This window comes from Bacillus sp. L381 (assembly GCF_030284525.1).
Lineage (GTDB): Bacteria > Bacillota > Bacilli > Bacillales > Bacillaceae > Bacillus > Bacillus amyloliquefaciens.
Genome location: NZ_CP127224.1, coordinates 867,501 through 982,843, shown reverse-complemented (window position 1 = coordinate 982,843; position 115,343 = coordinate 867,501). Strand labels below are relative to the sequence as shown.

117 protein-coding genes, 4 tRNA genes and 1 riboswitch (2 of these 122 cut by a window edge) are annotated in these 115,343 nt (G+C 47.0%); of the genes, 37 read left to right on the top strand and 84 right to left on the bottom strand.

Features of this window, described 5'->3' with window-relative positions; all coding sequences use genetic code 11:
- From QRX25_RS04885 to QRX25_RS04875, 3 genes are all read right to left on the bottom strand, one after another.
- On the bottom strand, positions 1-256 hold the start of the coding sequence (locus QRX25_RS04885; protein ID WP_065981076.1) for a metallophosphoesterase family protein. It extends 968 nt beyond the left edge of the window; the window shows 256 of its 1,224 coding nt (coding positions 1-256); the start codon lies at positions 254-256; its stop codon lies off the left edge, out of view.
- Positions 257-368: 112 nt separating this feature from the next.
- Positions 369-1,628 carry an ABC transporter permease gene (locus QRX25_RS04880; RefSeq protein ID WP_065981075.1) on the bottom strand — a complete coding sequence of 420 codons (1,260 nt, stop codon included), beginning with the start codon at positions 1,626-1,628 and terminating at the stop codon, positions 369-371.
- Complete coding sequence (locus tag QRX25_RS04875) at positions 1,621-2,517, bottom strand: ABC transporter ATP-binding protein (protein ID WP_115997903.1); 897 nt, start codon at positions 2,515-2,517, stop codon at positions 1,621-1,623. Before QRX25_RS04875 ends, QRX25_RS04880 begins: the two co-directional genes overlap by 8 nt.
- A gap of 105 nt (positions 2,518-2,622) precedes the next feature.
- Here QRX25_RS04875 and QRX25_RS04870 point away from each other — a divergent pair, with 105 nt between their 5' ends.
- Positions 2,623-2,808 (top strand): YhzD family protein, encoded by a 186-nt coding sequence (locus tag QRX25_RS04870; protein ID WP_014469992.1) that lies wholly within the window; start codon positions 2,623-2,625, stop codon positions 2,806-2,808.
- 24 nt (positions 2,809-2,832) lie between these two features.
- Here the strand turns inward: QRX25_RS04870 and QRX25_RS04865 are convergent, their stop codons facing one another.
- Positions 2,833-3,600: an enoyl-CoA hydratase gene (locus tag QRX25_RS04865; protein ID WP_065981072.1), complete on the bottom strand. Its 768-nt coding sequence runs from the start codon at positions 3,598-3,600 to the stop codon at positions 2,833-2,835.
- Positions 3,601-3,783: 183 nt separating this feature from the next.
- Here QRX25_RS04865 and QRX25_RS04860 point away from each other — a divergent pair, with 183 nt between their 5' ends.
- The 3 genes from QRX25_RS04860 to QRX25_RS04850 are packed head-to-tail and all read left to right on the top strand — an operon-like array spanning position 3,784 to position 5,884.
- Positions 3,784-4,119 carry a hypothetical protein gene (locus QRX25_RS04860; RefSeq protein WP_065981071.1) on the top strand — a complete coding sequence of 112 codons (336 nt, stop codon included), beginning with the start codon at positions 3,784-3,786 and terminating at the stop codon, positions 4,117-4,119.
- A gap of 45 nt (positions 4,120-4,164) precedes the next feature.
- Positions 4,165-4,662, top strand: coding sequence for a cation:proton antiporter regulatory subunit (locus QRX25_RS04855; RefSeq protein ID WP_014469990.1), 498 nt, complete (start codon positions 4,165-4,167; stop codon positions 4,660-4,662).
- A 7-nt stretch (positions 4,663-4,669) separates the two neighbouring features.
- Positions 4,670-5,884, top strand: coding sequence for a cation:proton antiporter (locus tag QRX25_RS04850; RefSeq protein WP_065981070.1), 1,215 nt, complete (start codon positions 4,670-4,672; stop codon positions 5,882-5,884).
- Positions 5,885-5,908: 24 nt separating this feature from the next.
- Here the strand turns inward: QRX25_RS04850 and QRX25_RS04845 are convergent, their stop codons facing one another.
- The 5 genes from QRX25_RS04845 to QRX25_RS04825 form a co-directional block, all read right to left on the bottom strand.
- On the bottom strand, positions 5,909-7,198 hold the full coding sequence (locus QRX25_RS04845) for a lysine N(6)-hydroxylase/L-ornithine N(5)-oxygenase family protein (RefSeq protein WP_065981069.1): 1,290 nt from the start codon (positions 7,196-7,198) through the stop codon (positions 5,909-5,911).
- A 101-nt stretch (positions 7,199-7,299) separates the two neighbouring features.
- The gene (locus QRX25_RS04840) at positions 7,300-8,802 is read right to left on the bottom strand and encodes a coproporphyrinogen III oxidase (protein WP_065981068.1); all 1,503 of its coding nucleotides are present in this window, start codon (positions 8,800-8,802) and stop codon (positions 7,300-7,302) included.
- Positions 8,803-8,914: 112 nt separating this feature from the next.
- Complete coding sequence (locus QRX25_RS04835; RefSeq protein WP_014469988.1) at positions 8,915-9,781, bottom strand: Cof-type HAD-IIB family hydrolase; 867 nt, start codon at positions 9,779-9,781, stop codon at positions 8,915-8,917.
- Positions 9,782-10,286: 505 nt separating this feature from the next.
- Positions 10,287-10,637 carry a YlbF/YmcA family competence regulator gene (locus QRX25_RS04830; protein ID WP_014469986.1) on the bottom strand — a complete coding sequence of 117 codons (351 nt, stop codon included), beginning with the start codon at positions 10,635-10,637 and terminating at the stop codon, positions 10,287-10,289.
- Between the two features lie 85 nt (positions 10,638-10,722).
- Positions 10,723-11,856: a DUF445 domain-containing protein gene (locus QRX25_RS04825; protein ID WP_065981066.1), complete on the bottom strand. Its 1,134-nt coding sequence runs from the start codon at positions 11,854-11,856 to the stop codon at positions 10,723-10,725.
- A 239-nt stretch (positions 11,857-12,095) separates the two neighbouring features.
- Between QRX25_RS04825 and QRX25_RS04820 the strand changes: the two genes are divergently transcribed.
- The 6 genes from QRX25_RS04820 to QRX25_RS04795 all read left to right on the top strand — a co-directional run bounded on the left by QRX25_RS04820 (position 12,096) and on the right by QRX25_RS04795 (position 16,139).
- Positions 12,096-13,187: a YheC/YheD family endospore coat-associated protein gene (locus QRX25_RS04820; RefSeq protein WP_065981065.1), complete on the top strand. Its 1,092-nt coding sequence runs from the start codon at positions 12,096-12,098 to the stop codon at positions 13,185-13,187.
- Complete coding sequence (locus QRX25_RS04815) at positions 13,177-14,535, top strand: YheC/YheD family endospore coat-associated protein (protein ID WP_065981064.1); 1,359 nt, start codon at positions 13,177-13,179, stop codon at positions 14,533-14,535. Before QRX25_RS04820 ends, QRX25_RS04815 begins: the two co-directional genes overlap by 11 nt.
- An 82-nt stretch (positions 14,536-14,617) precedes the next feature.
- Positions 14,618-14,833, top strand: coding sequence for a YheE family protein (locus QRX25_RS04810; protein ID WP_012117190.1), 216 nt, complete (start codon positions 14,618-14,620; stop codon positions 14,831-14,833).
- A gap of 223 nt (positions 14,834-15,056) precedes the next feature.
- On the top strand, positions 15,057-15,263 hold the full coding sequence (locus QRX25_RS04805) for an alpha/beta-type small acid-soluble spore protein (protein WP_016938365.1): 207 nt from the start codon (positions 15,057-15,059) through the stop codon (positions 15,261-15,263).
- Between the two features lie 101 nt (positions 15,264-15,364).
- Positions 15,365-15,490 (top strand): hypothetical protein, encoded by a 126-nt coding sequence (locus QRX25_RS04800; RefSeq protein WP_014469983.1) that lies wholly within the window; start codon positions 15,365-15,367, stop codon positions 15,488-15,490.
- A 28-nt stretch (positions 15,491-15,518) separates the two neighbouring features.
- Positions 15,519-16,139, top strand: coding sequence for an NAD(P)-dependent oxidoreductase (locus QRX25_RS04795; protein ID WP_115997902.1), 621 nt, complete (start codon positions 15,519-15,521; stop codon positions 16,137-16,139).
- 37 nt (positions 16,140-16,176) lie between these two features.
- On the opposite strand, the gene bmrD is transcribed toward QRX25_RS04795, so the two are convergent.
- Positions 16,177-18,198: a multidrug resistance ABC transporter ATP-binding protein/permease BmrD gene (bmrD, locus tag QRX25_RS04790; RefSeq protein WP_212100831.1), complete on the bottom strand. Its 2,022-nt coding sequence runs from the start codon at positions 18,196-18,198 to the stop codon at positions 16,177-16,179.
- A complete protein-coding gene (bmrC, locus tag QRX25_RS04785) occupies positions 18,195-19,952 on the bottom strand; it encodes a multidrug ABC transporter ATP-binding protein BmrC (protein WP_115997900.1) in 1,758 nt (585 codons plus the stop codon). The genes bmrD and bmrC overlap by 4 nt, the downstream gene beginning before the upstream one ends.
- A gap of 419 nt (positions 19,953-20,371) precedes the next feature.
- Between bmrC and QRX25_RS04780 the strand changes: the two genes are divergently transcribed.
- Complete coding sequence (locus QRX25_RS04780) at positions 20,372-20,872, top strand: universal stress protein (protein WP_065981060.1); 501 nt, start codon at positions 20,372-20,374, stop codon at positions 20,870-20,872.
- Positions 20,873-20,938: 66 nt separating this feature from the next.
- On the opposite strand, the gene QRX25_RS04775 is transcribed toward QRX25_RS04780, so the two are convergent.
- Positions 20,939-21,490 (bottom strand): hypothetical protein, encoded by a 552-nt coding sequence (locus tag QRX25_RS04775; RefSeq protein WP_065981059.1) that lies wholly within the window; start codon positions 21,488-21,490, stop codon positions 20,939-20,941.
- A gap of 108 nt (positions 21,491-21,598) precedes the next feature.
- On the opposite strand from QRX25_RS04775, the gene QRX25_RS04770 reads away from it, so the two are divergent.
- Positions 21,599-22,183: a TetR/AcrR family transcriptional regulator gene (locus QRX25_RS04770; RefSeq protein WP_013351678.1), complete on the top strand. Its 585-nt coding sequence runs from the start codon at positions 21,599-21,601 to the stop codon at positions 22,181-22,183.
- A gap of 42 nt (positions 22,184-22,225) precedes the next feature.
- On the opposite strand, the gene dat is transcribed toward QRX25_RS04770, so the two are convergent.
- Entirely contained in the window at positions 22,226-23,077 is an 852-nt protein-coding gene (gene dat / locus QRX25_RS04765; RefSeq protein WP_115997899.1) for a D-amino-acid transaminase, read from the bottom strand.
- Positions 23,078-23,332: 255 nt separating this feature from the next.
- On the opposite strand from dat, the gene QRX25_RS04760 reads away from it, so the two are divergent.
- Positions 23,333-24,181 (top strand): polysaccharide deacetylase family protein, encoded by an 849-nt coding sequence (locus QRX25_RS04760; RefSeq protein WP_065981057.1) that lies wholly within the window; start codon positions 23,333-23,335, stop codon positions 24,179-24,181.
- A 33-nt stretch (positions 24,182-24,214) separates the two neighbouring features.
- Here the strand turns inward: QRX25_RS04760 and QRX25_RS04755 are convergent, their stop codons facing one another.
- From QRX25_RS04755 to QRX25_RS04745, 3 genes are all read right to left on the bottom strand, one after another.
- A complete protein-coding gene (locus QRX25_RS04755) occupies positions 24,215-24,946 on the bottom strand; it encodes an NAD-dependent protein deacylase (RefSeq protein ID WP_373925693.1) in 732 nt (243 codons plus the stop codon).
- Between the two features lie 64 nt (positions 24,947-25,010).
- Complete coding sequence (locus tag QRX25_RS04750) at positions 25,011-26,126, bottom strand: mechanosensitive ion channel family protein (RefSeq protein ID WP_115997897.1); 1,116 nt, start codon at positions 26,124-26,126, stop codon at positions 25,011-25,013.
- 163 nt (positions 26,127-26,289) lie between these two features.
- On the bottom strand, positions 26,290-26,394 hold the full coding sequence (locus tag QRX25_RS04745) for a YhdX family protein (RefSeq protein ID WP_003155299.1): 105 nt from the start codon (positions 26,392-26,394) through the stop codon (positions 26,290-26,292).
- A gap of 169 nt (positions 26,395-26,563) precedes the next feature.
- Between QRX25_RS04745 and QRX25_RS04740 the strand changes: the two genes are divergently transcribed.
- The 3 genes from QRX25_RS04740 to crcB are packed head-to-tail and all read left to right on the top strand — an operon-like array spanning position 26,564 to position 28,033.
- Complete coding sequence (locus QRX25_RS04740; protein ID WP_014469973.1) at positions 26,564-27,280, top strand: glycerophosphodiester phosphodiesterase; 717 nt, start codon at positions 26,564-26,566, stop codon at positions 27,278-27,280.
- Between the two features lies 1 nt (position 27,281).
- Positions 27,282-27,677, top strand: coding sequence for a fluoride efflux transporter FluC (locus QRX25_RS04735; RefSeq protein WP_115997896.1), 396 nt, complete (start codon positions 27,282-27,284; stop codon positions 27,675-27,677).
- Positions 27,674-28,033: a fluoride efflux transporter CrcB gene (gene crcB / locus QRX25_RS04730; RefSeq protein WP_115997895.1), complete on the top strand. Its 360-nt coding sequence runs from the start codon at positions 27,674-27,676 to the stop codon at positions 28,031-28,033. The genes QRX25_RS04735 and crcB overlap by 4 nt, the downstream gene beginning before the upstream one ends.
- Before the next feature lie 13 nt (positions 28,034-28,046).
- Here crcB and QRX25_RS04725 read toward each other — a convergent pair whose 3' ends face one another.
- The 3 genes from QRX25_RS04725 to QRX25_RS04715 all read right to left on the bottom strand — a co-directional run bounded on the left by QRX25_RS04725 (position 28,047) and on the right by QRX25_RS04715 (position 32,128).
- Positions 28,047-29,435: a hemolysin family protein gene (locus QRX25_RS04725; RefSeq protein WP_115997894.1), complete on the bottom strand. Its 1,389-nt coding sequence runs from the start codon at positions 29,433-29,435 to the stop codon at positions 28,047-28,049.
- 231 nt (positions 29,436-29,666) lie between these two features.
- Positions 29,667-30,911 (bottom strand): beta-ketoacyl synthase N-terminal-like domain-containing protein, encoded by a 1,245-nt coding sequence (locus tag QRX25_RS04720; protein WP_115997893.1) that lies wholly within the window; start codon positions 30,909-30,911, stop codon positions 29,667-29,669.
- Between the two features lie 32 nt (positions 30,912-30,943).
- On the bottom strand, positions 30,944-32,128 hold the full coding sequence (locus tag QRX25_RS04715; protein ID WP_115997998.1) for a pyridoxal phosphate-dependent aminotransferase: 1,185 nt from the start codon (positions 32,126-32,128) through the stop codon (positions 30,944-30,946).
- A gap of 178 nt (positions 32,129-32,306) precedes the next feature.
- Between QRX25_RS04715 and cueR the strand changes: the two genes are divergently transcribed.
- Positions 32,307-32,732 (top strand): Cu(I)-responsive transcriptional regulator, encoded by a 426-nt coding sequence (gene cueR / locus QRX25_RS04710; protein WP_013351667.1) that lies wholly within the window; start codon positions 32,307-32,309, stop codon positions 32,730-32,732.
- 61 nt (positions 32,733-32,793) lie between these two features.
- Positions 32,794-34,128, top strand: coding sequence for a hemolysin family protein (locus tag QRX25_RS04705; RefSeq protein WP_013351666.1), 1,335 nt, complete (start codon positions 32,794-32,796; stop codon positions 34,126-34,128).
- A 43-nt stretch (positions 34,129-34,171) separates the two neighbouring features.
- Here QRX25_RS04705 and QRX25_RS04700 read toward each other — a convergent pair whose 3' ends face one another.
- Positions 34,172-34,771, bottom strand: coding sequence for a lysophospholipid acyltransferase family protein (locus QRX25_RS04700; protein ID WP_045507377.1), 600 nt, complete (start codon positions 34,769-34,771; stop codon positions 34,172-34,174).
- A gap of 238 nt (positions 34,772-35,009) precedes the next feature.
- Between QRX25_RS04700 and sigM the strand changes: the two genes are divergently transcribed.
- The 3 genes from sigM to QRX25_RS04685 are packed head-to-tail and all read left to right on the top strand — an operon-like array spanning position 35,010 to position 36,845.
- Entirely contained in the window at positions 35,010-35,501 is a 492-nt protein-coding gene (gene sigM, locus QRX25_RS04695) for an RNA polymerase sigma factor SigM (protein ID WP_003155312.1), read from the top strand.
- Complete coding sequence (locus QRX25_RS04690; RefSeq protein WP_013351664.1) at positions 35,494-36,567, top strand: anti-sigma factor; 1,074 nt, start codon at positions 35,494-35,496, stop codon at positions 36,565-36,567. The genes sigM and QRX25_RS04690 overlap by 8 nt, the downstream gene beginning before the upstream one ends.
- Entirely contained in the window at positions 36,555-36,845 is a 291-nt protein-coding gene (locus QRX25_RS04685; RefSeq protein ID WP_003155315.1) for an anti-sigma-M factor, read from the top strand. Before QRX25_RS04690 ends, QRX25_RS04685 begins: the two co-directional genes overlap by 13 nt.
- Before the next feature lie 40 nt (positions 36,846-36,885).
- Here QRX25_RS04685 and QRX25_RS04680 read toward each other — a convergent pair whose 3' ends face one another.
- The 4 genes from QRX25_RS04680 to QRX25_RS04665 form a co-directional block, all read right to left on the bottom strand.
- On the bottom strand, positions 36,886-38,241 hold the full coding sequence (locus QRX25_RS04680; RefSeq protein ID WP_115997892.1) for a sodium-dependent transporter: 1,356 nt from the start codon (positions 38,239-38,241) through the stop codon (positions 36,886-36,888).
- A 113-nt stretch (positions 38,242-38,354) separates the two neighbouring features.
- The gene (bcaP, locus tag QRX25_RS04675; RefSeq protein ID WP_013351662.1) at positions 38,355-39,758 is read right to left on the bottom strand and encodes a branched-chain amino acid transporter BcaP; all 1,404 of its coding nucleotides are present in this window, start codon (positions 39,756-39,758) and stop codon (positions 38,355-38,357) included.
- Between the two features lie 350 nt (positions 39,759-40,108).
- A complete protein-coding gene (locus tag QRX25_RS04670) occupies positions 40,109-40,978 on the bottom strand; it encodes an SDR family oxidoreductase (RefSeq protein ID WP_088612501.1) in 870 nt (289 codons plus the stop codon).
- 78 nt (positions 40,979-41,056) lie between these two features.
- Entirely contained in the window at positions 41,057-42,160 is a 1,104-nt protein-coding gene (locus QRX25_RS04665) for a citrate synthase/methylcitrate synthase (RefSeq protein WP_212100828.1), read from the bottom strand.
- Positions 42,161-42,269: 109 nt separating this feature from the next.
- Here QRX25_RS04665 and citR point away from each other — a divergent pair, with 109 nt between their 5' ends.
- Positions 42,270-43,145 (top strand): transcriptional regulator CitR, encoded by an 876-nt coding sequence (gene citR, locus QRX25_RS04660; RefSeq protein WP_065981048.1) that lies wholly within the window; start codon positions 42,270-42,272, stop codon positions 43,143-43,145.
- 69 nt (positions 43,146-43,214) lie between these two features.
- Here citR and QRX25_RS04655 read toward each other — a convergent pair whose 3' ends face one another.
- On the bottom strand, positions 43,215-44,045 hold the full coding sequence (locus tag QRX25_RS04655; protein WP_065981047.1) for a C40 family peptidase: 831 nt from the start codon (positions 44,043-44,045) through the stop codon (positions 43,215-43,217).
- A 460-nt stretch (positions 44,046-44,505) separates the two neighbouring features.
- On the opposite strand from QRX25_RS04655, the gene phoA reads away from it, so the two are divergent.
- A complete protein-coding gene (gene phoA, locus QRX25_RS04650) occupies positions 44,506-45,885 on the top strand; it encodes an alkaline phosphatase PhoA (protein WP_212100825.1) in 1,380 nt (459 codons plus the stop codon).
- Positions 45,886-45,923: 38 nt separating this feature from the next.
- On the opposite strand, the gene QRX25_RS04645 is transcribed toward phoA, so the two are convergent.
- The gene (locus QRX25_RS04645) at positions 45,924-47,330 is read right to left on the bottom strand and encodes a SpoVR family protein (RefSeq protein ID WP_065981045.1); all 1,407 of its coding nucleotides are present in this window, start codon (positions 47,328-47,330) and stop codon (positions 45,924-45,926) included.
- Positions 47,331-47,503: 173 nt separating this feature from the next.
- On the opposite strand from QRX25_RS04645, the gene QRX25_RS04640 reads away from it, so the two are divergent.
- From QRX25_RS04640 to lytF, 3 genes are all read left to right on the top strand, one after another.
- The gene (locus QRX25_RS04640) at positions 47,504-49,021 is read left to right on the top strand and encodes a mechanosensitive ion channel (protein WP_212100822.1); all 1,518 of its coding nucleotides are present in this window, start codon (positions 47,504-47,506) and stop codon (positions 49,019-49,021) included.
- 130 nt (positions 49,022-49,151) lie between these two features.
- Positions 49,152-49,586: a nitric oxide-sensing transcriptional repressor NsrR gene (gene nsrR, locus QRX25_RS04635; protein ID WP_013351654.1), complete on the top strand. Its 435-nt coding sequence runs from the start codon at positions 49,152-49,154 to the stop codon at positions 49,584-49,586.
- A gap of 179 nt (positions 49,587-49,765) precedes the next feature.
- Positions 49,766-51,217 (top strand): peptidoglycan endopeptidase LytF, encoded by a 1,452-nt coding sequence (gene lytF, locus QRX25_RS04630; RefSeq protein WP_212100819.1) that lies wholly within the window; start codon positions 49,766-49,768, stop codon positions 51,215-51,217.
- A gap of 42 nt (positions 51,218-51,259) precedes the next feature.
- Here the strand turns inward: lytF and QRX25_RS04625 are convergent, their stop codons facing one another.
- Positions 51,260-51,583 carry a DUF3889 domain-containing protein gene (locus QRX25_RS04625; protein ID WP_212100816.1) on the bottom strand — a complete coding sequence of 108 codons (324 nt, stop codon included), beginning with the start codon at positions 51,581-51,583 and terminating at the stop codon, positions 51,260-51,262.
- A 191-nt stretch (positions 51,584-51,774) separates the two neighbouring features.
- On the opposite strand from QRX25_RS04625, the gene QRX25_RS04620 reads away from it, so the two are divergent.
- Positions 51,775-52,017 (top strand): YhdB family protein, encoded by a 243-nt coding sequence (locus QRX25_RS04620; protein ID WP_115997886.1) that lies wholly within the window; start codon positions 51,775-51,777, stop codon positions 52,015-52,017.
- 14 nt (positions 52,018-52,031) lie between these two features.
- Here QRX25_RS04620 and QRX25_RS04615 read toward each other — a convergent pair whose 3' ends face one another.
- From QRX25_RS04615 to QRX25_RS04555, 13 genes are all read right to left on the bottom strand, one after another.
- Positions 52,032-52,556 (bottom strand): NADPH-dependent FMN reductase, encoded by a 525-nt coding sequence (locus tag QRX25_RS04615; protein WP_212100813.1) that lies wholly within the window; start codon positions 52,554-52,556, stop codon positions 52,032-52,034.
- The gene (locus tag QRX25_RS04610) at positions 52,557-53,201 is read right to left on the bottom strand and encodes a response regulator (protein ID WP_212100809.1); all 645 of its coding nucleotides are present in this window, start codon (positions 53,199-53,201) and stop codon (positions 52,557-52,559) included. It lies immediately after the preceding gene.
- A complete protein-coding gene (locus QRX25_RS04605) occupies positions 53,201-54,340 on the bottom strand; it encodes a GAF domain-containing sensor histidine kinase (protein WP_115997885.1) in 1,140 nt (379 codons plus the stop codon). Before QRX25_RS04605 ends, QRX25_RS04610 begins: the two co-directional genes overlap by 1 nt.
- Before the next feature lie 143 nt (positions 54,341-54,483).
- Positions 54,484-56,226, bottom strand: a complete 1,743-nt coding sequence (locus QRX25_RS04600) for a phospho-sugar mutase (RefSeq protein ID WP_212100807.1) — start codon at positions 56,224-56,226, stop codon at positions 54,484-54,486.
- A gap of 132 nt (positions 56,227-56,358) precedes the next feature.
- Entirely contained in the window at positions 56,359-58,026 is a 1,668-nt protein-coding gene (glpD, locus tag QRX25_RS04595; protein ID WP_065981037.1) for a glycerol-3-phosphate dehydrogenase, read from the bottom strand.
- Between the two features lie 137 nt (positions 58,027-58,163).
- Complete coding sequence (gene glpK / locus QRX25_RS04590) at positions 58,164-59,654, bottom strand: glycerol kinase GlpK (protein WP_065981036.1); 1,491 nt, start codon at positions 59,652-59,654, stop codon at positions 58,164-58,166.
- 16 nt (positions 59,655-59,670) lie between these two features.
- Positions 59,671-60,498, bottom strand: a complete 828-nt coding sequence (locus QRX25_RS04585; RefSeq protein WP_212100804.1) for an MIP/aquaporin family protein — start codon at positions 60,496-60,498, stop codon at positions 59,671-59,673.
- A gap of 173 nt (positions 60,499-60,671) precedes the next feature.
- A complete protein-coding gene (locus tag QRX25_RS04580; RefSeq protein WP_014469957.1) occupies positions 60,672-61,247 on the bottom strand; it encodes a glycerol-3-phosphate responsive antiterminator in 576 nt (191 codons plus the stop codon).
- 16 nt (positions 61,248-61,263) lie between these two features.
- Positions 61,264-62,616 (bottom strand): aspartate aminotransferase family protein, encoded by a 1,353-nt coding sequence (locus QRX25_RS04575; RefSeq protein ID WP_212100801.1) that lies wholly within the window; start codon positions 62,614-62,616, stop codon positions 61,264-61,266.
- A 241-nt stretch (positions 62,617-62,857) separates the two neighbouring features.
- Positions 62,858-64,396: a bifunctional GNAT family N-acetyltransferase/carbon-nitrogen hydrolase family protein gene (locus QRX25_RS04570; RefSeq protein ID WP_013351641.1), complete on the bottom strand. Its 1,539-nt coding sequence runs from the start codon at positions 64,394-64,396 to the stop codon at positions 62,858-62,860.
- Positions 64,389-65,078: an HAD family hydrolase gene (locus QRX25_RS04565; RefSeq protein WP_065981034.1), complete on the bottom strand. Its 690-nt coding sequence runs from the start codon at positions 65,076-65,078 to the stop codon at positions 64,389-64,391. The genes QRX25_RS04570 and QRX25_RS04565 overlap by 8 nt, the downstream gene beginning before the upstream one ends.
- Before the next feature lie 128 nt (positions 65,079-65,206).
- Complete coding sequence (locus QRX25_RS04560) at positions 65,207-65,629, bottom strand: CBS domain-containing protein (protein ID WP_065981033.1); 423 nt, start codon at positions 65,627-65,629, stop codon at positions 65,207-65,209.
- Between the two features lie 130 nt (positions 65,630-65,759).
- Positions 65,760-66,155: a DUF5365 family protein gene (locus QRX25_RS04555; RefSeq protein ID WP_065521797.1), complete on the bottom strand. Its 396-nt coding sequence runs from the start codon at positions 66,153-66,155 to the stop codon at positions 65,760-65,762.
- A 109-nt stretch (positions 66,156-66,264) separates the two neighbouring features.
- On the opposite strand from QRX25_RS04555, the gene QRX25_RS04550 reads away from it, so the two are divergent.
- Positions 66,265-67,173 (top strand): RluA family pseudouridine synthase, encoded by a 909-nt coding sequence (locus QRX25_RS04550; protein ID WP_212100798.1) that lies wholly within the window; start codon positions 66,265-66,267, stop codon positions 67,171-67,173.
- Here QRX25_RS04550 and srtD read toward each other — a convergent pair.
- The gene (srtD, locus tag QRX25_RS04545) at positions 67,170-67,766 is read right to left on the bottom strand and encodes a class D sortase, LPxTATN-specific (protein WP_212100795.1); all 597 of its coding nucleotides are present in this window, start codon (positions 67,764-67,766) and stop codon (positions 67,170-67,172) included. The genes QRX25_RS04550 and srtD overlap by 4 nt on opposite strands.
- Positions 67,763-69,826, bottom strand: a complete 2,064-nt coding sequence (locus QRX25_RS04540) for a bifunctional metallophosphatase/5'-nucleotidase (RefSeq protein ID WP_212100793.1) — start codon at positions 69,824-69,826, stop codon at positions 67,763-67,765. Before QRX25_RS04540 ends, srtD begins: the two co-directional genes overlap by 4 nt.
- 193 nt (positions 69,827-70,019) lie before the next feature.
- Here QRX25_RS04540 and QRX25_RS04535 point away from each other — a divergent pair, with 193 nt between their 5' ends.
- On the top strand, positions 70,020-70,685 hold the full coding sequence (locus tag QRX25_RS04535) for a spore coat protein (protein WP_212100789.1): 666 nt from the start codon (positions 70,020-70,022) through the stop codon (positions 70,683-70,685).
- Between the two features lies 1 nt (position 70,686).
- Here QRX25_RS04535 and QRX25_RS04530 read toward each other — a convergent pair whose 3' ends face one another.
- Both QRX25_RS04530 and QRX25_RS04525 read right to left on the bottom strand, forming a co-directional pair.
- Entirely contained in the window at positions 70,687-71,589 is a 903-nt protein-coding gene (locus QRX25_RS04530) for a hypothetical protein (RefSeq protein WP_065981028.1), read from the bottom strand.
- A 122-nt stretch (positions 71,590-71,711) separates the two neighbouring features.
- Positions 71,712-72,254 carry a YhcN/YlaJ family sporulation lipoprotein gene (locus QRX25_RS04525; RefSeq protein WP_065981027.1) on the bottom strand — a complete coding sequence of 181 codons (543 nt, stop codon included), beginning with the start codon at positions 72,252-72,254 and terminating at the stop codon, positions 71,712-71,714.
- A 142-nt stretch (positions 72,255-72,396) separates the two neighbouring features.
- Between QRX25_RS04525 and QRX25_RS04520 the strand changes: the two genes are divergently transcribed.
- Positions 72,397-72,996 (top strand): hypothetical protein, encoded by a 600-nt coding sequence (locus tag QRX25_RS04520; RefSeq protein WP_212100786.1) that lies wholly within the window; start codon positions 72,397-72,399, stop codon positions 72,994-72,996.
- Between the two features lie 182 nt (positions 72,997-73,178).
- On the opposite strand, the gene QRX25_RS04515 is transcribed toward QRX25_RS04520, so the two are convergent.
- Positions 73,179-73,391 (bottom strand): M20/M25/M40 family metallo-hydrolase, encoded by a 213-nt coding sequence (locus QRX25_RS04515; protein WP_373925696.1) that lies wholly within the window; start codon positions 73,389-73,391, stop codon positions 73,179-73,181.
- Between the two features lie 243 nt (positions 73,392-73,634).
- On the bottom strand, positions 73,635-75,026 hold the full coding sequence (locus QRX25_RS04510; RefSeq protein ID WP_081309493.1) for an L-cystine transporter: 1,392 nt from the start codon (positions 75,024-75,026) through the stop codon (positions 73,635-73,637).
- Between the two features lie 151 nt (positions 75,027-75,177).
- Between QRX25_RS04510 and QRX25_RS04505 the strand changes: the two genes are divergently transcribed.
- Positions 75,178-76,260: a GGDEF domain-containing protein gene (locus QRX25_RS04505; RefSeq protein ID WP_115997873.1), complete on the top strand. Its 1,083-nt coding sequence runs from the start codon at positions 75,178-75,180 to the stop codon at positions 76,258-76,260.
- Between the two features lie 15 nt (positions 76,261-76,275).
- On the opposite strand, the gene QRX25_RS04500 is transcribed toward QRX25_RS04505, so the two are convergent.
- On the bottom strand, positions 76,276-77,109 hold the full coding sequence (locus QRX25_RS04500) for a MetQ/NlpA family ABC transporter substrate-binding protein (RefSeq protein ID WP_212100783.1): 834 nt from the start codon (positions 77,107-77,109) through the stop codon (positions 76,276-76,278).
- Positions 77,110-77,489: 380 nt separating this feature from the next.
- Here QRX25_RS04500 and cspB point away from each other — a divergent pair, with 380 nt between their 5' ends.
- Positions 77,490-77,690 carry a cold shock-like protein CspB gene (cspB, locus tag QRX25_RS04495; protein WP_003155376.1) on the top strand — a complete coding sequence of 67 codons (201 nt, stop codon included), beginning with the start codon at positions 77,490-77,492 and terminating at the stop codon, positions 77,688-77,690.
- Between the two features lie 83 nt (positions 77,691-77,773).
- Here the strand turns inward: cspB and QRX25_RS04490 are convergent, their stop codons facing one another.
- From QRX25_RS04490 to queG, 18 genes are all read right to left on the bottom strand, one after another.
- Entirely contained in the window at positions 77,774-78,721 is a 948-nt protein-coding gene (locus QRX25_RS04490) for an ABC transporter permease (RefSeq protein WP_115997871.1), read from the bottom strand.
- Positions 78,714-79,631 carry an ABC transporter ATP-binding protein gene (locus QRX25_RS04485; protein ID WP_212100780.1) on the bottom strand — a complete coding sequence of 306 codons (918 nt, stop codon included), beginning with the start codon at positions 79,629-79,631 and terminating at the stop codon, positions 78,714-78,716. The genes QRX25_RS04490 and QRX25_RS04485 overlap by 8 nt, the downstream gene beginning before the upstream one ends.
- A complete protein-coding gene (locus QRX25_RS04480; RefSeq protein ID WP_212100777.1) occupies positions 79,632-80,348 on the bottom strand; it encodes an ABC transporter ATP-binding protein in 717 nt (238 codons plus the stop codon).
- On the bottom strand, positions 80,338-80,715 hold the full coding sequence (locus tag QRX25_RS04475) for a GntR family transcriptional regulator (protein ID WP_115997868.1): 378 nt from the start codon (positions 80,713-80,715) through the stop codon (positions 80,338-80,340). Before QRX25_RS04475 ends, QRX25_RS04480 begins: the two co-directional genes overlap by 11 nt.
- Before the next feature lie 2 nt (positions 80,716-80,717).
- The gene (locus QRX25_RS04470; protein ID WP_212100774.1) at positions 80,718-81,485 is read right to left on the bottom strand and encodes a hypothetical protein; all 768 of its coding nucleotides are present in this window, start codon (positions 81,483-81,485) and stop codon (positions 80,718-80,720) included.
- Between the two features lie 119 nt (positions 81,486-81,604).
- Positions 81,605-81,976, bottom strand: coding sequence for a hypothetical protein (locus tag QRX25_RS04465; protein ID WP_065981019.1), 372 nt, complete (start codon positions 81,974-81,976; stop codon positions 81,605-81,607).
- 12 nt (positions 81,977-81,988) lie between these two features.
- Positions 81,989-82,522, bottom strand: coding sequence for an NAD(P)H-dependent oxidoreductase (locus tag QRX25_RS04460; RefSeq protein WP_013351620.1), 534 nt, complete (start codon positions 82,520-82,522; stop codon positions 81,989-81,991).
- 24 nt (positions 82,523-82,546) lie between these two features.
- A complete protein-coding gene (locus QRX25_RS04455; protein WP_065981017.1) occupies positions 82,547-84,142 on the bottom strand; it encodes an MFS transporter in 1,596 nt (531 codons plus the stop codon).
- Positions 84,143-84,182: 40 nt separating this feature from the next.
- Positions 84,183-84,848: an HlyD family secretion protein gene (locus QRX25_RS04450; protein ID WP_014471640.1), complete on the bottom strand. Its 666-nt coding sequence runs from the start codon at positions 84,846-84,848 to the stop codon at positions 84,183-84,185.
- Between the two features lie 36 nt (positions 84,849-84,884).
- A complete protein-coding gene (locus tag QRX25_RS04445) occupies positions 84,885-85,349 on the bottom strand; it encodes a MarR family transcriptional regulator (protein WP_212100771.1) in 465 nt (154 codons plus the stop codon).
- Positions 85,350-85,535: 186 nt separating this feature from the next.
- On the bottom strand, positions 85,536-86,714 hold the full coding sequence (gene yhbH, locus QRX25_RS04440) for a sporulation protein YhbH (protein WP_065981015.1): 1,179 nt from the start codon (positions 86,712-86,714) through the stop codon (positions 85,536-85,538).
- A 188-nt stretch (positions 86,715-86,902) separates the two neighbouring features.
- Entirely contained in the window at positions 86,903-88,798 is a 1,896-nt protein-coding gene (gene prkA, locus QRX25_RS04435) for a serine/threonine protein kinase PrkA (protein ID WP_065981014.1), read from the bottom strand.
- A 358-nt stretch (positions 88,799-89,156) separates the two neighbouring features.
- Positions 89,157-89,867, bottom strand: a complete 711-nt coding sequence (locus QRX25_RS04430; protein WP_212100769.1) for a hypothetical protein — start codon at positions 89,865-89,867, stop codon at positions 89,157-89,159.
- A gap of 11 nt (positions 89,868-89,878) precedes the next feature.
- Complete coding sequence (locus QRX25_RS04425; RefSeq protein ID WP_249199292.1) at positions 89,879-90,592, bottom strand: polymer-forming cytoskeletal protein; 714 nt, start codon at positions 90,590-90,592, stop codon at positions 89,879-89,881.
- Complete coding sequence (locus QRX25_RS04420) at positions 90,583-91,215, bottom strand: YhbD family protein (protein ID WP_212100765.1); 633 nt, start codon at positions 91,213-91,215, stop codon at positions 90,583-90,585. Before QRX25_RS04420 ends, QRX25_RS04425 begins: the two co-directional genes overlap by 10 nt.
- Before the next feature lie 124 nt (positions 91,216-91,339).
- On the bottom strand, positions 91,340-91,822 hold the full coding sequence (gene trmL, locus QRX25_RS04415; protein WP_101605566.1) for a tRNA (uridine(34)/cytosine(34)/5-carboxymethylaminomethyluridine(34)-2'-O)-methyltransferase TrmL: 483 nt from the start codon (positions 91,820-91,822) through the stop codon (positions 91,340-91,342).
- A gap of 36 nt (positions 91,823-91,858) precedes the next feature.
- Positions 91,859-92,770, bottom strand: coding sequence for an amidase domain-containing protein (locus tag QRX25_RS04410; RefSeq protein ID WP_065522030.1), 912 nt, complete (start codon positions 92,768-92,770; stop codon positions 91,859-91,861).
- 76 nt (positions 92,771-92,846) lie between these two features.
- Positions 92,847-94,007 (bottom strand): tRNA epoxyqueuosine(34) reductase QueG, encoded by a 1,161-nt coding sequence (gene queG, locus QRX25_RS04405; protein ID WP_065981010.1) that lies wholly within the window; start codon positions 94,005-94,007, stop codon positions 92,847-92,849.
- Between the two features lie 84 nt (positions 94,008-94,091).
- Here queG and QRX25_RS04400 point away from each other — a divergent pair, with 84 nt between their 5' ends.
- On the top strand, positions 94,092-94,715 hold the full coding sequence (locus QRX25_RS04400) for a hypothetical protein (protein ID WP_212100763.1): 624 nt from the start codon (positions 94,092-94,094) through the stop codon (positions 94,713-94,715).
- Positions 94,716-94,805: 90 nt separating this feature from the next.
- Here QRX25_RS04400 and QRX25_RS04395 read toward each other — a convergent pair.
- Positions 94,806-94,879: transfer RNA gene (locus QRX25_RS04395), tRNA-Gly, on the bottom strand.
- A 188-nt stretch (positions 94,880-95,067) separates the two neighbouring features.
- Here QRX25_RS04395 and QRX25_RS04390 point away from each other — a divergent pair.
- Entirely contained in the window at positions 95,068-95,271 is a 204-nt protein-coding gene (locus tag QRX25_RS04390) for a helix-turn-helix transcriptional regulator (protein ID WP_065522029.1), read from the top strand.
- Positions 95,268-95,735 carry a hypothetical protein gene (locus QRX25_RS04385; RefSeq protein WP_212100761.1) on the top strand — a complete coding sequence of 156 codons (468 nt, stop codon included), beginning with the start codon at positions 95,268-95,270 and terminating at the stop codon, positions 95,733-95,735. Before QRX25_RS04390 ends, QRX25_RS04385 begins: the two co-directional genes overlap by 4 nt.
- Positions 95,736-95,755: 20 nt before the next feature.
- Here the strand turns inward: QRX25_RS04385 and rpsN are convergent, their stop codons facing one another.
- The 6 genes from rpsN to QRX25_RS04355 all read right to left on the bottom strand — a co-directional run bounded on the left by rpsN (position 95,756) and on the right by QRX25_RS04355 (position 101,134).
- On the bottom strand, positions 95,756-96,025 hold the full coding sequence (rpsN, locus tag QRX25_RS04380; RefSeq protein WP_065981007.1) for a 30S ribosomal protein S14: 270 nt from the start codon (positions 96,023-96,025) through the stop codon (positions 95,756-95,758).
- A 185-nt stretch (positions 96,026-96,210) separates the two neighbouring features.
- Complete coding sequence (gene ssuD / locus QRX25_RS04375) at positions 96,211-97,347, bottom strand: FMNH2-dependent alkanesulfonate monooxygenase (protein ID WP_212100759.1); 1,137 nt, start codon at positions 97,345-97,347, stop codon at positions 96,211-96,213.
- A gap of 24 nt (positions 97,348-97,371) precedes the next feature.
- Positions 97,372-98,205, bottom strand: coding sequence for an ABC transporter permease (locus QRX25_RS04370; RefSeq protein WP_212100756.1), 834 nt, complete (start codon positions 98,203-98,205; stop codon positions 97,372-97,374).
- Positions 98,205-99,194 (bottom strand): aliphatic sulfonate ABC transporter substrate-binding protein, encoded by a 990-nt coding sequence (locus tag QRX25_RS04365; RefSeq protein ID WP_212100753.1) that lies wholly within the window; start codon positions 99,192-99,194, stop codon positions 98,205-98,207. Before QRX25_RS04365 ends, QRX25_RS04370 begins: the two co-directional genes overlap by 1 nt.
- 15 nt (positions 99,195-99,209) lie before the next feature.
- The gene (locus tag QRX25_RS04360; RefSeq protein ID WP_212100749.1) at positions 99,210-99,977 is read right to left on the bottom strand and encodes an ABC transporter ATP-binding protein; all 768 of its coding nucleotides are present in this window, start codon (positions 99,975-99,977) and stop codon (positions 99,210-99,212) included.
- 221 nt (positions 99,978-100,198) lie between these two features.
- Entirely contained in the window at positions 100,199-101,134 is a 936-nt protein-coding gene (locus tag QRX25_RS04355; protein WP_212100747.1) for an amidohydrolase family protein, read from the bottom strand.
- Between the two features lie 256 nt (positions 101,135-101,390).
- Here QRX25_RS04355 and katA point away from each other — a divergent pair, with 256 nt between their 5' ends.
- Positions 101,391-102,836 carry a catalase KatA gene (katA, locus tag QRX25_RS04350; RefSeq protein ID WP_065981002.1) on the top strand — a complete coding sequence of 482 codons (1,446 nt, stop codon included), beginning with the start codon at positions 101,391-101,393 and terminating at the stop codon, positions 102,834-102,836.
- A 71-nt stretch (positions 102,837-102,907) separates the two neighbouring features.
- Here katA and QRX25_RS04345 read toward each other — a convergent pair whose 3' ends face one another.
- The 6 genes from QRX25_RS04345 to QRX25_RS04320 form a co-directional block, all read right to left on the bottom strand.
- Entirely contained in the window at positions 102,908-103,873 is a 966-nt protein-coding gene (locus QRX25_RS04345) for an ABC transporter ATP-binding protein (protein WP_212100744.1), read from the bottom strand.
- Positions 103,866-104,852, bottom strand: coding sequence for an ABC transporter ATP-binding protein (locus QRX25_RS04340; protein WP_212100742.1), 987 nt, complete (start codon positions 104,850-104,852; stop codon positions 103,866-103,868). The genes QRX25_RS04345 and QRX25_RS04340 overlap by 8 nt, the downstream gene beginning before the upstream one ends.
- Positions 104,849-105,754 (bottom strand): oligopeptide ABC transporter permease, encoded by a 906-nt coding sequence (gene opp4C / locus QRX25_RS04335; protein ID WP_115997855.1) that lies wholly within the window; start codon positions 105,752-105,754, stop codon positions 104,849-104,851. The genes QRX25_RS04340 and opp4C overlap by 4 nt, the downstream gene beginning before the upstream one ends.
- Positions 105,755-105,767: 13 nt before the next feature.
- On the bottom strand, positions 105,768-106,724 hold the full coding sequence (locus QRX25_RS04330) for an ABC transporter permease (protein ID WP_212100740.1): 957 nt from the start codon (positions 106,722-106,724) through the stop codon (positions 105,768-105,770).
- A gap of 70 nt (positions 106,725-106,794) precedes the next feature.
- Positions 106,795-108,522 carry an ABC transporter substrate-binding protein gene (locus tag QRX25_RS04325; RefSeq protein WP_212100738.1) on the bottom strand — a complete coding sequence of 576 codons (1,728 nt, stop codon included), beginning with the start codon at positions 108,520-108,522 and terminating at the stop codon, positions 106,795-106,797.
- Positions 108,519-108,704 (bottom strand): FbpB family small basic protein, encoded by a 186-nt coding sequence (locus QRX25_RS04320; RefSeq protein WP_065980997.1) that lies wholly within the window; start codon positions 108,702-108,704, stop codon positions 108,519-108,521. The genes QRX25_RS04325 and QRX25_RS04320 overlap by 4 nt, the downstream gene beginning before the upstream one ends.
- A gap of 254 nt (positions 108,705-108,958) precedes the next feature.
- On the opposite strand from QRX25_RS04320, the gene QRX25_RS04315 reads away from it, so the two are divergent.
- Entirely contained in the window at positions 108,959-110,314 is a 1,356-nt protein-coding gene (locus QRX25_RS04315) for an FAD-binding oxidoreductase (RefSeq protein ID WP_212100736.1), read from the top strand.
- A 41-nt stretch (positions 110,315-110,355) separates the two neighbouring features.
- Here QRX25_RS04315 and thiC read toward each other — a convergent pair whose 3' ends face one another.
- From thiC to QRX25_RS04285, 6 genes are all read right to left on the bottom strand, one after another.
- Positions 110,356-112,128, bottom strand: a complete 1,773-nt coding sequence (thiC, locus tag QRX25_RS04310; RefSeq protein WP_212100733.1) for a phosphomethylpyrimidine synthase ThiC — start codon at positions 112,126-112,128, stop codon at positions 110,356-110,358.
- A gap of 120 nt (positions 112,129-112,248) precedes the next feature.
- Positions 112,249-112,359: riboswitch (TPP riboswitch) on the bottom strand.
- Between the two features lie 49 nt (positions 112,360-112,408).
- Complete coding sequence (locus tag QRX25_RS04305) at positions 112,409-113,107, bottom strand: Type 1 glutamine amidotransferase-like domain-containing protein (protein WP_212100730.1); 699 nt, start codon at positions 113,105-113,107, stop codon at positions 112,409-112,411.
- 80 nt (positions 113,108-113,187) lie between these two features.
- On the bottom strand, positions 113,188-114,765 hold the full coding sequence (locus QRX25_RS04300; protein ID WP_115997849.1) for a Na+/H+ antiporter NhaC family protein: 1,578 nt from the start codon (positions 114,763-114,765) through the stop codon (positions 113,188-113,190).
- 146 nt (positions 114,766-114,911) lie between these two features.
- A tRNA-Leu gene (locus QRX25_RS04295) sits at positions 114,912-114,993 on the bottom strand.
- A gap of 242 nt (positions 114,994-115,235) precedes the next feature.
- Positions 115,236-115,324 (bottom strand) — tRNA-Leu (locus tag QRX25_RS04290).
- A 7-nt stretch (positions 115,325-115,331) separates the two neighbouring features.
- A tRNA-Cys gene (locus QRX25_RS04285) sits at positions 115,332-115,343 on the bottom strand; it runs 59 nt beyond the window's last position.

The window sequence follows — 115,343 nt, the reverse complement described above, 5'->3', positions numbered from 1 at the left end:
TCGCTTCCTGCAATCTGGTAAACTGTTTTCTCAAAAACAGCTGGGCTTTTAAACTTCTGTTGGCTTCGTCAAACAGATCCCCCGAAAGCAGCACGAAATCGACCCGCTCCCGGAGCGCTCCGTCCGTAAGACGGCGGACGCTGTGAAATGTGCTTTCTTTAATACGCGCATATACCGGTTCAGGCAGATGCGAAATGCCGTAAAACGGGCTGTCCAGATGCAGGTCAGCGGCATGAATAAACGTCAGATCAGCCATCTCGCCCTCCCCTTTCTGTAAGTTGAATTACCCTTTATTTTAGCATCGTTTTCATGCGAATGCACGTTCTGGATAATAAAAAAACAGCCCGGCTCTCCCGGGCTGTTTGGACTTATTTTTTGGAGATGCGCAGCGCTTGTTTGATCGCTTTGAATCCGCCGGCGTTTCCGTAAATCAAAACGCCGCCTTTGTAAATTTTCGCGCCGACCGCTGCAAAGATCACGATTGTGACCAGAGTCAGGGCGATTCCGGCCGCCGCCTGCCAAAACGGGATATCGAGCATCCCGACGCGTAAAAACATAATCATCGGCGTGAAAAACGGAATATAAGATGTAACGGTAATAAAACCCGCATCAGGATTGCTGAGGCCGAATATGGCGATCATAAAACCTGCCACGATTAAAAAAATCATCGGCTGAATCGTCTGCTGCACATCCTCTATCCGGCTGACAACACTGCCGAGAAACGCGGCAAGTGTCGCATAAAGAAAATAGCCGAGCAAATAGAAAATGACGGCATAGACAATCGTCGAAACGGGAACGTCCGTAAAATTGAGAAATGCACTGATCGGCGACGACTCATCATTTTGAGGATTCACCTTCAGTGAGAGATAACCCGCCGCAAGCAGCACCGCAAACTGCGTGATCCCTACGAGCGCGATACCGAACAGTTTGGCAAACATCTGCTGAATCGGCGGCATGCTTGAAATTAAAATTTCCATGACCCGTGACGATTTTTCCGTCGCCACTTCCATCGCAATCATGCTTGCGTACATGATGACTGAAAAATAGATGACAAACAGCATGATGTAGACAAGCCCCATCACCTGGCCGAGCTCTTCCTCGGATTTCGCCCCTTTTTCCAGCGCGTCTTTGCTGACTTCCGGCGGAGTGTAGAGGCTGCTGACTTTTTCTGCCGAAATGCCGAGCTTGGCGGTTTCGACAGCTGTTTTTGTCTGGGTTAAAGCCTGCTTGAGAAGTTTATACGCTGATTCATCAGAAATGGTCAGCGCCTTATAGGCTCCTGATATCGTGCCTTTTTGATCTTGCCTGAGGATAAACAGTCCGTCCCATTCCCCGTCTTTGACACGCTTTACGGCCTCTTTTTCGGACTCCTTCGTCTGCATCGCCTGCAAATCATTGTCTGTATCCGCCGCTTTAAGCTGTTTTGCAAACGCCGGGTACAGCCCGCCCGTTTCATCAATCACCGCGATTTGCTGCTTGCCGTCATCCGATTGGAACACGGAAATGATCGATTGCAGGTTGGTCACCGCTAATACTAATAAAACGGTAATGGCGGTCGAAATAATGAATGACTTTGTCGTAATTTTGTTTTTATATGTATGAAACAGCATAATCCAAAATTTATTCATAAACGGCCCCCACCTTTTCTATAAAAATATCATGCAGTGACGGCTCTTCCAATTCAAACTTCCGTATAAACCCTTTCCCTTGCAGCGCCTGAAAAATATCCTGAGACACCGGTTCATTCGCGACCTGCAGCCTGATCCCGTCATTTGTTTCCTTCCATTTCACGACGCCTTCATGCGTTTTTAAAAAGCTGAGATCCTCATCTGAATGAACGGTGATATTTTTTTTGCCGAAAGACCGCTTAATGTCTTTCAGATTGCCTTGAACGACAGGTTTTCCCTTCTGGAGAATGCACAGATTCTCGCAAAGCTCTTCCACATGCTCCATTCGATGGCTTGAAAAAACGATGGAAACGCCGCTGTTTTTTAAAGAAATAACCGCTTCTTTCAGCAGCTCGACATTCACCGGATCAAGACCGCTGAAAGGTTCATCGAGAATCAGCAGCTCAGGCTTATGCAGGACAGCGGAAATGAACTGGATTTTCTGCTGGTTTCCTTTTGACAGCTCTTCGACTTTCTTATTCTTGTAATCTGTAATGCCGAACCGCTCAAGCCATGTGATGAGCTCTTTTTCCGCATCCTTTTTTCTCATTCCTTTTAATCTCGCAAGATAGACAAGCTGGTCACTCACTTTCACTTTCGGATACAGTCCCCGCTCTTCCGGGAGATAGCCGATTTTTTCGCTGACAGAATAATTGACCGGCTTCCCTTTCCATCTGATATTTCCGTCAGTCAGGCTTAAAAGACCCAAAATCATCCGAAAGGTCGTCGTTTTTCCCGCGCCGTTTGCGCCGAGCAGCCCGAACATCTCCCTTTCAGGTATTTGCAGATTCAAATTATCAACAGCGGTAAAGCTGCCGAATGTTTTCGTCACGTGTTCAATTGTAAGCACGAATCCAACTCCTTCCGCTATCCATTATATACTAATAATGGGTAAAAATTAATGGAGGATTTTAAATTCTTTATCAGAATATCATTCTATAAAGGAGGTGACGTGATGGGACAATTCGTATTGACCGCATTCCACGCATCGGGAGAAACACTGCTGAATGAACGGATCGAAGCAGAAAATGAGGCGGAGGCGAAAGCCGCCGGAGAAGCTTTATTAAAGGAAAAAAAGCTTGAGAACAATACTCATCGCTTGGTGAATGAAGCCGGAAAGCTGATTTTATTTCACAGATAACAGAAGCTTTCCGGCTTCTGTTTTTTACCGGTTAAACTGCGGCGTCCGCTTTTCTAAAAAGGCGCGGATGCCCTCTTTATGATCATCCGTTTTTCTCATATTTTCCTGGGCCTTTCGTTCAAGAGACAAAACATCTTTTAACCGGCTGATATGGAGGCTTTGATAAATAACCTTCGTTTCAATCATTGCTGACAGCGGCGCATGCAGCAATCGGTCGATATACGGTTTTGCCCCCGCCGCAGGGTCACCGCTGAACAGCCCGTCCGCAAGCTTGAGCCCCACCGCTTTTTCAGCCGGCAATTTTTCACCGCTCCAGATCAGTTTTTTCGCTTCGATCTCGCCGACGCGTCTCATTAATAAGTAATGGCCTCCTCCGTCGGGAACCAGCCCGATGCCGATGAAATTCATCGCGAGGCGGGCGTTTTCTTCTGCGAGCACCACATCGGCGCACAGCGCAAAACTCAGCCCGAGCCCCGCCGCGGCCCCGTGAATGGCGGCTATCACAATCTTTTTCATATCATAGAGGGTCAGTGTAATGGATTCGATCATTTTCATGAGCCGTTCATATTCTCCTGAATCATGTTCCGACGTCATCATCTGAATATCACCGCCAGCGGAAAATCCCCTGCCTTCCCCCCTCAAAAGGACTATAAGCGCCTCACTGTCAGCTGCCATGACGCATGCATTCTCCAATTCCCGCAGCATTTGTTCATTCAGCGCATTATAACTGTCGGGCCGGTTCAGCACTATCTCTGCGATCTTTCCCTTTTCTTCATATCGAATATACTGCATGTTTACATCCCCCTTGTATCCGCTTACATATTTTGTTCAAATAATATATTCCTTCCGCCGAAGCGAAACTCCTTTATTTTTCAAGGTCAACAGATACCGAAAAATGCATATCATTTGAAACTGAACATACATTTTTATATAGTTAAATTGACATACAAGACAAAAAGGGGGGGAACGCCGATAATGAAATATGTGATACTCAGCTTTTTACTGAGCTTTTTTATGGTGCTGTTCCCCCCTTCGGATGTCGCCCTTCCTTCCCAATTGGTGACAGAGACAGACAGCCACGTTCAAATTTCGGTTTACCCGCAGGAGACGGACTCGGCAAAAACGCCGGCTCATACCAAAACCGCTCCGTATGGCCTGTCTAAAGGATACGACACATTATCCCGGATGGTCACCCTGCTGTCTGTCAAACCTCTTGATCAATTTATTGATTCCACACTGGAAAGGACGTGCGCCATTCCGATACAATACCAGTCAAATTACCTCCGGCATCAGACAATCTCTCAATGCTAGTCTGTATTTACGGTTTAAAAACAGTATATTCCGGAGGGATTTTTAATGAATATTAAAGAAAACGATCTGCCCGGCATCGGGAAAAAATTCGAAATCGAAACAAGAAACCATGAAAAAATGACGATCATTATTCATGATGACGGCAGGCGGGAAATTTACAGATTTGATGACCGCGACCCTGATGAGCTTCTGGCAAGCATTTCACTTGATGATGCGGAAGCCAGGCAGATTGCCGCGATTATCGGCGGGATGGTGTACAAACCGCAGGCGCTCGAATCAATTGAAATGGCGTTCAGCGATCTGATAATCGAATGGTTTAAAGTTGAAAAAGGAGCAAAAGCGGCCGGGCGGACGCTCGGCGAACTGGATGTGCGCCAGAACTATGATGTGACGGTGATCGCCATTATTAAGCATAACCAGAAAAAGTTTTTAAACCCGGGCGCTGATTCACTCCTTGAAGCAAACGATACACTCGTTCTATCAGGCGAAAGAAAGCACCTGAAGAAACTGATCCAAGACTTCCTCTCCAGAGACGGAGTGTGATCTGTTTATGGACCATCTCGTATTTGAAGTCGGTACGGCGCTAGTTCTTGTGGCCATTGCGAGTGTCATCGCCAATAAAATTAAATTTTCGATCATTCCCTTCCTGATCATTTTAGGGATGCTTGTCGGGCCGCACGCCCCCCAAGCGGGCATCATTGACCTGACGTTTATCGAAAGCCGGGAAGTGATTGAATTCTTCGGACGGATGGGCGTCCTGTTCCTCCTCTTTTACCTCGGACTTGAATTCTCGGTCGGAAAATTAGTGAAATCCGGACGCTCCATCGCCGCCGGGGGAACGATTTATATTCTGATTAATTTCAGTTTAGGACTGATATACGGCTTTATCACGGGCTTTTCCTTTTTGGAAGTGCTTGTATTGGCCGGTGTCATCACGATATCATCAAGCGCCATTGTCGCAAAGGTGCTTGTCGACTTAAAACGCACGGCCAATCCGGAAACGGAGCTGATTCTCGGCATCATTATGTTTGAGGATATCTTTCTGGCGGTTTACTTATCCGTCGTTTCCGGACTTGTACTTGGAGACGCCACGTCTGTCGGGAGCGCGCTGCTGTCAATCGTGATCGCTTTCGGATACATGCTGCTGTTTTTCATTGCCGCGAGAAAATTGCCGCCTCTTCTGAACAAACTGCTTGATATCCGTTCAAACGAGGTATTTGTCATCGTCATTTTCGCCGCGCTCTTTTTCATCTCCGGCTTTTCTGAAACGATTCATGTCGCTGAAGCGATCGGCGCACTCTTGCTCGGGCTCGTGTTTTCGGAGACGGCCCATTCTGACAGGATTGAGCACCTTGTCGTGCCGTTCCGTGACTTTTTCGGAGCCATGTTTTTCTTCAGTTTCGGTCTGAGCATTGACCCGTTTTCACTGGGAGATGCGGTATGGCTCGCCCTAGGCGCCGTTCTGCTGACGATTGCGGGAAACTTTATCGCCGGCATGATTGCCGGGCGCCGGGCGGGGCTTTCTCATAAAGCATCGTCTAACATCGGGCTGACCATCGTCTCCCGGGGCGAATTCTCCATCATCGTCGCAAATCTCGGCATCGCCGGCGGCCTGTCCGCTTCACTCAAGCCGTTCGCCGCCTTATATGTGTTGATACTGGCCATTCTCGGCCCTTTGCTCACGAAAGAATCGAAGCGGATATATCTCCTGTTGAACAGTGTTTTCAAATGGAAAAAGCCTGAAAAGAAGCTGCAGAAATCATAAAAAAACTGACCTCTTTCTAAGAGGTCAGTTTTTTCGCGCGGGAAGAAATTGCTGAAAAGCCGTTTTTTTGTTAATGGAGAAATGCTCTTTTCCCAGAATAGTATTGATGATTTTTTGGTTTCTGTAAACGGACAGCTTCAAATTCGTAGCGCCCGTTCCGTGGGCATGATCAAGATTCGTTAAAGTGAAAAAATGATGCCGCCTATCGTCCTTAAAAACAAGACGGGAATCTGCCGTCACTTTAAACCGTTTCTCATCCTCCCATTCGATATCGGGAGAAATTGCCGTAAACCATTCCGGAATATGAGGTTTAAAGCCGGTCGCCAAAATCACTTTTTCTGAATCGGCCGTAAAGCTTTCATCCATCTGCCATTGATGAAAACTCAGTACACAGCGCCCGTTTTGCTTTTCAATTTTTTCAAGCTCCGCCATCGGCTGAATATATACATCAGGGGAACCTCCGCTGATCGACCTGTGATACAGGGCGTCGTAAATGGCAGCAAGTGTGTCAGAATCAATGCCGTGACGCAGTCCGTCCAGCTCCGGCAGCGTGTTCAGCCGTTCTTGAAAAGGCAGGCGGTTAAAATATTCCACATAATCGGGTGTAAACATTTCCTGCCCGAGCTTGGCGGTTTCTAATTCTCGAAATCCGGCGGAACGTGTCACCCATTGCAGCCGGCAGCGGCGGTATTGTTCATCTTGCAATAAATCAGAAAAAATCTCCGCTGCGCTCTGTCCGGAGCCGACTACTGTAATTGATTCGGCGCCGGCGAGCTCATCTTTCCGAAACAAATATTCCGTGCTGACCATCGTGTCCTGACGTGCTTCGTCATCAATCTCTGCGGGAATAAGCGGCTCAGAACCCGTTCCCATGACGAAATGCTTCGTTTGATAGACACTGATACTGCCGTCCTCGATGTTCTTGACGCTGACATCATAATGCCCGCCGGCATTTTTCACGTCAATCACCTCTGAGCCGAAACGGCATGATTTGATTTCTGAAGCTGCCCAGCTTAAATAGTCATTAAACTCACGTCTTGGAATATCAAATTCATTAAACGTGTAAAACCGGTACAGCCGGTCATGCTCATGGAGAAAATTTAAAAACGTGTAGCGGCTTTTCGGATCAGCAAGCGTGACCAGATCCGCCAGAAACGCCACCTGTAAATCCGTTCCTTTAATTAACAGGCCCGGATGCCACGCAAATTCTTTCTTTTTATCGAAAAAAAGAGCGCTTGTTTCGGGTATATCCTCTAACAATGCGGCAAGGCCTAAATTAAACGGCCCGATTCCCGCTCCTATGACATCATACATATTGTACACCTCTTGCAAATAGCAGTCTGAATGGTCTTTTCCCGTTTTGACAGACGGATAAACATAAAAAAAACGGCACGCTGATTCCGTGCCGTTTTTTATTATAATGCAGATTTGACAAACATCTCATCTAAGTATTTTATTTTCTCTTCTGTATAATGCTCGAATCGGTCATTATATGATTTCGGGTCTTTCGGATTGGCGAAGTGCGTGATTTTTCCGGTTTCCGGATGAATGAATTTGCTTGCCGCGCCGCAGCCGATACCGATAATCGTCTGCACCTCTTCCATAATCATAATGTTGTAGATGCTTTCCTGACCCGGGAAGGAGTAGCCGACATTTTCAAGGTTTCCGAGAATATTTTTCTGCCGGTATAAGTAGTACGGCGTATAGCCGTGCTCTTTTGTCCAGCGCACGGCGTCATCCATCATGCGGGACACTTCCTGCCTGTCGGCAACCTTATACTTATGCTTGTTTCTCGTCATTTCTGACGCCCGTTTAAAAGAAAGCGTATGAACGGTCAAAGATTCAGGCATCAGCTTTTCCGTTTCATCAAGACTGTGCCTGAACTCTGCCGTCCCTTCTCCCGGCAGGCCGATAATCAAGTCCATGTTGATGTTATTCATGCCGTGTTTGCGGGAAAGATGGTATTTTTCGATCGTTTCTTCAACTGTATGGTGTCTGCCGATGGCCTTAAGCGTTTCGTTTTCATAAGATTGCGGGTTGATGCTGATTCTGTCAATCTTATACTTATTTAAAACGGCAAGCTTTTCCTCCGTAATCGTGTCGGGTCGTCCCGCTTCAACGGTAATTTCCCTGATATTCTCTACATTCGGGAAAGAACGGACCATTTCTTCATATAAAAGGTCCATTTCCTCAGCTGTAATGCTTGTCGGCGTACCGCCGCCGAAATAAATGGTCGTCACTTTGATATCATGCTGTTTCAGCCATTCTCCGATTTTCTGCATTTCATAGTGAAGCCCCCATAAAAAGGAGCTGACTCTGCCTGCCTGCCCTTGGATGGCGTAAGCCGGAAACGTGCAGTAGGCGCATTTCGTCGGGCAGAACGGGATGCCAATATATATGCTGACTTCATCTTTGACCCGATACAGATCGGGAACCGCGGCGAGCTGGCGGTCGACAATTTCCTGCATCAGATTGATTTTTTCATCATGTATCAGATAATCTTTTTTCAGATCGGCGTGCGCTTCTTCTTTTGTCAGGCCGCTTTGCAGCTTTTTATGAAGGAGCTTAGTAGGCCTGATGCCGGTTAAGATTCCCCATTTTTGTGTCATGCCTGTATGTGACTGGAGAAGGTTTAGATATACGTATGACAGCGTATTTTTCACCTGTTTAAATACTTCTTTTTCGCTCCAGCCGGCAAGAAGCGGTTTCGTGTGATGTTCCTTTTCACCGGTTCCTTTGATTTCTCCCGATACTGACACGCTGTCTGCATCTTGAGAAATGGCAAGTGAAATGACGAGATCAGAAGGTTCCTCCGTTTCGCCGTACGCAAGAACACACTCTTCAAAAAATAAATTCGCGATATTCTGCAGCGGACGATGCAGCCTGTCATCCGTTATGCCGTCTATTTTTATTTGCAATGTGATCACCTTATTTTTCAGATTCAAAACTTTCTTTAGTGTACAGAAAGAACAGGCTAAAATCAATCCGCGAAAAAGCCGCAGACCGGCGTTTCGTGTCTGCGGCTCTTCATTATGACCGTTTCATGTGGAACTTATCGAGGAAGCCTTTGCGGTGCTGCATGCGGAAGTATTCCTTAATCATATAGGCGACTCCCTGTTCATCATTTGATCTTGTCACCCAGTCCGCTTTTCTTTTTAATTCATTGGAGGAATTCCCCATCGCGACACCGAGGCCCGCCAGCTCAATCATCGGCAGATCATCTTCCTGGTGGCCGATGGCGACAACCTCTTCCATTGAAAGCCCAAGTTCAGCGGCGACCATCGAAAGTCCGCTTTCTTTTGACACTCCTTTAGGCACGATGTTCAGTTTTTCTTCATTGACGCGGATCACGTCCACGGCCGGGAATGCTTTCCCTATCGTATCCGTTATGTCAGCCTGCAATCCGTTTTCAGCATGCACCTCAATGACGGGCGCCGAAACCGGCTCATCAAGAAGCAGATCACTTAATGATTCGACAAACTGCACCGGGTAAAAAATCGGGTCAGACGGATGAATGATCGTTTTCCCAACCAGATTGGAGTTCACTTTCTTCTTGTTTCCAATCGAATATTTTTCGTGAAGAAGCCGGATATTGCATTGATAGCTTTCAAGCACCTGAACAATATTAAACGTATGATCTTCTGATATTTTCTTTACAAAAAACGGCTCATCTATTTTTTCGGAAATGTAGGCGCCGCTGTGGGTAACCAATTTTGCATTCAGCTTTAATATTTTCGCTACTTTTTGAGCGGAGCGAAAGTGGCGGTTTGTGACCAGTGTGACGTAAATTCCCTTTTTCTTGACGTATTCGATGGCATCCTTTGTCGTCTGATGCAGTTTGCCGTTGGAGCGAAGAAGCGCTCCGTCTATATTTAACGCCAGCATTTGTTTTGACACAGAGAAGTCCCCCTCCTTGATGACTGTACTTGTCATTAGGATATGACCCTGTCTCTTTGTTTAGAACAACCTTTTCCGAGCAGCAAAAAAGCCTGCCGTCAGCAGACTTTGAACTGTCGTTTTGTTGGGATACGATCGATTTGCTGCCTTCTCCCCAATGTGTACTTCTATTTAAGAAATCTATCAGGAACCCCTTATTTGACCGTTGATGCGCTCGTTTCACTTACTCTCTGTTGCTACCCCTTAACATATCAGGCAGTATAGGCGACCGTATCCTTGGATCATCCTGTAAGTGTAGGCGCTTTCAAGGTTATTATCACACTTTTATTGTCAAAAGACAAGGGTTTTTTTAACTAAAAAAATCAGAAGGGATATCTATGCTGAATGTACGATAAAGCTCAAAAGGAACGGAAACCGCCATCATAAAGCCTTCAGCAAGCAGCATTCCTTGATTTTCAGTTGAATAAAAAAACCCCTCCATATCCGTGATGGAGGGGTCTTGAGCTTATTGCGGGTTTCCGTAAAGCTCTTCAAGAGGTTTCATGATAATTTTGTTTAACTCGCCGATCAGCATGCTCATGCGCTGTTCCGCTTCCATCAGCTGAGAAATCAAATCATGCTGCTGTACGAGAGCAACCGTTTTTTGCGCCTGCTCTACCTCTTCCTGAGTGATTTCTTCACCTGACATCTGTTTTTGCTGCAGCTGCAGCTGTACGTTGCGGAAATTATCAAACATGCGTTTTGCGGATTCATCTGCGTTTACCTGATCATAAAGCCCTCTCAGACGGCTGTATTCATCACTGTTTCGCAAAGCTTTTTCAAGATCATATGCCGCATCATAAAAATTAACTGCCATAGTAACCGCTCCTTTCTTCCTTACAGACATACCACTCCACTATAACAGACTGCGGAGCGACTTTCATCCTCGGCGGATGTTTCCCTTAGAAAAGAATGACAAACAAAGCCTGAATTGCTCCGATCATTCCGCCGAGCAGACCGCCTAAATACGTAATCATCTTAAATTCTCTCTTGGAAATCGACAGCACCATTTCCTCCAGCCGTTCAACCGGAAACTGATCGACCTGCTCTTTGACCACTTCCTCAAGCCGCAGGCGTTTCAGCACATCCTCCAAGTGAGCGGCAATACTGCCAATCGCTGCATCAAGCAGCTTCGGCGCATACGTTCCCGTAATCTCTCCTTCATAACGGGAGATGATGTCACCGAGCCGGCACTCAAAAAAGGGTGCGGTTTGAAGTGCTGCCAGACCCCGTTTTTTCAGGCTGAACAGCAGATCTTTCGCATTCCACTTTTCGTCGGCCTCATAAAGTGTATAGGATTTGAGCTTGCCCCATTCTTGAGAAAGCAGATCAGCCAGAAGCTTTTTCGTTTCCTCATTGCGCAAAAACTTTAACAGCTCAGGCAGCACGCGTTCTGCCAGACTTGAATTGCCGAGGAACATCTGCACCATGCTGCCGAGCATCCCCCTGGCATTCAAAAAGTCGTCAATCATATTGCCGAGTCTGTCTTTTCCTTCTTCACTTTCAAAATAGTCAATGCTCCGCTTCAGGATATAATCAGCGGCCATCGGGACTTTTTCATCCAGCTTTTTCTGCAGCTCATCAGGGAGCCAGTCTTTTATGGCGCGATGCTCATATTTCCGGTACAGTTCCGAAAGCTTTTCATCTGTAAAACGGTCAATCCATGCATCCGTCTTTTCCTGCGGATTCCGGATACCTGCAGCGGCTAAGGCTTCCTGCACCGTCATCTCGGACGCAGTCATTTTTTGCGTGAATTGCTCGGCAAATACAAGCGCCTGGTTTTTAACGGTATCTGATAAAAGCCGCTTTTTTATGCCTTCCGGAGTTAACAGGTGGTTCGTCACCATGAGCCCCATCTGTTTTGCCAATTCGTCCCGTCTTTTCGGGATCAGCCCCGGAGTAAACGGAATCCGTTTCCCGAAGAGGTAATACGGGCGGTACGGACGAAATAACATCTGAATGGCAAGATGATTCGTTACCGCGCCGATCGCGGCTCCGATCACAATCATAAATAGAAACGTTCCTGCTATGCCCATTCCTTTTCTTCTGCCTCCATCTTATGTTCTTTTTTTTCTAGATGATATATCTATTCGTATTATAGAGGCTGGCGTGAATGCGGGCAAATGAAGAACCTGAATTGTTGTTTGTCAGGAATAAGGCAAGATGCTGTTTCGTACTCTTTACAGTAGATCATCTTTTTATGCTGCGCTTGGCATGTTTATTGGATGGAAGGGCCGTTCCATCAGCGGCTTTTGAATAAAGGGGGAGTAACAACATGACAACACTCGGTTTTATGTCCGTATCCCGCCGGCACGAAGAAGATTTCGCCGGTGAATTGGCTGAAAGGGCGCCAGAGTATAATGTGCGCTTTGCCCGCTTTACACCGTTTGATATCTCTCCGGATTCTTTACGCGTGAAAGCGCTCGTGTATCATCCGAAAAGCGGAAAATGGAACGAAACAGAAATTGATATTCCTGAATATATTTACGACCGCTGTTTTTACGGAAAATCCGCTGAGGCCCAAAAAGCCAAACCGATCGTCGAATGGCTGAAAAAATATCCGAAAACGGAATTTATCGGCCGCGGGCTTCCTGATAAATGGACGGTCACGAATGCGCTTCAGCAGCATCATCTGATCAGTCCCTATATTCCTGAAACGGCCAAAGTCAGCCGCTATGAAGAGGTGCAATCATACTTAGCGAAGGAAAAAGCATGTATACTTAAGCCCGCTTTCGGCGCAGGAGGAAGAGGCATCATCCTCCTTAAAACAGGCAAAAAATCAATTTCAGCCACTTACTATATCGGAAAAAATAAACAAACAAAAACGTTTTCCAACCACGTATCTTTTAAGTCCTGGTGCAAAAAAGTGCTGCAGCACCGCTATTTGCTTCAAGCCTACTTAAATATTCAGGATAAAGAACAGCACCCGTGCGACATCCGCATTTTCATGCGCAAAAATGAGTCAGGAGCTTGGGAAGCAGTCGGAAAAGCGGTCAGAAGGGGTTATCAGAACGGTCTTTTATCCCATTTGCCGGGAGGATCCGAACCGCTTAAATTTGACACGTGGTTTGAAGAAATTCCGAAAAAGCAGCAGGCCGTATTATTGGATGATGTCTTTTCGATCACCCAGTCCGTCCCTTATTTCCTTGATGAGCAGTTCGGCCCGCTGTTTGAGCTGGGGCTCGATATTTGTTATGCCAAAGACGGGCGCATCTGGCTTTTGGATGTCAATTCAAAGCCGGGACGGAACGCCATTTTAAGCGTGGCTCCCGAGTCGAAAGAGGATTTGTATACCAGTCCGCTGAAACGCCTCAGAGATCTTCAGGCACAGGAAAGCAAGAAAGGAGCACTTCCGCGTGAATCATAAAGGGATGATTGTCGGCATCGATAAAAAAAGCAAAAACACGCTGTATCTCCCTTTTTCCATGAAACGGGAAGGGATGTTATCCGCTGCCTTCGGGACCAAGGTTGTCAAATGCCGTGTGGCCTTTTCTCAATCACTTGAAAAAAGCGCGCTCCTTTCTGAAGATTTGTTTGAGGAGCTGATGATACCGCATAAAAGCCGGGCTGATTTTCTCATTCACGGCCAGACGGTGCACATCGGACCGCTGATCGGCGTTTTCACAGCCGGTTTTACCTCATCAACGTCGCGCCCGTTAAGAGACCGCACATCCTTCTTTTCCAAGCTGCTCTCCCTGCATGAGCAGGCAAACGGATATTGTTTCGTTTTCGGGGCTCATCAGATCAACTGGGAAGAAGGCACCGTCCAAGCGCTGATTTATAAGGATAACAGCTGGAAACGGGCGCACGTCCCGCTTCCGAATGTCGTATATGACAGGCTCCCGAGCCGAAAAACGGAAGAAGTTCCGCTTTTACAGCAGACAAAACAACGGCTGATGAATGACTATCAGATCCCTTGGTTTAATCCGCAATTCTTTAATAAATGGGACATTCATAAGCTTCTGGAAAAGAACAGCCTCACCGCTTCGCTCCTGCCCAAATCGGTCCTCCATCCGAATGCAGAAGCGATAGAGACGTTATGCGGCACGTTTAACACCGTATATATCAAACCTGCGGACGGCGCTCTCGGAACGGGAATTTACAAGCTGGAAAAAACAGATGCCGGCTTCTCTGTCAAACACACAAATGAGGAAAGAACGGTGTTGACGGCAGACTATTCAGATGCGGCATCCTTCATGAAATCATTTGAAGAAAACAACGACCCGTCCGCTTTTTTAATTCAGCAAGGGATTGATCTGATCCGGCTGGATGGACGTCCCGTCGATTTCAGGGTGCATACGAATAAAAATGCCGAGGGAAAATGGACAGTGACGGCCATCGCAGCAAAAATTTCCGGCAAAAACAGCATTACGACGCATCTGACAAACGGCGGTGAAGTCAGAACGTTAGCTGAATTATACGGCGATCCGAAAGAGAGAGTCGGCATGATCCGGAAGCTTTCGAAAGCCGCCTTGGCGGTCAGCCGTGTGTTAAATGAGCATATAGAAGGTTTTATCGGTGAAATCGGCTTTGACCTCGGCGTTGATGATACAGGAAAAGTTTGGATGTTTGAGGCCAATTCCCGCCCCGGACGCAGCATTTTCTCCCATCCGAAGCTGCGATCTGTCGATTACCTGACAAAACGGAGAAATTTTGAATACGCGTCATATTTATCAGAACGGTCCATTACCGCCCCGGAAAAACTTTGGCGGTGAGGCCGTCTTTTTTTCGTTTACCGGGGACAGGCAAAGAACTATAAGCTACAATGAACAGGATCAACATTTCCCGATAAGGAGCGTGAACGTCATGATTTCGCACTTCAGCTGGAAACCGTTATTCAAAAAAGAGAAACTGCCCGGATGGCGGATTTCGTTTTACTGGCAGGGTACTCATTACGAAGGGATTTACCATAAGTCCGGAGACATTGAATGGGGACACACACATCCGGGGAAAGAAGAGCCGGCTCTCGTAAAAGAGCTGCATGAATTAATGCTTTATCACATCTATGACTGAAAGTTCAAGCTCAGCCGACAAAGGCTGGGCTTTTCTTTTTCCTTCCGCTATTTACCACACCGTTTTCCGAATGAGATGCCGTTTGATTCACCATAATACGTAGTACAAAGCGGCAAACAGCATTGGGTGAAGCCGAGCTGGCAATGGTTTTCATTCCGGAAACCATCAGCTGGTGCAATTCCAGCAAACCCAACCATACTAATTTATAAAGGAGATCATACAAATGGCTAACAACAACTCTTCGAACCAACTATTAGTACCTGGCGCTGCTCAAGCAATCGACCAAATGAAATACGAAATTGCTTCTGAGTTCGGCGTAAACCTTGGCGGAGAAACAACTTCTCGTGCAAACGGTTCTGTCGGAGGAGAAATCACTAAACGTTTAGTATCTTTCGCGCAGCAGCACATGGGCGGACAAGGCGTACAATAACTCAATAAATGGCTTGCAGAAGGCGCGGGATACCGCGTCTTCTTTTATGCCGTCACCCTTTTTTCCTATTCCACATACCCTAGGAAAAAAGGAGGGAAAACATGTCATTCATTGCCTCAGTCAATTGGGAACTGTTTCAGTTCGTAACTGTTTCTTTGGTCAATGAATATGTTGCCCACCATTTCCCCTTTATTCACAGGTATTCTTTTCCCCGCTGCTTTGAATGATATAATGAGCGGCGAGGAGGTTTTTTACATGAAAATCGCTTTACTCGGAGCAACGGGAAGAGTCGGACAGGCTTTTATAAAAGAAGCGCAGACACACGGACACAGTGACATATTCGCTCTTGTCAGATCAGCTGAAACAGCCCTTCCCATTCCTGAAAAACAAATCATAACAGGGAATGCCAGACGGCGGGAAGATGTCGGCCGATTGATTTCCAAAGCGGACACAGTCGTGAACTGTCTCGGCACGGATGGCGACGATACCCTTTCAGCCGCTGTGATCCATATAATAAACAGCATGAAACAGCATCATGTTCATCGTCTGATTACGATCGGCACTGCGGGTATACTTCAATCACGGCTTATGCCTGATAAATACCGTTTTGAATCGCCGGAATCAAAACGAAAATCAGCAAGAGCCGCAAAGGAACACGCCCGCGTATACGAGATGCTTCTGGGAGAGGATGTTGACTGGACGATCATCTGTCCCACCTACCTTCCTGACGGAGATGCCTCCGGCGTTTACCGATTCGAACAGGATGTCCTGCCTGAAGGCGGTTCGCGAATTACCGTCGGAGACACGGCGCATTTTCTGTACCGTGAGCTGATGAATCCGCAGTTTGTCAGAAAACGGGTGGGACTGGCTTACTAATGAAAAAAGGGCGAATCTTTAGATTCACCCTTTCCGGTTACACCGCGGACTGCGCCGTTCCTTTCTGTAATTCATACATTTGATGGTACTGCCCCTTTTGCGCCATTAATTCGTCATGGCTTCCCTTTTCAATGATCCGCCCCTTTTCCAACACGAGAATCTGGTCTGCGTGTCTGATCGTGGAAAGCCGATGGGCGATAATAAATGTTGTGCGCCCTTCTTGAACCACTTGCAGCGCTTTTTGAATGATTGCTTCTGTTTCGGTGTCAATGTGCGCCGTCGCCTCATCCAAAATTAAAATGGCCGGATCGAACGCGAGCGCCCTTGCAAAAGAAATCAGCTGACGCTGCCCTGATGACAGTGTGCCGCCTTTTTCCGTGACGGGCTCCACGATGCCCTTCGGCAAGGATTTCAGAAGGCTTTCGGCGCCGACTTGGCGAAGCGCTTCTTCAGCATGTTCGGGAGAAATACGCTGATCATCAAGGGTGACATTTGAGCCGATCGTGCCCGAGAAAAGGTACGGGTCTTGCAGCACAATGCCCATATGCGACCTCAGCTCTTGCCTCGACATGCCGTAGATGCTTTTGCCGTCCAGCAGGATATCGCCTTTTTGGGCATCGTAAAAACGGAATAGAAGATTCAGGATGGAGCTTTTGCCGGATCCCGTATGGCCGACGAGGGCGACCGTCTCACCTTTTTCAGCTGTAAAGCTGATATGTTTCAGCACCTCTTCTCCCTTTCGATAACCAAAAGAAACATCGCGGAATTCCACAGTCCCTTCCGCCTTTTTGTGTGCGGGAGCGCCTGTTTCTTCCGTTTCCTCTTCCTGTAAAAGTTCAAATACCCTGCCGGCAGAAACACGAGCCAATTCAAGCTTCGAAAATTGGTTGACAATTCCCGTAACAGGCTGAAACAAACGGTTTAAATAATCAACAAACGCATATAAAACGCCGATCGAAACAAATCCTGCGGCACTCAGACTCGCGCCTCCGAAATACCAGATCAATCCGACAAACGCAAGATTGCGAAAAACATTGACAAGACTGTGGGACATGAGGGAATTTAAGGACAGCATTTTGTTCTTGAATCGGAAATGAGCTTCATTCAATTCTTCAAATTCCTTCATCGTTTCCTTCTCACGGCGGAACGCCTGAATAATCGGCATACCTTGAATGGACTCGTTCATTTTCGCATTGATGTCACTGTTAATCGAACGAATTTTTTGATTGAAGACGGATGCGTATTTACGGTACACAACCGACCAGATCATTAAGATCGGAATAATCAGAAGGCAAACGGCGGCCAGCCTGACATCAAGCATAAACAGCGCCGTAAAAATGCCGAGCATGTAGACGCCGCTTGTGATAAACGTAGACAGCACCGTTACATATAAATCTCTGACCGCTTCTGTGTCATTCGTAATGCGGGCCACGACCTTTCCGGCGGGCAGATTATCAAAGTAGCGGATCGGCATTTTCTGAATGTGCGAAAATACATCCTGCCTCATGCGCTGTATAATCCGGTTTGCTCCCATCTGCAGCAGGTAATGCTGGCCGTAATGAAAGCACACGGAAAACATGAGTAGCCCCGCATATATAGCGGTCAAAGTCAGCAGTCCTTTTATTTCCGGCCGGTAAAATTGAAAAATCTCCTGTTTGGATAACGTAACGGCGGGATATGACCTGCTTTCCTTACCGTTTGATATCGTCAGCCGGCCGTCAGACACCGAACGGTTTCCGTCAAAACTGACGGGGCGGTCAACAAAATAGTAGGCCGCACCGACTTGATAAATGTGCACCTCTCCGGTTTTGTCCGCCCCCGGTTTGATCCGGTCTTCCCTGACATAATCATGCCCCCGGAACCTGACGGCGTCCGGATCGTCCGCAGAGGCTTTATACCATATTTTTTCAATGCCGAGAATATGGTCGTCAATCATTTTTTTCCCGATAAACGGGCCGGTCAGCTCAGTGCCGACCGCAATAATGAGCAGAACGACCGCCCATATCAGCAGTTTTTTATATTGAAGCGCGTAATTCCATAATCTTCTTCCGGTCTTCATGCGCTGGTCCCCCCTTCGTCAAGAGAGGACAGCTGCTGCCTCTCATATTGTTCCCGATACCAGCCGTTCTGCGCCAATAGCTCCTGATGTGTGCCTCTTTCAGACACCCGGCTTTCGTCCATGACGAGAATGAGATCTGCGTGTTCAACTGCCGAGAGCCGGTGGGTGGTGATAATCGTTGTTTTATCCCGCCGTTTTTTACGGATGCTGTCAATAATGGCTGCTTCTGTTTTCGCGTCTACGGCGGAAAGCGAATCATCTAATACGAGGATGTGGGGATCTGTCAAAAGCGCTCTCGCAATTGAGATGCGCTGCTTTTGTCCGCCTGAGAGCGCTACGCCCTTCTCGCCGACAAGCGTCTCAAGCCCGTCGGAAAGCATGCCGATATCGTTTTCAAAATGCGAATCTTTCAGCGCGCTGCCGATTTCTTCTTCGCTTGCGTCCTGCCGTCCGTAAAGCAGATTTTCCTTTACCGTCTTTGAAAATAAAATATGATCCTGCGGCACATAGCCGATCCACCCGCGGAGCTGATCAAGCGGAATTTCCTGAATCGGTACGCCTGTGAACGTGATCGCCCCCGCACCGGGCGGATATTCACGCAAAAGCTGCTTAATGATCGTCGTCTTTCCGCTTCCCGTTTTCCCGACGATGCCGAGTGTCTGCCCTTTTTCTACGGAAAAAGATACATCGGAAAGAGCCGGTTCCGCTCCGCTCGGATACGTAAAGGTCACTTGTTCAAAAACAAGACGCCCGGGCTCCTTAATGCCGGCGGGATGCTTAAGCCCGGTCACGTCAGGCTCATAAGAAAGCGTCTCATTGACACGATCCAAGGAGGCATTGCCGCGCTGCATAATATTGATTAATTCTCCGATCGCAAACATCGGCCAGATCATCATTCCGAGATACACGTTAAACGATACCAGCTCTCCCAGCGTCAGCCGGTTTTGAAAAACGAGATAGGCGCCGTAGCCGAGACCGATGAGGTAGCTGAGGCCGACAAGAAGTTTCACAGTCGGCTCAAAGAGTGAATCGATAAACGCCACCTTCATGTTTTTCTCATATACATCCGCCGTCATATCTCCGAATCGGCTGACATCATTTTTTTCCTGCACGAAAGCCCGAATGACCCGGACGCCGGATACCGACTCCAGCACCTTGTCATTTAATGATCCGAAAGCATCCTGCGCTTCCGTAAACCGCTCATGAATCTTTTTTCCGTACAGACTGACCGCAGCCGCCATAATCGGCAGCGGGATAATCGCGGCGAATGTCAGCTTCCAGCTGATGACAAACCCCATCGTCAAAAATATCGTCAGCATATACATCGTCGAATCAACGAGCGTTAAGACCCCGAAGCCCGTCGTCATACTGACGGCCTGCAAATCATTTGTCCCCCGCGCCATTAAATCGCCCGTCCTGTATTTCTCAAAAAACGGCGGTGACATGTGAAGAAGTTTTCCCATCAGCTTTGAACGGAGAATCTTCTCCATGACATTCGCTCCGCCGAAAAGCTGATACATCCAAAAATAAGACAGCAAATAGACGACTGCCGTTAAAGCGAGAAAAACACATATGTAAAACAGCATCCCGCTTTTCGTAAACACGCCCGCCTTCATATCGTCTATCGCGTTACCGAGAAGTTTAGGCGGAAACATTTCAATGACATTCACAATCAATAACAGAACAATCGCCGTCGTATAGCGCAGCCAATAGGCTTTAAAAAACCAAGCCAGCTTTTTTAATACAGTAAACAAATACCGTCATCCCCTTTCATCAGTCAGCCTCCCTCAAGCTTTTCCGGATTGTTGTACATTTTTTTCACTAATACCGCCACATGCATCACACCTGTCTTTCATTCATTTTTTTGTATAAAAAAAGACATGAAGCGTCAGCTCCATGCCTCTTATTATGATAAATAAGGTACAGACCCGCCTTTTATGCGTGACTGCACCGTTTTTAAGCAAATGTTCAGAAAACGGAAGGTGTATGGCCGTCACGCCGGTATTTAGCTGAAGCTGAGTTGATACGCTGTAATGTTGACATGATCCATACCTCCTTTTTCCTATATTCTTCCTTCATCATATAAATAAATCCTTTTATTGTCAATCCGGGTTTTAGCTTTTTTCCAAACGGGTATTGTTCTGCAAACCTTTTTACTGAAAGGATGAGGCTGATGTTTCACGCGGACCGGTTGATTGCAGCTTTTGACGGAAGTGATGACAGTAAGAAAGCGCTACAAAAAGCCATAGACCTTTCAAAAACGTTTCACGCGGATTTAACGGTCGTGCATTCCCACAATGCAAAAGATACCCAGACGATTGTTGATCCTCCGAGGCCGGGAGCCGGGGCGACGTATATCGGAGGCGGGATTGCAAGCGTTCCTGATCCGCTCCAAGCGGAAAGAATCTCCCCTGATCCGATGATTTATGAAGACCGCACGGAAGAAATCATTGCCGAAGCGAGAATGCTGATGAACGACAGCCAGATTGACGGGGATATCGACATTTTAGAAGGTGATCCCGCTGATGCCATTATCGAGCATGCCGACCGCATATCGGCTGATTTGATCGTCATCGGAAGCCGAGACCGGAACAGGCTGAAAAAACTTTTATTCGGAAGCGTCAGTGAAAAGCTGTCGTCTAAATCCGATATTCCGGTGCTTATCGTAAAATGATCTTTCTGTGCAGCAGCTTTATAAAAAGCTGCTTTTTTTCTGTGTTCTTCCGTGCATAAAGACGATTTACATCTCCCGGCTGTTTCCTCTTTTTTTCGGCATCACAAAACAGCTCGCCATGATCAAAAAATCGATGCACAATACAACGGACCAGCCCTTTAACAGGCCGCTTAGCGCTTCGGTTCGGGAAGCGTCGTGAATGAGAAATACTGTTCCGGCCAAAAGAATGCCGCCGATGATAAACGCTAATACATGCCTCCCCCATCCTTTTGCATAATGTTTGGCATAATCCAGTCCGTACAGCTTGACTGGTTTTGCCCCTTCCTTTACCACATAATAGCGGAAACGCTCATCCGCCCATTCAATCATGCTTTTTCCGAAGGCGACAGACACTCCGATGTAAACGGCGGCCAAAGCATGCGCCAAAGTCGCTGTCGCCCCTCTGTATAAATCAGCTGCGGCCGCCAGAAACAATACGGCATCCAATAGAGGAATGAGAGCGAAAAAAAACATTCCGAGCTTTTGCCTCCTGAATATATACCGCGCCGCCAATCCGCAGATGACAGCCGCCCAAAAAGCAGCCTCACAAATGACAATCAACCAACCAACTGCGTTCAAACCGGTTCCTCCTTATCGTTTTCTCAAAAGCATTGTAACACCTCTTTTTATTTAATACAACCGTATTAAAAAATTGCAAGAAATTTTTTTTCCTGTTACACTGGAACCATGCCTAAAATAATCGACCACGAAAAAAGAAGAAAACAAATAGCCGAAGCCACATGGCGGACGATTTTGGAGCGGGGCATGGAAGGAGCGACAGTGAGAAACATCGCCCGGGAAGCGGGTCTTTCTTTAGGCGCGCTGAGGCACTATTTCACCACCCAGGACGAGCTTTTGGGGTACGCGATGACACTCGTAAAAGAAAAAGTTGCCGCCAGAATTAACGAAGTCGCCATGACAGATCTGCCGCCGAAAGAAAAAGCGGTGCGTCTGATGCTTGAAATCATCCCGACAGATGAGGAATCGATGGCTGAAATGGAGGTATGGTTCGCTTTCACAGCTTACGCCAGACATAAGGGGGAAGAATTTCATCCCCAGCACGACGGGATCTTGGAATATATCCGCAGCCTGATTGACTGGCTGGATGAAAATAAGCATCTGAAACCAAATCTTGATAAAGAGATAGAAGCGGAGAAATTGTATGCCATCGCAGACGGATTGGCGCTGCATGCCATGCTTGAACCGAATCGTCTTTCAAAAGAGAAGATCTCCCGTGTGCTCATTCAGCATATCGAATCTCTTTTTATCTGACAGAAGCAAAAAGGCCGGATGTGTTTCCGGCCTTTTTTCCGCTTATGATTGAACTCCGATCTCCTGCTGAATGCGCGACTGAAATGCCTCCAGGATCGTTTTGGCTACAGGACCCGGTGCACCGCTTCCGACCGGTTTTCCGTCAAGGGTTACGATCGGGATTAGTTCAGACGTCGTTGACGAGATAAAAATTTCATCGGCATCTCTGAGTTCGTCTTCAGTAAGGGGCTTCTCCCGCACCTCAATCCCGTTTTCTTTCATCAGTTCTAAAACTTTTATTCTGGTAATGCCGTTTAAAATCAGCTCGTTTGCAGGATGCGTCCGGACGGTGCCGTTAATGACGGCGTATACATTGGAAGAGGTTCCTTCCGTTACCGCCCCGTCTCTTATCAGCACTGCTTCATAAGCGCCTGCTTCATATGCTTTTTGTTTTATCATCACATTATACAGTAAATTCAGACTCTTAATATCACATCTCAGCCAGCGTTTGTCTTCCGCCGTTATGGCCTGCGCTCCGGCTTTTTGTTCATTTTCCGGTTTTTTCACTGAAAAGGTGTATGCCGTCGTCTGCGGCTCCAATCCTTTGTCATACTGGTGCTTTCGCGGCGCCTTCCCTCTCGTCGTCTGAATATAAACTCCGCCGTCAATGAGTTTGTTTTCCTGTACGAGCTTTTGCAGATCCCATTCTATGTCTTCTGCGGAGAATGGAAGGGCGATGCCGATTTCTGCGGCGCTTCTGAAAAGACGGACGATATGCTCCCGCAGTCCGAATAAGGCGCCGTTATACACTCTGATGACTTCATACACACCGTCACCGAATTGATATCCGCGGTCCTCAATATCAACTGCCGCTTCCTCACGATCAATCAACTGGCCGTTTACTAATGCCTTCATGTAAACCCTCCTAATCGTTATCTGCCGTGATGTGCATTCTCAGCTGTTATTGTCAACTATTCTATCATATTGAACAAGCCGGCAGCGGAGTTTATTTTTTTCTTAAAATCTTATCATTCGACATATTTTCTATGTCTTTTCCAGTTTTGTTCCTGTATACTTGATTCGACATACATATGCTGTTAACTTATGGCACTCACAAGCCTCCGTTGTTACCAGCATTATGAAGAAATTTATGCTACTGGAGAGATTGTTATGCGCAAGACAAAAGAAGGTGCTTCCCCTTCTCTGTTTTCATTGGCTTTTAAAGTTACGAGTTTAGCAGTTTTGTGCGGACTGCTTCTGGTAATCGTCATAATGGGTTATTCCGCTTCCGCCGCAAAAAACAAACAGGTCACCGTGACCGCAAACGGGCAGCTTCGAGATGAAACAGAAAGCCTGCGGCTGAAAAATGATTCTCCCGACGTCTTACTTAAACATTTGCAGAAAGAGCAGGACACAGGGAAAAAAACGGTATATTTAACCTTCGACGACGGGCCGTCTCCATATACTGAACAGCTGTTGAATGTATTGAAGGCAAATGGCGCAAAAGCCACTTTTTTTATGCTTGAACCGCGGATGAAAGCTTATAAGCATTCCGTGCAAAGAGCGAACCGGGAAGGAATCGCGCTCGGCCTGCATGGCGTGACGCACGATAATCATCTGTTTTATCAAACTCCGACATCGCCGCTGAAAGAAATGCAGCAGGGACGCGATACGCTCCAGGCAATCACCGGAGTGAAAACGGATCTTGTCCGTACGCCTTACGGCAGCAAACCGTCATTGACAGACACACAGATTAAGCATCTCGAAAAAGGCGGCTTCGTGTACTGGGACTGGACGATAGACAGCGAGGACTGGAAGTACAAGAATGCCCGGTACGTGCCGGAAGTGCTGAATCAGCTCGCATATTTGGAAAGCGTTCATACGAGCAGGCCGCATGTCATTTTAATGCACGACCTGCCTGCGACGGTGCATGCTTTGCCGAGCCTGATCCAAAAACTGAAAGCTCAGGGCTACTCATTTGACGTGCTGACGGATCAAATGATTCCCGTCCATGAATAAGAAAAGCCGGATCTGTATATGATCCGGCTTTTTTTATGTCGCGGCGCTGACCCGCTTTGCAAATTCACCAATCTTCTCATGAATGACAAGATCAAATAAATGGTCGCAATATGTCGGCTCAAGGTTAATGATCACCTGCTTCAAACCGGGAATCCGGCTCGCATCCTCAGGGACAAACCTTGCCGGCGCCACCTCAAGCGAAGTGCCGATCACAAGAAGAAGATCAGCTTTATCAAGCTTTTCATAAAGGGTTTCAAAATGCTGAACAAGATCGCCGAACAGGACGACATCCGTCTTTAATACAGCGCCGCATACCGCATGATCTCCGGTTTCCGCCGTACATTCCGGCACTTCTTCCTTCAGCAGATGGGAAAGCCCGTAGCGCGCTCCGCAGCGGGGGCATGCGGCGGTCTGAATTGAACCGTGAAGCTCATAGACACTGCTGCTTCCCGCTTTCCTATGAAGCCCGTCAATATTCTGCGTGAAAATGTCTACCTGTTTTCCCCGCTTTTCAAGATCCGCCAAATACTTATGGCCGGCATTCGGTTCATAACTTCCGCTCATTTTCATCTGAAACAGCTGTTTGAATTTAGGCCAGAAGTCGCGCGGACGGCGTTCAAAGTATTCCCTGCTCATCGCTTCCATTCTGGAGGTGTCTTCGGTCCATATACCGCCCGCCGAACGGAAATCAGGAATGCCGGATTCCGTGCTCATGCCCGCTCCAGTCAGCACCATGATACGTTCAGCCTGATTGATCAATGTCATAAACGCTTCCACTCTTCCACCGCCTTTTTCTTTTTATCATATCATGAAAAAAGAACGGCGCTTGTTATGCCCGTTCTTTTTCTCCAGAATGACCATTGACTTGAATCGGTTCATCCTGATTTTTCTGTTTCACAAAAACCGTTTGGCCCGGATAGGCGAATTCCACGCCTTCCTCAGCAAAAAGATCAATAATCCGGCGGTTGATATCCTGCCGCACATCCAGGCTTTCCGCCCAGACGATGGTCTTTGTGTAAAAGTTAAAAAACAGATTGTAATAGCTGTCTGCAAACACGTCAAAATGAACCATAATCGCATCATCATGTACGCCTTCATGTTCACGAAGCATTTCTCTGAGCCTGATGATGCACCGCTCTAAACGGTCAATCGGCGTCGCATAAGAGACACGAACGGAAAACGTAACCTGTCGCTTCGTCATTCTCGTCCAGTTTGTGATGGCTTCCATGGACAGCGTTGAATTGGGCACGGTGACAAGCGCCCCCTGCGCCGTGCGGAACCTTGTGCTTCTGAATGTGATATCTTCTACGCCCCCCGTCACAGACGACGTCTCGACCCAGTCGCCGATCGTAAACGGCTTCTCCGTAATGATGATGATGCCGCCGAAAAAATTGCTGATCGTATCTTTAGCCGCGAGTGCGAAGGCCAGCCCGCCAAGTCCGAGTCCGGCCACGAACCCGTTTACATCATAATTAAATTCCTGCGCGATTACACTGACGCTGAGCGCGAGAATGACAAAGCGCAGCACCTTGGATAAAAACGGCGCCAAAATGTCATCCATATCAAGCTCAAAGCGCTGATTGACTTTATGAAATAAAAAGGAAGACGCGGATGTCAGATTGCACAGCCCCCAGGCGATCAGCGCCACGATCAGGGAGCGGTACATTTTTTTCACAATGTCCATCTGCCCGTCTAAAAACGGCGAATACTCAATCGCCAAAAACAGCCCCAACGCCACGAAAAACCATCTGGCCGGCTTGTCAAACGCGATGGCAATCTGTTTGAATATGTCGGTTTTCGGTTTGTTCGCCAATTTATAAACAAGCTGAAAAAAGTATTTGACAAACAGTTTTCTCAAAATGAGAAAAGCCGCTAAAATTCCAATGCTGATACCGATCTGTGAAATATGGTCAAGAGTAAAAAAACTCTGAAAATGTGTCATCATGTCATATGCTCCTTTGTCTTGTCGAAAATCCATTATACTAAAACATTCGGACATCAGCTTCTTTTAATGTCTTAAAGGCAGCCTAAAAAACCCCGGCAGCAGAACACAGCCGGGGTTTTCACAAATTCGTTCATCTTTCAGCCAGATACAACAGGGGCAGGCACTATTTCTTCTTCGATTGTGTCTGTTTCAGGAGAGTCGCTTTTTGAATTTCAGCATCGGTTTCGGCTTTAATTCTTTCTTCCACTTTCAATCTCCCTTTTCCCATGATCTCGCCTCCTTTTTGCCATTATAAATCACCACTGCGGATTGTAAACCGAAAAAAGCACTATCTTTATTCCAAAAAAATCCTGTTTTGCACATTCACCAGTTTGAATCGCTGTGCATATATGAATTTGATATAATAACAGAAATGCCCATGAGGGGAGCTGACAAGCTTGTATACCATCGCCCATCGCGGCGCATCCGGTTATGCGCCCGAAAATACATTTGCGGCATTTGATATCGCAGCTGAATTGAACGCTGATTTCATTGAGCTTGACGTCCAGCTCACAAAAGACGGACACATTGTCGTCATTCATGATGACAGAGTTGACAGGACGACGGACGGCTCCGGTTTTGTAAAAGATTACACGCTGAAGCAGCTGCAGTCTTTGGACGCCGGAAGCTGGTACGGAGCTGAGTTTAAAGGAGAGCGGATTCCCCTGCTCGAAGAGGTCTTGAAGCGCTATCATTCTAAAATCGGATTTTTAATTGAACTGAAAGGGCACGCTTCTCAAGTCGGCCTTGAAAAAGCAGTCGGCCAGCTGTTAAGCAAGTTTTCCTTTTCCATTTATCATATCGTTCAATCTTTCAGCCTCAAGTCGATTCAGATCTTTCATGACATGTATCCGTCCGTTCCGACAGCGATTATTGCAAGGCCCAGCTTTGGGATGTTTTCCAAAAGCCAGCTGACCGCCTACAAATCAGCCGCAAATTATGTCAATATTAAATATACCCGCCTGAATCGGTTCTTGATTTCTACCGCCCACAGACACGGTCTGAAAGTATTTGCATGGACGGTCAGAAACAAAAAGACGGCCGAAAAGCTGCAAATGATGGCAGTTGACGGCATTGTAACTGATTTTCCGGATTTTATTTCTAAGGATGGCTGATATGAAACAATACATCGCAATTTTTATCGGAGGCGCGCTTGGCGCTTTGCTCCGCTTTGAATTGAGCACGCACATTCACAGCAGTTCTTTCCCCGCGGCTACTTTCCTCGAAAACGCGGCGGGAAGCCTTTTACTCGGTCTTATCACGGGTTATTTTGTCATTCGGGCTAAGCGCCCTCTCCTGACCGCCTTTTTCGGAACCGGTTTTTGCGGAGGTTTCACGACGATGTCAACCTTCGCAAAAGAAACCGTCTTTTTGCTGCAATCGTCTCCCGCAGCTGCTTTTTGTTATGCTGCCGCGACATTATTCGCCGGCCTTGCCCTTGCGTGTGCCGGCATTTTCTGCGGACGGCGGATTGCTCTCCGTTCAGCGGGAAAGGGGCATGAAACGCCATGACGATTGTTTTGATGCTTATCGCAGCGGGAATCGGAGCGGTATTGCGTTTTCTGCTGGGTCAAACCGTTTCAGAAAGGACAAAAGGTTTTCCGATTCCGCTTGGAATGGCTGCGGTCAACCTGCTCGGCTCCTTCGGTCTCGGCATGTTCACCGGACTGGGTCTGGATAATCCTTCCGCCGGTATCATCATCGCGACAGGCTTTTTCGGTGCGTTTACGACCTTTTCCACCTTCAGTATTGAAGCCGTACAGCTGATGATGAACAATCGCATAAAGGAAAGCCTGCTCTACATCTCAGTTTCAGCAGCCGGAAGCCTTCTGGCGTTCTGGTGCGGCTTCATTATCATATCCATTTAAAAAAACCTTGAGCTTATTTTTCGCTCAAGGTTGCGTTATGAAGCATGACCGCTTCAGGCACGGGCAGCGGGCGGTTTATTGTTTCCTGACCGCCAGCGCGGCCCTCTTCTTCTTTTACTTCAAGACGTTTAATAAACCGGACGTCCATTTCTAATACGAGGACAGTATATCCCCCGATCTGTATCGACTCACCCGCACAGATATCAATATTCCGCTTCAGCACAAGCCCGCCGATCGTGTCGACTTCATCTTCAATCCCTGCGCCGAGCAGATGATTCACCTGATCGATGCGAACCTTTCCGTCCAGAACATAATGGCGTTCGGACAGCTTTTGAATCAGCGGCTGTTCGTCTTCATCAAATTCGTCTCTGATATCGCCGACGATTTCTTCAAGGATGTCTTCGGTCGTTACAAGACCGGACGTTCCGCCGTATTCATCAGACAATATCGCCAGATGAATCCGCTCTCTCTGCATTTTTATCAGAAGATCGTGTATCGGAATCGTCTCGATGACTTCAATGACCGGGCGAACGTAAGACGCGATGGATACTTCCGCTTTTTCATCTTCTGTCATAAACAGCAGATCTGAAAAGAGATGCTTCGTATTGATCATGCCGATGACGCTGTCTTTGTCCCCGTCCGTTACGGGCCAGCGCGTATATTTGTCCTTCAGCATCATATCAAGCATTTGCGGCACTGACATATCAGTTGAAACAGCGGCGATTTCTTTTCTCGGAATCATGATTTCTCTGGCGATCCGATTATCAAACTCAAAAATTTTATTCACAAATGTATATTCAGACGGATTGATTTCTCCGTTTTTTAAACTTTCTGACAGCAGGATCCGCAGCTCTTCTTCAGAGTGGGAGCCTTCATGCTCAGATGCCGGCTTTAATCCGGCCAAACCGGTCAAAATTCTCGCGGAGCCGTTCAGCACCCAAATAAACGGGAACATCAACACGTAAAATAACCGAAGCGGCGCTGCAATCCATAACGTCAGCTTTTCCGCTTTTTGAATCGCAACCGTTTTAGGCGCAAGCTCACCGACGACGACATGTAAAAATGTAATCAGCCCGTACGCCGCGGCAAAAGCAATCACATGCTCAGCAGAATCCGGCAGTCCCATACCCCGAAACACAGGATGAAGCATCCGCTCAAATGCAGGCTCTCCCAGCACCCCGAGCCCGATAGATGTCAGTGTAGTGCCGAGCTGCGAGGCGGATAAATACTCATCAAGATCCGTGATGATACGCTTTGCGAGCACCGCCCGTCTGTTCCCTTCTGAGATGAGCTGATCGATTCTGGATCTCCTCACTCTGACGATCGCAAATTCACTCGCCACGAAAAACGCCGTTAACGCAATGAGCACACCGATTAAAATCAAACTGTCAATATCGTCCATTTCACCTTATCCCTGATTGAAGGATAAGGACGTCACCTCCTGATTTCATCATTTTTTCTTAAGCGAGGGGAACGAAATGGGTGATTGACTATGCAGAGGGCCCCATCCTGCCACCTCCTGAGTCAAAGCATGATTATAATTTGTATATTTTATTGTATCACAACCCAATTCTTTCTTCATTTTCAGGTTTTTTTATCATATAAAAAACAGCCTTCAAAAAGAAGGCTGCCGTTATCTGCTTCGGAAATGATTTTCTAAACAAAGCGCGGTATTAATCCCTCCGAATCCCATGCTTAAGCTTAGCGCATGGTGTACGGTATGGGCGATCGGTCTGTCCGTCACCCACTGGAATGCGCCGTCGATCGGCTCCGTTAAGTTTCTGGTCGGATGAAGCTTGGATTCCCGCATTTGCAGGAGCGCTGCAATGATTTCTACCGTTCCGGCCGCACTCAGGCCGTGTCCTGTAATCGATTTTGTCGCATTAATCCGCGCGTGCGACAGACCGCTTTCAGAAAGCGCCCGGCATTCAGTCTTATCTCCGATCGGAGAACCGGTGCCGTGCGGATTGATGTAATCGATCTCTTTCGCTGAAAGACCGGCCCGCTCCAGTGCCTGGCGGATCACCGTCATTTCACCCTCTGCTGAAGGATTCGGATTGCGGTTCGCATCGGAAGCCATGCCCCAGCCCTTTAAGCCGGCCCATGAACGTGCGCCCCTCTGTTCGGCAGATTCAGTGCATTCCAGCACGATCGCCCCGCACGCTTCTCCGAATATAAACCCGTCCGTATGCCGGTCAAACGGGCGGCAGGCGGCTTCAGGACGTTCAGCGTATGTATCGGTGCCCATTGCTCCCAGTGAGCGGAGAGCGTGACACTCCAAATACGACAGATCGGCCAGCGCCCCGATCACGATACAGCGGTCAAACAGGCCGCCTTTGATTCCTTGAGCGGCCTGAATAACCGCCGCCTGGCCGCTTGCCGACGCGCCGCCGACCGTAAAGGCCGGCCCTTTTATCCCGAATTGCTCCGTACAAAGCCCCGACAAATCAGTATCCATAAAAGAAAGCCCGTACGTCGGATTCACAAATTGCGGTGTTTCACCGTTTTTCTCAAAGACCTGCATCAGTTCGCGCTGCGTCGTATTTGAACCGCCGATGATCAGACCGGTGCGGCTGTGATCAGCGCCGTCTAACCGGGCGTCATGCCACGCCTCATATAAAGCGATAAGCGCCGCCTTTCCTGATAATGCGGCCCTTCGGTACAAGCGCTTCGACAGCGCTTCCGGCGGCGTTAATCCGCTAAGCTCCGCGCCGATAAACGAACTGCCTTTCTGCCGGCCGGGGCGTTTCATCACATCAAAGGCGTGCCGCCCATCCATAAGCGCATCAAGAAACGCCTCCTTGCCTTGTCCGACCGCGGTTAAGACCCCGATTCCTGTAATGCTGATGTCTGACGTGCCATCATTTCTCCTCGACATTTGACCGTTCTCCCATCTCTATGTATTGGAAGCTATGAAGAAAAATCTTGATACAGTGCTTTGAAAATATCCCGCGACTGTCTGATCTGTTCTGAAGGCACGCTGAAAGATAATCGGAAATAGCCGCTTTTTCCAAATCCGCTGCCGGGTACGATCAATAGTTTATATTTCTGTGCGGCATGCATGCAGAACGCCACCTCATCTTCAATCGGTGATTTGGGAAAGACGAAAAAGCCGCCTTTCGGCATTTCAAATTCGAAGCCGGCTTCTGTGAGGATGTCCACCATAAGGTCTCTCCGCTTTCGATAAGGTTCGGCGTCAATCGAAAGATCGTCCATATTCGCCACGGCGCGCTGCATCATGACCGGTGCATTCACAAAGCCGAGCGTCCGGTTGCAGAAAACGAGCGCATCCGTCAGAAGGCCGCGCTCAGGCATTTGGGCGTCTGTTGCGATATACCCGAGCCTTTCCCCCGCAATGCCGAGATCTTTACTGAACGAACTGACTAAAATAACGCGGTGATACGCCTGAAACGGATTCGCCTGTTCTTCTCCGTAGATCAGCTGGCTGTACGGTTCATCAAACAAAATGAAGATGCTTTGGCCGTTCCGCTCCTCAGCTTCTTTTAATAAGGCGCCCAAATCATTAAGATTTTTCTGGTTCAGCACAGTCCCCGTCGGGTTATGCGGCGTATTGACGATCAGTCCTTTCGTACGGGGAGTGATCGCTTCTCTCACCGCTTCAATATCAATCTCAAATGAGTCAGTCAGCGGGCAGATGACGGGGCTGCCGCGGTAATTTTCAACATACGCTTTATATTCCGCAAAATAAGGCGAAAGAAGGATGACTTCTTCCCCCGGGTTCAAGATGCTCTTCAGCGCAACATTCAGCGCTCCGCCTGCTCCGACCGTCATGACTGTATGCCTGGCAGAAATCTCGGTCTGAAACCGCTCTGACAAAAAGCCTGCAACCTTCTCTCTCGCCTCCGGAAGCCCCTGGTTTTGTATGTATCCGTGCCTTCCTGTTTCAGCCGCTTCGCAAAGCGCCTTTTTAAATGTTTCTGGCGGCTCCGCAACCGGATTTCCTATTGAAAAGTCAAACACCTTATCGGCGCCGAATTCTTTTTTCAGCCGCGCGCCTTCATCAAATAGTTTTCGTATCCAAGAGCCTTTCTCCAGATTTTCTGTCACTTCCCGTGATAAACCGGCCACTGTCATCTGTCCCTTCTGTCTTTTTCTGCCGTTTCTATTTACAATGATTATGAAAGATTTACATGGCGCAGTCAACGCTTTTTCCGGAAGCCTGCCGCCCCGTTTCAGAGGAATGACGGAAAACAATAAACTTGTGCAACTCCCCTTCATATATTAAACTATTCTCATAACTATAACGTGATGGTTGGGGAGGGATTTAGATGGGGCTGAGACTTATCGCATCAGTGAATTAGCAGAGCTTGCCGGTGTAACGAAACGCACGGTGGATTACTATACAAACCTCGGGCTTTTGAAGCCTGACAGGTCTTGCTCGAACTACCGTTACTACGATACACTTGCACTCAATCGGTTACAGTTTATAGTCGCTTGTAAAAAGCAGCGATTGGCCCTGTCTGATATAAAAGACCGACTGGAGAACCAGTTTCCCTCTTCAGCCCTGCCTGACGATATTGGAAATCTGGCATCGGAAATTGATCATATGAATCAAAACATCTCCGGGATCCTGCATCGGTTTGAAAAGCTTGAACCAGAGGAGCGCGCCCAGCTGAAAAAAAGGCTGGCTCCTGAAAAGCTTGCAGTGCTTCAATCATTTATGCTGCTGTTAAGTTAAACCATTATCTTACTAACAGGAGGTGTTACCTTCATCTTCCCAAAAGGAGTGAAGGTTCTAATTGGACATTGTGAATTTGATTTTAGTCGCGGTTTTAATCGCGCTGACGGCATTTTTCGTAGCATCTGAGTTTGCGATAATCAGAATCAGAGGCTCACGGGTTGACCAGCTTATAGCAGAAGGAAATAAAGCCGCAATCGGTGTCAAAAAAGTGACCACGCATTTAGATGAGTATTTATCGGCGTGCCAGCTCGGCATAACATTGACTTCCATTGGTCTTGGTGTCTTAGGCGAATCAACGATTGAACGCTTGCTTCATCCGCTTTTCACTAAAATAAACGTACCAAGCTCACTATCGCACATTATTTCATTTATTCTCGCCTACGCGATCATTACGTTTTTACACGTGGTCGTCGGAGAATTAGCGCCGAAAACAGTCGCCATCCAAAAAGCGGAAGCCGTTTCGATGCTGTTTTCGAAACCGCTCATTTGGTTTTACCGCATCATGTTCCCGTTTATCTGGCTTCTGAATAACTCCGCCCGTCTTTTAACGAAGATGTTCGGTCTGGAGACGGTGTCTGAAAACGAGCTTGCCCACTCTGAAGAAGAGCTGCGCATCATTTTATCGGAAAGCTATAAAAGCGGTGAAATCAACCAGTCTGAATTTAAATATGTGAACAAAATCTTTGAATTTGACGACAGACTCGCAAAAGAAATTATGATTCCGCGTACGGAAATTGTCAGTCTGCCGCATGATATCAAAATCTCTGAAATGATGGAGATCATTCAGATTGAAAAATATACCCGGTACCCTGTCGAAGAGGGTGACAAAGACAATATTATCGGTGTCATTAACATTAAAGAAGTGCTGACCGCCTGCATCAGCGGCGAAGTATCAGTCGACTCGCCGATTACCGATTTTGTCAATCCGATCATCCATGTGATTGAGTCGGCACCGATTCACGACCTGCTTGTGAAAATGCAGAAGGAACGGGTTCATATGGCGATTCTGTCGGACGAATACGGCGGAACCGCGGGGCTTGTCACCGTTGAAGACATTATCGAAGAAATCGTCGGGGAAATCCGCGATGAATTTGATATAGATGAAATCAACGAAATCCGCAAACTCGGCGACGGCCATTACATGCTTGACGGTAAGGTTCTGATTGATCAAGTGAACGAACTGCTCGGCATCCATTTAGAAAATGACGAGGTCGACACCATCGGCGGCTGGTTCCTTACCCAGAAATACGACGTTGAACAATACGATTCGATTATTGAAGAAGGCTGCGAATTTATCATTAATGAAATTGAAGGCCACCACGTCGCATATATCGAAGTAAAGAAACTGGCGTTTGATGAACTGCTGGAAACCGCCGAACAAAAAGAAGCATAATAAAAAAGCTTGCGCGTCTGATACAGACGGCAAGCTTTTTTGTTTACATTTGATCAAGTTTTTTCTCAAGCTCTTTAATTCTGGCATTCAGCTCTTCTGTCATGGCCGCAAGTCTCTCCTTCGGCGCAAGATCAGAAAAGTCCTCCAAAAAAATCGGCTCGCCGATGATGAGCCGCATTTTTCCCTTTTTAAACAGCTCTTTACCCGAAGACGGGCCTCTGTATGCGGCCGGAACGAGCGGCGCTTTCCCCATTTGGGCGATGGTCACGGCTCCTCTTTTCAGCGGGACGTCTTCTGATGTTCTCGTGCCGCTCGGAAAGATCCCGACAATCTGTCCTTCCTTCAGAAGCTTAATCGGCGTTTTAATGCTGCTCGGGCCCGGATTTTCACGATCAACCGGGAACGCATGAATCTTCTTCAAAAAACCCCCGATCCACTTTTTCTGAAACAGCTCTTTTTTGGCCATATAATGAATCTGATGAGGTAATATTCCGACACCGAGCGTGAGGACGTCCACCCAGCCCGCATGCGTGCACGCAATAACGAATCCTTTATCAGACGGAAGATTCTCCTTGTTGTACACTTTCACTCCCCCGCGCAGGGAAAGAATGGCTTTTATGGCATTTGCACAAAACTTATACATAACGCACTTCCTTTGTTGTAATGATCAAAAGTGTTCTCTATCTATTATAACAATATTTTTTATTACCTGGTACTAATAATTATATTTTTCCGCCGCCGATCCCTATCTTTTATGACGGATTTTGGGTACTATAAAGAAATGGTGTTTGATGAGGTGAAAATGAATTTAAGCCGTTTGCATGGAACGTGCAACTTTAAACCTTTCTTATGCGTGTATAACATAGAGGGGAGAAAAGGCAGTGACGATCGATGAAATTTACCAAATGTATATGAATGATGTTTACCGGTTCCTGCTCTCCATGACAAAAGACAAGCATCTCGCTGAAGATTTGCTGCAGGAAACCTTTATGAGGGCATACATACACATTCACTCCTACGACCACAGCAAAGTAAAGCCATGGCTTTTTCAAGTGGCGAGAAATGCGTTTATAGATTATGTCAGAAAACATAAAAAGGAAGTGACCATTTCCGATGACTTAATTGGGAGCCTTTTTCAGACGGCTGTTCAAAGCCCGGCTCATCAGATTGAAATCAAGGAAGTGCTGACAGGGTATATGTCCGAACTTCCCGACAATTATCGGGAGGCCTTAACGCTGTATTATTTAAAAGAACTGAATTACAAAGAAGCATCCCATATTATGAATATTTCAGAGGCTAATTTTAAAAGTGTTTTATTTCGTGCCAGACAGCGGCTGAAAGCACTTTATAATAGAGGTGTTAATGATGAATGAAGAATTTAAAAAGCGTTTTTACCAATACAAAAATGGAGAAATGAGCGACCGGGAAATGGCCGCCTTTGAAGAAGAGCTGGAAAAGCTGGAAGTCTATCAGGAATTGATTGAAAGTGAAATGCAGGACGACCGGGAATGGGACGTCGGCATCAGCCCGGAAAAACAGAAGGCTATTTTATCGTACGGAAAACGCAAATCGTATTTGCGGATTTCAGTTCTCGCGGTCATTTCCACTTTGATGATTTTGCCGCTTTGTACGTTGGGAAGCTACCTCTATTACGGTTTGGGAGGAAAAGAAAGCACAGGCAATCAATTAATGGAAACCGCGGCCGTGACAGTGGCGACCACAATGCCGAACGTCCTCGTCGATACCTCCGGGCTGAAAAGCCAGGTAAAACTGTTTGGAATGAATACGGAATTTCCGCTGCAAAAGCAGATCGGCACAAAAACGAAATCCGTCGGCGGGGAACGGATTGAAATGTTTTTAGATACGGTCAAATCGCCTGCCGTTAACTACTATGATCTAGACGCGGCACAGGCAAAGCATTATTTCGCCCATCCTTCCGGCTTAAAGGAACGCACGATTGACAAAGCCGGACAGACATTAAAAAAATTGCCTGAAGGAAGCGTGGCGGAGGTCTATCTTTCCTATGACCGGGCCTATCCTTCTTCTCAAGTATATTCAACTTTTAAAAAATACGATGTGAAGTTTTTATGGAACGCGATCGAAACGGAGAAAAACCTGAAAGACAGTCCTTATGCCGATCCGTTAGGATTTCCCGGGAAAGATTCTAAGCTGGCTCCCTCTTTCGAAGCGCAGGGACAGACAGACCGAGAACAATTTATCAGCGCCCTTGAATTTATGTCCCATCATAAAAAATGGGCGCAGGTGATATCGAAACGCAAAGACATGAAACTGAGCAGCAGAATCGACTATGTTGAACATCACGGAATGAACGTATACGGCTCTGTTGTGACGGGGCCGACAAAAGAAATCGAACGTCTGCTGAAAAACAAAACAGTAAAAGCAGCAAACATCGGTGAGGTGGAATTATGGAATTGGTAAGAATCTTTAAAGAGCATAATGTTTTCGGCTGGATATCAGTCGGTACCGCGATTTTGTCGCTGCTGCTTTTGAATGTGGCGATCATCAGCAATGTGACATTCTATTCTTATCAGATGCTGCCGTTTGCGATGGCCGCCGTGCCGTTCGGCATCATTGAGCTGTTTATTAAAAAAGGACGGACCGGACCGGGACTGCTCGGTGTCATACTCAACCTGTTCGTCATTGTCTGCGTATATACGATCGTTGCGGTTGATACGAATCTGCAATTCGGTTTTTAAACATAAAATAAAAACAGGCCCTTTTACGGGGCCTGTTTTTTTAAAATGAAAGAACGCCGATTAAATGCAGCAATACGACAATGATAGCCAGCGGCACAAGATATTTCAGCAGGAAATACCATAACTGAAAGAAACGGCAGCCGATGGCGGAACCGCTTTTCATCTCGGCAAACAGCTCTTGCTTCGGTATTTTCAGCGGGACGAAGATTGATATTAATAAGGCGCCGAGCGGAATCAGCACATTGCTGACGGTGAAATCCGCAAGATCAAAAAACGTTTTTCCGAACAAATGAACATCACTGAGAACACCGTATGATAAACAGGACGGAATTCCGACTAAGAAAATGAGCAGACCGCTTGTCCAGGACAGCTTCTTTCTTTTCGTTTCGTCCCCTTTCCCCACAGTCGCCACGATAATTTCCACCATAGAAAAGGCCGAAGTCAGCGCGGCAAAGAAAAAGACCGCAAGAAAGCTGATAAAAAACAGCGAGCCGAACGGCAGCCGGTCAAAAACAGCCGGCAGCACGGTAAACAGCAATGTCGGTCCTTCATCCGGTTTAAATCCGAACGAAAAAACCGCCGGAAAAATGGCCAGTCCCGCAAACAGTGTGACGAGCACATTCATGATAACAATTGAACCTGCCGAGCCCGGGAGGTTTTGGGTCTTCGGCAGATACGAACTGTACGTCACCATGACCGAAACGCCGAGCGTTAATGTAAAAAACGCCTGTCCCAAAGCATAGAGGATGGATTCCGGCGTCAAATCTTCAAAATGCGGAACCAGTAAAAATTTAATCCCCTCAACGGCATGATCAAGCGTGACAGAGCGCAGCACAAGCAATAGAAACAGCACGAATAAAATCGGCATCAGCACCGCACTGACACGTTCAATCCCTTTCTGCACGCCTTTTGCGACGACCGCAACCGTCATGATCATAAATACCAGCTGCGCGGCGAGAGTCTGGATCGGATTTTCAATGACCGTACCGAACACCGTACCGTACTGCTCCTGAGTGAGCCCTGATAAAGAACCGGTAACGGCTTTCAGCACATAGAGCAAAATCCATCCGCCGACAACACTGTAAAAAGACAAAACTAAAAAACAGGCCGCCACACCCACATAACCCGTGAGGTGCCATACCGACTTCGGCGCGGCTTGTTTGTAGGCATCAATCGCATTTGTCTGGCCCCGTCTTCCGAAAATAAATTCACCGAGCAAAAGCGGATAGCCTAAAAGTACGGTAAAGAGGACGAAGACAAGAAAAAAAGCGCCTCCTCCGTTCGTACCCGCTACGTAAGGGAACTTCCAAATGGCTCCCAGGCCGATCGCCGAACCGGCAGCGGCCATAATAAATCCTATTTTTGAGGCCCATTGAACCCTTTTTTGGTCAGACACGACTTTCCACTTCCCTTCCGCCCTATATTATCCCTTATTCGCTGCGATAACTTAAGCCCATTTCAATATGTTTCACTCTTCTGAAAAATAAAAGAAGCGGCTGATGCCGCTCCTTACAAATCCCCGTTTAATTTTGAATGCTTTCTCGAATATAAGAAATAAATCACCAGACCGATGATCAGCCAAATAAAGAAACGAAGTATGGTGGCGGCGCCAAGGTTAATGATCAGAAACACGCAGAACAGAATGGACAATGCCGGAATAAAGGGAACTCCCGGACATTTAAAAGCTCTTGGCAGATCGGGCTGTTTCTTTCTCAGCACGATAACCGCCACGGAAATCAGGACAAACGCGGCAAGCGTGCCGATGTTCACCAGCTTCGCCAGTTCATCAAGCGGGACGAGCGAGCCGAGCAATGCCGACAGAATACCGAACACCCATGTCACCACGTGCGGCGTTTTATGCTTCGGATGGACTTTCGAAAGCGCCCCCGGCACTAAACCGTCACGGGACATGGCAAACATCACCCTCGTCTGGCCGTACAGCATGACGAGCATCACCGTTGTCATTCCCAGCACCGCGCCGATATCAATAATGCCCGCCACCCAGTTCTGCCCAGCCATCTGCAGGACGAGAGAAACGGGGTGATCGACGCCTTCAAAGCGGGCAAACGGTACGACGCCCGTCATAATCGCCGATACGGTCACATACAGCACGGTGCAGACGATTAATGAAAAAATAATTCCTTTCGGCAGGTCCTTCGCCGGATTTTTCGTTTCTTCAGCGGCGGAAGAGACGGCGTCAAAACCGATAAAGGAGAAGAAAACGAGCGCCGCGGCACTGAAAACACCGCCGAACCCCATCGGCATAAACGGCTGCCAGTTGTGCGGTTTGACATATACGGCCGCAACGGCGATAAACAATAAAACAACCAGTATTTTCAGAATTACCATAATATTATTGACCCGCTTTGATTCTTTAATCCCTAAGTAGAGGATAAATGTAATCGCAAGCACAATAACAAATGCGGGAAGATTAAAGAATGTGACCGTGCCTTTAATTGATCCCGGCGCGGCCGTTAATGCGGCCGGAAGATGAATGCCGAAGCCCGCCAAAAATGATTGAAAATAGCCGGACCAGCCGACCGAAACCGCACTGACGGCGAGCATATATTCCAATATTAAATCCCATCCGATGATAAAAGCGAGAAGTTCACCCAATGTCGCATAAGTAAATGTATAGACGGAACCTGAAACCGGCACGCTTGAAGCAAATTCAGCATATGACAAAGCCGCGAATAAACACGCAAGAGCGGCTATAACAAATGAAATGGTCAGCCCCGGCCCCGCCGTGACCGCGCCTGTTCCGGTTAAAACAAAAATTCCCGTTCCGATGATGGCCCCTATCCCCAGCAGGGTCAGATCAAAGGCTCCTAACTCCCTTTTCAGCGACTTTTCGCCGCCCGTTGCGGCAAGCAGTTCCTGAATGCTTTTCTTTCTGAATATGCTCCCCTTCATCTGCTTCACTCCTTGTATATCAATCTCTTGTGTTAGAATATTCAGATAACAATGGCTATAATGACTAAATTCTTATTTTTCGAATGAAATATTTCAGCACATCATTCCTTTCTCCTATACCATATTATAACGAAACATATAAAAATGAAAATAAATTTTTGAAAATTCTATATATTATTTTTATGTTTTCTTAAAGCAAAGCGGAACCCAAAACGTCCCTTCAGACAGCGGGTTCTCACGTATTACAATCTTTGAGTTCACGATTTGACTGACAGCTGCCGCATTATATTGATATGTATGTTCAAATAAAAATCCCGCACCTTTTAGCAGTGCGGGATAAGGCTTACGTATTATGTGGAAATAAATCTGCCGCCATTTACGTGAATGGTTTGACCTGTCATATAGGAAGATTCGTCTGAAGCCAAAAGCACGTAAGCTCCGGCGTGTTCCGCCGGCTGTCCCGGCCGTCCCATCGGGGTGTCCAGACCGTGGTTTTCTACCTTTTCTTCAGTAAATGTCGCGGGAATCAGCGCGGTCCAGATCGGGCCCGGCGCCACTGCATTAACCCTGATCCCCTGATCGGCCAATGACATCGCCATCGAACGTGTAAAGGAAACGATGCCGCCTTTCGTGCACGAATAGTCGATCAACGAGGTATCGCCCTGATAAGCGGTAATAGACGTTGTATTAATGATGGCGCTCCCTCTTTTCAGATGGGGCAGTACAGCTTTTGTCATATGAAACATGGAAAACATGTTTGTGCGGAACGTCTTCTCCAGCTGTTCAGCCGTAATATCAAGGATCCCGTTTTGCGGATGCTGCTCAGCCGCATTATTAACAAGAATATCAATTTTCCCGTAGTGATCTAAGACTTGCCGGACTGCCTTCTGACAATGTGCCTCATCACCGACGTCTCCCGGAATTAACAGGCATTCGGCCTGGCATTCTTCCGCGCGCTTTTTCGTTCTCTCGGCATCGGCATGTTCGTCAAGATACAGGATGGCAAGATCCGCTCCCTCCTTCGCGTAAGCGATCGCAGCCGCCGCGCCGATGCCGCTGTCTCCGCCCGTGATGACGGCGACTTTTCCTTTTAATCTGCCCGACCCTTTTACATCCGGATCTTCCAGAAGGGGCTTCGGGTCCATTTCCGACTCAATGCCGGGCTGGCGGTTTTGCACCTGCGGTTTTTGTCCTTCCGTTTGTCTGTCCATCGGATTCATATTCTCACACTCCTGCAATTGGTATTACTGAGACGATACCACGCAGTGCGGGGAGCTAAACGGACAAATATGCCGGGCTTAAAGCGGCTGAGCCGTTTCGGGTAAGGTGCCGGTGTATTTCGCAGACGGCCTGAAAATCATATTGTCAGCGGACTGTTCAAGCACATGTGCGCACCAGCCCGCCATTCGGCTTGCTGAAAAGGTCGGCGTAAACAAAGCATTATCGACATCAATGGCCTGCATCACAGCCGCTGCGTAGAATTCCACATTTGTATACAGCTTCCGTCCCGGCTTATATTGCTCTAATAAGCGGATGGCTTCCTTTTCCACATAAAGCGCCAAGTCAAGCGACGGATCATTACCCGCCACCTCTTCAGCCTTTATGCGCAACGCTTCTGCCCGCGGGTCTTTTGTTTTGTACACTCTGTGGCCGAAGCCCATCAGGCGCTCTCCTCTCATAAGCTTCTGTGTCAAATAGGCTTCTGCGTTTTCTTTTTCGCCGATGTCTTCAAGCATTTTCGTGACACCTGAAGGCGCGCCTCCGTGCAGCGGCCCTTTCATCGTACCCAGTGCGGAAGTGACGGCAGACACTAAATCAGATTCAGTCGAAACGGTGACTCTCGCTGAAAAAGTCGATGCATTCATCCCGTGCTCCATCGCCAGAATCATATATGTCTCAAGCGCTTTCTTCTGAGCTGCGGACGGCTGCCTCCCGGTCAGCATGTACAAATAGTTTTCCACGTGGCCGTATCGCGCTTCAGGCGACAATACTTTCAGCCCTTTTTTCCGGCGGTATCTGTACGCAATGATGGTCGGTGTGACGGCAATCAGTTTAATCGCCTCTTCCGGCTGGGGCGGATATGTAAATGAACCTGTGCCCAAACCTGAAATAGCCGTTCTCAGCACCGCCATGTCGTCCATCTCGTCCGGAAGCGTTTCCAATAAGCCGATGAGATGCTGCGGAAGCCCTCGCTCAGCTGCAAGTTTATCCTGAAACGCAAGCAATTGCCGCTCATCTGGAAGCGTTCCGTTTAAAATGAGATACGCCGCTTCTTCAAAACTGGATTGCAGCGCGATATCCTTTGCGTCATAGCCGCGATATATTAAATGCCCCTTTTCTCCGTCAATGTGGCTGATAGCCGTTTCTGCACAAGTAATTCCTTTCAATCCACGATAAATCAATTTCATTCCCCCTTATCCTCTTTCTGTTATTATAGTAAATATAATATTTAAAAAATAATGAATATTTTTAAGGGAATTAATTAAAACTTTTAATCAGAGGAGTGCATCTATGGATTTTAAATGGCTTCACACCTTCGTTACCGCAGCAAAATATGAGAATTTCAGAAAAACGGCGGAAACACTTTTTTTATCTCAGCCGACCGTCACCGTTCACATAAAATTATTAGAGAAAGAAATCAGCTGTAAGCTGTTTCAGCGAAGCGGGAGAAAAATACAATTAACGGAAGAAGGAAAAGCATACGTGCCGTTTGCCATGAGGCTTTTGGAGGATTATGAAAACAGTATGGCAGAGCTGCACAGGGTGCGCCAGGGCTACTTCCACACGCTGACGCTCGCTGTTTCGCCTCTTATCGCCGACACCGTTCTTCCGTCTGTCATGAAGCGTTACACAGCGGACAATAAAGAGACCGAAATGACGGTCACCATTTACGAGTCGGAAGAAATCGCCTCCCAAATCAGAAACGGCTCAGCCGATATCGGGCTGAGCTGCTTAAAGGTGCAATCATCTTCCCTCACTTGCCGCCCCCTGTACAATGACCCCGTTGTGCTCGTCGCGCCCCCCGGCCTAAAATCAGCATCAGGGAAGGCGGCTGAAGTGAAAGACCTGTTCGGACAATATCTGCTCCTGACCCATAACCATCCTGACTATTGGGATGATTTGCTCCGCCAGGTCAGAATACAATTCCCATTCGTCAGAACGATGAAGGTGACACAGACGCATATTACGAAACGGTTTATTAAAGAGGGGCTGGGTGTCTCATTTCTGCCGCTGTCTGCTGTACAGGCCGAACTCGCCGCAGGCAGCATGATTGAAATTCCGTGCGAATTCGCCCAGATCCCGAGCGCTGGGGCATACGCCATCGCACTACATGAAAATGAAAAAAAGCAAACCTTTTTAGATTTTTTATCTCATTTTCATTTTTAAGTGAAACAAATGGAGCTCTGTCCCGTCTAAATAAAAAAACCCGTTCTGATGAACGGGTTTCCCTGGCTGCTAGAATCTTTTCGCGCCGAGGTAGCGAGGCTTCCAGTAGCTGTTATTCAGGTCACTGGTTGTGACGCCGTCAGAACCGGCATGGATGAACTTGTTGTTTCCGATGTACACACCCATGTGTGAAGGGCCGGCCTGATATGTTGTAAAGAAGACGAAGTCCCCTTTCGACGGGCTGGACACGCTCTTCATTGAGCTCCAGTATCCCGCAGTGCTTGTTCTTCCGACACTCGTCTGTTTGTTCAGCAGGTACCAGATAAATCCGCTGCAGTCAAAGCCGGAAGTCGTTGTTCCGCCCCATACATACGGCGTGCCGATTAAAGATTGCGCATCAGAAACAAGCTTGTTTACATTCAGGCTCGTCTGTGCAGCGTTATGGTTAGATGAAGACTGATTTGATGAAGATCCCGTTGACGTTCCGGAGTTTGAACCGGAAGTTGATCCTTTTACTTTAAGAACTTGTCCGATGCGGATCAGGTCTGTTTTTAAACCGTTTAAACTTTTCAATTGGTTTACAGACATTTTATATTTATTCGCAATTTTCCAAAGGCTGTCGCCTTTTACAACTTTATATGTAGACGATGATGATTTGCTGCCAGAGTTTGAACCAGAAGATGATTTACCGTTGATTGACAGCGTCTGTCCGATGTAAATGATATCCGATTTTAATTTGTTCTCAGATTTAATGGAATTAATTGACGTACCATATTGATTTGAAAGTCCCCATAATGTATCGCCTTTTTTTACCTTAATCGTTTGCGCAGATGCCGCACCCGCAAACAAAGTCGTCCCTAAAACCACTGCCGTTGTTGCTGTAACAAGTTGCTTTTTCATGTTTTCCTCCCTGAATGATTCTATCTATTTTATAAGTCTCTTTTTTAAAGTTTTTATCTGTTTTCTATTATAAGGTTCAATTTCCACTAGAAATAGACTTGACTTCCCGTGACAAATTTCTTACTAATTCGTTTTTGAAAAAAGTTTTTAAGGGTATTAAATATTTCAATTTGATTTCAAACGTGACGAAAAACGTGCCGTTTTGTCATGTTTTTTTCCTGTGATCCTCGATTTTTGGAAAAACAAAGAAGTTCATTTTCCAAATTGCCCCTTGTCAAAAAAATCCTCGTCTTTTTTGAAAAAGTGAATGATTTTCACCTTTTCCAGAAAACATAACCTTACATCGGAATTTACATTTCTAACAATGTTTCACCTGAAATTTACAGGAGGGACAGGCGCTCTTTACAAACATCCCCTACCATTAGACGTACAGACACGATTAAAGGAGGACGATTTGAGAATGAGTTTATTTAAACAGGTTCGATCAAAACTTCTGCCGGCGGCAGCCGTATCCGTGCTGACAGCCGGTCTGATTGCGGGCGCGGGGCTCCAGCACTCTGATCAGGCTGCGGCAAAAAAACAGCCTGACAAAAACGAGATCAGAAACGTCATCTTCATGATCGGAGACGGAATGGGCGCGCCATACATGAACGCCTACCGTTCAGTCATTAACAAAGGAAAGCCTTCAGACGGCATGAAATTGACGGCATTTGACCCCAATCTTACCGGCATGATGATGACTTATCCTGACGATCCTGATTCCAATATCACCGATTCCGCGGCGGCCGGCACGGCAATGGCCACCGGTGTGAAAACATATAACGCGGCGATCGGAGTCGATAAAAAAGGAAAGCGGGTAAAATCCGTCCTTGAAGAAGCGAAACAAAGAGGCAAATCAACCGGACTTGTCGCGACTTCAGAGATTGCCCACGCCACCCCTGCTTCATTCGGTGCCCATAACAAATCCAGGAAAAATATGGATGAAATCGCAAGCAGCTACTTTGATGACCGCATCAACGGACAACAGAAAGTGGATGTGCTCCTCGGGGGCGGCAAATCAAACTTTATCCGTAAAGACCGGAATATAACGAAGGATTTCAAAAAAGCGGGATACAGCTATGTTACATCAAAACAGGAGCTTAAAAAGGACCGCAATAAAAAGGTTCTCGGCCTGTTTGCCGATGGCGGACTCGACAAAGCGATCGACCGTTCAAACGCCGTCCCTTCATTAGAAGACATGACAACGGCAGCGATCGACAGACTGAACTCGAATAAAAAAGGGTTTTTCTTAATGGTCGAAGGCAGCCAAATTGACTGGGCCGGACATGACAACGATATAGTCGGCGCAATGAGCGAAATGAAGGATTTTGAAAAAGCGTATAAAGCAGCGATCGCATTTGCCAAAAAGGACAAACATACGCTTGTTATCGCTACGGCTGATCACACGACCGGCGGATTGACAATCGGAGCGAACAACGATAAAAACTGGCATGTTGAACCGGTTCTTGCAGCGAAAAAAACGCCGGCATTTATGGCTGACCAAATCAAAGCGGGCAAATCCGTTTCTTCGGTGCTTGCGCGTTATACCGATCTGAAATGGTCAAAAGATGAAATCAAACAGATCGAAACAGCTGCAAAGCAGGATGCTGACAAGGGCGCCTACAAAGCGATCATTAAGCTCTTTAATACAAAAACCAACAGCGGCTGGACAACCGGCGATCATACGGGCGAAGAAGTTCCCGTGTACGCATACGGTCCGGGAAAAGAATCATTTGCGGGGCTTTTAAACAACACGGATCAGGCCAAAAAGATCTTTCACATCTTAAAAAGCGGCAAATAAAAAAGGATGCGGGGTTTCCCCGCATCCCTTCTTCTTTTTTAGAGATATCTCCGGTGCACTCCTTTTCCGTCATACGAGAACATCACTTCTTTATCTTCGAGAACTGATTCGATATGCACGCTCCTGCCCCACAGCTGGTACAGATACGGCAGCACTTTCTCCAAATATTTCAGATCAAGCTCAATTCCCTCATACCAATGTTTAATATAAAGCTCGTTATTCTTCAAATAATCTCCATCATTGACGGTCAGATAAGGAAATCCCCCGTTCACCCGCATGTTCACGAGCTGGTCGCGCACAGCCTTCCATTCCTTGTCGATCACTTTATAGTCTCTGCCCTGCTTTTGGAATAAATACAAATCCTCGCGCAGCACAAGATCTTTCGTCAAATAATTGCGGATAAATGAAATATCCGATTCAATTTCCCTGACCTCAAACATTTTCTCCCTGCCGGAACCGGGCTTTACTCCTGTTTTTTTCATTTCTTCTGTCGGGTTGTCGTAGCGCTCTTCGATGTCTTCAAAAATTTTCAGCCCTAAATAATACGGATTGATTCCCGTTTTTGACGGCTGAATGACGCCTGCGTTCAGCTTCGCAAATTCGATCGCTTCATCCGAAGTCAGGTCAAGCTCTCGGATAATCCGCTGATGCCAATAGGATGCCCAGCCTTCGTTCATGATTTTCGTTTCCAGCTGCGGCCAGAAATACAGCATTTCTTCTCTCATCATCGTTAAAATATCACGTTGCCACGGTTCAAGCTCCCGCGAATGCTCTTCGATAAAAAGCAGAATATCTTTTTCCGGCCGGGGCGGGAACGGTTTTTTCCTTTTTTTCTTCTTAACCTGCTTCGGCTTATCCATATTCCATAAATCATCATACGGCGATGACGCGGTTTCCTCTTCGTCCTCCTCGTCGTCATCGACGCTCCACAGCAGCTTCGGCCTGACGAGCGACGGATCGATATGCTCCTGAATCGCCAGAATGGCATCTAAAAAGGACTCCACTTCTTTAATCCCGTGAATTCTTTCGTAATGTTTAATCCGCTCCGCCGTAGCCGCCATGCTCTCAACCATGTCCCGGTTCGTATTTTGAAAGCGGCAGTTATTTTTGAAAAAATCACAATGCGCAAGAACATGGGCTACAATTAATTTATTTTGGATCAGCGAATTGCTGTCCAGCAAAAAAGCGTAGCAAGGGTTGGAATTAATGACAAGTTCATAAATTTTGCTCAAACCGAGATCATAATGGAGTTTCATCTTGTGAAATTGTTTGCCGAAGCTCCAGTGGCTGAATCTCGTCGGCATGCCGTACGCGCCGAATGTATAAATAATCTCAGCCGGGCAAATTTCGTATCTCATCGGGTAGAAATCAAGGCCGAATCCCTTCGCAATGTCGGTTATTTCCTCAATTGCCCGCTGTAAACCTTTTGTCTCCTCCGCGTTCAACCGAATCCCCCCTACTTGGACTTATTTATAATGTATGACCCCTCCTCTCAAAAGATGAAATAACAGACGTGTTTCCGTCTGAAAACTTTCGGCACATCCGCCCCGTTTGCTTTATATGTAAGTGGGTAAAACACACACCACACCCTAAAAAAAAGAAAAAGGAGCGATTCTACTTGAACACAGCAGACATGCTTACCACGTATCTCAGCAAACTGCCGAATCTGATCATTGCACTGCTCGTCCTGCTTATCGGCTGGGGCATTGCGAAAATCATTGAAAAAGCCGTATACAAAGGCCTCCAAAAAACAAAAATCGACGACAGACTGTTCGCCGAAAAAAAGCCGGCGCGCTATTCCTCGGAAAAAGTCATCAGTAAAATCATTTATTTTATCGCATTAATTATCGTTTTTATTCTATTCTTTAACATTCTGCATCTGACAACCGTGGCTTCGCCTTTTGTCAGCATGCTGTCGGCGATAACGGCGGCTGTGCCGAGCGTTTTAAAAGCCGGTTTGATTCTGCTGTTGGGCTGGGCGGCCGCTTCGCTTTTCAGCTATCTCGTCAAAAAAGCAGGCATGAAACTGGCTGAACACGGCTGGCTCAGAAAATGGACCATGGTTTCTGAAGAAGCCGAGATGAGCAGATCCGTTACGGCCGCTTCACGAATCGTTTTTTATTTCGTCTTGCTCTTGTTCCTGCCGGGCGTTTTGTCCGCTCTCCAGATCAGCGGAGTATCAGGGCCGTTTACAAATATGATCCAAAGCGTTTTGTCCTTTATACCAAAATTATTCGCCGCGGCGCTGATTGTATTAATCGGCTGGCTTGTTGCCCGTCTCGTCCGTGATATTGTTACAAACTTTCTGGCGAGTATCGGCACGGAAAGACTTGCCGCACGTATGGGGCTTTCTATTTATCTGAAAGATACAAGCCTGTCGGCAATCATCGGAACGATTGTCTACGTGCTGATTTTCATTCCGGTGGTCATTTCTGCGCTTGATCGGCTTGATGTAGCAGGCATTTCTGAGCCGGCCTCCGCAATGCTGAACACGGTCTTCACAATGCTTCCTAACATCATCATCGGTATTGTGCTGATCATCGCCGGCATCTGGATCGGAAAATGGGCAAACAGCATTGTAACAGGACTCCTGCACCGGGCCGGCTTCGACTCTCTTCTTGGAAAAATGGGCTTTGAACAGGCGGATCGACCGAAACTTACGCTTTCTCAGACGGTCGGCATGATTGCGCAGATCATCATCGTCCTGCTCTTTACGGCAGAGGCGCTGCAGCTTGTTCATCTCGAATTTCTCGTCGTCATCGCGACCGGCATTATCGCTTACCTGCCTAATGTTCTGGCCGCTGTATTTATTCTCGGAATCGGGCTTTTGGCCGGACAGCTCGTCAGCAGACTGCTTGTCGGCATGCTGAGCGGAAAAGAATTCAGATTCCTGGCGCCGGTTGCGAAATATACGATTATCACTCTCTCAATCTTTATGGCGCTGGATCAGCTCGGCGTCGCCGATACGATCGTAAATGCCGCGTTTATTCTCATTCTGGGCGGTTTCACGCTTGCCTTCGGACTTTCATTCGGTCTTGGAGGAAAAGAGTTTGCCTCCCGTTATCTCGCGAAATTGGATCGCAAAATTGAAAAACATCAATCGGCTTCTGACGATCGTAAGCCGCCGATGTCTTAACTTAAAAAAACGTGTGCTCAGAAAGAGCGCACGTTTTTTGAGTTTGAGGGGCAAATTCCTTTTTTTTCATTTTGAATTCCTTTATGATAAAATGTAACAGAAGTAAAATCTCTTTTTTCGAGGTCATTCTATGAAATTAACGAACTACACTGATTATTCTTTACGCGTTTTGATTTTTTTGGCTTCCAGACCTTCCGAAGAACTTTCTAACATAAAGGAAATCGCAGACACGTATTCCATCTCTAAAAACCACCTTATGAAAGTGATTTACCGTCTCGGCCAGCTCGGGTATGTAGAAACGATCCGCGGCCGTGGAGGCGGTATCCGATTAGGAATGATACCGGAAGACATAAACATTGGCGAAGTCGTTCGAAATACAGAAGACGACTTTAACATCGTAGAATGCTTTGACTCCCAAAAAAATCTCTGTATCATATCTCCCGCCTGCAACTTAAAGAACCTGCTGTATGAAGCTCTCCAAGCTTATCTGGCCGTTTTAGACAAATATACGTTGAGGGATCTGGTCAAAAATAAAGAGGAGATTATGAGACTGCTCAGAAGCTGAAGGAATGTCCGCATTCCTTCTTTTTTTTATGCCGGCATAAGAAAAAAGGACTAATTCTCTTAATATGATAAATGATTGCAGACAAGTGCCGATATAAAGATTATCATTACTGATATCCTCATCTTGCGGCTGCAACGAATGGGGATAGTAAAATCATCGCAGGAAAAGGGAGATTCACTATGAAAAAAAAGTTAGCGGTCGGTTTGACTGCATCTGCGATTGTCGGGTCTGCATTAGCTGTAACACCGGCAGAAGCACAAACGATTAAGGTCAAAAGCGGAGATTCATTATGGAAACTTGCCCAAACCTACAATACAAGCGTGGATGCCATTACATCAGCGAATCATTTAAAATCCACCGTGCTTTCCATCGGGCAGACACTCACCATCCCTAACGGCAAATCAGATTCCGGAAGCTCATCGTCACCTTCGAAGAAAAGCGGCACATCTAAAAGTGTGTATACGGTTAAAAGCGGAGACTCGCTCTGGCTGATCGCATCTGATTTTAAAATGTCCGTGCAGGAACTGAAAAAACTGAACGGTCTGACAAGCGACTTAATCCGCGCGGGACAGAAGCTGCAAGTTACAGGGAAAGTTTCCTCAAGCACAGACCAGACAAAAACCGTGCCGGGCAGCAGCTCAAACAGCAGCAAAAATCAGTCATCATCTTCCGGGACATATAAAGTCAAACTCGGCGATTCACTATGGAAGATCGCAAACAGCGTCCATATGACCATTGCGGAACTCAAAGTTTTAAACAACTTAAAAACGGATACGATCTACGTAAACCAAGTCTTGAAAACAAAAGGAACGTCTTCTCCGGGAAGTACGCCGCCAAAGGACAATTCAAACCAAAATCAAAACCAGACGCAAACAACCTCTTATACAGTAAAAAGCGGAGATTCGCTCTGGAAAATCGCAAACGCATACAATATGACGGTTCAGCAAATCAGAAGCATCAATAAACTGACGTCAGACATGCTGCGGGTCGGACAAGTGCTTAAGCTGACAAAAACGTCATCTTCCGGATCTTCGTCTCCGTCAACTCCGAACCAATCCGGAGATACAGGGAAAACCACTACATATACCGTGAAAAGCGGGGATTCTTTATGGGTGATCGCCCAAAAATTCAATGTAACCGCCCAGCAGATCCGCGAGAAAAACAATCTGAAAACCGATGTGCTTCAGATCGGACAGAAGCTAACGATTACCGGAAAGCAGACAAACCCAACACCGAATCAGCCCGGCGGAACAGGCGGCACAGGTTCAACAAGCGCGAAGATTAATGTAATGATCGATGCCGCAAAAGCTCAACTGGGCGTACCGTATGTATGGGGCGGGACAACGCCGAGAGGCTTTGACTGCAGCGGTTTTATTTATTACGTTCTCAATAAGGTCACTTCCGTATCCAGACTTTCAGCCGCAGGCTACTGGAATACGATGACATCAGTAAGCCAGCCGGCGGTCGGTGACTTTGTCTTTTTCTCAACTTATAAAGCCGGTCCTTCTCACGTCGGCATTTATCTCGGAAACGGACAGTTTATAAATGCCAACGATTCAGGTGTCGTCATTTCCAGCATGAACAATTCCTATTGGAAACAGCGCTACCTCGGAGCGAAACGCTTCTTCTGATACAGACAAGCTGCATAGCCGCATCAGGCTGTGCAGCTTTTTTTACAGTCTGAAAATATTAATGCTGATCACATGTTTTGTCACGGGATGAAAATATACTTCAGCACGGGATGAAAACGTGTCTTTTTTTGTTTTTACCGTAACGCGAAACACGTCTTTCGTCTGTTCCCGGTTTACTTTCGTACGGCCCATGTATGAATAATCGGTAAGCTCGGCTCCCTCGTATTCACGTTCCAGCTGATTCCATGCGAGCTGCTCCCATTTTTCAACTGATGGATCAAGGTGTTCTGTATGTCCTTTTTCAGCGATCGAAGCGATGAGAATGCCGCAAAACAATAAGACCAGCGCAAATGGAAGGGATTTCATTGTTATGTTCTCCTGAGTCGTTTTTTGTCAATCTTAGCGTGTCCAAAAAAGGAGCGGATATGCGGTTTTATTTTATGTCTCCCTCATATTGCTATACCGCAGTTATGCGGGCACCAACTTTTCCCCCGTTGCATACCGGCTTCGGCGGCATAAACTAACGGAGAACTTCTCATTGAAAGGAGAAGCGTAAGATGGATCATGCCGATTATGATAAAGCCTTGTATTACACACACCGGTCCCAATGGGACAATTTGTTAATTTTGATGGTGCGTACGAAAGATGATTTGTTATCAAAGCGTATTGAGCACTTTCTGCACGCGTATCATTTCGAATATAATGATGCGGTGCTTGAAAAAGAGCTGTATTCCCTTCTCGGGTATATTGATCATGCGGCAGAACTCGCGTATGAAGATCAATTAGCCATGCTGACATAAAAACAATCCCGGCGTCAAACGCCGGGATTTCCTGTGTTTATAAACATGTTCAGCTCTTCCATCATGTCTTTCAGGCTGACCGCCATATCCTCAGATACGGTCTGGCGCTCCATGTCAATGTGAATCGGATCTAAAATCAGCTGTTTCGGGATAACATTTGCATAGACGCCCCGCATGACTGTCCGCATATTCGCCAGTGCGTTCATGCCGCCTTTTCCTCCGCCCGCCGCGGCAATGATTGCCACCGGTTTATAGGTACAATGTTCGCTGCTTAAAAAATCAATGGCGTTTTTTAACGCGCCGCTCATGCCGCTGTGATACTCGGGAGATAATAAGACGAGGGCAGACGACTTTTTCACCAGCCGTCTCAGCTCTTGGACTGAGGGCAATTCATTCTGTTCTTCTTCTCCGTTATATAGCGGCAGGCCGCTTTCGCTCAAGTCAATAAAATCAGTATGAAACCGGTCTCTGATATAAGAAGCGGCAATTCTAGTCCGCCCGTTTTTTCTCGGGGTGCCGCTGATCACTAATATGCTCATTTAGTTTACCGCCTTTTCAGAAATATTATATTTTACGGCATACAATGCCGCTTGCGTCCGATCGGAAAGATTCAGCTTTGACAGCAGGTTGGACACATGGGTCTTCACTGTTTTTTCAGAAATAAACAGAGATGCGGCAATTTCCTTATTGCTTTTCCCTTTGGCTATTTCTTGAAGAACATCTTTTTCACGAGGGGTCAGCTGATAATATTTTTCCTTATTCTGATCATCCTGAACCATATGATTGAGCACATGAGGCACAATGTCCGCCGACAGCCGGTAACGTCCGGAATACACTTCACGGAGCGTTTTCACTAAGTCATCGGGCTGGGCGTCTTTCAGCTGATACGCTTTGGCGCCGGCTTTTAGGGCGGGAATGACATGCTCCCGATCAGAATAGCTCGTCAACACGACTATGCTGATGTCCGGAAATCGTTCAGCCGCAATATTTGCAGCCTCTATGCCGTCCATATCAGGCATTGATAAGTCCATTAGAATGATGTCCGGCCCCGTCTTTTCAGCTTGCTGAAGCGCTTCAGCACCGGTAGACGCCTCACCGACAACTTCAATATCTTCCTGAGTGGCGAAGAAATAGCGCAGTCCTTTGCGGACAACGTGATGATCATCAGCGATCACAATTTTCATCAATCAGACCCTCCTATCCCGAAAAACGGAAGCCGAACGGAGACAATCGTTCCGCCGCCAAGCTCAGATTGCAATGTAAAACGGCCTCCGATTGCTTCGGCGCGCGCTTTCATGCCGGCAATGCCGAGCGACGGCAGCCCCGCATGCGCATCAGTGCTGAAGCCGGCTCCATGGTCGCTAATGGTAAGCTCAGCGTAATCCGGCTTTTTAACGGCGGAAATGGTAACAAAGTTCGTTCCCGCATGCTTTTTGCAGTTATTCAAGGCTTCCTGGGCGATCCGCCAAAGCGCGTGTTCCTGTTCATCCGTAAGCTCCAGTTCATCTTCCATTTCACAGACGGCTTCCAGACCGATGAGAGCGGCATAGCTTTTGATCGACGCATACAGCCCTTTCGTTAAGCTTTCCGGCCTCAGCTGCCAAATGAGCGCCCTCATTTCTGTTAACGCATCCTGAGAGAGCTCCTGGATGAACGTAATCATCTGCCGGAGCCGTTCATCATCTGTCAAGTTTTTAGCGGCTTTTGCCGTTAAGCTGACAGAAAACAGCATCTGATTGACGGAATCATGCAGCTCTTGCGCGAGTCTGCTTCGTTCCATCAACAAGGCGTTCCGCTGTTCAAATTCAGCCAGTTTCATCCGCTGGATCGCCGTTCCGATTTGAAACGCAACCGCTTCAAGAAGATGCAGTTCTTCTTCGTTGAAAAATGTCTTTTCACTTGCTGCGACATTCAGTAAACCGAACTTCCGGCCGCCGTCTTCAAGGGGAACGGTCGCATGATGGGTAATGCCCTCCGTGTCGCGGCAGTCCGTCGTCTGTTCCGCAAATTCAATCCGTTTACAATTCATAATGTTTACAGCCTTGGTCAATCCTCCGTTGCTGAATTTGGTCAGACAATAGCAGTCCCCGCTGCACATTAATGCATTGTCCCGCTGACCGAGAGCCGGCGGTAAATAAGCGGATGCGGCGAGCGTATAGGATCCGTCCGGCTCAATCAGAAAAATCCATCCTGTCTGCAGCCCGGTCAGACTGAGCAGTTCGCGCAGGACTTTATCAAGCGCTCCTTTCATATCGTGGCTTTGGTTTAATGTTTCCGCAATCGCTTTTAATGTTTTTAACGTTTCTACCGTCGTTTTCGTCAAACTCCCTCACTCCGGCCAATCAGAATTATCCATATTATATCAATTCTTATCTGTATATTCCTTTGTTTTCAGCATGATTTTTTCTCATACTTTCGGATGAGGCGTAAAAAAACCGCCGGATGTCGCTTCCGGCGGTTTGTTGTTTATTTCGTTTTTTCCACTATGCTGTCCACCGTTTTCATGACGGCATCAGATAATGCTGCAAGACGCTGTTCGCTGTCTTGTAAAGAAGTGCCTTTCACAGCGAAATAGAACTTCACTTTCGGCTCCGTTCCTGATGGACGGAGGCAGAACCAAGAGCCGTCTTCAAGGAAATATTTCAGGACGTTTGACTTCGGCAGATCAATATCCTCTTCCCGAAGATCGGCAAATACAGTCCGTTTTCCTGTTGAATAGTCCTCAGCTTGCGTAATTTGTTTTCCGGCCATTTGCTTCGGCGGATCATTTCGGAATGAAGTCAGGATAGCGGAGATCTGTTCGGCTCCCTGTTTTCCTTTTAACGTCAATGACTTCAAGCCTTCACGATAATATCCGTATTCTTTAAAGATGGATAGCAGCGCATCATAAAGCGACATGCCCTGCTTTTTATAAAAAGCGCATACTTCGACAGCTAACAGCGCAGCCTGGATCGCGTCTTTGTCACGGGCGAAATCTCCGATTAAGTAGCCGTAGCTTTCTTCATACCCGAACTGGAATGTGTATTGGCCGGATTTTTCATATTCTTTGATCTTTTCACCGATAAATTTGAAGCCTGTTAACGTGTCAACCGTATCTAATCCGAACGATGAAGCGACGGCGCGGCCCAATTCGCTTGTGACAATCGTTTTCATGACAACGCCGTTTTCCGGAAGGGATCCCTGTTTTTTCTTTTCGGAAAGCAGATAGTGCAATAAAAGCGCGCCTGTCTGGTTCCCCGTCAGCACCGTATACTTGCCTTCACTGTTTTTCACGGCGATGCCGAGACGGTCGGCATCCGGGTCCGTAGCGACGAGAATATCGGCATTATGTTCTTCTCCGAGCTTAATGGCATATTCGAATGCCGCGTGCTCTTCAGGGTTTGGCGATTTGACGGTTGAAAAATCCGGGTCCGGAAGCTCTTGTTCCTTTACGACAGTGACGTTTTTGTAACCGAGTGCTTCAAGACCGCGGCGTACCGGTTTATTCGCCGTGCCGTGCAGCGGAGTGAACACGACGCTGACATCCACTTCTTCTGAAAGCTCGGGATGAACGGAGATGGAAGTCAGTTTTTCAGTATATGATTTATCAATTTCTTCACCGATAATCTTAATTAAACCTTTTTCCTTCAGCGCCTGTTCATCTTCAACTTGAATCGTTAATTCATTTTCTATGGCATTCACTTCAGCAATGACGATGTCCGCTTCTTTCGGCGGCAGCTGTGCGCCGTCATCGCCATACACTTTATATCCGTTATATTCAGGCGGGTTATGGCTGGCCGTCACGACGATACCCGCGTAAGCGTTCAGCTTTCTCACCGCAAAAGACAGCTCAGGCGTCGGGCGGAGCTCATCAAATACGTATGTTTGAATGCCTTGGGAAGCAAGGGTTTTGGCAGCTTCCATCGCAAACTCAGGGGATTTATGACGGGAGTCGTACGCGATCGCAACGCCTCTTTTTTTCGCGTCCTCGCCATGTTTGGCGATATACGCTGCAAGTCCGGCGGATGCTTTGCGGACCGTGTAAATGTTCATTCTGTTTGTGCCCGGTCCGATTTCTCCTCTCATGCCTCCTGTTCCGAACTCCAGATTTTTGTAGAAAAAGTCTTCCAGCAGCTGCTCGTTTCCTTCTGCGGCCGCCAATAATTTTTTCAATTCTGAATCTAATTGTTCGGCCTGATTCCAGCGTTCGTAACTCTTACTCCAACTCATGTTCGTCCTCCTATAATTTCAGCTTATGACCATATTTTAATATGAAGCGGCTGTCCGTGTCACTTGATAACTTAACTCAACGCTTTATGTAAAAAGAAGGGCTTATGCCTTTTCGGCACAGCCCTCCGATTATTATTGTTCGAGCGGAACAACCGCATCATGCAGCAGCGTGTTTAACCACTCGGTGTGTTTCGCTTTCGTTTCATCATCCCATTGGAATCGGTCGCTCATGTAATCAATCACAGCCGTTTTATGCGTTTCCACCCATTTGATGTCGAAGAACAGTCTGCCCGTTCTGCGGACGAAGAAATCAGCAGGTGTCGCAGCCATCTCTTCTTCAATGCTGTAAGCCGCTTCCGCCAGAATGTGAACCGGGATCTGGCGTTTTGCCGCTTCGTCTTTCAGGCCTTCAATGCGGTTGAAGACATTATCGACGTTAGAGCCGTATCTGATGGCTAACTGCTTAGCAGTTTCCTGTGATAAACCGATTTTCAAGCCGTCTTTTGTCTTTGCTTCCACAAATGACTCGAAGTTTTTAGAGCCGCCGACATGTCCTCCGGAAATCGGCATCGTCTTCGTTTTACAGCCGCCGAAGTCCTGGCCGCCTTCTTCTTTTAAACGGTCGCGGACAAGATCGACAATGTGCTCAGCCATTTTTCTGTAACCCGTCAGTTTTCCTCCGGCGATTGTAATCAGGCCGGATTGAGATGTCCAGATTTCATCTTTACGGGAGATCTCAGACGGATCTTTTCCTTCTTCGTGAATGAGCGGTCTGAGGCCGGCCCAGCTTGATTCAATATCGTCAGCCGTAATATTCAGTTCCGGGAACATATAATTGATGGAGCTGACGACATAATCACGATCCTGCACAGTCATGCGCGGATGCTCAAGTTTTTGTTTGTAAACCGTATCTGTCGTACCTACATATGTTTTTCCTTCACGCGGAATGGCGAACACCATCCGGCCGTCCGGCGTGTCAAAGTACACTGCCTGCTTAAGCGGGAATACGGATTGGTCGAATACAAGATGGACCCCTTTTGTATGCTGGAGATGCTTACCGTTTTTGCTGTGGTCTTTTTCTCTCAGCTGGTCAACCCACGGACCTGTCGCATTGACGATTTTTTTGGCGTAAATTTTGTATTCCTTGCCTGACAACAAATCTTCAACTAAAACGCCGACAACTTTTCCTTTTTCATACAGAAGCTCTTTCACTTTAGAATAGTTGACAGGTTCTGCACCGAATTTAACGGCTTCTTTCATGACTTCAATCGTCAGTCTCGCATCGTCCGTCCGGTACTCTACATAGTAGCCTCCGCCTTTTAAGCCGTCTTTTTTGACAAGCGGCTCTTTCTGCAGCGTTTCTTTTGCAGACAGCATGCTTCTGCGCTCTGATTTTTTCACCCCTGCTAAAAAGTCATACACACGCAGACCGATGGAAGTAGAGAATGAACCGAATGTGCCTCCTTTATGGAACGGAAGCAGCATCCATTCCGGCGTCGTCACGTGCGGGCCGTTTTCGTACACAATGGCACGTTCCTTACCGACTTCAGCGACCATTTTGACTTCAAATTGCTTCAGATAACGCAAACCGCCGTGGACAAGCTTTGTAGATCGGCTTGATGTGCCGGCCGCAAAATCCTGCATTTCGCTCAAAGCGACTTTCATCCCCCTTGAAGCAGCGTCAAGCGCCGTACCGGCACCTGTAATACCTCCGCCTATAATAAACAGATCGTATGTTTTTTTAGTCATGTCTTCCAGCATATGATCCCGTTCCAAACTTGAAAATTGGTGATTCATCATTACGTTTCCTCCTTGTTGTCACGGTATAGAAAAAGAGACCACAACAGCCAAAGCGCTGTCATCACTTTGGTGCTGTGGTCTCTCCTCATCTCAGGACCGTTCCTATTAACTTGTTTTCAGTATACCACAATTTTATCTTATTTAAAAGCCATAGCTGCATTTACTGCTTTTTTCCAGCCATTGTACAATTCTTCGCGTTTTTCATCTTCCATTTCCGGTTTGAATTGCTTATCCAGATTCCATTGATCAGCGATTTCATTGCTGTCCTTCCAGTAGCCGACAGCAATTCCGGCTAAATACGCGGCACCGAGCGCCGTCGTTTCATTAATTTGAGGACGTTCGACCGGAACATCAAGCAAGTCGCTTTGGAACTGCATAAGGAAATTATTTTTTACCGCTCCGCCGTCTACACGCAATGTTTTCAAAGAGATGCCTGAATCAGCCTCCATAGCGTCAAGAACATCTTTCGTCTGATATGCGAGAGATTCAATCGTAGCCCGGATAAAATGCTCCTTCGTCGTTCCGCGTGTCAGGCCGAATACTGAGCCGCGTACGTCACTGTCCCAGTACGGTGTGCCTAATCCGACAAAAGCGGGCACGACATAAACACCGTCAGTGGAATCCACGCGCTCTGCGTATGTCTCGCTTTCTTTCGAATCCTGGAACATCCGCATGCCGTCTCTCAGCCATTGAATGGCAGAACCTGCGACAAAGATGCTTCCTTCCAGCGCATACTCAACTTTTCCGTCTAATCCCCAGGCAATTGTTGTCAGCAGGCCGTGCTCTGAAGTAATGGCTTTTTCTCCGGTATTCATGAGCATAAAGCAGCCTGTGCCGTATGTGTTTTTCCCCATGCCTTCTTCAAAGCACGCCTGACCGAACAGCGCTGACTGCTGATCTCCGGCCGCTCCCGCAATCGGAATATTTTTACCGAAGAAATGATAATCAACCGTTTTCGCGTACACATGAGAAGACGGTTTCACTTCAGGCAGCATGGATTTTGGCACACCTAAAATGTCAAGCAGTTCGTCATCCCATTTTAATTCATGAATATTAAACATCAGCGTTCTTGAAGCATTGGAATAATCCGTTACGTGGGCCGCGCCTCCGGACATTTTCCAGATGAGCCATGAATCAATCGTTCCGAACAGAAGATTTCCGTTTTCCGCTTTTTCCCGCGCGCCTTCTACATTGTCAAGAATCCATTTGACTTTCGTTCCTGAGAAATAAGGGTCGATCAAAAGCCCCGTTTTTTGTCTGAATGTATCACTGTATCCTTTTTCACGAAGCTCTTCGCAAATGCCGGATGTTTGTCTTGACTGCCATACAATCGCATTGTATATCGGCTTTCCGGTGTCTTTATCCCATACGACCGTCGTTTCCCTTTGGTTCGTGATGCCGATTCCGGCAATTTGATCAGCGCTGATCCCGGACTCGGAGATAACAGTCGCGATAACGGCGAGCACCGTTCCCCAGATTTCGTTCGCATTGTGCTCCACCCAGCCCGGCTGAGGGAAATGCTGTGTGAATTCCTTTTGAGCGGAATGCACGATTTTTCCTTCTTTATTAAAAAGAATCGCTCTTGAGCTTGTTGTGCCTTGGTCAATTGATAAAATATAGGTCTCCATGATGCCGCTCTCCTTTTTAAATATATTTAGAATTTGATAATGTTTTCTGTGATTGAGATTTTTTGGTGTAAATATAGAGTATGAAAAGCACTATAACCATTATAACGCTTACAAACCAAAAGCTAAGTGTCACATTCCCTTTAAACGCGGCATTGTAAAATACGCCGCCGAACGCACCGCCCATGATCGGACCGAGAACGGGAATCCAGGCATATTTCCAATTTGAAGGCCCTTTTTTCGGAATCGGCAGAAAGGCGTGCGCGATTCTAGGCCCCAAATCCCGCGCAGGGTTGATCGCATACCCTGTCGTTCCTCCAAGAGAAATTCCGATGGCAACGATGAGAAATCCGACAATCAGCGGGTTCAGCCCTTTTGTAAATTCATTCGCTCCGATTGCCAAAATGCCGAGCACAAGCACAAATGTACCAATGACTTCACTTATCATATTCCCAAATGTATGAGGAATACTCGGTCCGGTTGAGAAAACGCCCAGTTTAGCGGCCGGATCATCCGTCGCCTTCCAATGCGGCAGATAATGAAGATACACAATCACCGCACCGATCATTGCTCCGATCATCTGTCCCGCGATATAAACAGGGACGTCTTTCCAAGGAAAACTGCCTTCAAGCGCAAGGCCTATCGTTAAAGCCGGATTTAAGTGAGCGCCGCTGATACCGCCGACAGCATATGCCGCCATGGCTACGCCCAGCCCCCAGCCAAATACAACAACAATCCATCCGGATTGGTATGAAAGCGATTTCTTTAAGTTAACTCCCGCACAAACGCCGCCGCCGAAAATAATAAGCAGCATTGTACCGATTACTTCTCCCCAAAATGCTGTCATCATCATTCCTCCTAAATGACAAAATAGCAGGTTTGACAGAGTTATAGAGAATAAAAAACCCACAACAAACCGCTTTACGCTTTATTGCCTTTCGTAAAGAGCTGTTGTGGGTCTCCGGGTCTCCATCACATAGTATTAACCTAGGTCTATTGTAACAACGGGTGTAAGCGGTGTCAATCTTTTTTTGTCATAGAATGTTCATATTTAGCCCATAGATCGGTGTCTGAAGTCGTCACGGCCGTAGCCCCTGCCTGCAAGGCGTTCTCAACGTCCTGCTCCGTGCGGATAAAGCCGCCGGCAAAAATCGGTATCCCCGTCATCTCTTTAATTTCCCGGATTAAAGTCGGAACGATGCCCGGGAGAACCTCGATAAAGTCGGGCTTATGCTTACCGACGAATTCCATACTCTTTTCCACGGCGCTTGTATCCAAGAGAAACAGACGCTGGATCGCATATATTTTCTTTTGTTTCGCTTTGGCGATGACCGCGGATCTCGTCGAAATGATGCCAGCGGGCCGAATGTCCTGACAAATGAACTCCGCACCGTATTCATCATGTTTAATACCGTGAATTAAATCGACGTGAATCATCAGGTGTTTTCCGTGTTTTTTCGCTTCATTCACGACACCTTTTAATTGACCGAGGTGAATATCTAAAATGACGCCGTATAAGAACGGACTTTCTAAAAATGCATCGAATTGCTTCATGTTCCGGATAGCCGGTAAAATCTGCTGGTTGTGAAAACTCATGTTTTACTCCTTTACATTAAATATCAATGCTCAGCACGCTTTCCTTGACGGTCGAAATGATGAAAGAAAGCTCTTCGTCAGTCAGGCAAAAAGGCGGTGACAGCTGAATGACATTATTATACCCCGCAACAGTATCACCATTTTTCCCGACAAGCAGGCCTTTTTTCTTACACGAGGTGATGACGTGCTGCACAGCGGCGGCATCAGCGGGTTCCTTCGTGATTTTGTCCTTTACAAGCTCGATGCCTGTGAGAAGGCCCTTTCCGCGTATATCTCCGACCGCGGGATGTTCTCTGAGCGGCTGAAGCTCCCGGAGCAGCCTTTCCCCAAGCTCCCGGGAACGGGCGATCAGATTTTCGTCCTCCATCAATTGCAGGTTTTTCAAAGCGAGGGCGCAGGCTGCCGGATTGCCTCCGAATGTATTCACGTGCCGGAAGCGGCCGTACGGCTCCCCGCCCGAGTATTTCTCAAAAATCTCCCGTTTCACTGCCGTCGCCGACAGCGGCAGGTAAGCGCTCGTGATGCCTTTTGCCATTGTGACGATGTCCGGCGAGACGCCGTAATGCTGAAATCCAAACGGCTCTCCCGTGCGGCCGAAACCGCAAATGACTTCATCACTGATCAGAAGCGCGCCGTGGCGGCGGCAAATTTCCTCTACCTTCGCCATATACCCGTCCGGAGGCATCAGTATCCCTCCGCCTGTTATAATCGGTTCCATAATAACGCCCGCAATCGTTTCGCTTAACTCCCACGTCATGATCCGGTCGATTTCATGTGCGCTTTCCAAAGTGTCAGCATCGGCGGGATTCCGATAAAGATCAGGCGGCGCCACATGTAAAAATCCTTGTGAGAGCGGCTCGTATTTGTATTTTCTCTGCGCCTGGCCGGTAGCGGCGAGCGCCCCCATCGTATTGCCGTGATAGCCTCTGTATCGGGAGATGAATTTGAAGCGGCTGTGATCGCCGTTTTCAATGTGGTATTGGCGGGCAATTTTGAACGCGGTTTCATTTGCTTCCGATCCGCTGTTGGAAAAGAAGATTACATAATCGCCGCCGAGCCATTCATTCAGTTTTTCCGCAAGTTCAATCGCGGGTTTATGGCTTTGGGTCAGCGGATAATAAGGAAGCTCTTTCAATTGGCTGTAGGCCGCATCGGCAAGTTCCTTTCTCCCGTATCCGATATTGACGCACCACAGTCCTGACATGCCGTCCAAATACCGCCTGCCGTCAATATCCATAACCCAGGCGCCTTCCCCTTTTTGGACGATTATGCTGTCATCCGGCTCCGCCCCTTTCATCGCGTGCCAAATCAGCTCTTTATCCTTTTGTTTGAGTGACTGATTTTTTTGTACATGTTCCACACCGCTCATCTCCCTTTCAATATCATTGCACTGTATCGAAAGCTGCCCGGCTTCTGACGCCGATTTTCTTGGTGAAGTTTTCCTCTTAATAAGAATATAAAGGCGCAGCACAGGCGAGTCAACAAAGCGGCGGCAAATAAAAAACGCTTTCTCCCAGAAAGCGAAAGGGCTACAAGAGCATATCCCGAAACAGGGGGCAGTGCAAGTGTTTTTATAAAAAAACCCGCCCCCTAAGCGGAGCGGGCTTTCTTTATTTAAGATGCGTAATCCGGTAAATGTCTTTGCGCCGGTCTTTCAGCTGGCGCACGGTTCCGTTTTCACGCTGCCTTCTTAAAATTTCAAGGTCGACGTCCCCGATAACGACCATTTCGATATTCGGATTCGTTTCACCGACGATTCCGTCTCTGGCGAATTCAAAATCAGACGGCGCAAAAATGGCTGACTGTGCGTACTGAATATCCATATTTTCTGTTTGCGGCAGGTTTCCGACCGTGCCTGAGATGACGGTGTAAATCTGATTTTCAACCGCCCTCGCCTGAGAGCAGTACCTTACGCGCAAGTAGCCTTGGCGGTCTTCAGTACAGAACGGCGTAAAGATAATTTTCGCCCCTTGATCCGCGGCAATTCTCGCAAGCTCCGGAAACTCAATATCGTAGCAGATCTGAATGGCGATCTTTCCGCAGTCCGTATCAAATACGCGCACCCTGTCTCCGGCGCTGATGCCCCACCATTTCCGCTCATTCGGCGTAATGTGAAGCTTATATTGTTTTTCAATCGTGCCGTCACGTCTGAATAAGTAGGCGATGTTATAAATTTTCCCCTCTTCTTCAACGAAGTGGGAACCGCCGATAATGTTGACATTGTATTTCACCGCGAGGTCTGTAAAGAGGCTGATATAGTCCTCGGTATATTCGGTAATCCTCTGAATGGCCAGACTCGGAGAACGCTCCTCAAGGAAAGACATCAGCTGCGTCGTGAAAATCTCCGGGAACACCGCGAAATCAGATCTCGCATCGGAAGCCACGTCCACATAATATTCAACCTGATTGGCAAATTCCTCGAAGGAATAAATCTTTTTCATTTCATATTGAATGACGCAAATGCGCACCGGAAATGCCGATTTGTAATAGCGCTTCGACTGCGGAAGGTAGTCGACATTGTTCCATTCCATTAATGTCGCGTATTTAATGGACGCGGTGTCATCCGGAAGATAATTCGGATTGATCCGCATAAGCGTAAATCCGTTCATCAGCTGGAAGGAAAGCACCGGATCATAAATCTGATGGCGCGTTACCTGTTCAACATAGGCTCTCGCCGTCATTTCTTCCGCATACTTATGGTAATTCGGAATCCGTCCGCCGATAATGATGCTTTTTAGATTCAATCGTCTCGCCAGGTCTTTTCTCGCTTCATACAGCCGATGTCCGATCTTCATCCGTCTGTATGCCGGATGGACCATCACTTCAATCCCGTACAAGTTCAGCCCGTCCGGGTTGTGATTCGTGATATAACCGTCGTCTGTAATGTCCTGCCATGTGTGGCGGTCATCATATTCATCGAAGTTGATGATCAGGCTGGAGCATGAGCCGATAATTTCCCCTTCATACTCCGCACAAAACTGACCTTCCGGAAAATGCGCGAGGTGGCTGATTAAATGCTCAGGCTCCCATGGCTCCATCCCCGGGAAACAATCTTTTTGCAGCTCAATAATTTTGTTGATATCTTTTTCTTCCATATTCCGTATGACCATTTTCTTTTCAAAACGGGTCAGATCAAGTTTCTCAGACAATGCTGTTTCCCCCTGCCGGTTCGTTTTGATTGTTCAATCGCTGTAAAAGTAATTCAAGTTCCATTTCCGCCATTGATTCCAGTCTGTGATCGTATTCTTCAAACAACAGAGCGCCCGTTACCTTATTCGGCACGATGACACATTTCATACCGGCGCGTTTGGCTGCGATTGAGCCGTTGACGGAATCCTCAAAGGCAAGGCATTCAGACGGTTCAACGCCTAAATGTTCCGCCGCTTTCAGATAAAGCTCCGGATTCGGCTTCACTTCCTCTACGTCGTCGGCGGTCTGAATCACTTCAAATTCATCAAACAGACCTAATTCCTTCAGATGGCCCGACACCCATTTGAAATCCGAGCTTGAAGCGAGCCCCACCTTCAATCCTAATTCTTTTGCCGCGGCTAAATAAGCCTCAACCCCGGGACGCGCCGTTTCCGTCTTCATCCGCTGTTCGAAGCGCCCGCGCCTGATCGCCGTCAGTTCGTCATGATCAAGCTTTCTTCCCAGCTGCTCCTCTAAATAGGCGAACGGCTTAAACCCCGCAGCCGTTCCGATCACCTTTCCCCAGACGGATAAAGGCAATGTCGATCCGTGTTCTTCAAACATTTCCTGCAGCACTTCATATTCGTGGGTTTCTGTATCTAAAATTAACCCGTCAAAATCAAAGATCAATGCTTTTATCACTGTTTACAGCTCCTTTAGCTAATCGTACTGACTTATGTATACACTATACCTTGAATGTCTTTCGCGTTCAAAATGTAACATTCGGACGGAAAGAAGAGCCTGCATTCAGTGCAAGCTCTCTTCATCCGTTACTGTGTGTTTTGGCTGGAAATATTAGAAAGAGCTGCTCCCGCAGACTCATTTGAACGCTGATCGACCGCTAAGTCTCCAAGCGCAACGATCCCGACCAGATGATTTTGATCGACAATGGGAAGGCGGCGGATTTGGTGTTGGGCCATCAGATGTGACGCCTCTTCAAGACTCATCTCCGGATTTCCGGATACCACTTTAGAAGACATCACGTGTGAAACAGGTGTTTGGCCGTCACGGCCTTGAGCCGTTGTTCTCAATGCGATATCACGGTCTGTCAGCATTCCTTTTAACTCTCCTCCGTCAACGACGGGAATCGCTCCGACATTATGCTGATGCATCAGCGCAGCCGCTTCCTGAATCGTTTGGTTAGGAGAAACGGTAGCCACGTGGGTAGTCATTGATTGTTTGATTGAACTCATTGTAAAGCACCCCTTTCGACATTTATTATGCTCGGGGGTTTGTCTCATTATAAAGGGAGTTAGAGGAAAGAAATTATGGTATCATGTCAAAGAAGCAAAAAAGAGCCTGTAAAAAGGCTCTTTTCAACCGTCAGATCAGCCTTCTGTAACCGCAGGCTTCTGATCCGGCCCCTGTCTGAAAATCATCATAAGTAAACGGAAAATTCATCCCGCAATCATTCAGCAAAGCACAATTTTTATTAAACAGCGCCCGTTCTTTGGCATCATATACCCGGTGCGGCTTTGACAGCATGATATGTACCGTTTGCAGACAAGCCATAATTTGAAACGCTTCTTTTAAAGTTCCTTGGTAAAGTTGGTTTTGTAAAGATAATACGCCCCTTTTTTTAAAGCGCTGAATTTCCAGTTCGGGGAAATAAAGAGGAAAGACATTTTGGAACAATTCAGAGGAAAGCTCTTGTATTACGCTTTCTTGTCCGTCAGTCGCTGCGTTCACAATTCTCACATCAATCACCTTTCTTGCCATGTGAATATCCTTAATCTTTATCAAGAATAGCATAGAAAAAAACGCGAAAGCTAAGGTAAGTGTTTCCTATTGAAACAGCCGCTTTCCGCTTGAAAAGGAGCTTTATGATATGAAACAAAATGACCGCGGGCTGGAACTTCTGATTACGGAAAAACACGCCGGACAATGGCTGTTTTCTGTCCTGAAATCAGAATTTCAGGCGTCAAAACCCGTGATAACTGAATGGATGAACCAAGAAAGCATTCAAGTAAATCGAACATCTCCCAAAAACAACATCATACTGAAAACCGGAGACCGCCTATTCATTGATCTTCAGGAAAAAACGGATTCTTCGGTGATTCCGGAATATGGGGAAGCGGAAATTTTATTTGAGGACAGTCATATGCTGATTGCAAATAAGCCGGCGGGAATGCCGACTCATCCGAATGAAGAGGGCCAGACCGGAACCCTCAGCAACCTGATCGCTTATCATTTTCAAATCAACGGCGAACAGGCGAAAGTGCGCCACGTTCACCGTCTTGACCGGGACACGTCAGGTGCGGTCGTTTTCGCTAAACATCGGCTGGCTCACGCAATCCTTGACCGTCAGCTCGAAACCAAAACATTAAAACGCACTTATATCGCCGCGGCGGAGGGAAAAGTGAAGCCGAAAAAAGGCACGGTTGATTCTCCGATCGGCCGTGACAGGTCACATTCCGTCAGACGGCGCGTCTCACCCGGCGGACAAGCCGCCGTCACCCGTTACAAAGTGAAAGGCTATCATCCCGGCGCACGGCTTTCACTGGTCGAGCTTGAATTGGAAACCGGAAGAACACATCAAATCAGGGTGCATATGGCAAGCATCGGCCATCCGTTAGCGGGAGATGAGCTGTACGGCGGCAGCCGGGCGCTGTTTCACAGACAGGCGCTTCACGCCAAAAAGGTCAGTGTCATCCATCCGATCTCCGGAGAAGAAATTGTTGCCGAAGCGCCGATGCCGGCTGATCTGGCCCACTTTGCCGAAACGTATTTCTCTTAAACCGGGTCGGCATATATAATATATCGTTTCGGCGCATTTCCGATATAAGAAAACGGGTAGCAAGTGGTCAGGATCAGTTCCTCCCGCTCGTGCTGAAGGGTAATGACAGACGTATCATCCCGGCTGACGATTTTTGTATGGCTGATTTTATAAGAAAACGTGCCGTAAGACAAAATCACGTTCAGTCTGTCTCCTTTTTTCAGTTCGCCGGTCCGGCGGAACACCGTGTCCCTGTGGCCGGATAATACAATTTGGCCGTGTTCATCCGGATAATAGCTGTCTTTGTAATGTCCCACGCCTTTTGCTAAATCATCTGCGTCAGTCCCTTCCACAATCGGGAGTTCAGCGTCGATTGCAGGGATTTCTAAAATACCGCTTGCTTCACCTGTTTTAGGGTGAAATTCTTTTTTGCGTTGTGCCAGCACGGCGCTTTTTGTTTCTTTCTTTGCCAGGACAGGTTCTGCCGCTTTTTTTGCTTCTTCAAGCGATTGGTTTGTTTTCATATGTGAATCGACGATCTTCCAGCTTCCATAACATGTGATGATGACACCGATGATGATGACAAGAAGCGGAATGTGTTTCAGTTTGTTCATGGGGTGCGGGTTCTCCTTTTCTTTCTGTAAAGCCAAAATACGCCTGCACCCGTAATCACCAGGCCGGCCAGTGCCGTCTGATGGCTGCCCGCTGAAGTATCAGGCAATGGGCGGCCTTTTTGTGTGCCGCTTTCAGTCTGTTTTGTGCTTTGTTCCAGATTTGGAGCCGGCGCAGCGCGGGCTTCAGGAATTGGTTGCACGGTGTCAGAAGCTGTTTCTTCTATGACAGGACGTTCAGGTTTTTTAGTTTGATCAGGCTGTTCTGCCGCAGCAGGTTTATCTTCTTTAGCGGGTTTTTCTGCCGGATCGGGTTTTTCTCCGTTACCAGGTTTGCTGCCTCCGGGTGTTTCCACTCTCCCCGGCGGGTTTCCGGTGTCATCAGGTGATTCGGTTTCTGATGCTGTGCGGATGCGGCCCTCGGATTGATAAGTAATCGGAGCTGAAAAGCTTTTGACATGGTCTACTGTCGCTTCCAAATCCTCCGGCCCCGTCACCGGATGTTTCCCTAGTTTCCCAATTGGGCCGTACTTTGCCCCGGCTGCGGTTGCCATAAAATCATTGACTGTTAATGTATATACCTTTTCGGGCTGTATGTCTGTCCCATCCGCCATTTTCATATCAACCGCTTTTCCGGTTTCCGGGTTCCATGTATAAGAAAATCCGCTGATGCTGTAATCCGGGCCGTAAGCCGGGGAAATTTGCGCATTGATGATGTCCCGCAGATCTTTCCCTTTGATTTCAAGCTTCGTCAGTACATTGCCGAACGGCTGTATATTATAAAGATCTCCCCATGTGATCGGCCCTTTTTTTATGCTGTCCCGGATGCCGCCGCCATTCATAAGCGCAAAATCGGATTTCATTTTGGCTTTCATACCGTCGGCAATCAGATTTCCGAGCGCCGTGTCCCCGTCATTTGAATAGCCGCCCGTTATTTCATGGGCCGCTTCCCCGACCACTTCGCTGACAATCGGTTTCACTTTCTCTTCATATTTGCTTAATATGCTTGCCGCTGCTGGGTCAGGCTTCATTTTACTTTGATCGATGTATTGGATTTCCGCTGATTTTTTTACGATATCCTTCGACTTTTTATCAAGTTCGAGATCGGCGATTCCGATTGCTTTTCCGTATTCAAATGCCTGCACGATCAGCTTCCCGTTGACTTCCCCGTTTACGACTTTGTGATTGTGCGCGGCGAAAATCACATCAATCTCCGAGTCTGTCCCGTCGGCCAGCTTTGCGGATTCTCCCGTGATTGCAGTGCCATTTTGTTCAGCAGACATATGGGCTAGCACTGCGATTGCTTTAATTCCTTTCTTCTTCAGATCGGCGGCGGCTTCATTTACGGCCTTTACCTCATCGGTAAACGTGATATTTTTAATGCCGTCCGGAATGACCATGCCCGCTGCCGATCTTGTTACAACCCCGATAAAAGCGACCGGAATTCCGGACACGTATTTGATTTCATACGGCGGCAGAAAGGACTCCCCTGATTTCAGTTTACAGTTGGCGCAAACGAGCGGGAAATTTTGGCCGTCATAACCGCTTGTCCCCTTACCGTCCGGATGATCTCCTCCATTGATGATCCGCATCAGCTCATTTGTTCCTTCATCGAATTCATGGTTGCCGACAGTCCCGACATCAAAACCGATGTCTTCCATCAGTTCAACTGTCGGTTCATCTTGAAAAAGGGCTGACACAGGGGAACTGCCCCCGATCATATCGCCCGCATGCACCACAAGGGCGTTTTCTTTCCCGGCTTTCGCCTTTTTAATATACGCCGCAGCGTAATCCATCCGGCCGAAGGTGCCGTCCGGTTTACCGTCTCCGTTAAGGTCCAGCTCATATTGCTGATCAATTTTTCCGTGCAGATCATTCATGCTGATGATTCTGAGCGGGACACGGCCGGGGTCTTCTGTCTGCTGTTCTTTATCTGCCTTATCCGTTCCAGATTCATTCGGAAGACCGGCTTGTCCGATAGCTTCCGCATCTTTCACGCTGAAAATCATAAAACAAACCGCCAGCAAACAGAACCACTGACGCATACACCTTTTTTTCTTCATTTATTTCCCCCCTTGTCTTCTAAGAAATACGTTAGCTTATTTTCTTAAAAATCACATCACTTTTTTGTAAAGATTGTCTTCATTGGAGCAAAATAGTAAATAATCCCCATGTAACGAATCAGGACTTGATGTATAACGGATCGGCTTTCTTCACATCTTAATGATGATTTGACATGAAGGAGGAAAACAACCAGTGGAACAGCAGCAGAATCAGCAGCAGCCGCCAGTAAATCAGGGGATGCCGGGTTCACCGCAAGTGAATCACGGAGGACATGAGCTTTTCGATATGCATGAAGTACTGGCCGGAACAGTCGGTGTTTTGGATCAATTTATGATGCTCAGACAGTTTATACAGGATCAGCAGCTGGCCGATATCCTTGATCGCCAGTACCAATTCATTCTCGGACTCTATAATCTGACGGCAGAATGCTTTAAGACCGGACAAAAGCCTTCCCAGGAAACTTCGACATATATGATGAAGGAACAGAATCAAGCCGTGTACGGTATAAAACCGACACAGCCGAAAAAACCGAATCAATCATTAAGTGATGTCAAAGATCTCGGGATAAGCGGCCATATGCTCGGCCTGATTAAAGCACAAGCTTCTCTCTTGACGATGAGCTCGCTTGAAATGACCAATCCTGTGACAAGAAGAGTGCTCTCCGCTCAAATTCAGCAATACGTTGAAATGGCTTATGAAATCTTCTTATACCAAAACAAACACGGTTATTATCAGGTTCCTCAGCTCAATGCACAAGATATGCAGGCCATGCTGAATTCCTTTGCGCCGGCGCAGGGGCAGCCGCAGATGCCTCCGACTAAAGGACAAACGGGACAGCAGCAGCAAAACCTGCATTGATTTAAGAAACGGCGTTGGATACCTGTCTCTCCAATGCCGTTTTCTTTTTTTCATATGCTTTTGTGAAATCATGTTCAAAGCGTTTCAGGCTTTCTTTTGTAGCCGCTTTAAAGCCTTTTTCAAAATCCTGTGTTTCGGCGGTTTTATTAATAATAGTTAAAATAATGCCTTCTCCGAATGTATCGGTTAAATCCTTTATCATATAGAAGCTTTGCAAATACACATCCGTCTCATATTCCGTACGCGATTTCTGCCATTTTCGGTCGGTCGTTAATTGATCAAACGGCACGACGGAAAATGTAATCGGATCAATGACTACATCATAATGCGCGACCCACTCGCTCAGCCCCTCATGAAACCAAAGCGGAAATACAGACGTGGCGGTCCCCATTTGACGTGTTTTTTGATGAAACGCATAGTGCGTATATTCATGTATAATTAATTGCTTATACATAAAAACAGCCAGCTCATCTTTTTTCAAAAGCTGTTTTTTCTCATCAGGCAAAAGCCCTATCATCTGCTCCTGCTCTGAATAAAAACCGACTACATTTTTCAATCCTGAATATTGCTCAATTTCAGCTTCATCCGAAAAGAAAATGAGTTCAAGGGGCGCTGTTCCTTTATAGCCGACAATGATTTGGCTGATACGCTTTGCGTAGTCTAGCGTAAGCTTGGTCAGATCCAGCAGCGGCTTTTCATCCGCCGTATAGTAAATCGCTGTATGTTTGTAAATTTCTTTATTCATGTGTTCAGTCACTTGTTCCTTCGTCGGAACAGAGCGGCTGTTTTGGCCTGACAGGACGTACATCATACTTACTGAAACGGCTGAACTGACAGCCAATATGACAAGGACTCCGCACAGGATCAGAGTGAATGCCGCCCGTTTCCCCATGCCGTCACGCAAACAAGCTCCCTCCCCGATCCTTCAATTTTCATCTCATTCTTTACCTTATGCGCCTAAGCGTCGGGGCGTGACGGCAGATAAAATAAAAAAGCCGCAGCAGAATGCGGCTTTTTCAAATTCATTTATTTATTGGGATTTGGGAATACACGCTGCACCATTTGACCGAATTCATCAAACAGACCGGATACAGGGTGGCCGTTTTTGATTCGTTTTCCGTAGCCTTGCATACGTTCAACGAAATCCGGGTTTGCTGATACATATACTGTCCGGACATGTTTATCGGCTGATTTCACTTTATCGGTAATCTTTTGTTTTAAATGGTTGGCGATGGCGCCTTTTTGCCCGTTTGTCAAAACAACGGCAACATAAGCGCTGTTTCCGGCAACGATCACAGTTGCATTTTTAACTTCTTTCAGATCAGTCACCTTGTCTGCGGCTTTATCAGCTACTCTCAGGTTACGGTTGTTATTATGATCAGTAGTGTTTTGGTTATGACGGTTCACTGTATTCATATTTGTCGCACCGTCATTAGGCGTGTTGCGGTAATTTACATTCTGGGTACGGTCGTGATTTCGTTTTCCTTCTCCCTGGTTCCCCATGCTGCACCCTGCGGTAATCAGCATCGGCAGAAGAAGGGCAGAAATAACTGCTTGTTTTTTTATCATGTGAATTCCTCCTTTCTCACTTTACGTATAGGTTTTTCTAATCGGCGGGATTTATGCACGCCGTTTGCTTTGCGCGGCTTGGATAAATTTCAGAAGCAAAGGAAAAGATAAGCGTAATCAATTGAATGAGGAGGGATTTAACTTGTTCAGACAAAAAAAAGGCATCAGCCCGACAGCGCTGCTGATCGGATCATCACTTTTGATCACAGCTTTATCACCGGAAATCCGCCGCAAAATCACCGAAATGGTTTCAGGCCAAATGCAGCATAAGGATGGCGCTCATTCCATGCAGCCTGCTGATCTGATTAAACAGGCTTTCGGCGGGGAATCCCGCGGCCAGCAGCATACAGACAAAGCCCAGCACTCACAAACCGACTCTATGCAGCCTGCCGATCTGATCAAACAGGCTTTCGGCGGGGAATCCGGCGGCCAGCAGCATACAGACAAAGCCCAGCACTCACAAACCGGCTCTATGCAGCCTGCCGATCTGATCAAACAGGCTTTCGGCGGGGAATCCGGCGGCCAGCAGCATGAGCAGACTTCCCGTAATCACTCCGGCTCATCATCTTCGTCTCATGAACACAGCCGGAGCCATACAGACGGACAGACAGACCGCCGAAAAGAAACTTCGGCAAAGCCTCACTATACGGAGCCGATTCACTTTGAAGAAAGCGCGGTAAATGTTTTAAATGACAGCACCGTGATGAATATGCTGGAAGAAATCGAACCCGGAAATCAGTAAAAAAACCCATGAATCCTTGTATAGTAAGGATTCGTGGGTTCTTTAATCCTTAAAAAGATTTTCCCGCCGGTTTTGGACTCGGTGAGCTAAAAAAATCCTTCATTCGTTAACATTGCCATAACAGACATCTTGTTTAACCGTAAGGCTCCATCCATCATCGAAGCTATAAATTGATCTTGATATTAGTCAGACGATAGATCACAAACGACATCTAATAACACATTGGCACCTGCTGCAAGGTGATGATCTTTCGTGTACTCTTTAGGGTTATGGCTGATACCCTCTATACTTGGAACAAAAATCATAGCCGTTGGACAGATGCGGGCCATCATCTGTGCATCGTACCCGGCTTCTTGATCATGTAAATCAACTGGAAATGTCGCTAATGACGGAATTACATTGATAGCATTGGGCTCAAAACTTAGTGATTATACTGAAGGAGACACTGATCCGGAAAATTATCGGAGTGCAGTCTGGGGAACAGACAATTAATGCAGCGGCAACGTCTTTCTTCTCACTAAAAAAGCCTTAACTTCCGGGTGAAGTTAAGGCTTTTTAAGGTCGAGAATTTTATTTTTATGAGGCCAGCCATGTAGTGTGGCTGTACAACAAACTTATGTGCCAATGGCAGGCTTTAGTTAAGCTTCTTCAGCTTCAATGACGATGGAAGAATCATTGTAAACCGAGGTATCGGTTTCCTTCGTCATTTTACTTGTTAACAGTCCCGCGGTCATGCTGCCGCTGACATTTAAGGCAGTGCGCCCCATGTCAATTAACGGCTCAATTGAAATGAGCAATCCGGCAAGCGCAACAGGCATGTTTAAAGCGGATAAGACGAGAAGGGCCGCAAATGTCGCGCCGCCTCCTACGCCTGCTACACCGAATGAACTGATTGCCACTATCGCGATGACGGAAATGATAAATCCCGGTTCAAACGGATTTTGCCCCACCGTCGGCGCAATCATCATCGCAAGCATCGCCGGGTAAATGCCGGCACAGCCGTTTTGGCCGATCGATAAGCCGAATGAACCTGCGAAGTTCGCAATTCCTTCCGGTACGCCCATGCTTTTTTGTGTTTTAATATTGAGCGGCAAAGCCCCTGCGCTTGAACGTGACGTAAAGGCAAATACCATGACCGGAAATGCTTTTTTCACATATGTGACCGGATTTAAACCGCTGAACGTGATCAGCAGCAAGTGAATGATAAACATGACGATAAGCGCGGCGTATGAAGCGATAACAAACATGCCCAATTTCACAATGCTGTCTATGTCGCTTGTCGCGATCGTTTTTGTCATAATCGCCAATACCCCGTAAGGCGTCAGCCTTAAAATTAATGTAACGACTCGCATAATAATCGCGTAAACCGCATCGACAATTCCGCTGAATGTCGCAGCGTGCTCCGGCTGCTTCCGTTTCACTCCGAGGAAAGCGATGCCGAGAAAAGCGGCGAAAATAACAACTCCGATGGTGGAAGTCGGTCTTGCCCCCGTAAAATCAAGAAACGGATTCGCCGGCAGGAGTTCAACGATTTGCTGCGGCAGCGTTTTGGCCGTCATATCCTCAGATTTTTGCTGCAGCTCCTGTCCTCTTGATAACTCAGTGCTCCCCTGGTCGATATGAACGGCCTTCAGATCAAAGGAAAGCGCCGAAACAATTCCGACTGCCGCGGCAATTGCTGTCGTGGCGATTAAAATTCCGATGATCAGGCCGCTGATTTTTCCGATGTTATGGGTCAGCTTCAGCTTCGTAAATGCGCCGAGAATGGAAATAAAGACGAGCGGCATGACGATCATCTGAAGCAATTTAACATAACCGCCGCCGGCGATATTAAACCAATCGGCCGTTTGTGTAACGATATGTGAAGCCGGCCCGTAAATCAATTGCAGTGCAAAACCGAATACAATGCCTAATCCGAGCGCGGTAAAGACACGTTTAGAAAAGGAAACGTGTTTTTTTTGCATCACAAAAAGACCTGCTATAAGCAAAAGCATGATGAAAACATGTAAGACAACAAATAAATTCTCCAAAACAGGTAAACACTCCCTTGTTCATTATCCTTTAACACTATATTATATCAATTCCGATCGGTCAAGTAAGGATTGACAATATATGTATTTTTATAGACTTTTCTCTTTTCTTTCCACCCTTTCTTTAGTAACTTATAAAAGGGTGATTGTTATGCTGAAGGAACTGTTTCTTAATTTGACGATTTTAATCACATTTAATTATCTCTTCACCCTTCTTTTTAAAGAGTCGCTTTCGCATAAAGAAGACCGTCCGATGTTTCAATTACTAAAGGGGACGGCCTGCGGGCTTTTAGGGGTTTTTCTGATTGCTTTCGGCTTTTCTTACTCCGATTCCATCATTGATCTCAGAAATATCCCCATTATCATTGCCGCTCTTTACGGAGGCTGGGTGTCTACGGCAGCTGCCTTTATGATTATCGTCGCAGGCCGGATACTGATCAATTTCAATGCCAGCGCCATTTTTTCCATCGCCGCAGTCGGGATGATTGCGATTCTTTCTGTAGCCGTCCTCAGAGGAAAAAAGCCGGATCGCAAAAAGGCGTTCGTTATGCTGCTTTTCTCAAACGTTATTTTCACCTTGACGATGCTGTTACTTATGCCTGAACAGCAGCCTGCCATGGCCCTCGTTTATTATTGGCTCATTTCCACCGTGGGCGGAATGCTGTCACTGTATATCATCAAACACGAAGCCGATGCCCGCCTTTTATTCAAGCAATACAAGTTTCAAGCGAATTATGATTTTCTGACAGGAATTTTTAATAAGAGAAAATTTGAGGAAGTCTCGCGCGTTCTTTACGACCGGGCGTCTCAATCCGCCTCATCTCAGCTCGCGCTTATTTATTTTGATATTGATCACTTTAAACAGATCAATGATCAATACGGCCATTATGAAGGTGATCAAGTGCTGAAGGAACTGGGGGCGCGGCTGAGGTTCTTAATCAGCGGCTCTGATACGTCAGCCCGGATCGGCGGCGAAGAATTTGCCGTGCTTATACCGAATTGCACATATAAAAAAGGGCTTCATCTCGCAGAAGAAATCAGACAGGCTATTGACGGGAACCCGATTCTTTTAACGAGCGGAGATACAATTCCCGTGACCGTTTCCCTCGGCATCGCGCATTATCCGACAAATACGGCGGATCCGCAGACATTGCCTCTGATCGCAGACCGGCTGCTGTACAAAGCAAAAACATCAGGACGCAATCAAGTGTGCAGCACTGAAAAAAAAGAATGACCGCCGCAAGGGGAATCATTCTTTCTTTTCAGTGAGAACGCTGCTGCCCGGCAGGAAAACGGGAACCAGACTGCCCTGATATTCTTTTTCAATAAACGCCGCGGTATCATCTGATTGATACAAAGACAGGAGTGTTTGCATCCGCTCATCATCTTTATCTTCAGCTCTGACGGCGATCAGATGAATATACGCTTCCTTCAACTGCGCCGATCGGATCAGCGCGTCCTTCTCCGCATGAAATCCTGCTTTTTTCGCATCACTTTGACTGAGAACTGCTGCGTCAGCATGTTCCGCCGCTTGAAATGCGTTCTTTTCTGTTTCTGTTTTTAAGATCAGACGTTTCGGGTTGTCCTTGATCATATCTGCTGAACCCGTCCCGTTGAATCCTTTTTTCAATGTAATCAGCCCGGCCTCCTGCATGAGAAAGAGCGCTCTGCCGAAGGCCGCCGCTTCGTCAGGCACGGCAATGACCGCGCCGTCCGGTATATCCTCCAGCTGTTTATACTGCTTGGAATACACCCCGATCGACGCCGCATATGTCGTTCCTAAAGGGGCCAGCTTCTTTTTCACATTAGGCGGCAGGGATTTAAAATAAGAAACGGTTTGAAACGCATTGGCATCGAGATCTCCGCCGGCAAGTGCCAAATCGGCCTCCGCATAATCCGAAAACGTAGCCAATGAAAGATTCAACCCTTTCTCTCTTGCTTTTTTTGCGACAAAATCCCAGATCATTTGATCAGATTCATTGATTCCGATAGTAATTGTCCGATTCCCCGCGGGGGAATGGCATGAAGTAAGTGACATGATCACGATGAAGAGAAACAGACTGTTTATAAGCCGCAGGTTCAAGATGACCTACTCCCTATCTATTGTTATGTGCAAAAGCTGCACCATGCATTCGGGCTATGATTAAGTTAACAATACCGATTAAAAAAAGGGTTGTCAATTGCTTCCTTCACAAGGTGAAATGCGGCTTTTACCAGCTGAAAATGTGCTGTTCAGTCTCAGATCGGCTTTCCGCACCAGGTTGTTCCGCCTTAAATAATGTTATTTCAAAAAAAGTTACATTTAGCAGTTGTTTTTTCTCCGGATTACTGGTAGAGTAAAGGTAATTATTTTTGTTCGAACTATCTTTAAGAAGAAAGTTTTGTAAGAGTTTTCGTCTTGGAAGTTTGTTTAAGAGCAAGAATAGTGAATTTAAGCGTTATGTCGCTTTAGGAGGAAATTTCATGTTAGAAGGTAAAGTAAAATGGTTCAACTCTGAAAAAGGATTCGGATTCATCGAAGTAGAAGGTCAAGACGATGTATTCGTTCACTTCTCTGCTATTCAAGGCGAAGGCTTCAAAACTTTAGAAGAAGGCCAATCTGTTTCTTTCGAAATCGTTGAAGGAAACCGCGGACCACAAGCTGCTAACGTAACAAAAGCATAAATGTCTTAAAAAACCTGCCGGTGTAAGCCGGCAGGTTTTTTTAATTTAAAAGCTGTTTTGCAAAGGCAAAACAGCTTTTTATATCAGGTAGCAATATCCCGTTTTAAGAAGACGCCGAATGCGAGCGCCAGAAAAATAATGAAGTAAATCACAAGCATCACAACAGAAAATGTCATCGTCATCCCCTCTACTAAAGGAGTCCCATTCATATATTGCGATAAATCCGTATTGGCAAATAAAATATATTTTGCCCATTCAAATTTCGCAGCGAGAAATACAGTCGCCGTGCTTCCCATAACCAATAGAAAAATAGAGAATCCGACCGCTAACGAACTGTTCCGGAATACTGCGGACAGCATAAACGCCATCGTCGCAAGCATAAAGGCCGAGACAGATTCATATACGTATGTTTTCGCCAGAAATGCGATGATATTTTGCTCAAAAACTTGGCCGTCTTTGTAGACGAGATGAACGTTAGCGGCTGTGTCTCCGCTTGTGCCGAAAAAGAGTAATCCCAACAGAGCGGAGCCGGCAAATAAAATTACAAGCATCAGCAGCCCGAACAGCAGCACCGTCATATATTTAGAAAGCAAAATCTGAAAACGGCTGAGCGGGCGGATAGCCAGGAGCTTGATCGTCCCCCAGTTGAACTCATTCGCCACGATGCCTGCGGCAATGATGATCGTAAACAGGCCGGTCAAAACAGTCATCATCGCTGAATCAGCTACGTATGACCACACTGTGTACCCTGTATCTTTCGGGATATTATGATCAATGCGATATTCATTTATCGCGATATTCTGTTTCAGATTATCAATGAGAGTCTGATTTCCGGTCTCCTTCATCTGCTGTTTCATTTCTTTGTTTTCAGCCTGGAGCTCTTGTTTCCAATTCGGATTGGCTTCGTCGGTGGTAAAGTGGTTTGAGAGAAGCGCAAAGCCGATCATCGCAACGCCTAAAATCACAATCATTGCCCACGTGCCGACACGGCTGAAAATTTTAATCCATTCATTATAGATCAGGTTAAACATATTGAACCTCCTCTTTCGTCCCGCCGGTTATTTCCAAGAAACGGTCTTCCAAAGATTTTGTGATGATTTTCACTTCATATAAGCGGATGTTTTCACGGACGAGCAGTGATATCACATCAGGCACTTCCTGTTTTGACAGCTTGATATCAAGGCCGTTTGTCTTCTTAACACATTCAATCTGACTCAGAACGGCAAGTGCCTCTTCTCTTTGTTCAATATGAAAGAAGTATGTATCTTTATCCTCTTTTCCTTCATCCCTTACCTTTTGTATGTCGACAAGCTCCCCCTTTTGCAGAATGCCGATTCGATCGCACATTAACTCCATTTCTGACAGCAGATGGCTTGAGACGATGACCGCCATCCCTTTTTCGCGTGTCAGCTTTTTCAGATGGTCCCTGATTTCCCTGATGCCTGCGGGATCAAGGCCGTTTGTCGGTTCATCCAGAATCAGAACCTTAGGATTATGCAGCAGGCTTTGGGCGAGACCGAGGCGCTGTCTCATCCCGAGAGAATAGGTTTTTACTTTGTCATGTATTCTGTCCTGTAATCCGACGAGCTCGATGACCTCATCTATTTTTTCTTTCGTAACGCCTTTTACCATCCTTGCGTACTGCTGTAAGTTTTTATAACCGCTCAGGAATTTGTACAGCTCCGGGTTTTCCACGATGGCTCCGATGTGCCTGACCGCTTTTGAATAGTTTTTCGTAATGGATTCCCCGCAGATTACGATGTCTCCATGAGACAGTTTCATTAATCCGACCATCATTCTGATCGTAGTGGTTTTCCCCGCTCCGTTCGGCCCTAAAAACCCAAACACTTCGCCCGCCCGGACGGAAAAGCTCAGATCATGAATAATCGTTCGTCCTTTTATCGTTTTCTTTACCTGTTGCAGTTCCAATACCGTTTCCAATTAGAATCCCCCTTCTTTTTCGTGCTTCTGCATGACGCTTTTATACCATTGAAGCACGGACATTCCTTCCTGCTCGCGAATTTCTTCGACCTCGCGCTGTTCAGCGATTTTCCCTTTTCTGAACACCATCACTTCGTCTAACAGCGTCTCAATCTCATCAATCTCATGTGTGGCGATGACTACGATCTGACTGTCAAAATCAATATAAGATACGAGACTGTTGACAATCGATTCCCTGACCGCCGGATCCAGGCCGGAAAACGGCTCATCCAGCAGAATAACGGATGCTTTTCTCGACAGGGCCAGGACGATTTTCAGCCTGCCCCGGCTGCCTTTGGACAGCTCTTTTATCTTCTGCTCCGCTGAGAGATTCATTTCCGATAATAGGCCGTGTGCTTTTTCCAGCTGAAAATCCGGGAATTGTGAATGATAAAATGTGAGCATATCGCTGACAGTCGTCCGGGCGAAAAACATATCATGTTCGGTTAAATAAGCCGTACGAAGAAGCATGTTCCGGCTTACGGCACGGCCTCCGATCCGGACGGTGCCCGCGGTCGGGAACGCAAGCCCGGCAAGCATTTTCAGCGTTGTTGATTTACCGCTTCCGTTCGGCCCTAATATTCCGTAGATCTTACCCGGAGACAATGAAAATGAGACATCACTGACCGCGAGCCTGCGGCCGTATTTTTTTGTTACGTGTTCAAAATCAAGATTCATCGTTTGCTTCCTCCGCATATTGTTTGATCCCGTCGAGCATTTCTTCAGCAGATAGCCCCAGCTCCGCCATTTCCTGAATAAAGCGTTTGAATACGTCTTTTGTCAGCCGGTCTTTCAGCTCTGCTTTCAGATCAGGTCTTTCTGCTATAAAGGTTCCCTGTCCTCTTTTCGTTTCCACGATCCCCAGCCTTTCCATTTCACTGTATGCTCTTTGTATCGTATTCGGATTCACTTTCATCTGTAAGGCCATCTCTCTAACGGACGGCAATTTGTCTCCCGGCGAAAGCTCACTTCGGATCAGCCGGTAATATACACGGTCGGCAATCTGCAGATAAATCGGCTTAGATGACTGAAATTCATGCTCCATCATTACACCTCAACCTTGCGATTCAGCAGCATAGAGGCCAGCGCGAGACAAACCGCCGCAAACACGATCACGGCAAGGAAGCTGAAAAGCGAGAAGTGGACGGCCGTCAGCTCCATCTTCCAGCCGGCCAATTTTGTATAGTGAAAATCAAAATCCGCATACACTTTTACCGGCCATAAATGATGTTGAGATGAAGTGAAAGGCGTAATGATTTTATCGTCAATATAAGACCATACTGCGGCAAGCACGATGCAGATCACCCAACGGAGGACGGGAAAATGTTTTAACGAGTGAAAAACAGTCCAAAATACGGCTACAATCACAGATAAGTACGCTGAACTGATCAGCAGATAAGCATTCAGTCCGGTAATTGTGCCGGCAAGGGGAACGGGCTGTTCAAGGACTCCTTTTGCAGAAAGCATCCGGTACATCCAAATGCCGTAGCCGGTCAGCCCCAGCTGTCCGATAAACTGATACAGCAGTGAGGCCGTCAGCTTGGAAGCCAGCAGATAAAACCCGCCATTCGGATTGTAAAGCCACAGCTGATTTTTCCCTTCCTTATGGAGGTGATAGTACATAAAAAGCGGCGCCACAAGAAATTGAAAAAACCCCATTGCCGCAAAAAAGCCGAAAATGACGAGCGGTTCTTTCTGTCGGGCAGCGATTACGTGGGCTGTAAGCGCCCAGCAAATCATGACGCAAAGCCAAACCGCGAGCCAGACCCATGAAACCTTCGCATCTTTTTTCAGCAAACCTAAAAACGATGTCATTCTTTTTTCTCTCCATTCGGATCCAGTGTATGAGTAACATAGTACACTAGATCATGACGAATGACAATATCCGCAATAAAAAAAGGCAAATCCGCTCTTACGCAGATTTGCCTTTTCCGTTACTTCTTTTTGTTTTTTAAGGAGAGCAGCGCATCACGATAGCTGCTATCCTGCATTTTGCCGCCGCTTTCGGGATCATTTGTTTCCTGATCCGTTTCAGAAGCCTTAAACTTCTGAAGCGCCTGACGGTACACATCATCGCCCATTGTATTCTTTTTCTCACGGGGAGCTTCAGATTTTACAACGACGGGAACATGCTCGGCTGAGCGTTCCTTGGCCGGATCATGCTTTTCCGGCTGTTCGGCTGCAGTGCCGATCGCTTCTCTGGTTTCTTCTTTGACATTCTGCCCTGCAGCAGTGCTGCGGACATTGAATGTGATAAGAAGTGCAATTACAATGACAGCAGCAATAACCGCTATAATAATGGCCATATAACCCTCTCCTTACTGTCGTCCGGCTGTTAAATTACCTGTAACCTGGCTGACACGTCTGCCAAGCGCGCGGCCTAATTGAAGGCCTTCTTCCGTCATCAGCACATCGCTGTCAACCGGGCATGTGACGCCTGCGCCGTAGTAAGAGCCGTACAGAGCGTTTTCAGGGACGTTTCCGGGAAGGCCGACAACAATCATGCCTTGGTGAAACATAGGAGTAATCAGATTGTGCATAGTCATTTCTAATCCGCCGTGCGTTGTCGCCGTCGTGCAGAATACAGCGCCGACTTTATCAATCAGCTCGCCTTCAGCCCACAGGTAGCCGAGTTTGTCGATCCACGCTTTTAAGCCTGAACTGATAGTGCCAAAGTGTCCGGGGCAACCCCAGATAATGGCATCCATATCTTTCAGCTTGCGGATGTCGGCTTGATCGACATGGTCAATCAAGACTTCAGCCTCAGCGTTTTCTCTTGCTCCTTCCGCAATGGCTTCGGCAAGGTGTTTTGTGTGTTCGCCTTCACTATCGTACACTACGTAAATTTTCATTCAGGAAACCTCCCATTCAGATGATTAAGATTCCTTCACTTCTTTAGGGGCCGGAAGCAATGACAGCTCCTCTTTTTTCTTCGCCCGCTGTTTGTCTTTCCGTACGTCACGCAAGAACAGGCTCAGGACTACGCCGATAACCGCAAAAATCGTCGCCCACATAAACGCGTCATTAATCCCCATAACATTGGAATTAAGTGAAGCTGTTTTGTAGAGATATGAATAAACGGTTTGTTTCGCCGCATCAAGCGACATGTTCATGTTGACCATTAAATTCGAAACCTCGCTTTGGAACGACTGCATGAAGCTTGGATCAGCCGTGCTCGTTTTATCCGCAATCTGCGAATAATGCATAGTCGTACGGTTCGTATAAATAGTTGTGATCAAACTTGTTCCGATTGAACCGCTGATCTGGCGGAGCGTGTTGCTCATCGCCGTGCCGTGGCTGTTCAATCGTGCCGGAAGCTGGTTCATCCCGGCTGTCATAACAGGCATCATTAACAGTGACATACCGAATGCGCGGATAGCATAGACAAGCATGATATGCGTATAAGGTGTGTCAATTGTCAATTTTGTATACTGGAATGTCGTTGCGACCGTGATGACCAGCCCGATGATCGCAAGCGGTCTCGGACCGATTTTGTCAAACAGAATACCGGAAATCGGCGACATGATCAGCATGACAATCGCGCCCGGCAATAGCAAGAGACCCGATTGCAGCGCCGTAAAGCCGACTAAGTTCTGCAGGTAAATCGGAAGCAGGAACATTCCTGTGTAAAGCGCAACGGTAATAATGATGTTAATCACACTGGAAAGTGAGAAAATATCATATTTAAATACCCGGAAGTCGAGCATCGGTTTTTCAGAGCGCAATTGCTGAATGACAAACGCGGCAATCGCGATGATACCGACAATGACAGTAGACAGAACGATCGGATCGCCCCAGCCGTCACTGCCCGCTTCACTGACTCCGTAAAGCAATGAAGCAAATCCGACAATGGATAGGATCGCACCCAAGCTGTCGAGTTTGATTTTTTGCGGTTCCACCAAGTTCTTAAATAGGAAAAACGCTACGATAATAACGATCGCCCCGATCGGAACAAGGCCGTAGAACATAATGCGCCATGTGTAATGCTCAATGATCCAGCCGGAAAGAGTCGGGCCGACCGCAGGAGCAAACATCATCGCAAGACCGAAAATCCCCATTCCTTTCCCCCTGCTTTCAGGCGGGAAGATAAGCAGAATGGTTGTCATGACAAGCGGCTGCAGGATACCGCCGCCGACCGCCTGAATTAACCGGCCGATCAGCATGGTTGAGAAGTTAGGCGCGATACCGCAGACTAACGTTCCCGCTGTAAAACAGAACATGGCTACGAGAAAGAGGCTTCTCTGCCCGAACCGGGTAATTAAGAAGGCCGATAACGGAATCAAAACGCCGTTGACCAGCATGTACCCGGTCGTCAGCCACTGAATCGTCGTCGCACTCACACCGAACTCGGTCATTAAGTGCGGCATCGCCACGTTAAGAAGCGTTTGGTTCAAGATCGCCAGGAATAACCCGGCCATAAGCACAATAAGCAATGTTTTAGGACTTTTTACTTGATTATCTGATTTAGCCACCTAAGACAACCTCCCTTCATGGTTTGATGACTGATCTGTATTATTCAGAGATTTTTACAGATGCGTTCATACCAGGAAGCACCTTGTCAGATGGGTTGCTAAGTGAAATTTTAACAGGAACTTTTTGTGTTACTTTTGTGTAGTTGCCGCTTGAGTTTGAAGAAGGCAGCATATCAAAAGTTGAAGTTGTCGCATAACCGATTTCTTCTACAGTTCCGTCAAATGTTGTATTCGGGTCTCCGTCCACAACGACATCTACTTTGTTTCCTACTTCAATGTCTTTAATGTCTGTTTCTTTAATGTTCGCAGTGATGTAAAGGTGTTTCATGTCAATTTCTTGGGCAATTGTCGTACCGGCTTGCACCATTTGGCCGTTTTTCACTTGATTTTTCACGATTGTTCCATCCATGATGGCTTTTACGTCAGCATTTTGCTGTCCTTTGATTTTTGCAACAACGTCGTTTTTACTTACTTCTTTCCCCTCGTCAAGGTTCCAGTCAGTTACTTTACCCGCAGCAGGAGCTGTGATAGCAGCCATGTCGCCGGCAACTTTCGCTTCATCGGTTTTTACATAGTGCGTGCTTTGATAATAGTAGTAAGCACCTCCGCCTATAATTGCAAGAACAACAATCAAACCGATAATGTTGGTCAGAATTAAACGTCCTCTGTTCATTTTGTTTTCTCCTTTCGTTTCTTCCTCTATCATTTTGTGGAATGATGATAAAAATATGTGGGGATTTTTTTATTTACCGTTTTTCATTGCACAGCCGTTTGCAAGCTTCGTTAAACTTTCGGCAAGCTTGCGCAGGTACTGCATGTCAGCGGTATTGAGCTGCTGGTATAAGATCGCCGCTTTTTCGGCATATTGAACAGCAGCTTTCTGTAGAAGTTCTTCCCCCTCTTCGGTTAACTGAATCATAACAACACGCCGGTCGTCGTGATAGTCGCTCCGATCCATTAAGCGGCGCTTATACAGAATATCGGTCATCCTCGTGACAGACGCCGGTTTCAGATCAAGCGACAAAGCCAGCCTTGAAAGCTGCGTGCTTTTGCTCTTATGTATTTTGAACATCAGCAGATACTGCAGAACTGTAATATCATAAGGCTCCAGAACTGTCTCCAGAATCATTTTCTGCTTTTTGTAAATCGATCTGGAAGTATCAAACAGCTGTTCAAAACTGAGCAAAGCAAGCTCTGATTCAATCACCGTATTTTCACCTCATTCCCTTAATAATAGTTCACAAGATAAAATATTAATAAATGTAAGAAGGTTTGTAAAGAGAAAAGTTTCATTTTTTAAGGATTTTTTTTATGCCGTTTTTTCTCTTTATTTTTAATTAAAAAAAGCCGGACGAAGAATCGCAGCCGCACGATTCTTCACTCGGCTTTATGTTTAATACGATGCTTTGCTTACACCCGCTTCCTCTTTTTGAAAAAAGCTTTTCAGCGCTTGAAATACGTCTGATTTCTGCTTCAGGATGTAATATTTAAACTTATCATCTTTGACATTTTTATAGGCGGACATGAGTGTGGAATGCCTGTTATATTGATTGACCTCACCGTAGCAGAACAGATTCGATTTTTTCATGATGTCATTGACAAGCTTTACGCACCGGGCATTATCCGAAGTTAAATTATCTCCGTCTGAGAAATGGAACGGGTAGATGTTGTAGCGGGCGGGGTCATATTTTTCATCAATTAATTCAAGAGACTTCCGGTATACGGAGGAGCAGATGGTTCCGCCGCTCTCGCCTTTTGAAAAGAAATCTTCTTCAGACACAACCTTCGCTTCCGTATGATGGGCAATAAATTCGATTTCAACCGTTTCATACTTTGTCCGTAAAAATCGTGTCATCCAAAAAAAGAAGCTCCTCGCCATATATTTTTCCCATACGCCCATCGAACCGCTTGTATCCATCATGGCTAATACTACAGCTTTCGATTCCGGCTTCGTCACATCATTCCATGTTTTGTATTTCAAATCTTCCGGATAAATCGGGTAAAACGACGGCTTGCCTGACATGGCGTTTCGTTTATAGGCCGACAGCATCGTCCTTTTCTTATCAATATTCCCTGTCAGCCCGGTTTTCCGGATATCATTGAACTCGATATCGGTATGGACGATATTGTCCCTTTCTTTTTGCTGCAGATTCGGCAGTTCTAATTCCTGAAACAGCGCTTCTTCCAGATCCATCAATGAAACTTCCGCTTCATAATAATCCTCGCCTGCCTGATCGCCGGCTCCCTGGCCTTTTCCGGCCCCCTGCTTTTTATCTGCGCCGTCTCTTGCGACGACATCGCCGACTTCGCTGTCACCGTCACCTTGGCCGACATGTTTGTTTTTATCATAGTTATAACGGATTTTATATTCATCAAGCGAACGAATCGGGATTTTCACGACATCCTTTCCGTTGGACATAATAATGCTTTCCTCAGTGACAAGGTCCGGAAGGTTGTTTTTTATCGCTTCCTGTACTTTCTTTTGATGGCGCTGCTGGTCGTCAAAGCCTTTGCGATGGAGGGACCAGTCTTCCTCTGAAATCAAAAAATTTCCGCTGTCATTACGGGACATGAATTCCCCTCCTTAACCGTTATGGTCGTTTTACATGTGTATTCCGGCTTGTTCCTGTTTATGAAACAAGTCCGGCGAAAAGATTTATTCTTATCTTATGCCGGACGGACTCTCCAATTGACAAACAATTGCGAAAAACAGACAAAAGAACCCGTCCTTATACGGACGGGCCTTTCATAAATCAAGCATCAGCGGTTTAACAAGCTTCCGACATACTTCAGCAGTTCATTTGCGCTTGTCGAATTATAGCCGTGTTCATCTATTAACCGCGCCACTACCTCATTGACCTTTTTAAGCTGCTGCTCATCCGGCGTTTTGGTTGAAGTCGTAATTTTCACCACATCTTTTAAGTCGGCGAACAGCTTTTTCTGAATCGCTTCACGGAGTCTTTCATGTGAATTATAGTCGAAGCGTTTTCCTTTTCTCGCATAGGCGGATATGCGGATTAAAATTTCTTCTCGGAACGCTTTTTTCGCGTTTTCTGAAATGCCGATCTGCTCTTCAATGGATCTCATCAGCTTTTCGTCAGGATTCATTTCTTCTCCCGTCAGCGGATCGCGGAGCTTATTTTTGTTGCAGTACGCTTCCACATTATCTAAATAATTATCCATGAGTGTTTTAGCGGATTCTTCATATGAATAGACAAACGCCTTCTGCACTTCTTTTTTGGCAATGTCATCGTACTCTTTCCGGGCGGCGGAAATAAAATTCATATACCGCTCTTTGTCCTCGGCAGAGATGGAAGGATGCTGGTCAAGTCCTTCTTTTAATGAACGCAGCACGTCAAGCGAATTGATGGATTCCATATTTTTTCTGATAATCGTTGAGGAAATGCGGTTGATGACATAGCGCGGGTCGATTCCGCTCATTCCTTCATCGTGGAATTCCTTCTTCATATCCTCCAGATCAACGGAATTGTAACCTTCAACGCTTTCTCCGTCATAGAGCCTCATTTTTTTGACGAGATCAATATCGGACCGGTTCGGTTCCTTCAGCCGGGTTAAAATAGAAAACATCGCAGCCACTTTTAATGTATGGGGGGCGATGTGAACGTCAGAAACATCACTTTCAGAAATCATTTTTTCATAAATCCGTTCTTCCTCGGACACCTTTAAATTATAAGGAACAGGCATCACGATGATTCTGGAGTGAAGAGCTTCATTTTTTTTATTGGAAATAAACGAGCGGTACTCCGTTTCGTTCGTATGCGCAACAATCAATTCGTCTGCTGAGATAAGCGCAAACCGTCCGGCTTTGAAATTCCCTTCCTGCGTGAGTGACAGAAGGTGCCACAGAAATTTTTCATCGCATTTCAGCATTTCCTGAAACTCCATCATTCCGCGGTTTGCTTTATTTAATTCTCCGTCAAACCGATAGGCGCGCGGATCTGATTCCGAGCCGTATTCGGCAATTGTTGAAAAATCAATACTCCCCGTCAAGTCGGCAATATCCTGTGATTTCGGGTCGGACGGACTGAAGGTTCCGATTCCGGTACGCTTATCCTCCGAGAAGAAAATACGTTCAACCTTTACATCTTCAATTCTGCCGCCGTAATCTTCTTCAAGCCGCATGACATTAAGCGGAGACAGGCTGCCCTCAATTCTGATCCCGTATTCTCTGTAGAAGTCTTCGCGCAGATGATGGGGAATGAGATGGAGAGGATCTTCATGCATCGGGCAGCCTTTGATGGCGTAAACTGCGCCGTTGTCTGTCAATGAATAGGCTTCAAGCCCTTTTTTCAGCATGGTGACAAGGGTTGATTTCCCGCCGCTGACGGGTCCCATTAATAGTAAAATCCGTTTTCTTACATCGAGCCGCTTGGCAGCCGGGTGAAAATATTCCTCCACGAGACGTTCCAGAGATTCTTCAAGGCCGAACAGCTCCTTCGAGAAAAAGCTGTATTTCTTTTTACCGTCATTCTCCTCGATTCCGCTGTCTTTTATCATATTAAAAACGCGAGAATGAGCAGACTGCGCGACCAATGGATTTTCTTTTATGATCTCCAAATAATCAGCGAACGTCCCTTCCCATTTGAGACGGTGCTCTTCCTCTCTGTACTTTTCAATTTTCTTTAATATATCCATAAGAACCTCCTCTATCATGGTTAATGCACTAGAAATAAGGTACTTTGTTACAATCTATGCGGTGATGTGAAATACATGCTTTTCGTTTCTTAAAAATAAAGGCGTTTTAAGGCGGTCATTGACAAGGGTCCTGTGCACCATTCATAATGAAAGAAATACAGTTTCATCCAGACTCGGACAGCAAATGGAAAAGCAAAGAGGAGGAGAAATGATGAAAACGATCATTTTACTGGGGGTCATTCTCACTTTTTTAGTATCCATTTTTACGGCGGGTTACGACAGCAAGCCTGAAAACGAATAACGGCAAAAAGGGTGCTCCTTATGAAGAGCACCCTTTCCTGTACAACATAACAATGTTTCATATTTGAATGTGTTCTTGGACAGTTGATTTCTCATGTGTTTTACAGCTTGTTTGATACTCAATTTTTCCGATTTTGCACCCCGGGCCGATTTCCACATGCTTTCCTCTGACGATGTCCGCTTCCGTATATTCGAGGTAAACTGTGTCTCCTTCAATCAATTTAGCAGAAAGCATTCCCGCTTTCCGTTTAAGAAGACCGGGTTTCCGTCTGACCGTAATCGATGTGCCGCCGATTTCTTTGACTTTGCTTTGGTCATAACGCAAATGGATGTTTACGTCTCCCGCGTTTAACAATCCCGCCACATTGATACAGCCGGTTACATGAAGCTGCTCCGTCTCGCAATCCCCGCTGACGGTGAGACTGCCTTTTATATGGCACTGCTCTCCAGCGGCACTGCCGGAAATCTCAGCAAGTCCTTTCAGCCTCATTCGGGTGAAACGCATAGAGCCGCCGACTTTCAGCGTGCCGATCACATTTGCGGAACGGGCCGATAAATCTCCTTCAACCTCATGCTCTCCGAAAATTTTCAGCCGGTTGGTTTCGGCATCTCCGAGAAAACGCCCTGTACCGAATATCCGGCAGCGTTCGCTTCGAAGTCCTTCGCCGACAGTCCCTTCTCCTTTAATGCTTACATTCTGGTAGGAGCCTCCGGCCGCGTGTCCGGCTCCGTACATTTTTAAATGACTCAATTTTTTTGTTGTTTCCACTGCAGCTCCTCCTATATTTTCACGACTTTGTTTACTGAAGCGGAAGGATCACATGTAAAATCGCCGCTGTATTCCACCGTCTCAATGATGCATCCCGCGCCGATCCGCACAGTTTTCCCGCGAACTGTCTGCGCGTTTGTGTCCGCCAAGTCAATGATGTCACCTTCAATCAGCTCTGCGGTCAGCACCGGAGCCGGCATCAGTTTAAAACGCGTAAGTACGCTTTTTCTGCTTATCACCTTCAAATGGCGGCAGCCGATTTCCTTCACATGGCTCTCACCCGCCGCCAGCTTCATACTGACTTCATCGGCGTTGAGCAGGCCGCCGATCTTGCATTTGCCTTCCGAACGGAACGTCTCTGTCTCGCAATCGCCTTCGATTCCGGCTTTCCCGGATATGAAGATATCATCAGCTTTCACACCGCCGCCGAAAGATGAAAATCCCGCGACGTTCAGCCGTTCCGTTTTGACTTCACCTTTAATGACACCCGTTCCGTTGATACGGATGGATTCGGCTTCAGCGCTGCCGGAAATTTTCCCCGAACCGCTGATCGTCAGCGTTTGCGTCTTGACATTCCCGTCTGTTTTTCCGCTGCCGTTAAACAAAAGGCTCGTGCACTCCACATCACCCGAGACCGTGCCGCTTCCGTTGATCTCCACCGTATGAAAACGGCCTCCTTTTGAACTTCCTGAACCGTTGATAACTAATTTATCTGTTACTTCCATTGATGGTCCTCCTGCATCCATTTCGTTTTTAATTCTTCTGATGCCGCAGCAAGCGCCACCCGTTCAACCACTTTGACAGATGGTTCAAACAGAATATGTTCCGCGTCTGAGATGAAGCACGTCGTTACGCCGAGTTTTCGGAGCATGACGAGCTCCGTATTTGCTTTCAGCTCGGAATCCTCATACGCTTTCAGCACCTCTGCCGCCATTTTCCCTTCGTCAAGATTGATATTGCCCGACTGCAAAAGCCCTTCAAGCACATATAAAGACAGCAGCGCGCGAGCCGTAAATGTCACGCCGCCTTCTCCGTAAACTTGCAGAGCGGCCTTTGAAATCAGCCCTTTTTGAAGCAGCTCCGCAGACGTTATGTTGACATCAGCCATTTGCGGAGACAGCATTTCCCTCATTTCATCCAAAGACAGATTTTCTTTCATTTTCTGTATTTTTGAGATACGTTTTAATATTTCCGCTCGCGGAAAAAATGTTTCCTGGCCTGTAAACGTTGATTTTCGGATAAACCATTCCTCAGGAATTAAATTTTTCCGCTTCCAGCGGTACAGCTGTCCGTATGAGATTGATGTTTCTTCAAGTAATTCTTTTTTAGAAATCAGTTGTTCCTCCATAAATCCAGCTCCTTTGATGAAAACATTGTAACATAACACTGTTACGTTTGTTAAGCCTATAAATATAAAATTGTCATGAACCCCGGCTAAATAAAAAAACCGCCCACGTCCGGGCGGTTTTTTCTCAGGTCAAATCTCTGTAATTTTGCTGGCGCAGCGCTTCATAAACAAGAATCGCGGCAGTGTTGGACAGGTTTAATGATCTCACATGCTCGGTCATCGGAAGACGCAGGCAGCGGTCCATATTGTTTTCGATCAATTCTTTCGGAAGTCCGCTCGTTTCTCTGCCGAATACGAAGAAAAAATCTTCCTCCGTATTTGAGTAGTCAAACGATGTATGCGGCTTTTGCCCGAATTTTGTAATGAAGAAAAACTTTCCGTTCTCATATGCCTCAAATAATTCGTCCAATGAATCATGATATACGACGTTGACGAACTCCCAGTAATCGAGTCCGGCGCGCTTCAGCATTTTATCATCGGTTGAGAATCCGAGCGGGCGGATCAAATGAAGCGTTGTGTCTGTTGCCGCACAAGTACGTGCGATATTTCCCGTATTGGCCGGGATTTCGGGTTGATATAAAACGACATGTAATGCCACGATGTTCACCTCTGTTTTTTATTCCGCCCACCATTATATCATTAATTACTCTTTTGTCGTATCATCCGTAATATGAAAAAACGCATATCTGATGGAAGGAGTATACGCCGTTGAATCCTCATATGACCAATATCTCATTCTGCTGTCATACGTTTGGGCATTGACAAGCGGCATATTGCTTTTATCTTTTGCGACGACAATCGTCGTATGATTAAAACGGCCATCCCCTTCAAAATCATAGCAAATCACATCCCCGGGCATCAATTCCTCGGCGCTTGACACCTGCACCGCGCGAAGACCGGCCTTTGATTGAGCCAGATACATCTTCATGGAATGCGCGACCGTCCAGCTGTAGCTCCATGAACTTTGCTTCATCCACCAGCCTGAGCCTCTGTTCGGATGCCCGCGCATCGGCGCTTTTCCGGCATGCAAACATTGCGAAATAAAATTTGTGCAATTGTCGCTGAAATTTTTATAAGCGGGGTTTCGTTTATTCCAAAACTTTTCCGCGTACTGAACGGCAGCCAGACGGTCGTATTGAAATGCCCTCCCGAAATCTTCCCGTTCACTCCGCTCATATTCGATTACGCTGTTTCCGTCAGAAAATCCGGCCGGTTTCTTCTTTACTTCCCTATCTTTAATCAGCAGCTGATCATAGAGAAATGCAGTCCGTTCCTCAATCTGCTCTTCTAAATAAAGATGTCCGTCCTGCTCCTTGCACAAATATTCGAAATGAATCGTGTACAATACGCATAACGTGCCGTCGTCCTCAAGACTGCTGTTGACAATGACGGCTTTCGCCTTCGCTTTAACAATGTCAACTTTCCGTTTTTCAAGCAGCTCTTTTTTTCTCGTCAGGACTTCAAGATCGCCGGCCGGTCCATTCTGCCTCATCTCGGTTCCGTTGACTAAATAATGAAGCCGGGCCTCCGCTAAATCTTCAATAATATGCTTCAAGCGCTCCACCCACCATACTTTTTTATAAAGAAAAAACACTTGAACTCCGGCCAAGTGCTTTTTCTCTATACATATGTCAGGACTGGCCGGTTTTAGTCTTATCAGAAACCGATAGCAGTTCCAGTCCCTTTTTAATTTCCTGTATGGCTTCCTCATCCTGCTCCTTATGAAGCGCTTTTTCTAATTCCACCGCATATTCCGGATCACCGATTTTCCCGATGGCCCAAGCGGCCGTTCCCCTGATGACAGGACGCGGGTCTTGGTGCATCAAGGCCGTTAATTCAGGAAGAGACGAGGCATCTTTGAAATGGGCCAACGCCAAAATGGCATTCCGCTGAATCGGCTTCTTGCCGCGCCATGAGCCTGATACATGTCCGAATTTTTCTTTGAATTCACGGTTGCTTATGGTCAAAAGCGGCTTTAACAGCGGCTTTGCGATTTCCGGATCGGGCTCCATCTGCGGATGAAGATGAAAATCTTTCCCTTTATTAATCGGGCAGACCGTCTGGCACGTGTCACAGCCATACAGGCGGTTTCCGATTTTCGTGCGGAACTCATCCGGCAAAAATCCCTTTGTCTGGGTAAGGAATGAAATACAGCGCTGGGCGTTAAGCTGTCCGGGATTGACGAGTGCGCCGGTCGGACATGCGTCTAAACATTTCGTGCATGAGCCGCACATATCTTCAATCGGCACATCCGGTTCAAAAGGCAGATTTGTGATCATCTCTGCAAGATATACGTAAGAGCCGTATTCAGGTGTGGTGATCATGCAGTTTTTGGCGCTGAAGCCGATTCCCGCGCGTTCAGCCACGGCCCTGTCGGACAATTCTCCTGTATCCACCATTGACTTGGTGCGGATATCTTCATGTTTGCTTTGGAGAAAATTCTCCAGCAGATCAAGCTTTTCCCGCAGCACGTCATGATAATCCTTTCCCCAGGAAGCTCTGCAAAAAATGCCGCGCCGGCCGTCCCTCGTGCTCCTCGGCGCATCTTTCATTTTGGAAGGATAGGCAAGGGCGATGGCGACGATCGATTTGGCTTTCGGCAGAAGCAAAGACGGTGTGACCCGTTTTTCAATATCCGGTTCTTCAAAGCCGGATAAATAGCCGAGTGATTCCTGAAGAATCAGCCGGTCTCTCAGACTGTCGAATGTATCAGCCGTCGTAAACCCGATTTTGTCGACTCCGATGCTTTTGGCGTATTCGATTAATTCCTCTTTCAGTTTATGGATATTCATTTTTTGCACAGCCTCCTTTCTTTGTGATCAGACTCCGGCCCGGGTATAATAGAGTTTTACCATCCCGAAATGGAGTGAACACAATTGAACATCAGTTTAGATCCTCTTATTGCTGAACGGGTGCCGGGGATCAAAGCGGCAGCCGTATTATATGAACAGATCGAAGTCGGGCCCGCCCCGCAAATGCTGAAAGGCCGCCTCCGTTTATTTCAAGAATCGCTTTACTTTGATTATGCAGACGGCGGCATAGATGAACAGCCTTTTGTGAAAGAATGGGCGCGTATAATGGAACAGCTCAGCCCCGCCTTTGCAGGACAAAAAACGCCGATGGAACTTATGCTCGGCGATATTTCCCGGGAACGATTCGCCGAAAGTGTGAATTCAGCCCATGATACCATACTTTTTTTCTCCTTGAAATATTCATTGCCCATCATGGCGTATGATGCCGCAGACATCGATGAACCGATTTCCATTACGATCGGTGAAAGAGAAAACGTACTGGCCTTCTCCGACCCGGACGGCGTTTTTGGCAGCCTTACCGGACATATCAATACCCGCCCCGTCACGTCCGATACGAAGAAAATGCTGCAGCTGATCTTTTTCCCGCCTTCGCTTCACGCCGAGGCGGCCGAAGAGCTGTTATCATCCTTAACCAATATGTTTGAACAAATTCACGGAGGCACCCATACCGTCTCTTGGCTTTCATAAAAAGACACGCCTTTCGTGTCTTTTTTCACATAAAAAAACGCAATACTTCGTTTATCAGAGAAACGAAACACTGCGTTAATAACGTATGTATGGAGCGGGTGATGAGAATCGAACTCACGACATCAGCTTGGAAGGCTGAGGTTTTACCACTAAACTACACCCGCATCAAAATTCTTTTTTCAGTACCGATTTGATGTTTCTAATGTTACATGTTTATTTATTTTTCGTCAAGGGAATGTTAAAAAATTTGTCGAAAAAAATTCTTTATTTGTCCACATGTTAAGTTGAGTTTACATTTTGTTAAGAATCTCATACAATATGAAAAAGAAGAAAACTTGAGGTACGTCTGATGATGAAAAATAAAGTAAAAGAGCTGAGAGCCAGATTCGGCTATTCTCAGGAAACGCTCGGAAAAGAAGCCGGAGCCACCAGACAGACGATTGCAGCGATTGAAAAAGGAGATTATGTGCCTTCACTTTTATTGGCGCTTAACATCTGCCGGGCTTTCTCTCTGACGATGGAGGAAGTATTCTGGCTGGAGGAGGAGAAAAAATGAGTTTAAAAAGCAAAGCGTGTTTTCACCTTGCTCTCTATGGATTGGCCTGCTGGACACTTATTTCCTTTATGGAAGCAATACCGCAGGTCGCTCAGTTTTTCCAGACGGAAGGAAGCGGTTCATTTAAGCTGGATATCACTCCATTTCTGCTGTTTGCCGTTTGTGCCGCACTGTATATCTATGCTGAAAAGAAAAAACGGAACGGCAAACAGCACAGGCTTGTGCCCGATGAATTTGAGGAACAGGATGAAAGAGAACGGATGATGACGGCAAAAGCATGCCGTTCCTCGTATATCGCCGTTTATTTCTCATTGCCGGCCGCAGCCGTTCTGCTTTTGTTTTATCCGCTTATTCAGCCGCATCTTCCCTTTTTTCCGATTCTTTTGATTTTCATTCTGATGATGATTCAGCATTTAGCTTATGTTTTCACTTTTCATAGGCATGGCAAAAACTCCGGTTCGTAACAGACCCGGAGTTTTTTATATTACCAGCTCGCTTTTTTCACCCCGGGAATCCGGCCTTTATGGGCCAGCTCCCTGAATGCGATTCTGGACAGTTTAAATTTCCTCATATATCCGCGGGGCCGGCCCGTCAACGCACAGCGGTTATGAAGCCTGGCCGGAGCAGAATCACGCGGCAGTTTGCTCAGCGCTTCCCAGTCTCCTTTTGCCTTTAATTCTCTTCTGATGTCCGCATATTGTTCAACAAGCTTCTGCCGCTTGAGTTCTTTGACCGCTTTTGATCTTTTAGCCATTTCAGCACTCCTCCAACAAATCGTAATGATTCCGTTTTAATAGTATCATCCATAAGAATATCATGCAAGCTAAACGCATAAAAAGGCAGGTGTTCACCCGCCTCCTCTTCGCAGTTTCGCATCAGCCGGCATTTCTCCGGAAATGAATCCGCTGAAAGCGCACCGCCGGCAGCTATCCATCATCATCAGACCGTCGCCTTGTTCTCTCTTGCAAAATGGTCGTTGCCCATTGCTTCGCCCAGTCTGCGCTCGAGTTTTTTAGTCCGCTCATTCTGAAACGGCAGAAGCGGAAAAACAAGCTCAGCCAGATAATAAGCTTCTTCCAGATGCGGGTAGCCAGAAAAGATGAACGACTCAATGCCTAGTGCCTGATACTCTAAAATACGATCAGCGACGGTCTGCGGGTCACCGACAAGCGCCGTGCCCGCTCCGCCTCTGACCAGCCCGATGCCGGCCCAGAGATTCGGGCTGATCTCAAGCTTCGTCCGATCACCGTTATGAAGATCGGCCATCCGTTTTTGTCCTGAAGAATCAGCGCGTCGCAGCGCAGCCTGCGCTTTCGCAATCGTCTCTTCGTCTAAATGGCTGATTAATCGTTCAGCTGCTTCCCAGGCCTCTTCTTCTGTCTCCCGGACAATCACGTGAAGCCTGATGCCAAAACGCATCGTCCTTCCTTCTTTGGCAGCCTGTTTTTTAACGGTTTCAATCTTTTCTTTTACCTGCTCCGGCGGCTCGCCCCATGTTAAATACACATCTGTATGTTTCACCGCAGCCTCAATTCCCGCTTGTGATGACCCGCCGAAATATAATGGCGGATGCGGTGCCTGTTTTGGCGGAAACAGCAGATTGCTGTTTTCCACTTTAATATGGTCCCCTTCATATGTCACCGTTTCGCCCCGCATGAGTCCGCGCCAGACGGTCAAAAATTCTTCAGTCGCCTTATAACGTTCATCGTGACTGATAAACATGCCGTCTCCCGCCAGTTCATAAGGGTCTCCGCCCGCTACGACATTTACGAGCAAACGGCCGTCTGAGAGCCGATCCATTGTCGACGCCATTCTCGCGGCGACAGATGGCTGCATCAATCCCGGGCGGACCGCCACTAAAAATTTTAAATCCCTCGTTTCTCCCGCTAAAGCCGCAGCCGTCAGCCACGGGTCTTCACATGACCTCCCCGTCGGCAGCAGAACCCCCGTATACCCGAGTCTGTCTGCCGCCTGTGCCACTTGCTTAAAATAAAGATGATCCGCCGTTCTCCCTCCCGTTTGCGTCCCTAAATACCGGCCGTCTCCATGCGTCGGAATAAACCAAAGAATTTCCATAAGAATCTCTCCTTTTTTAATCGCTTATCCTTCATAACTGTTCCGCCATTTTAATAGTTTCCGTTCGAGCATTCTGACCAACGCATCTGTCAGCTTGCCGACAGCCGCAAAAATGATAATGCCGACAAACACCTTATTTGTCTGTGAAAATTGTCTCGCATCCATAATCATATAGCCGACGCCCTCGCTCGACCCCATCAGTTCCGCCACCACAAGTCCGAGCCATGCAATACCGAGAGAGAGCCTGATGCCGAGCAGTATATTCGGCAGGGAGGCCGGAAGAATCAATTTCGTCATCTGTTGATACCAGTTAAATTCCAGCACCCTTGCGACATCAAACAGCTTCGCGTCCACACCGCGGATTCCGAGAAACGTATTAATATATACGGGGAAAAAAGCCCCTAATGCGATCAGCAGAATTCTTGAAGTCTCATCAAATCCGAACCACAAAATAAACAGCGGAGTCACAGCCAAGTGCGGAACCGTTCTGAGCATTTGCAGAGACGGATCAAGATAGGCTTCCGTCCGTTTTGAGAAACCGACAAGCAGCCCGAAAACAAGTCCGAGGCCAGCACCAAGCAGAAATCCGGCAGCCGCCCGGTATAAGCTGATCTCTAAATGACCCCAAAGCTCTCCTGACAGAAGAAGTTCCTGAAAAGTCTGCAAAATGACGACAGGAGACGGGAGCACCGTGGCTGAGACGATGCCCAGACTTGCGATAAGCTGCCATACCGCGATGACCGCAGCCGGGAGTACAACCCCTTTCATCCATTGGTATGAATACCGCCGGGACTTTGCCGGAACTTTCTTTTCTGATTGGCTTATTGCGCCGGCAGCCGTTGATGCTTCTGCTTTCATTACTTACCGCCCCCCGTTTCAAGCGCCTTTTGGATAAATGAATTGTCGACAACGTCCTTTACATCAATTTTCTTTTGAATCGCCTTTGTTTGATATTGAAAATCCGCGGTTTCCTGCTGGGCATTGACTATATCATCATTGATCGGTTCATTGAGAGGCTCAGTATTGTTGAGCACGTTTCTGACGACTGATGGATCAAGATTTTTGATTTTCGCATATAAGGAGACAGCTTCATCTTTATGTTCCTTTTGCCATGTGACTGCCTTATTGAACACTTTCAGAAAACGGACAACCTCATCCGGGTGCTCTTTGGAAAATCCGGTTCTGACTAACGTGAAACCGGGAGAATATAAATCTGTGCTTTCTCCGTTCGCCAACATTTTCGCGCCGTGCTGCAGCGTCTCAATCGACAAATACGGCTCCCAAACGGACCACGCATCAACTGATTTGTTTTCGAAAGCGGAAATCGCCTCATCAGGCTGAAGCTGGATGATGGTGACGTCATCGGCGGAAAGTCCGGCTTTATTTAAAGCTTTATAGAGAAAATCAAAGCCGCTGCTGCCTTTGGCTACGGCGATTTTTTTCCCCTTTAATTCCTTCAGGCTCTGAATCCCGCTGTCTTTGTTTATAAGAATGCCGTTTGCTTTTAACCCGTCCTGGGACAGCCCGATCTCTTTAAAATCAATTCCTGCCGCTTGACCGGAAATGACCGGTGAGTTGCCGACCTGAGAAAAATCAAGCTTATCGGCAGCAAGACCTTCGAATTGCGGGGGACCGCTTTGGAACTCGACCCATTTTACCTTTATTCCGTCTTTTTTGAAGGCCTCTTCAAACCAGCCTTTTTCCTTTGCAATAAGAAGCGGGCTTAAACTCTGCTGGATGCCGATCCGGATTTCTTTTGCCGTTTTCCCGTTCCCTCCCGCTCCGTCGGCACTGCATCCGGTTAACATCATGACTGCTGCGGCTAAAAGAATGATGGTTTTTTTCATTTCGCTTCGTCCCTTCTATATTCCGGAACCATCCGCAAACCGGAGGTCTTCCGTTTTCTCAAACTCAGATAGCACCTTCTGCCTGACGTCCTGAAAATCAGCTGACGTACGATTGCGCGGATGCGGAAGCTGAATCGGCATCAGACTGTGCAGCCGGCCGGGCTTTGCCCTGAGAATCGCCAGCTTATCGCCTAAATAAACGGATTCATCAATATCATGCGTGACCAGAATCATCGTCGTTTTTTTCTCGCGCCATATATCAAGCAGCACCTCCTGCAAATGTTTTCTCGTAAAGGCGTCAAGCGCTCCGAACGGTTCATCTAAAAGCAGCACCTCCGGCTCACGCAACAGGGCTCTGGCGATGGCGACCCGCTGCGACATGCCGCCGGATAATTCGCGCGGATAAGCGTTCTCCGCTCCCTTCAGCCTGACAACCTCAATCAGATCATCCACTTTTTGCCGAACAGCCGGGTCGTTAATATTGAGGTCGGCAGCAATGTTTTGTTTTACCGTCAGCCAGGGAAACAGCCGATGCTCCTGAAAGATAAATCCCTGCCGGATGCCCGGTCCCGACACTTCGCGGCCGTTTATTCTGACAGAGCCTTCATAATCGGTATCAAGCCCGGCAATCAATTTTAAAAGCGTGCTTTTGCCGCATCCGCTCGGCCCGATCACAGTCAAAAATTCTCCCGATGCAATTGACAGTTCAATATCATTCAGCACCGGTGTTTTCCGGCCTTCATGCTCAAATGCTTTTTCTTGTATGCTGATGGTTACAGCCATCTGACTTCCCCTCTCTTTCTGCCGCATCGCTCGAAAAACAAAAAGGCCCCCATCTCCGATTGCTTGTAGAGATGGGAGCCTTCGGCGGTCCGATCGGCTGCCCGTTAGTTTTTAAATTTGAATATCATGTTAATTCAAATTATTCCGACTTGTCAACTGTTTTTTATATGAATTAAAAATACGCTCCCGGCATTTACCTGCCAAAGAGCGCATCAGCTGTATCACGTATTTGCTTCCTTTTGCGGCCGGGTGATTTTCAATAATGTTCGCGCATTGTTTCCGAAAATTTTTTCTATATCTTCTTCCCGCATATTGATTTCCCGGCAGGTCCTGACTTGCTCCTGAAGATATCTGTATACATATCCCCGCGGAAAACCGTTTGAATCCGTCCCGAAGATGATGCGTTCAGCACCGATTAATTCGGATGTCTTGCGAAACAGAATTTCCAAATCAAGCGGATACGGCATCCACCTCATCCACTGGTTTGAGCCGGACGTGTCAATATACACATTCGGGCAGCTCCAGCACAGCTGAAGCAGTTCCTGATAATATCCGGCGCCGAAATGCGGAATGATGAACGGTATATCAGCATACTCTCTCGCGACGCGATAGATGGAGAGCGGATTGATGTTGCGGTGGCTGACAATGCCCCCGGCTCTCCCTAAAAGCCCGAAGTGAATGAGTACAGGCAGCCTTTTATCAGCCAGATACGTCCAAAGCTTTTTCAGCGAAGGGTCATGAAAATCGATGTCTGTCAGCGGACCGAACAGTTTATATCCTCTCAAACCGAGCTCTTCAACCGCTCTTTTCAGTTCTTCATACGCATCTTCCCGCTCCAAAGGGTGATATGCAAATCCGGTAAATTTCGCGGGATTGGTTTGAATAAACGCCGCCATCCGGTCATTGCTCTCCGCTGTTAAAAAATTCAGCACATCGATGCCGTACTTATTTAATTCATTCTCCCATCTTGTCATCAAAGGGATTTCTCCGTCATCGCCATCAGCATCACGCGGATCAGGAAAATCCCAGGTAAGATTCATTCTTTCTGAACGCTCTTGGTTATAATCGGAAAATGTCTTATCGTTTTTGCCGAAATAAAGGCTGTACGGCAGATGACCGTGAATATCGACAGGTTTAAAATGCTGCCGGAAAAGCATACAATCGCCGCCTCCCTTACCGCCTGACAACGAAAAAAGGCCCTTATCCCATGAAGAATAAGAGCCTCTTGTGTCCAAGTCAGCGGTTGCTGTTTTTTCTCATCTTAAACCCATTATTCCTGTCAGTCAAGTAAGCTTTCAAACTCAAATTCCTTTTTCGATAATACAAATAATTATTTTATAATCATTATAAAATAATATTGACTTTTTATTGATAGGTGGTATTATGTTTTTATAAATCTAAAGAGGTGATCACATGAGTTCAAATAAATTAACAACCAGCTGGGGCGCTCCTGTCGGAGATAACCAAAACTCAATAACGGCCGGCGATCGCGGCCCCACTTTAATACAAGACGTCCATCTGCTTGAGAAATTGGCGCACTTTAACAGAGAACGCGTTCCGGAGCGTGTCGTTCACGCAAAAGGCGCGGGGGCACACGGTTATTTTGAAGTCACAAATGACGTGACAAAATATACGAAAGCCGCATTTCTGTCAGAAGTCGGTAAACGCACACCGCTCTTTATCCGTTTCTCAACCGTTGCAGGCGAACTGGGCTCTAGTGACACAGTGCGCGACCCGCGCGGATTTGCCGTTAAGTTTTATACAGAAGAAGGAAACTACGACATCGTCGGAAACAATACGCCAGTGTTCTTCATCCGTGATGCCATCAAGTTCCCTGACTTTATCCATACACAAAAAAGAGATCCGAGAACACATCTGAAAAACCCGACGGCCGTTTGGGATTTCTGGTCTCTGTCACCGGAATCCCTGCACCAGGTAACCATTCTGATGTCAGACCGAGGCATTCCGGCAACCCTTCGCCATATGCACGGATTCGGAAGCCATACATTTAAATGGACAAATGATAAAGGCGAAGGCGTCTGGATTAAATATCACTTTAAAACAGAACAAGGCGTGAAAAACCTTGATGTCAATACAGCCGCAAAACTCGCGGGCGAAAATCCTGATTACCATACGGAAGATTTGTTCAATGCGATTGAAAACGGCGATTTCCCCGCATGGAAATTATATGTTCAAATCATGCCGTTAGAAGACGCAAACACATACCGCTTTGATCCGTTTGACGTCACAAAAGTATGGTCTCAAAAAGACTATCCGCTAATTGAAGTCGGCCGCATGGTTCTGGACCGCAATCCGGAAAATTACTTTGCTGAAGTAGAACAGGCGACATTCTCTCCTGGAACATTAGTCCCGGGCATCGACGTCTCACCTGACAAAATGCTTCAAGGCCGATTGTTCGCATACCATGACGCACATCGCTACCGTGTCGGCGCAAACCATCAGGCTCTGCCGATCAACCGTTCCCGCAATGAAGTGAAAAACTATCAGCGTGATGGACAAATGCGTTTTGACGATAACGGCGGCCGCTCCGTCTATTACGAGCCTAACAGCTTCGGTGGCCCGAAAGAATCACCTGAGGATAAACAGGCGGCATACCCTGTATCAGGTTTGGCAGACAGTGTAAGCTATGATCATCATGATCATTACACACAAGCCGGCGACCTGTACCGCCTGATGAGCGAGGAGGAACGCGCACGTCTTGTCGCCAATATCGTCAGTGCGATGGAACCTGTGGAGAAAGAAGAAATTAAGCTGCGCCAAATCGGCCACTTCTACAAGGCTGATCCTGAATACGGCAGACGCGTTGCCGAAGGACTCGGACTGCCCTTACCAAAATAACATCAAAAAACCTGCCGGTCTGTCCGGCAGGTTTTTCCTGTTTATTATCAACAAAACCCGTTTTTTCTCAATTACACAAAGTGGCATGCCGCAAAATGATGAAGCCCTTTCTCGGAAAGCGGCGGACTTTTTTCGGCACATATCTTCTTGGCGGCCGGACACCTCGTTCGGAATTTACAGCCTGAGGGCGGATCAGCTGGGCTCGGAATATCGCCCTTTAACATCACCCGCTCCCTTTTCGCTCCGGGATCAGGAACAGGCACGGCTGATAACAGCGCTATTGTATAAGGGTGAAGCGGCCTTGAAAAAAGCTCTTCCTTTGATGCGTATTCCACAATCGTCCCTAAATACATAATGGCGACCTTTGTACATAAGTGCTCCACCACGCTTAAATCATGGGAAATGAACAAATATGACAGCCCGTGCTGTTTTTGAAGGCTGCTGAACAAATTGATCATCTGCGCCTGAATGGACACATCCAGCGCGGCCACAGGTTCATCCATAATGATAAATTGCGGCTTAAGCGCCATCGCTCTAGCAATCACGATCCGCTGCCGCTGCCCTCCGGAAAATTCGTGCGGATAACGGTCGATCAAGTTTGCGGAAAGACCGCAGGCTTCAAGAACCTCCGCCGCTTTATCACGCGCGTTCCGCTTCACCGCCAACTGATGCTCGATCATCGCTTCGCCGATGGCTTCTCCGATCCGGCGCCGCGGATTTAAAGAACTGAAGGGATCTTGAAAAATAAGCTGTGCTTCCGATCTGAATGTTTTCAGCTCGCGCCGATTCATCCGGAAAACATCACGTCCCTGAAAAAACACCTCTCCCCCTGTTTTCTCATGAAGCCTTAAAATGGTTTTTCCGATTGATGACTTGCCGCTGCCCGATTCTCCCGCCAGGCCGAACACCTCTCCCTTTCCTATCGTAAAACTGACGCCGTCGACCGCTTTAACGGGTTTTTTATGAGTCTTTCTCATCCCCCCTTGTTCCTCATAATATTTTTTCAGTCCCTTGACCTCCAGCAATACATCACTCATCTGCTTTCTCCTCTCTGTAAAGCCAGCACGCCGCCTGATGTCCTTTCCCGAATTCAGTAAAATGCGGGCTCGATCTCCGGCATATTTCCGTGCTGTGTTCACATCGCTCCGCAAAATAACAAGATGCTCCGGACAGATCCGCAAGCTCAGGGACCTGCCCCGGGATGGTGTACAGCGTCTCCCTTCTTTGACCGATGACCGGTTTTGCCGCGAGCAGCCCTTTCGTATACGGATGCTTCGGATCGGAAAACAGCTCCGCAACCGGTCCTTCCTCCACAATTTTTCCCGCATACATGACAATCACATAATCAGCCATTTCGGCAACCACGCCAAGGTCATGGGTAATGAATAAAATAGACGTGTGAAATTGCTTTTTCACATCCCGCAATAAATCCAATATCTGCGCCTGAATGGTTACGTCAAGCGCCGTCGTCGGCTCATCGGCAATGATCAGTTTCGGATCACAGCTGAGCGCGACAGCCGTCATAATGCGCTGCAGCATACCGCCGCTCAGCTCATGGGGATATCGGTGCATGACCTGCTCAGCATGGGGGATTTCGACTAACGTGATCAGTTCAACTGCCTTCCGCCACGCCTCTTTCTTACTCAGCAATAAATGTTCGCGTATAGGTTCAGTCAGCTGCTCACCGATCGTAAACACCGGATTCAAAGAGGTCATCGGCTCCTGAAAAATCATACCGATTTCGCAGCCGCGGATTTTCTGCATTTCTTTTGGTTTCAGCTCCAACAGGTTTCTTCCGGAAAAATGCACCGCTCCCCGTTCGATTCTCCCCGTCTCGGGAATAAGCTGCATAATGGACAATGACGCCATGCTTTTCCCGCAGCCGGATTCCCCTACAATACAAACTGTTTCCTCCTCATGAATCGTAAAGCTGACATCGTCCACGGCCTTTACTGTGCCCTCCTCTGTATAAAAAGCCGTTTCCAAATGCCTCACTTCTAAAAGCGGTTTTTTCATTTCACTTTCACCTGCCGTTTTACTTTAGGGTCAAAAGCGTCTCTTAAACCGTCTCCAAGCAGATGAATCGCCACAACGGTCAAAAAAATGGCCGTTCCCGGGGGAATCCACAGCCACGGACGGAGTGTAAAATCCATAAAATTGTTCGCCGCTTCCATCATGTTTCCCCAAGAAGGAGTCGGCGGAGCAACGCCAAGCCCGAGAAAACTCAGCGCCGATTCACTCAGCATCGCTCCCGCCACATGCAAAGTCGCGGCTACCAGTAATAACGGCAATGTATTGGGAAGCAAATGATAGAGGATTTTCCGTTTATCACTAAGCCCCAGAACTTCCGCGGCCATCATAAACGGCTGCTCCTTCAGCGACAAAATCTGTCCGCGCACAAGCCGCGCCAGACCGGGCCACCCGATCAGGCTTAACATCATCATAATCAAGTACATTCTGTATTCAGAAGGCACTTTCCATTCCGACATCACCGCAGCTAAAATCAAAAGCAGCGGCAGACCCGGAATAGACATGAGCATATCAGCAATGCGCATAATGATCATATCAGCGGCTCCCCGATAAAATCCGGCCGCTGCTCCGAGCAAAGAGCCGATGACAAGTGACAGTACCATTGAAGCAAGCCCCACGGTCAGAGAAATCTGCCCCGCCAGCATCAGCCTTGTCAGCACATCTCTCCCGTACTGGTCGGTGCCCAGCCAATGATGAATCCCGGGATGCTGATTGGCATTAGAAATATCCGTCCGATCTGTTATGTACGGAGAAAAAGACGGCCCGATAAAACACAATAAAAACATAAAACATAAGAAAAGAAGACTGATGACCGTCAGCTTATGATGCAGCAGGCGGCGGTACGTCTGCTTCCAAAGAGAAGACGGCGTCCCTTTCTGTATTTTCATCCGTGAATCCCCCCTATTTCAGCCTGACTCGCGGATCAATCGCGGCATAAGCGATATCCGCCAAGAAGTTTCCCACAATCGTTAAACAAGACAAAAACAAGGTAAACGCCATCAAAACCGGGTAGTCCCGATAATGAACAGATTCCAGCTGAATACGGCCGACACCCGGCCACCCGAAAATCTGTTCAATAATGATGGCCCCGGAAAACAGTCCCGGCAATTCAAAAGCAAGCAGGGTGACAGCCGGAATGAGCGCATTTTTCAACGCATGCTTCCAAATGACGGTGCGCTCTTTCAATCCCTTCGCTCGCGCCGTTCTGATATAATCCTGCCTGATCACATCAAGCATTCCGGAGCGGAAATATCTTGTCAGCGAGCCGATGCCGAGCATAGATAAAATCACAACCGGGAGAATCATATGCCTGGCGGCTTCAAGCACGTAAGAAAAACCAGAACTCGTGCTTCCGGTATCAATCATCCCTCCGACGGGCAGTATTTTTAAATCCACTCCAAACCATTTAATAAACAGAAGGCTGATAAAAAAAGACGGGAATGCCATGGAAGCAATAACAAGAAACGTTACGAGCCCGTCAAACCATGAGTATTTCCTGACAGCCGATATGACACCCGTTATCATCGCGGCAGACCATGTGATAAGCAAAGCCAGGAACGCGACAAAAAACGAATTCCAGACATATTTCTGAAGCAGTGACAGGACGTTTTCCTGATACTTCAAAGAAAACCCCAAATCTCCGCTGAACACATTGCCGAGCCACGTCACATAACGCCGCCAAATCGGCTGATCCAGGCCGTAAAGCGCTTTTAGCTCCTTCGCTCTTTCCGGAGTCAAATTTACATTCGAATCAATATAATCGCCCGGCAGCATGGCGAATAAGAAAAAAATAATAAAGGACGTACCGAATAAGATCACAAGCATTTGTATGAATCGTTCTGCGGCATACCGTTTCACCAAAAGCCTCCCCCTTCCCGCTGAAAGGGCAAAATACCCAGGATGCACCGGGTATTTTGCCTAATTGTTTTTATTGAATTGAGACATTTGAGAGACTTGAACTGATTCCCGAATAATTGTCAGGATCAAGCCCTTTTACTTTTCCGCTGACCGCTCTTGCGCTTTGTCGGTAATGGATCAGGATGTAAGGCGGATTCTCCCCGAGCTCCCGATACAGCTGGTGATAAATCTCTTTTCTTTTGCTGATATCAAGCGTGCCGGCCCCTTCCTCTATCAGCCGGTCCGCTTTCGGATTAGAATATCCCGTCACATTATTGGGATGGCCGGATGCCAGCTTTTCCACCGTGTCATTCGGATCAAGAATCTGCGATGTGGAAACGGCGGCAAGATCATACTGTTTATCATTAATTTTCGCTACCTCTGTATTAAAATCCATCACTTCCGGTTTTAATGAGATTCCGATGTCCGCATAATTTTCTTTCGCGATCGGGATGAAATCATCATCCGCTTTAGAAGTGTAATAGCTGATTTCAAGCTTTTTTCCGTTTTTTTCACGCACGCCGTCTTTGCCCGTTTTCCAGCCTGCTTCATCGAGAAGCTTCTTGGCTTTTTCCGGGTTGAACGTGTACGGATTGACGCCTTTATCGTCATAAGCCCACGAAACCGGAGACACCGGCACATTTGCGACATCTCCGTAGCGTTTAAAGCGGACATCGACGATTTTTTGACGGTCAAGCCCGTAAATAAGCGCTTGGGACACTTTCTTGTCTTGTAAAGGCGGACGCTTATGATTAACGTACACAAGCCCGTAATCATTCACGACAGATACGCTGATATTCGCAAAACCGAGGCTTTTTAAATGCTCAACCGTATCATCATCAGGTGAAAAAGAAGCGTAATCAAGGTCACCCGTTTCAAACAGCTGAAGGGAAGTTGACGGATCGATAATTTTATAAATCAGCTTTTTTGTTTTCGGTTTTCCGGAATAATAGTGTTCATTAGCCTGATAGCGTATTTCCTGTCCCGGGAGGTATTCTGTAAATTGATAAGGTCCCGCTCCGAGCGGTTTGGCATAAAGCTCTTTTAAATAATCCAGTTTGCCGAATTGATAATTCTTTCCGTAGTAGGCTTCTGACAGCACCTGCCCTCCCAAAAGAAGCAGCGACTTCGCACTGACTTTCTCGGTCGTGATTTTAATGGTTCTGTCATCAAGGACATGAATGCCCTCTATCGTCTTTGCTTTTCCTTCTTTATAAGCCTTACCGCCTTTAATATAAGCCGTGGTGATATCTTCATAGCCCGCGTATGCGGGATCATGCAGCAGTGTTAAAGTGAATGCGACATCCTTTGCGGTCAGCGGCGAACCGTCGCTGAAAACGAGATTTTTTCTTAGACGGAACGTGTAGGTAAGCTGATCTTTGGAAATCTTCCAGCTTTCCGCAAGAGCCGGTGCGGGCTTTCCCTTTTTATCCAGTTTGACTAACGGTTCAAAAATAGGATCTGTCGCATTTCCGTCCCAGCCGTTTTCATAAAAGTATGGCAGAAATACCCCGCCCGGCGCGGATATCCCTGCAACAAAAGTGTCGGTTCTGGCTTTCGATTTTGCGGGAAGCGCCTCCGGATGAGAAGCTTTGAATTCTTTTGTTTTGACATGGGCGATACGTGTTTCTTCCTTTTTATCCGTTGCAGAAGATGCTTCTTCTCCTGCACCCCCTAACGCGCACCCTGATAACATGAAGGCTACAGACGACGCGAGTAAGATGCCCGTTGTTTTTATCTTCAATGTGTTCCTCTTCATTTTGATCGGACCCCCGCATGCTTTTCATCTATCTTTATATAAATCTGCTCCATCTGTTCTTGATTCCTCATAATCTCCCGTTTGTTTTTCTCTACAAGCAGTTCGAAATTCAATGTGTGTTTTCTGTACTTTTTTCGCTTTTTACTCTTTTTGCGCACTTGTGTCGCCTTTTGTAACGCCACTTTTCATCCCTCCGCTTTTCATTCAATGGCTTTTACGCAAAAAAGGCCCTTATCTGTTTACAAGATAAGGGCCTTCGGTGATCCGATCAGCCATCGTTTGGAAATATGTAATGATTATGTTAATTCATACAATCCCTACCTGTCAACTATAATTTCAAATAACGTATCCTCCCGGGGGTTTTCCTCATACACTCTCTTATTTTTCCGCATATGTTAGAAAAAATAGCAGAACACGAGTGAAAGAGAGTGAGAGTGTGGAAAAGACAACATTGACCGGGCGCATCGTCAGAAGGGATGACCCGGACTATAATGAAGCAAGAACCAATATCAACTTAAACCTGCAACGATATCCAGACATCATTGTGTTTTGCCAAAACAAACTTGATGCCGTCAATGCGCTGAAATGGGCGCGTGAGAATAACGTACCTTTCCGCATCAGAGGCGGAAGACACAGCTACGAGAATTTTTCCCTGTTAAATAACGGGCTTGTCATTGACCTCAGTGAAATGAAGAAAATAAGAGTGAATAAGGATAAGCGGCTGGTCTCGATTGAAGCGGGTGCCGAATTGGGAGATGTGTACCGGACACTCTGGCGGTACGGCTTGACCCTTCCTGCGGGAACCATCGCAAATGTGGGAATCACGGGGCTGACGCTTGGGGGAGGAATCGGATATTTAACAAGGTCTGCCGGCCTTACTTGCGATCGTCTCCTTCAGCTCGAGATGATCATAGCAGACGAAAAAGCGGGTGCCGAATTGATCACAGTCAACCGCGCAAAGCACTCTGATTTATTTTGGGCGTCTCAGGGCGGAGGCGGCGGCAACTTCGGCATTGTCACATCCATGATATTTAAAGCCGTGCCGATTTCGTACGTGACTGTTTTTTCTGTCACTTGGGACTGGGATGATTTCGACGAAGTATTTCATACGTGGCAGCAGTGGGCTCCATTTACAGATAACCGGCTTACTTCATCAATTCAGTTTTGGCCTAAGGAAGTCAACCGCATAGAAGCGCTCGGCCAATTTATCGGGACAAAAGATGAGCTGAAAGAACTGCTGGCTCCGTTAATGAAAGCGGGAAACCCGAGAAGCGGCATGGTCAAGACAGTTCCGTTTATTAGAGCGGCAGCCTTTTTTAACAGACGGGGAGGCAATGAGCCGCAAAAGATAAAGCGGTCAGGATCCTTTATTGAAAAACCTTTGTCAACACGCGCAATTTCCACTTTAAAGCGCTACTTGCAGCACGCTCCGAATAAAAACGCCAGTGTCTGGCAGCAATCTCTCGGCGGGGCAGCCGGACGAATCGCTTCGGATCAAACGGCATTCTATTATCGAAACGCAATCATTGCCCAGGAATATTTAACAAGCTGGACGTCTCCTGAAGAGGAAAGACAAAACGTCCGCTGGATCGAAGGGCTGAGAACATCTCTTTCAAGAGAAACGATGGGGGATTACGTGAATTGGCCTGATATAGACATCAGAAACTGGCTGCGGACATATTACGGAGAAAATGTTGACCGCCTCCGTCAAGTCAAAACGAAGTATGACCCGGAAAACGTATTCCGCTTTGAGCAGAGCATCCCGCCGCTTCGAAGGTTATCGTTTTTCTAAAAAAGATGAAGATGGACACACTCCATCCTCATCTTTTCTTTTTATTGATATAAACGGCTTCCTTTCTCTGCAAACTCTTTTGCTTTTTCCTTCAATCCTTCATTGACGGCCTCGTCTTCAGTCAGACCGTTTTCTTTCGCATAATCGCGAATATCCTGAGAAATTCTCATGCTGCAAAACTTCGGACCGCACATCGAACAGAAGTGAGCCGTTTTTGCGCCTTCAGCCGGCAGCGTTTCATCATGATATTCCATTGCTCTTTCAGGATCAAGCGACAAATGAAATTGATCGCGCCACCGGAATTCAAACCGCGCCTTAGACAGAGCGTCATCACGGATCTGAGCACCCGGATGCCCTTTGGCAAGGTCTGCGGCATGCGCCGCGATTTTGTACGTAATGACGCCTTCTCTTACATCATCACGATTCGGCAGGCCCAAATGCTCCTTCGGGGTGACATAACAAAGCATCGCCGTGCCGTACCAGCCGATCATCGCCGCGCCGATCGCCGAAGTTATATGGTCATAACCCGGAGCGATATCTGTCGTTAATGGCCCGAGCGTGTAAAAAGGCGCCTCTTTACAAATTTCCATCTGCTTGTCCATGTTTTCCTTAATTTTATGCATCGGCACATGGCCCGGTCCTTCAATCATCACTTGCACATCATGCTTCCATGCGATTTCCGTCAATTCTCCGAGAGTCTCCAATTCAGCAAATTGCGCTTCATCATTGGCATCTGCAATCGAACCAGGACGCAGCCCGTCACCAAGAGAAAAAGCAATATCATATGTCTTCATGATTTCGCAGATTTCTTCAAAATGCGTGTACAGAAAGCTTTCCTGATGATGAGCAAGGCACCATTGCGCCATAATTGCCCCGCCGCGGGAGACGATCCCCGTCGTGCGTTTGGCCGTTAACGGGACGTAACGAAGCAATACGCCGGCATGGATGGTGAAATAATCCACGCCCTGCTCCGCCTGCTCAATCAGTGTGTCACGATAAATTTCCCACGTTAAATCCTCGGCAGCGCCATTTACTTTTTCAAGCGCCTGATAAATCGGCACCGTCCCCACAGGCACGGGGGAATTGCGGATGATCCATTCACGTGTCGTATGAATGTCTTTTCCCGTCGATAAGTCCATCATCGTATCAGCGCCCCAGCGAATCGCCCACGTCATTTTTTCGACTTCTTCTTCGATAGAAGACGTAACAGCCGAGTTGCCGATATTTGCATTGATTTTCACATGAAAATTCCGGCCGATAATCATCGGCTCGCTTTCCGGATGGTTGACGTTAGAAGGAATAATCGCCCGGCCGCTCGCCACCTCTTCCCTCACAAATTCGGGAGAAACATGCTCGCGTATTGCGATAAACTCCATTTCCGGCGTAATGATGCCTTTTCTCGCATAATGCAATTGTGTTATGTTTTTCCCTGCCTTGGCCCGCCGCGGCTTCCGCTGTAAACCGGGGTATTCGGCAGTATGATCTTCTTTTTTATAGCCGTTGTCCTCAGGCTTTACAGTCCTTCCAGCATATTCCTCTGTATCGCCGCGCCCGGTAATCCACTCTGTGCGGACCGGCCTGAGACCTTCATGAATATGAATCTGTACATCCGGGTCTGTATACGGTCCGCTCGTATCATAAACACGGACCGGCGGATTCTCCTCTTCACCGAACGCCCCCGTTGTCGCACTCAGGCTGATTTCCCGCATCGGCACTCGTATGCCAGGCGAAGAACCCTTTACATAAACCTTTTTACTGCCTGAAAAACTCGACATAATGGAAATGTTCGCTTGCTGTACTGATTGATTTTGCATACAAATCTCTCCTTTATCATTTGAATAACAGAATCAAGCTCAGCACCAGCACAAAAAACCGGGTTCAATAGAGAACCCGGTTTTGCAGTCAGAAAGAAACTATTATTGTTTTCATCAACAATAATAAAACCTTTACTTCCCCACGCTGGTACGAACCAGATCAGGTCCAAAGGGTTAAGAAGCCGCCGCTTCTCTCTCAGCCCGCTTAAACGGGCACCCCCAGTAACTATGAATTTCGGTTTCATCGTAACATAAGTTGTATACAAAAAAAAGCATATTATTAAAATTCAGATAACGAAGCGGTCATAAGCTCTGTGTCCCTAACGCCTTCTTCGGTATCAAAAACCCGATACCCCTTTGCCGTTTCCCGGGAAGAGACAGCTTGGAACAGCTGACCGTCTTTATAATGCAGCGCAGCGCCGTCATCAGCGGCATAGCCTTCCCGGAGTTTCTTTTCTGAAATCAGACGGTGATACGCCGGTCTGCGCTCCTCTTCTCCGTCATAGTGCGGACAAAAGCTGCCCGGCAAAAACCCTAAAGCTCGCAGCTCTCTCAAATCTCCCGCTGAATCCGTCACACCTTCTTCAAACCAGCAAATCGCCCCGGCGCTGAGGCCCGCCAGGATGATGCCGCTTTCCCAAGCCTCACGAAGAATAAGGTCAAGCCCCCACTCTTTCCATAAGACAAGCATATTGCGGGTATTACCGCCGCCGACATATATAATATCTTTCTTCATGAGAAAAGATCTGAGGTCAGAACGAGGCGGTTTAAACAGCGACAAGTGATCAGGCTCACACTCCAGCTTATGAAAGGCCTGATAAAACCTGGCGATATAATTCTCCGAATCTCCGCTTGCCGTCGGCAAAAAACAAACTCTCGGCTCTGGTCTCACCGACTGCTCCAAAATATATTGATCCAGCACAAGATGATCCGGCTCCATGGAAAACCCCCCGCCGCCCAATGCAATAATCTGCTTCATCGCCATCACCTCTTTTTTCTCAAGTATAACTTAAAAAAGCGTTATCCCATTCCGGATGCCGCCTTCAAATTATTTCTTTGTTATCTGAAAAATGAAAAGACACCGTATAAAACAACGGAGATCCCTGCAGCGATAAGCGCCGGAACAAGCTTCGAACGGGCATACTTCACAACATCGATCCCCAAAACCGTACAGGTTGTCACCGTATTATCACTGAGAGGGGAAGCAAACGCTCCAAATGTTCCGCTGGCAAAAACGGCCCCAATCGCTAATAATAAGCTGGTATGCGACTGAACCGCCAGCGTCACGCCGAGCGGCATTAAAAGCCCCCAAGTCCCCCAAGATGATCCGATAAAATAGGATATAACCGCTCCAAGTATAAAAAGAGATGGCGCAATAAACATATGGGGGATCCATGACGTTAAATGAGAAGTAACATATTTCGAAAACCCCAGATCCTCAGATACTGCTGTTACGGCCCAAATCAGCGATAACATAATAATAACGTTTACCAATTCGTTTCCGCCCTTAATAAAATGCGTCACAAGCTCGCTTGCGTGAAAACGCTGAAACATAAAAAGAGCAAATGCTGCAATAACCGCTGCCAATAATGCGGTTAACATGACGCCAAGCATATCGCTTTTGATAAAAGCATTCAAAAACCCTTGTGCTTTTGAATGGCCGTCCCACCAGCTGAGAAACAGTGTTAACAGTAAAAACAGCCCGATTGGAATGATTAAATTCCACGGCCGAATCGGTGTTTCCTTAATATAAGCACGGTGCGCCGAATCTAACTCCTCCTGCTGGTCAGCATGTACATCCCCGCCCTTTTCGAACATCCCCGTGTGTCCTCCGTGAATATCCGGGATCGTCCCTGTTTCCATGTTAAATGAGCCGGAGCCTTTTGAAAGCAATACACCGCTGTTCTGCGGGATCGGTTCCGTATGTTTATTATGTTCCCGAGAAGGAATTTGTCCGTTCCTTTCTGTTTTTTCCAAGCTTTCATCTTCTTTTTGTTTCTTAAAAAAGCAGTAATAAATACCGACTAAAATAATCAAAATGGAGAAAAAATTGAAGGGAATACTTTTCACATAGACCGTGTAAGCCGGCTGATCTATCCCTGACGTTTTGAGGGCCTGTCCGATAATGGAAACCATGTAGCCGACAAATGCCGTTGCTACCGGAATCAAGGCAATGACCGGGTTTGCTGTAAACTCAATAGCATACGCAATTTTCTGTTTCGACAGGTCCAGACGCTTGCTTATAGCTTTCATAATCGGCGCAATTGTAACGATGCGAAAGTCCGGTTCGCTGAATGTGCCTAATGTCGACAGCCATGCAAGCAGCATCGCGCCTTTTTTGGTTTTAACCTTTTTACTGATCAAATGGACGAACCCTTTTATCCCGCCGGTTAACTTTATAATCCCCACAAGGCCGGCAAATGAATATAGAAAAACAATGATTCTAATATTATTGATTACGACAATGTTGCTGATCAAATAATGAACCATATGCTCAATCCCGCCAAGCAAGCTCGGATGTAAAAGATAACTTCCGACCAGCAAACCGACAAACAGACCGGACTGCACTTGCTTTGTAATGATTGAAATGGGAATGACCAGAATAAATGGGATAAGGCAAGCCCAAGTACCTTCCATAAAAAACACCTCTTTCAAAGAACTTTTTGTTAGTATCTTTGAAAAATACGGATTTATACAATCCCAGGTGTATCATGTTTTCATAAGCCCTGGATGATGTTTTTATACAACAAAAAAGGCTTCTACATAATGTAGAAGCCTTTGTATACCGGTGGCCGGGGTCGAACCGGCACTCCAGAAGGAACACGATTTTGAGTCGTGCGCGTCTGCCAATTCCGCCACACCGGCATGTAATGTCGTGTTCAACCGACGTATATAAATATAACATGCATTTTATAAAGTGTCAACGGTTTTAGTAAAGTTTTTTTAATGGTAATGCTGTATACACACGAAATAAGGAGAAACCTATATTTATAGTTTTTACGTTTTTATTATAAAAAAAGTGATTTGCATATTGCAAATCACTCTCATATGTGTTTTATAATGTGAAGTTTGAAGACCAATTTAACATGATTCGTCCAAAGTTAAATTGGTGCCGAGGGCCGGACTTGAACCGGCACGGTAGTCACCTACCGCAGGATTTTAAGTCCTGTGTGTCTGCCAATTCCACCACCCCGGCAAAAGAAAGGCGACACCCG

Bases quoted from the DNA above. Each gene is read 5' to 3' on its own strand.
- QRX25_RS04860 (WP_065981071.1), top strand. From the start codon at position 3,784: ATGAAATATGTGATACTCAGCTTTTTACTGAGCTTTTTTATGGTGCTG.
- QRX25_RS04830 (WP_014469986.1), bottom strand. From the start codon at position 10,637: ATGGCAGTTAATTTTTATGATGCGGCATATGATCTTGAAAAAGCTTTG.
- QRX25_RS04870 (WP_014469992.1), top strand. From the start codon at position 2,623: ATGGGACAATTCGTATTGACCGCATTCCACGCATCGGGAGAAACACTG.
- QRX25_RS04585 (WP_212100804.1), bottom strand. From the start codon at position 60,498: ATGACAGCATTTTGGGGAGAAGTAATCGGTACAATGCTGCTTATTATT.
- QRX25_RS04340 (WP_212100742.1), bottom strand. From the start codon at position 104,852: ATGAAAAAACCGCTTTTAGAAGTGAGGCATTTGGAAACGGCTTTTTAT.
- QRX25_RS04480 (WP_212100777.1), bottom strand. From the start codon at position 80,348: ATGAATCTTGATTTTGAACACGTAACAAAAAAATACGGCCGCAGGCTC.
- QRX25_RS04390 (WP_065522029.1), top strand. From the start codon at position 95,068: ATGAAAAATAAAGTAAAAGAGCTGAGAGCCAGATTCGGCTATTCTCAG.
- QRX25_RS04670 (WP_088612501.1), bottom strand. From the start codon at position 40,978: ATGAATCCGATGGACAGACAAACGGAAGGACAAAAACCGCAGGTGCAA.
- QRX25_RS04385 (WP_212100761.1), top strand. From the start codon at position 95,268: ATGAGTTTAAAAAGCAAAGCGTGTTTTCACCTTGCTCTCTATGGATTG.
- QRX25_RS04305 (WP_212100730.1), bottom strand. From the start codon at position 113,107: ATGAAGCAGATTATTGCATTGGGCGGCGGGGGGTTTTCCATGGAGCCG.
- QRX25_RS04800 (WP_014469983.1), top strand. From the start codon at position 15,365: ATGTCATTCATTGCCTCAGTCAATTGGGAACTGTTTCAGTTCGTAACT.
- QRX25_RS04550 (WP_212100798.1), top strand. From the start codon at position 66,265: ATGAAACAAAATGACCGCGGGCTGGAACTTCTGATTACGGAAAAACAC.
- QRX25_RS04850 (WP_065981070.1), top strand. From the start codon at position 4,670: ATGGACCATCTCGTATTTGAAGTCGGTACGGCGCTAGTTCTTGTGGCC.
- QRX25_RS04555 (WP_065521797.1), bottom strand. From the start codon at position 66,155: ATGGCAAGAAAGGTGATTGATGTGAGAATTGTGAACGCAGCGACTGAC.
- QRX25_RS04470 (WP_212100774.1), bottom strand. From the start codon at position 81,485: ATGACATCGTTTTTAGGTTTGCTGAAAAAAGATGCGAAGGTTTCATGG.
- QRX25_RS04300 (WP_115997849.1), bottom strand. From the start codon at position 114,765: ATGGAAGGTACTTGGGCTTGCCTTATCCCATTTATTCTGGTCATTCCC.
- glpK (WP_065981036.1), bottom strand. From the start codon at position 59,654: ATGGAGACCTATATTTTATCAATTGACCAAGGCACAACAAGCTCAAGA.
- QRX25_RS04365 (WP_212100753.1), bottom strand. From the start codon at position 99,194: ATGAAAAAAACCATCATTCTTTTAGCCGCAGCAGTCATGATGTTAACC.
- QRX25_RS04600 (WP_212100807.1), bottom strand. From the start codon at position 56,226: ATGAGTTGGAGTAAGAGTTACGAACGCTGGAATCAGGCCGAACAATTA.
- QRX25_RS04460 (WP_013351620.1), bottom strand. From the start codon at position 82,522: ATGAAAATTTACGTAGTGTACGATAGTGAAGGCGAACACACAAAACAC.
- QRX25_RS04690 (WP_013351664.1), top strand. From the start codon at position 35,494: ATGAATGAAGAATTTAAAAAGCGTTTTTACCAATACAAAAATGGAGAA.
- QRX25_RS04725 (WP_115997894.1), bottom strand. From the start codon at position 29,435: ATGGACGATATTGACAGTTTGATTTTAATCGGTGTGCTCATTGCGTTA.
- QRX25_RS04820 (WP_065981065.1), top strand. From the start codon at position 12,096: ATGACAACACTCGGTTTTATGTCCGTATCCCGCCGGCACGAAGAAGAT.
- QRX25_RS04540 (WP_212100793.1), bottom strand. From the start codon at position 69,826: ATGAAGAAAAAAAGGTGTATGCGTCAGTGGTTCTGTTTGCTGGCGGTT.
- thiC (WP_212100733.1), bottom strand. From the start codon at position 112,128: ATGCAAAATCAATCAGTACAGCAAGCGAACATTTCCATTATGTCGAGT.
- QRX25_RS04750 (WP_115997897.1), bottom strand. From the start codon at position 26,126: ATGATGACACATTTTCAGAGTTTTTTTACTCTTGACCATATTTCACAG.
- QRX25_RS04345 (WP_212100744.1), bottom strand. From the start codon at position 103,873: ATGAGTGATGTATTGCTGGAGGTCAAGGGACTGAAAAAATATTATGAG.
- QRX25_RS04720 (WP_115997893.1), bottom strand. From the start codon at position 30,911: ATGTCGAGGAGAAATGATGGCACGTCAGACATCAGCATTACAGGAATC.
- yhbH (WP_065981015.1), bottom strand. From the start codon at position 86,714: ATGTCCCGTAATGACAGCGGAAATTTTTTGATTTCAGAGGAAGACTGG.
- QRX25_RS04760 (WP_065981057.1), top strand. From the start codon at position 23,333: ATGCGCAAGACAAAAGAAGGTGCTTCCCCTTCTCTGTTTTCATTGGCT.
- QRX25_RS04560 (WP_065981033.1), bottom strand. From the start codon at position 65,629: ATGAGTTCAATCAAACAATCAATGACTACCCACGTGGCTACCGTTTCT.
- QRX25_RS04735 (WP_115997896.1), top strand. From the start codon at position 27,282: ATGAAACAATACATCGCAATTTTTATCGGAGGCGCGCTTGGCGCTTTG.
- QRX25_RS04780 (WP_065981060.1), top strand. From the start codon at position 20,372: ATGTTTCACGCGGACCGGTTGATTGCAGCTTTTGACGGAAGTGATGAC.
- QRX25_RS04755 (WP_373925693.1), bottom strand. From the start codon at position 24,946: ATGACATTGATCAATCAGGCTGAACGTATCATGGTGCTGACTGGAGCG.
- srtD (WP_212100795.1), bottom strand. From the start codon at position 67,766: ATGAACAAACTGAAACACATTCCGCTTCTTGTCATCATCATCGGTGTC.
- QRX25_RS04845 (WP_065981069.1), bottom strand. From the start codon at position 7,198: ATGTATGATGTCATAGGAGCGGGAATCGGGCCGTTTAATTTAGGCCTT.
- phoA (WP_212100825.1), top strand. From the start codon at position 44,506: ATGAGTTTATTTAAACAGGTTCGATCAAAACTTCTGCCGGCGGCAGCC.
- QRX25_RS04865 (WP_065981072.1), bottom strand. From the start codon at position 3,600: ATGCAGTATATTCGATATGAAGAAAAGGGAAAGATCGCAGAGATAGTG.
- ssuD (WP_212100759.1), bottom strand. From the start codon at position 97,347: ATGGAAATTCTTTGGTTTATTCCGACGCATGGAGACGGCCGGTATTTA.
- rpsN (WP_065981007.1), bottom strand. From the start codon at position 96,025: ATGGCTAAAAGATCAAAAGCGGTCAAAGAACTCAAGCGGCAGAAGCTT.
- QRX25_RS04580 (WP_014469957.1), bottom strand. From the start codon at position 61,247: ATGAGTTTTCACAACCAGCAGATTTTACCGGCTATCCGGAACATGAAG.
- QRX25_RS04450 (WP_014471640.1), bottom strand. From the start codon at position 84,848: ATGATAGAGGAAGAAACGAAAGGAGAAAACAAAATGAACAGAGGACGT.
- katA (WP_065981002.1), top strand. From the start codon at position 101,391: ATGAGTTCAAATAAATTAACAACCAGCTGGGGCGCTCCTGTCGGAGAT.
- QRX25_RS04770 (WP_013351678.1), top strand. From the start codon at position 21,599: ATGCCTAAAATAATCGACCACGAAAAAAGAAGAAAACAAATAGCCGAA.
- QRX25_RS04355 (WP_212100747.1), bottom strand. From the start codon at position 101,134: ATGCTTTTCCGGCAGCATTTTAAACCTGTCGATATTCACGGTCATCTG.
- QRX25_RS04700 (WP_045507377.1), bottom strand. From the start codon at position 34,771: ATGTATAAGTTTTGTGCAAATGCCATAAAAGCCATTCTTTCCCTGCGC.
- QRX25_RS04420 (WP_212100765.1), bottom strand. From the start codon at position 91,215: ATGGAGGAACAACTGATTTCTAAAAAAGAATTACTTGAAGAAACATCA.
- QRX25_RS04615 (WP_212100813.1), bottom strand. From the start codon at position 52,556: ATGAGCATATTAGTGATCAGCGGCACCCCGAGAAAAAACGGGCGGACT.
- QRX25_RS04795 (WP_115997902.1), top strand. From the start codon at position 15,519: ATGAAAATCGCTTTACTCGGAGCAACGGGAAGAGTCGGACAGGCTTTT.
- crcB (WP_115997895.1), top strand. From the start codon at position 27,674: ATGACGATTGTTTTGATGCTTATCGCAGCGGGAATCGGAGCGGTATTG.
- prkA (WP_065981014.1), bottom strand. From the start codon at position 88,798: ATGGATATATTAAAGAAAATTGAAAAGTACAGAGAGGAAGAGCACCGT.
- dat (WP_115997899.1), bottom strand. From the start codon at position 23,077: ATGAAGGCATTAGTAAACGGCCAGTTGATTGATCGTGAGGAAGCGGCA.
- queG (WP_065981010.1), bottom strand. From the start codon at position 94,007: ATGAATATCCATAAACTGAAAGAGGAATTAATCGAATACGCCAAAAGC.
- QRX25_RS04465 (WP_065981019.1), bottom strand. From the start codon at position 81,976: ATGGCCATTATTATAGCGGTTATTGCTGCTGTCATTGTAATTGCACTT.
- QRX25_RS04575 (WP_212100801.1), bottom strand. From the start codon at position 62,616: ATGAGCGGTGTGGAACATGTACAAAAAAATCAGTCACTCAAACAAAAG.
- QRX25_RS04610 (WP_212100809.1), bottom strand. From the start codon at position 53,201: ATGAAAATTGTGATCGCTGATGATCATCACGTTGTCCGCAAAGGACTG.
- QRX25_RS04825 (WP_065981066.1), bottom strand. From the start codon at position 11,856: ATGGGCATAGCAGGAACGTTTCTATTTATGATTGTGATCGGAGCCGCG.
- cspB (WP_003155376.1), top strand. From the start codon at position 77,490: ATGTTAGAAGGTAAAGTAAAATGGTTCAACTCTGAAAAAGGATTCGGA.
- QRX25_RS04715 (WP_115997998.1), bottom strand. From the start codon at position 32,128: ATGACAGTGGCCGGTTTATCACGGGAAGTGACAGAAAATCTGGAGAAA.
- QRX25_RS04325 (WP_212100738.1), bottom strand. From the start codon at position 108,522: ATGAAGAGGAACACATTGAAGATAAAAACAACGGGCATCTTACTCGCG.
- QRX25_RS04360 (WP_212100749.1), bottom strand. From the start codon at position 99,977: ATGGCTGTAACCATCAGCATACAAGAAAAAGCATTTGAGCATGAAGGC.
- lytF (WP_212100819.1), top strand. From the start codon at position 49,766: ATGAAAAAAAAGTTAGCGGTCGGTTTGACTGCATCTGCGATTGTCGGG.
- QRX25_RS04490 (WP_115997871.1), bottom strand. From the start codon at position 78,721: ATGTTTAACCTGATCTATAATGAATGGATTAAAATTTTCAGCCGTGTC.
- QRX25_RS04685 (WP_003155315.1), top strand. From the start codon at position 36,555: ATGGAATTGGTAAGAATCTTTAAAGAGCATAATGTTTTCGGCTGGATA.
- QRX25_RS04425 (WP_249199292.1), bottom strand. From the start codon at position 90,592: ATGGAAGTAACAGATAAATTAGTTATCAACGGTTCAGGAAGTTCAAAA.
- QRX25_RS04525 (WP_065981027.1), bottom strand. From the start codon at position 72,254: ATGATAAAAAAACAAGCAGTTATTTCTGCCCTTCTTCTGCCGATGCTG.
- QRX25_RS04620 (WP_115997886.1), top strand. From the start codon at position 51,775: ATGGATCATGCCGATTATGATAAAGCCTTGTATTACACACACCGGTCC.
- bcaP (WP_013351662.1), bottom strand. From the start codon at position 39,758: ATGAAGGGGAGCATATTCAGAAAGAAAAGCATTCAGGAACTGCTTGCC.
- QRX25_RS04625 (WP_212100816.1), bottom strand. From the start codon at position 51,583: ATGAAATCCCTTCCATTTGCGCTGGTCTTATTGTTTTGCGGCATTCTC.
- bmrD (WP_212100831.1), bottom strand. From the start codon at position 18,198: ATGAAGACCGGAAGAAGATTATGGAATTACGCGCTTCAATATAAAAAA.
- QRX25_RS04655 (WP_065981047.1), bottom strand. From the start codon at position 44,045: ATGAAAAAGCAACTTGTTACAGCAACAACGGCAGTGGTTTTAGGGACG.
- QRX25_RS04475 (WP_115997868.1), bottom strand. From the start codon at position 80,715: ATGGAGCATGAATTTCAGTCATCTAAGCCGATTTATCTGCAGATTGCC.
- citR (WP_065981048.1), top strand. From the start codon at position 42,270: ATGGATTTTAAATGGCTTCACACCTTCGTTACCGCAGCAAAATATGAG.
- QRX25_RS04505 (WP_115997873.1), top strand. From the start codon at position 75,178: ATGCTGAAGGAACTGTTTCTTAATTTGACGATTTTAATCACATTTAAT.
- QRX25_RS04745 (WP_003155299.1), bottom strand. From the start codon at position 26,394: ATGGGAAAAGGGAGATTGAAAGTGGAAGAAAGAATTAAAGCCGAAACC.
- opp4C (WP_115997855.1), bottom strand. From the start codon at position 105,754: ATGAAAATACAGAAAGGGACGCCGTCTTCTCTTTGGAAGCAGACGTAC.
- QRX25_RS04370 (WP_212100756.1), bottom strand. From the start codon at position 98,205: ATGAAAGCAGAAGCATCAACGGCTGCCGGCGCAATAAGCCAATCAGAA.
- nsrR (WP_013351654.1), top strand. From the start codon at position 49,152: ATGAAATTAACGAACTACACTGATTATTCTTTACGCGTTTTGATTTTT.
- QRX25_RS04805 (WP_016938365.1), top strand. From the start codon at position 15,057: ATGGCTAACAACAACTCTTCGAACCAACTATTAGTACCTGGCGCTGCT.
- QRX25_RS04855 (WP_014469990.1), top strand. From the start codon at position 4,165: ATGAATATTAAAGAAAACGATCTGCCCGGCATCGGGAAAAAATTCGAA.
- glpD (WP_065981037.1), bottom strand. From the start codon at position 58,026: ATGATGAATCACCAATTTTCAAGTTTGGAACGGGATCATATGCTGGAA.
- QRX25_RS04880 (WP_065981075.1), bottom strand. From the start codon at position 1,628: ATGAATAAATTTTGGATTATGCTGTTTCATACATATAAAAACAAAATT.